Raw genomic sequence first — 81,646 nt, forward strand, 5'->3', positions numbered from 1 at the left:
TGCCCCGGCAGGGCACGCCCGTCACGATTTCGCGTAACCTCGAAATCGCGCAGTGGAGGCTTGGACGTCGCGCATCTATCGGACATCGCAGGCGGGGCGGCAGGGACACCGACAGGGGCGCCGCCTTGGGCGGCTACGCGAGGTCCGGGTTGGGAAGGGCGCAGGCGAAGCAACCAAACGGATTTGGTATCATAGGCGGGCGGCGAGGCGGGTTGCCTGGTCGATCGCACGCTTGGCGTCGAGCTCGGTGGCGCGGTCGGCGCCGCCGACGATGTGGGGCGCGACGCCACGAGCCACAAGCGCGTCGGCGAGAGCGCGGCTCGGCTCCTGGCCCGCGCAGAGAACGACGGTGTCGGCCTCGATCAGCCGCGGGTTCTCGCGCCCGGGACCCGAGCTGATCCGCAGGCCGCGGGGCGTGATCTCTTCGTAGTTCACGCCGCCCATCATCCGAACGCCGCGCGCCGCGAGGCTCGCGCGGTGGATCCAGCCGGTCGTCTTGCCAAGGGTCGCGCCGGGCCGCCCGGCCTTGCGCTGGAGCAGGGTAATCGCGCGGGCACTGGGCGGCGGCGCCGGCTCCGCGAGCCCGCCGGACGTGAGGTCAGGGTCGCCGACGCCCCATTCCCGACGCCATGCCGCGGGATCGAGCGTCGCCGAGGGGCCGGACTGCGCAAGAAATTCCGCGAGGTCGAAGCCGATGCCGCCGGCGCCGACGATCACCACCCGAGGGCCGACATCGGCGCCGCCGCGCAGCACGTCGAGATAGCCGAGCACATGCGGCTGATCCTGGCCCGGGATCGCCGGATCGCGCGGCACGACGCCCGTCGCGATCACCACCGCGTCGAAGCCGGCGAGATCCTCCGGCCCCGCCTCGGCGCCGAACCGCGCTTCAATCCCGGCCTCCGCCACCGCGCGGGCGTAGTAGGCGACGAGGCCCTCGAACTCCTCCTTGCCCGGGATGCGCTTGGCGAGATTGAGCTGGCCGCCGATCCGCTCGTCCCGCTCGAACAGAGTGACCGCGTGGCCGCGCCCGGCGGCGGCCAGCGCCGCCGCGAGGCCGGCCGGACCGGCGCCTACCACCGCGATCCGTCGCGCAACCGTCGCGGGGTCGAGGCGCAGCTCCGTCTCGTGGCAGGCGCGCGGATTGACAAGGCAGCTGGAGACCCTGAGCGCGAAGGTATGGTCGAGGCAGGCCTGGTTGCAGGCGATGCAAGGCGTGATCGTTTCCGGCCGCCCGGCCGCCGCCCGCGCCACGAAGCGCGGATCGGCGAGAAACGGCCGGGCAAGCGAGACCATGTCGGCCGCCCCCCCGGCCAGCAGCGCCTCGGCCACGTCGGGCGTGTTGATCCGGTTCGAGGCGATGAGCGGCGCGCCGATCCGCTCGCCCATCATCCGCGCGGTGAGCCAGGCGAAGGCGGCGCGCGGCACCGAGGTGGCGATGGTCGGCACACGCGCCTCGTGCCAGCCTATGCCGGTATTGACGAGGGTCGCACCGGCCGCGACCACGCCGCGGGCGACAAAGGTGATCTCGTCCCAGGTCTGGCCCTCGGGCACCAGGTCGATCATCGACAGGCGATAGATCAGGATGAAATCCGCGCCCACCGCCGCCCGGACGCGCGCCACCACCTCGATCGGAAAGCGCGCGCGGTTCTCGATCGGGCCGCCCCAGCCGTCGGCGCGGCGGTTGGTACGCGGTGCGAGGAACTGGTTCAGGAGGTAGCCCTCGGAGCCCATGATCTCGACCCCGTCATAACCCGCCTCGCGTGCCCGCGCGGCCGCGGTGGCGATGTCGGCGATCTGCTTCTCGATGCCGGCGGCGTCGAGTTCCGCCGGTGTGTACTGCGAGATCGGCGAGCGGATCGGCGAAGGCGCCACGGCGCGCGGCGAATAGGCATAGCGCCCGGCGTGCAGAATCTGCATCGCGATCCGCCCACCGGCCGCGTGTACCGCGTCGGTGACGATCCGGTGGTGGGCGATATCCTCCGCCGTGAACAATCCCGCCGCGCCGGGTAGCACGGCGCCCTCGGAGTTCGGCGCCATGCCGCCGGTGACGATCAGGCCAACGCCCCCCTCGACCCGCGCGACATAGAAGGCGGCGACCCGCGCCCAGTCGCCGGTTTCCTCGAGTCCGGTATGCATCGAGCCCATCAGAACCCGGTTCGGCAGGGTGACGAAGCCGAGATCGAGCGGGGCGAGAAGGCGCGGATAGGCGGGTTGGCTCACGATGGCGCACTCGCGTGGGGCTGCGCCGATCCTGTCGCAAACCTCGCCCGATGTCACCCGCCGGACGAGGTGGGTGACGCGACGTTCCCCAACGGCGACGCCGCCGGCGCCTGGCGGACGGGATTGGCGCGCTGGATCGCATCGGCGAAGCCCGCGAGGAGGGTGAAACCCTCCTCCGGATCCTCGCGGGACCCGTTGAAGCCCAGTTCGGAAATCGCGATCAGCCGGCCATTGATTTCGAGAAAGCCCCGCCAGAAGCGGGGATCGACGCCGACGATCGGCTGCGCCCCCCGGTCCTCGACCAGCACATAGAGCACGCCGGCCCGCGTCTGGGTCGCGAGGATCCGCACGCCGGCGGTCTGACCGCCGCGCCCGACCAGCGCGCGCCCCTGGGGCGTCGCGACGTAGCGCTCGAGATCGGCCAGCGACTGGGTGGCGGGGCCGCCGTCGCCGAGGCCGCCCGTCGAGATGCTGGCGGTCAGCGCGGCGCCGACCGTCGGCCGCGCGGTCGCCGGCGTCGCCTTGCCGAGCAGCGCGCAGTCGCTCAGCAGCACGAAGGCACCCGTCGAGGTGACGCTGGTGCTGCGCGCATCGACGCAGAAACCGGCGGGCGCCGCGATGGTGACCGGCTGGCCGCCGGCGTTCACCGTGACCCGGCCGGCGCCAGATCCCGAGACGCCGGCCGGATCGCAGGCGGCGAGCAGCAGCGCGACGGCCAGCGCCGCGCCACGCTCAAAGATCCGCATACACGTGCTTCTCGGCCCTGGCACCCGGATGGGTCACCGCGCCGAGATAGGTGGGACCGACCAGCGTCGCATATTTCCAGAGCGCGCCGCTGGCATAGATCGTCGGCCGCGGCCCGTTCCAGCCCTTGGCGCGCTCGGCCAGTTCGGCGTCCGACAGCGCCACGCTGATCTCGCCGCTGATCGCGTCGAGGGTGATGACATCGCCGTCGCGCAGCAGCGCGATCGGTCCACCCTTCGCCGCCTCCGGCCCGACATGGCCGACGCAGAAACCGCGGGTGGCGCCGGAGAAGCGCCCGTCGGTGATCAGCGCCACCTTCTTGCCCATGCCCTGACCGGACAGCGCGGCGGTCGTCGACAGCATCTCGCGCATGCCGGGGCCGCCCACCGGACCTTCGTTGCGGATGACGATCACGTCGCCCTCCGCGTAGGCGCGGTTCTGCACCGCCTCGAACGCGTCCTCCTCGCAATCGAACACCCGGGCCGGACCGGTGAAGACCTGCTCCGCCGGCGTCATGCCCGCGACCTTCACGATCGCCCCCTCGGGGGCGAGATTGCCGGTCAGGCCGACCACGCCACCGGTGGCCGAGATCGGCGCCTCGACCGGATAGATCACCTTGCCGTCGGGCTCACCCCGGATGAGGTCGAGTTCCTCGCCGATGGTCCGGCCGCTCGCCGTCACGCAGTCCTCGTGGATGAGGCCCGCCTTGCGCAGTTCCTTCAGCACCACCGGGACACCGCCGGCTTCGAACAGATCCTTCGCGACATAGGCGCCGCCTGGCCGCAGATTCACGAAATAGGGCGTGTCGCGGAAGATGTCGCATACGTCCTGGAGCGTGAAGTCGATGCCGGCCTCATGTGCGATGGCGGGCAGGTGCAGGCCGCCGTTGGTCGAGCCACCGGTGCAGGCCACGACGCGCGCCGCGTTCTCCAGCGCCTTGCGCGTCACCACGTCGCGGGCACGGATGCGCTTTTCGAGCAGGTTCATCACCGCGATGCCCGAGGCGACGCCGTACTGGTCCCGGCTCTCGTAGGGAGCCGGGGCGCCGGACGAATTGAACAGCGCAAGGCCGATCGCCTCGGAAACGCAGGCCATGGTGTTGGCGGTATACTGGCCACCGCAGGCGCCGGAGCTCGGGCAGGCGATGCGCTCGATGATGTCGAGTTCGGCATCCGACATCTCGCCGGCCTGATGCTTGCCCACCGCCTCGAACACATCCTGCACCACCACGTCCCGGCCATCGAGCCGGCCGGGCAGTATCGAGCCGCCATACATGAAGACCGAGGGCACGTTCAGCCGCACCATCGCCATCATCATCCCCGGCAGGCTCTTGTCGCAGCCGGCGAGACCGACGAGCGCGTCATAGCAATGGCCGCGCATGGTCAGCTCGACGGTGTCGGCGATCGCGTCGCGGCTGGCGAGCGAGGAGCGCATCCCCTCGTGCCCCATGGCGATGCCATCCGTGACGGTGATCGTGGTGAATTCGCGCGGCGTGCCGAGCGCCTGCTTCACGCCGAGCTTCACCGACTGCGCCTGCCGGTTCAGCGCGATGTTGCAGGGCGCGGCCTCGTTCCAGCAGGTGGCGACGCCGACCAGCGGCTGATGAATTTCAGCCTCCGAGATCCCCATCGCATAGAGATAGCTGCGGTGCGGCGCGCGCTCTGGTCCCTCGGTCACATGGCGGCTGGGCAGCTTGCTTTTGTCGAACTTCGGGGCGTCCATCGGCGCTCTCTCCTCCGGCGGTCTTCGTCTCCGCGTTCTCCTAGGCGCTGGCCCCGGAATTCTCAAGGCGGGGGATTCCCGAGGCGGGGGATTCTCGGGGCGAAGACTCCCGGGGCGCGCACGCGCGGAGTTCCGAGGACCGACGCCGCTTGAGGCCCGGTCAAGCGGCGCCTAGGGTCGACCTCCCGCCAGCCGGAGGTCTTCCCCATGCCGTTCCTCCCCCACCGGTCGGACCGGTTCGAGGCCTTCATCGCACCGGCGCGGGCGCGGCCGGAGATCTGGCGCCTGCTGGTCGGCGGGCTGGTCGCCGGGGCGGTCTGGATCGCGGTGACGGCGGGCCTCGTGCTCGGCTTTGGCCGCGGTTCGGCGACGGGGGCGCTGCTCACCTATCTCGGCGGCTTCGCCGGGCTGATCCTCGGGCTCGGCCTCGCGGCGCGGCTGATACGGAAACAGAGCCTCGCGAGCCTGATCGGGCCGGGCGGAATCCGGCCCGGCCCCTATCTCGTCGGCATCGCGGTGGTGGCGGCGCTCGCCCTGCCGACCGCCTTCGCGCTCGACGCGCCGGCGCGGCGGATGGGCCTCGCGGACTGGGCCGCCGCGCTGCCGCTCGCCGTTCCGGCGATCGCGATCCAGACCGGCGCGGAGGAGATGCTGTTCCGGGGCTACCTCACCCAGGGCCTCGCCGCGCGGTTCAAGAGCCGGGCGGTCTGGTGGCTGCTTCCCGCGGCGCTCTTCGGGCTGATGCACTGGAACCCGGCCACCTTCGGCGAAAACGCCTGGCTCGTCGTGGTCTCCGCCGCGCTGACGGGGATGATCCTCGCCGACGTGACCATCCGCTCGGGCAACCTCTCGCTGGCGATGGGGCTGCATTTCGCCAACAACGCGATCGCCATCCTGCTGGTGGCACCGCCCTCGCCGCTGTCCGGCCTGACGCTTTTCGAGGCGCCGATCGATCCCTCGGACGCGGGCGGTTTCCGGCCGTTCCTGCTGGCCGACATCGGCTCGACGCTCGTGCTCTATGCGATCTGGCTCGGCTTCAACGGCTGGCGCGACCGGCGCGCGGCGTGATTGCATTCGCGCGGGCCCGAGCCTATCTAGGCGCCAAGACCCGCCGACGGAGGAGCCGGCCCGCCCGATGAACTGGATCTCGAACTACGTCCGCCCGAAGATCGGCTCGATCAACTCGCTGTTCTCCAGGCGCGAGGTGCCGGAGAACCTGTGGGTCAAGTGCGAGGAATGCGGCACGATGCTGTTCCATCGCGAATTGGACGACAATCTCAACGTCTGCACCAACTGCGGCCATCACATGCCGATCGCCCCGCGCGAGCGGTTCCGCAAGCTGTTCGACGGCGGCATCTTCGTCGAGATCCAGGTGCCGAAGCCGATCGCCGATCCGCTGGTCTTCAAGGACCAGAAGAAATATCCCGACCGCCTGCGCGAGGCGCGCAAGAAGACCGGCGAGGAAGAGGCGATGCTGGTCGCCGAGGGCGAGATCGGCCGGCTGAAGACGATCTGCGTCGGCCAGGATTTCGCCTTCATGGGCGGATCGATGGGCATGCAGGTCGGCAATGCGATCATCGCCGGCGCCGAGCGCGCGGTGAAGCGCAAATGTCCGCTCGTGCTCTTCGCCGCCGCCGGAGGCGCGCGGATGCAGGAGGGTATCCTCAGCCTGATGCAGATGCCGCGTACCACGGTCGCGGTGCAGATGCTGAAGGAAGCCGGACTGCCCTATGTCGTCGTGCTGACCCATCCCACCACGGGCGGGGTCACCGCGAGCTATGCGATGCTCGGCGACGTGCAGATCGCCGAGCCGAACGCGCTCATCTGTTTCGCCGGCCCCCGCGTCATCGAACAGACCATCCGCGAGACGCTTCCCGAGGGGTTCCAGCGCTCGGAATATCTGCTGGAACATGGCATGCTCGACATGGTGGTCGCGCGCAAGAACATGCGCGAGCAGCTGATCACGCTGCTCCGCCTGCTGATGGACCAGCCGCCGGCGGTGCATGGCGAGTTGGTGGCCGAGGCCGCGACGGCGAAATAGGTGGTCACGCCGCCCCTTGCCAGCGACCGGGTGCTGGCGCGTCTCATGGCGCTGCACCCCAAGGTCATCGACCTGTCGCTCGGCCGGATCGAGCGGCTGCTCGCCGCGCTCGGCCACCCCGAGCGACGGCTGCCGCCAGTGGTTCATGTCGCGGGCACCAACGGCAAGGGCTCGACTGTCGCGATGATCCGCGCCGGGCTCGAGGCGCGGGGCGACCGGGTCCATGTCTATACATCGCCTCATCTGGCACGTTTTCACGAGCGGATCCGGGTGGCCGGCGCACTGATCGACGAGGAGGCGCTGAGCGCGCTCCTGGAACGCTGCGAGGCGGCGAACGGCGGGGCGCCGATCACCTTCTTCGAGATCACCACGGCGGCGGCGTTGCTCGCCTTCGCCGAGACGCCGGCCGACGCCGTGCTGCTGGAGGTGGGCCTCGGCGGCCGGCTCGACGCGACCAACGTGGTGGCGGCGCCGGCCCTGACGCTGATCACGCCGGTGTCGCTCGACCACCAGCAATATCTCGGCGAGACGCTGGCCGGAATCGCCGGCGAAAAGGCGGGCATCCTCAAGCGCGGCGTGCCCTGCGTGGTCGGTCCGCAGGCGGCCGAGGGGCTCGCGGCGATCGAGGCGCGGGCGGCGCGGGTCGGAGCGCCGCTGCTCGTCCATGGCCAGGACTGGCAGGTCTGGGAGGAGCGCGGGCGGCTCGCCTATCTCGACGAGGCGGGCTTGCTCGACCTGCCCCGCCCCAACCTGATCGGCGCGCATCAGGTGGAGAACGCGGGCGCGGCGCTGGCGGCCTTGCGGCGGCTCGGCGCGGACGAGGCGGCCTGCGAGGCGGCGGTGACCCGCGCGGACTGGCCGGCGCGCCTGCAGCGGCTGCGGCGCGGGCCACTGGCAACGGCGGCGGGTTCCTGCGAGCTCTGGCTCGACGGCGGGCACAATCCGGCGGCGGGGGTGGCCCTGGCAGAGGCGTTGGGCCGCCTGCCGACTCGGCCGACGCATCTCGTCACCGGCATGCTGCGGACCAAGGATGTCGAGGGCTTCCTGCGCCCTCTGGGCGCGCGCGCCGCAACCCTCACCGGCGTGAGCATCCCCGGCGAGACGGCGACGCTGAGCGCGGAGGAGACCGTGGCGGCGGCGCGGGCGGTCGGCCTCGCCGCCGAGGCCGCGACGGACGTGGCGGCCGCGATCCGTGCGATCACCGCGCGCGACCCGAATTGCCGGATCCTGATCTGCGGCTCGCTCTATCTCGCCGGGCAGGTGCTGCGGTCCAACGGCTAGAGCGAAAGCCGTCCCGATAGAACCAAGCCGTCCGCCCCAGCCTATTGATTTGTCGCAATACCCTGACCACCAGACGATTCCGTCTGGTGGATAGTGCTCCAGGTCGGACCGGCGCAGGGGCGCTCAACTTGAGCACCCCTGGTTGGACCAAGGATGGAGATCGCTGGCGTCGCATTGCGACGACGATGTTCGCCCTGGGATCGCACCGCCCTCCCAGGGATCACGCGACGAGCGCCGCTCCGTCCTCAGAGGATGAAGTTGTCGCTCTGAAGGTCGTAGTGGTTTGCAATGTTGATGGAGAAGTCCGCGTGCTTGTCGCCATCGATGTCCGCGCTGAGCACGCCGGACTTCGAATAGCGCAACTCGCCCTCATGACCGGTGAACGAAGCGCCGTCGATCCACTTGAACTTGTTGTTGCCTCGCCGATCCTCGGCGGCGTCGATCGCACTCAGATCAATGATGTCGTTGTAGGCCATATCCCGAATGATGTCGCGGGCGGAGCCGCGCGCGCCGCTTTCGGATATCTTGGCGAAATAGAACGTATCCGTGCCCAGACCGCCGGTGAGATCATCCCGACCGGCGCCGCCGACGATCAGGTCATCGCCGCTCCGACCGTTGAGCGTGTCGTTGCCTGACATGCCCTTCAGCGTGTCGTGGACGAGACCGCCGGTGAGCACATTGTCGGAGCGGTTGCCGGTTATCTTCGCACCGAGCAGATTGATCTGGTCTTGCGTGTGATCGAGGGCGAAATGCAGCAGGATCGCGTTGCCCTTGCTGGCGGTGAAGGTGACATGCCCGCCATTCTCCGCCTCGAACGTGAACTTGTTCGTCCAGAGGTCGCCGGGTGTGTCGTAGTAACCTCTGAATGTCACACGGGCATCTTGCCCGGACCATGCACCTTCGGTCGCCGTGTAGGTCAGAAGCCCTTTGAAATACGTGTAGTCGTCCTGATCCTCGCGACTATAATTAGGCGTGAAGTCTTCCGCGTGTTGGGTCCGCGGCAGGAGCATGGTATCGACATCCCCCATGGCATTATCAAACGATATGCTGATCGCACGATTGCTCGCAGCCATTTCTTTCCCCTTAATCCACTGTGTGCCACTCCGCGGCACCCGCCGGCACAATCCAGCATTCGCTGCGAATTGTCAGCGCTTCCTCGGCAACATTTCCGTTAGTTGGTAAATAGGTGACAGCGCAAGATACGTGATCGCGTTACCCCCGCTTCGCTCGCACCCCGAGCGAGCGAAGCCTTGCACCGATCGCGGACCCTACGCCGTCATGGTCGAAAATGACCCGCCCCGAGTAGTCCGGCGGGCCGGTCAGACGACGCTGTCTTCGATCCAGCCCTTGAGGCTCGCCTTGGGAGCCGCGCCGGTCCGGTTCGAGACGACCTCGCCCTTGTGGAACATGAAGAGCGCCGGAATGCCGCGGACGCCGAACTGCGCCGGCAGGCCCGGATTCTCGTCCACATTGACCTTGGCGATCTTGATCTTGCCCTCGTACTCGGTGGCAAGTTCTTCGAGGGCCGGGCCGATCATCTTGCAGGGGCCGCACCATTCGGCCCAGAAATCCACCAGGACCGGAACATCCGCGGCAAGCACCTCGTCCTGAAAGGTCTTGTCGGTAACCTTGACGGTTGCCATGCGCTGGTCTCCTAACTGAAGTTGGTCCCTAACCTATGAACCCACCCCATCGGGGTCAAGGTGCGCCCGGGCGAGCGCATCGCCGATGAGCTTCGCCGGCAGCGGCATCAGCCGCGCGGCGCGGGTCCAGAGAATCGCGGCCTCGATCCGGCGTCCCGGCCAGATGTGCCCCAGCGCGGCGTGATAGGCGCCCATCTGCCGCAGGATACCCTCGGGCACTTGCTCGGGCCGATCGGGCACCACGCGGTTGCTCTTGAAATCGACCGCGAGCACGCGATCCCCGCTCACCACCAGCCGGTCGATGCGCCCGACAACCGTCCGTCCGCCAAGCGCGCCGAGCGGCGCCGCGATATCGACCTCGGCCAGCGTGCCCGGACCGAAGATCTCGGCCAGGGCGGGGGCGGTCAGCACCGCGGCGGCCTCGGCGAGGATCTCGGCGGGGTCGGGGAAGCCGGGCAGCAGGCGGGCGGCGAGCGCGGGCCAACCGGCCGGGTCCGCGTCGCGCAGGTGCTCGAGCAGGCGATGCACCGCCTCGCCGCGTGCCAGCGCCTCGATTTCGGGTAGAAGCACCTCGGCCGGCAAGGCATGGCCACCGCCGAGGCCGGAGGGCGACAGCGACGCGGGCGCCGGTCGCCGTGCCGGCGCCGGCCGCGCGGCCCAGGCGGGCGGATCGGCCGGCGCCTCTGGCGGGGTCAGCGCGGCCGCCGGCCCCGCCTCCGCCCAGTTATGATCCAGGAACAGGATATCGCCGTCCGGGCCGGGTTCGGTCCGCGGCGCCAGGCTTTCCAGCGCGCTCCGCACGATGCCGTGCCAGGCGTCGCCGCGCGGCGCGACGCCGGCGCCGCAGACGATCAGCCAGTTGCGCGGCCGGGTCAGCGCCACATAGAGCAGGCGCAGGTTCTCGGCGCGGATCGGCGCCCGGCGCCCGGCGTCGGCTTCCTCCAGCGGCGCCGGCCCGGTGCCGCGCGTCATGCGCCAGGCCGCCGCGCCGCCGCCGAGCGGCAGCACCTCCGGCACCCGCGGCTCCCGCCGCGTCGCGGTGTCGGGCAGGATCACGATCGGTGCCTCCAGCCCCTTGGCGCCATGCACGGTCATCACCCGCACCTGATCGGCGCCCGTGTCCATCCGGCGCTTCACCTTCATCTCGTCGCGGTCGATCCAGGCGAGAAAACCGGTCAGGCTCGGCGCCTCGACGCCCTCGTAGGCCAGCGCCTGGTCGAGCAGCGCGTCGATCCCGTCCTCCGCCTCGGTCCCGAGGCGCCCGGTCAGCCGGCGGCGGCCGTCGTGCCGGATGAGCAGGCGCTGCAGCATCTCGTAGGGGCGGAGATAGTCGGCCTGCGCCAGCATGTCGGCGAGCAGTGCCCGGACCCGCGCGAATTCCTCCGCCGGCCGGCCGCGCAGTTCGGCCCAGAGCGTGCCGGTCCGGGGATGGGCGAGGCCGAACAACTCCTCCTCGCCGACCTCGCCCAGCGGGCCGCGCAGGAAGGCGGCGAGCGAGAGGTCATCGCCGGGGGTCGCGGCGAAGCGCAGCGCGGCGAGCAGGTCCTTCACCGCGAGTTCGCCGCCGACGCGCAGGAGATCGGCCCCCGCGACCGGAACCCCCGCCGCCTTCAGCGCCCGGATGATCGCGTCGAACAGCTCGTCGCGGCGCTGGACGAGGATCAGCACGTCGCCGGCGCGGACCGGCCGGCCGGCGCCGGGCAAGGGCTGGCCGCTGTCGAGCCAGCTCCGGATCCGCTCCGCGACCCTGTTGGCGAGCAGAGCGATCGGATCCTCGGGCGTCAGCGCGTCGAGCGGCTCGTCCCAGGGGCTTTCCTCCGGCGTCTCGGGCTTCGGCAGGAACGGCCAGAGCTCGACGCGGCCCGGCTGATCCGGAAACTGCGCGTGATGGGCCACGCCATCGGCGAGTCCGGCGCCCTGCGCGGCGTTGAAAACCGTGTCGACCAGCCTCAGAATCGTCGGCGCGGAGCGGAAGGAATAGAGCAGGTCGCAGCGCCGCAGCGCGTCGTCCTGCTCGGCGAGCCGCGCCTCGAAGAAGCGGCGCATGTCGTCGAAGGCGCCAGGCGCGGCCCCCTGGAAGCTGTAGATCGACTGTTTCTCGTCGCCGACGACGAAGATGGTCCGCGCGACCTCGCGGGCGCCGAGGCCGGTGAAGAACTCGGCCGAGATCGCCTCGATCACCCGCCATTGCGACGGGCTGGTGTCCTGCGCCTCGTCGACCAGGATGTGATCGAGCCCGCCGTCGAGCCGGTAGAGCACCCAGGCCGCGGTTTCCGGCCGCTCCAGCAGGCGCACGGACCGTTCGATCAGGTCGTCGAAATCGAGCGCGCCGAGCGCGCGTTTTCTCGCGTCGTAGCGGTCCAGAAAGGCGCGGGCGAACTGGTTCAGCGTGGCGGATTTCGCGAGCGCCGACAGCGCGACGCGGCGCGGCCGGGCGGTGGCGACCCGGTCCTCGAGCGCGTCGAGCGTCGCCACGAGCGCCGGATGGTCGCCTCGGATCGCCTTGGTCGGCGCGCCGTTCGGCGTGAAGGGCGCCTTGGTGTTGGCTCCGAACAGCAGTGCGTCTTCGAGAAGTGGCAGGCGGTCGCGCTCCGGCGCGGCGAGGATGCCGGCGAGCCGGTGGGCGAGGCGGTGGTCCGCGGGAGAACTGTCGAGAAGAATCGGGATCAGCGCGCGCAGCGCCGCCTCCGGCACCGCGACCTCCGCCAGCAGGTCGGCCGGGGTGACGCCCGCCGGCGCGCCGAGCCGCGCGGCGAGGGACGCCGCGTCGAACGGACCGGCGAAGAGCGCGCGGGCATGGGCGATTTCCGCGAGGAACGGATCCGGCTCGCCACCGCCGAGATAGAACGCCATGGCGCCGAAGATCGCCGGCTCCGCTTCGGCGACCGCGTCGAGCGCCGCCTCTCGCAGCGCCCTCGCCTGACGATCCTCGAGCACGCTGAAGCGCGGGGCGACGCCCGCCTCCAGCGGGAAACGACGCAGCAGCGAGTCGCAGAAAGCGTGGATCGTCTGGATCTTGAGCCCGCCCGGCGTCTCCAGCGCGCGGGCGAACAGCGTGCGCGCGCGGTCGAGATCCACAGGCGGAATGGTCGCTCCCGGCTCGCCGAGCGCGCGCAGCGCCGCGCGGAGTTCGGCGTCGCCGAGCATCGCCCAGCGGCCGAGCGCGGCGAAGAGGCGGTTCTGCATCTCCGCCGCCGCCGCCTTGGTGTAGGTGAGGCAGAGGATCTTGCCCGGATCGGTTCCGGAGAGCAGCAGGCGGGCCACCCGGTCGGTCAGCACCCGCGTCTTGCCGGAACCGGCATTGGCCGAGACCCAACTCGAGGCATCGGGCGTCGCCGCGCGGATCTGCGCCTCGAGCGCGGCGTTCATCTCCATTCCCAGTCCCCCGGCATGTCGCCATCCGCCCATTCACCGCGCCGCGCCAGATGGTCGTAGGCGCTCTCGAACTGGACGCGGCCGGGTCGCAGGCGCGCGGCGAAGCCGTTCGCCGGGGTCTGGTAGAAGGCGATCAGGCCGCGCAGCCGCGTCCAGATCGCGGCGATCGCCTCCGGCCTCGCGTCGATGGGAAGGGTCTTCCGGGCGCCGAGGCCGATCAGCTCGAGATGGAACGCCGTGCCGGCGGGCAGGCCTTCGAAGCCGCCGGCCTCGGCGATCGCCGCTTCGAGCGGTAGTTGCAGATGAAAGGCGCGGGCGTATTTGTCGGACGGAATGGCGCCGGACTTGTAGTCGTAGATCGCATAGCGGCCATCGGGCCCGCGGTCGATCCGGTCGGCCCGCGCGGTGACAGCCATCGGCGCGGCGAGGCCATCGAGGTTCCGGCGCCCGCGCAACTCCCGCGCCAGCGGGCCTGCGCGTTCGCGCCGGTCGGCCTCGCCGAGCAGGAACCAGTCGGTGGCACGGTCGAGCCGGGCGATCCAGAGCGCGCGCACCGCCGGCCAGGGCGCGACGCGGGCGAATTCCGCCTCCGCCGCCGCGCGGAAGAGCTGCGCGGCGTTGTCTGGCAAGGCGTCCCCGGTGGCACCGAGAAAAGCGTCTAGCACCGCATGGATCGCGCTGCCCCGGGTCAGCGCGTCCGGCTGGCGGCCGATCGGATCGAGCCGCCGCAGGCGCAGCACCTTGGAGGCGTAAATCTCGTAGGGATCGCGAACCAGCGTCTCGATCTGGGTGACCGACAGCTCCGCCGGAAAGGCCGAGAGCGGCGGCCGGGGCGCCGGGCGCGGGGCGGGCCGCGTCGGCGCCGTTGGCCGGTCGAGCCGCGCGGCCTGTGCGACGAGCACCCGCCCGCGTGCCCGCGCGGCCGCGAGCGCGGCGGGCCCCTCGGGCGGCAGGCCCAGCAGCAGGTTCTCGAGCCGCAGCAGCCAGCGCGCGCCGACGGTCGGCGCCTCGGTGTCACGGGTCGCGCGCGAGAAGATCACCTTCGGCGCGCCGGCCGCCTGCTGGAAATCGTGCGCCGAGAGGCCGATCCGCCGCTCCGGGCTCGGCAGGCCGATCTCGCGCCGCATCGCGCGGTTGAGCCAGGGGTCGGCGCCGGGCAGCCGCGGCCATACGCCCTCGTTGAGCCCGCCGAGGATCACCAGATCGGCCGACCGCGCCCGCGCCTCCAGCGTGCCCCAGATGAAGATGCCGGGATGGGTGACCACCGCTTCCTCCGGCACGTCGCGCGCGGCCATCAGCGAGGCGAGCAGCGCGCGGTATTCGACCGGCGCGATCGCGCCATAGGCGTCGGCTTCCAGCGCCAGCGACTCGGTCATCGCGCGGGCCTGCCGGCCGGCCTCGCGGTCCCAGAGCGCGGCGGCGGTGCCCGCCGGCCCGGCGGCCAGCGCCTCGGCGGCGCCGACATGGGCGGCGACGGTCTCGGCGAGCGGCGCCGTCCCGGCGGCGGCGAGCGGCGCGAGGCTTGCGCGGAGCCAGCCGAGCCAGGCTGCCGCGTCCTCGCCTTCGGCTTGCGCAGCCAGCACGTCCCAGTCGATGGTCGGCGCGCCGCCGCGCAGCCGCCGCTCCAGCCGCGCGGTCAAGCGCAGATGGGCGCCGCGCGCATCGGGGCCGGCGTTGGTCAGGGGATGTTTCAGCAGGATCAGCAGCGCCTCGGGGGTCAGCGGCGCGCCGATCAGCTCGGCGACGCGGCGCAGCAGGACGCCGGGCGGGGTCAGCGCCAGCGGCCGGCCCGCGCTGTCGTCGGGCAGGATGCTCCAGCGGTCGAGCTCCGCCGTGACCCGCCGCGCGAGCATCCGGTCGGGCGTCACCAGCGCCGCGGTTTCCCCCGTTTCGGCCGCGCCGCGCAGGGCCAGCGCGAGGGTCAACGCTTCGGACCGGGGATCGGGCGCCTCGACCCAGGTCACGCCCACGCAGGCGGCGGCCAGGTCCGGCGCCATCGCCCGCCCCTCGACCCGCCATTGGTCGGTGACCGGAGCGGGCCGCAGCGCCAGCGAGACGAGGGCGTTGCGCGCGGGCGCGGGCGGCGGCGCCGCGGTCCAGGCCGGGACACCGGACGGATCGAAGCCGAGCGCGTCGGCGAGCCGGCGAAAGCCATGCTGCGGATGGTCGGCCGCGCCCGGATCGTCGCGCCCGAGCCGGCGCCAGACACCCGGCGGCAGATCGGCGTCGAAACCCGGCAGGACCAGCGCCCCTTGGGGCAGCGCGGCGACCGCCGCCATGAACAGCCGCGTCGCCCCGCGCGAACCGGTCGAGCCGGCGACGATCACCGGATGGTCCGGCGGCCGCGCCGCCCAGCGCTCGGCCAGCGCGGCGGCGACGGCGCGCATCCGGCCCTCGCCATCGGTCGAGGCGCCGGCCGCCATGTAATCGGCGAGCAGGGTCAGAAACCGCAGGCCGCGCTGCCAGTGCTCGGCGTGCTCGCCGGCGTCGATCCCGAGGATCGCGCCCGCCGGCACGCCCTCGCCCTGCGTCTCGTCCATCAGGTCGGCCAGGCTGTCGGCGAGGTCGAAGGCGGCGGTCTCCGCCGCGAGGCCGGGCTCGACGGCGAGCAGGCGGCCGATCAGCCGCGACAGTTCGAGCTTGCGGCGCAGCGCCGAAACGGGGGGCGAGTCGAGGCCGGGGGCCAGCGGATCCTCCGCCAGCTCGGTCACCGCGCGCACCCGCGGCAGCAGGCGGGCCGGCCCGCGCGCCAGCAGATCGACCAGCGCCCGGCGCATGCGCTGGGTATTCACCCAGATCTCCACCCGCGCCATCGCCTCCGGCGGCTGGCCGGCGAGCCGCGCCTCAAGCCCTGCGACCAGCGCTGCGCCGAAATCGACACCGGGCGGCAGGGCGAAGACCCTCGGGCCGTCGCTCGGGGTGAAAAGGGCGGTCATCGCGCGAGCGCCTTTTCGGCCAGCGCGATCCCCTCGGGCCGGCCGACATCGGCCCAGACCCCCCGATGAACGATGCCGAACATCCGCCCGGCCGCGAGGATCGGATCCCAGACCGCGTTCAGCGAATAGACCCCGCCTTCGAGCCCGGCCAGCGCCTCCGCCCCCAGGATGCCGGCGCCGGCATAGACGAAATCCGCCGCCGCGTCCGCCCCGCGCCGGGTCAGGCGCCCGTCGGCCGCGCGGTGGAAATCGCCGGCGCCCGTATGCCCCAGCGCCGCCGCCCGCGGCACGAGGCAGAGCAGCGCATCCATCCGCGCCGGATCCCAGGCGGCGCGGAGCGGTTCGATCGGATTCTCCCCGCCCCAGACCATGTCGGCGTTGAGGGTCAGGACCGGCCCGGGTCCGAGCAGCGGCCGCGCCGCCTGGAGCCCCCCACCGGTTTCCAGCAGCCTCGGCTCGTAGGAGATCCGCGCCTCCGGCGCCGCCTCGGCGAGCCAGGTCCGCAATTGTTCGGCATGGGCGTGGGCGTTGACGACGATCCGCCGCACGCCCGCCCCCCGGTAAAGGCTCAGCGCATGATCGATCAGCGGCCGGCCCGCCACCTCGATCAGCGCCTTCGGCCGCGTCCGGGTCAGCGCGCCCATGCGGGTGCCGAGCCCGGCGGCGAAGATGATCCCGGCCTCCGCCGTCATGCCGCGCCCCCCGGCGGCGGCAGGCGCGCCTCGACCCAGGCCGCGAGCGGTGCCAGGGCGGGATGTGCGAGATCCGCCTTGAGATAGGTCCAGACCCGGGGGAGATAGCCGAGATAGCGCGGCTTGCCGTCCCGCCGCGCAAGCCGGGTGAAAAGCCCGAGGATTTTCAGGTTGCGCTGCGCCGAGAGCACATGCGCGGCCTGGTCCAGCGCCTCGGCGTCGGTGCCGGCGCGGTCGCGGTAACGGGCGATCATCGCCGTTCGCAGCGCCGGATCGACGTCGCGTCGCGCATCCTCCAGCAGCGATACGAGGTCATAGGCCGGATGGCCGATCAGCATGTCCTGATAATCGAGCAGGCCGATCCGGGCATGGCCCGCGCGCTTCGGCAGCCAGAGCAGGTTCTCGGCGTGGTAGTCGCGATAGATCGGCACCGTCGAGGCCGGGAGCAGGGGCGCGAACGCGGCCTCGGCCAGCGCATCGAACTCCGCCGCCAGATCCGGCGGCGGCGGCGTGCCCGCCGGCGCGCCGGTCGCCGCCGGCAGATACCATTCCGTCGCCAGCCGCGCCTCGCGCATCAGCACCGCCATGTCGTAGGGCGGCGGCGTCCAGTCGCCCCCGGGCGGCGGCAGCGACTGGAAATGGACGAGCAGGTCGATCGCCGCGCCATAGAGCTCCGGCGCGCGCGAAGAATCGGCGGCGCAGAGCGTGGCGAAAAGGTCGTCGCCGAGATCCTCAAGCAGCAACAGGCCGTCCGCGGGATCGGTCGCGAGGATTTCCGGCGCCGCGAGGCCGTGGCCGCGCAGCCAGCCGGTGACGGCGATGAAAGGGGCGAGGTCGAGCCCGGTCTCGGGCGGCGCGTCCATCAGCATCGCCCGCCGGTCGCCGCGCCCGATCCGCTCGTAGCGGCGGGCCGAAGCGTCACCGGCCAGCGGCGCGCGGCGCGCCCCGGCCCAGCCCGCCGCGGCGAGGAAGTCATCGATCCGCGCGCTTCGGCTCACGCGACGCTCGCGCCGGCCAGCGCGCCGGCCAGCCAGTCCCAGCCACCGCCCGCCGCCGTCAGATCGGCGCGGCGCGCATCGCCATCGCCTGCGAAATCGAGCGCGAGGGTCAGGCGCCGCGCCGGCAGCGCGGGGCCGAGCCGGTCGGCCCATTCGACGACGCAGATCGCACCGGCGAAGGCTTCCTCCAGCCCCAGTTCGGCGATTTCGTCGAGCGCGCCCAGCCGGTAGAGGTCGGCGTGCCACAGCTCCACGGCGCCGAGATCGTAGGTCTGCACCAGGGTATAGCTCGGCGAGGGTACGCGCTCGGACCGGCCGAGCGCGGCGAGCCGCGCGCCGATCAGCGCCCGTGCGAAGACGCTCTTGCCAACGCCGAGTCCCCCGACGAGCGCCACGAGATCGCCGGCGGCGAGCCCCGGCGCCAGCGCGCGCGCGAGCGCCTCGGTGGCCGCCTCGTCGGTCAGAATGAGCGTGGTTTTCAACACGGAGTCCGATCAGCAATGCGCTATCGCCGCTGTTCTACAACCCCGCGCCGGGCACGCAACCCCCGGCGATTCGGGGTCGGGGCCATCGCATTCGGCTCTCCTCGCGACGGGGCCGAATGCGCGGACCGGGAGCCGAGGAAGCCACCGCGCCAGGGGAGCGGGTCGCCGATCAGGACAGCGGCGCCGTTGCGTCAGGCGCGCAACGCGACACCATCGGCGGCGGAAGCCGGCTTCGGCGTCGCGAGGTCGGCGACGTAGGTGGCGCGGCCCGACGCGATCTCGACGGTCAGCGCGCCCCCGGCTTCCTCGATGATCCGACGTGCGAGCGCGGCGCCGACGCCTTCCGCGCCGGCCTTGGCACCGGTCTCGGACGAGGCGGTCAGCCGCCGCCCGTCCGGCTCCGCGGCGAAGGCGATCACCGCGCCCGGCGCCGCGAGATCGGCGAGGGCGAAGCCGAGCGCCACGGCGGCTCGGCGCAGATCCGGCGCCCAGGCCGCGGCGTCGGGACAGGGCGCGAGGCCGAGGCCGCGCTTGGTCAGCGCCGCTTCCAGCCCCGCGAGCGGCCCTTGCTCGCCGTCGCGCCGCGCCAGGGCGCGCAACTCCCCGGCCCGCGACAACCCATCCTTCAGCGATTGGGTCGCAGTGCTCAGGGCCTGGAACGCCTCCGGGGTCTGGGCGGAGGGGATGGCGGCCATCAGCTGGCGCACCGCCTGTTCCACCGGCAGGCGCAACTGCTCCAGCGCCAGCTCCTCCAGCGCCGCCCCTTCGGCCCGCGCGGCGCCGAGCGCCATCAGCCGCTCGCGCGCGGCGCCCAGATCGGCGCGTTCGGCGGAGAGATCGCGGAAGACGACGAGCGTCGAGGCGTCGGGCAAGGGCGCGACCAGAAGATGCAGCGTCCGGCCGTCCAGCGTCTCGACGGCGGCCGTCCAGCTGGTCCGCGACTCCGCGGCGGTGGCGAATTCCGACAGCTGCGCCCAGACCGGGCTCGGCTGGCAACCTTCGGCGCAGAGCCGGGTCATCTCGGCGACGCCCGGCCCGTCCAGCCGGTCCATCGGCGCGAGGGTCCACAGCGCCTCGAAGGAGGAATTGACGAAGACCAGCATGCCGGAAGTGTCGAACACCGCCACCGCCTCGACCATGCGGTCGAGCGTCGCCTGACTGAGCTCCAGCTCCGAGCGGTACTTGCGTTCGAGGATGATCGCCGAGGAAATATCCTCGAACAGGAAGGCGAGCGCGCCCTGCGGATGCGGCCGGCCGGTGACGCGGAAGATCTTGCCCGAGGGCAGCACCCAGTTCTCTTCGTAGGTGCCCTCGCGCGCGCCCTCCTCGAGCTCGCCGAGCTTGCGGCGCCAGGAGGCGAAATCCTTCTGCTCCGGCATCTGCCGCGTCTCGCGCAGCCGTTCGAGAAAGTCGCGCAAACTCGGCCGTCCGGCCAGCCAGACCGCGTCGATTTTCACGAGATCGGTCAGGGCGGGGTTGAAGAGCCCGAGCCGCCGGTTCTTGTCGAAGACCGCGAGCCCGATCGGCAGATGCGCGAAGGTCTCGGTCAGCGTCTCGACAAAGCGGCGCAGGCTCGCCTCGGCGGCGACGAGATCGTCCGCCGCCAACGCGAAGCCGAGCATTCCGCCGTCGCCGCCGGGCGTCTGGCTCACCTCGAACCACAGGGCCTCGGTCTCCTGACGGCCGGGGATCGAGACCCGACGCCGGCTGCCCTTTCCGCGCGGCGTCAGCGGCACCTCCTCCAGCACATGGCCGAAGGCGTTCGGCACGCGATGGTCGCGGATGTCGGCGATCGGCGCGTCGAACCGCTCGCGATAGGCGGCGTTGGCCCAGATGATCTGGCCGTCGGGCGCGCTGCTCCAGGCGACCAGCGGCGCGGTGTCGAGCACGTCGCGCAGGAAGGCGGTCTCGCCGTTGGCCCGCGCCAGCGCGTCCTGCGCGTCCTTGAGCGCACGCGCCTCCTCGCTCGCCGGACGGATCGCGAACCAGGCGGCGGCGCCCCGCGGCTCGCCCAGTACCTCGAAGGCCGTGCCGTCGCGGCGGGCGCAATGGTGGCGGAAGGCGGTGCCATAGAGCACGAGCGCCTCCAGATCCTGGCGAATGCCGGCGCATTCGGGCTCCAGGTGGTCGCCCAGCGCGGCGAGGCGCGAGGGCGCGGCGCCGAGACAATCGACCAAAGCCCGCGCCGGCTCGGACAGCGGCTTCACGCTTGATCCGCTGATCAGGAACTCGCAGGCGCCGCTCGCCGCGCCGTCGTCCGGCGCCGCCTGCCGCCCACCGCGCAGCAGCGGCAGCCGAGGCGCGAAGGCGGCCAGCAGCGCGAGGGTCGCGACCGCGCTGACCAGCGCCGCGGCGATCACCTCCGGCGTGCGTTCGAGCAGGGGCCATTCGACAAGGGACAGTCCGGTGAATTCCATCACGCCCGGCTTTCTGGGATTTCGCCGGGTCAGGGAACGCCATGGGTCTTAAGGAAGTCTTAACCCTGACCGCCCGGCCGACCGGGCCGTCGGGGCCGCTCGCCGTGGCTCACTCCGGCCGGGTCACGCGGCCGCGCGGCCAGGTCACGGTCACGATCGCCCCCGTCGGCCGGGCGAATTCAGCCGGCCCGCGCGAGGCCATCCCGCGCGAGGGCTCGGAGCCATTGCCGAAATCGAGCCGCGCGCCCGACCGCTCGAGCAGCGTCTTCGCGATGAACAGGCCGAGCCCCATCCCCTCGTAGCCCGGCCGCTCCTTCTGCGAACCCGACTTTCGCCGAACGAAAGGCTCACCGATGCGACCGATGACTTCCGGCGGATAGCCCGGCCCGTCGTCGCCGATCCGCACACGGAGATTGTCCACCGTCCAGTCGATATCGATCCAGACGGCGGTGTGCGCGAAATCGACCGCGTTCTGCACGAGGTTGCGCAAACCCTGGATGATCTCCGCCCGCCGCGCGAGTTCGGGCTGCGGCACGGTGCCCTCCTCGACCAGCGCGCCCTCGACCCGGGTGATGATCCGCGTGCCCCGCCCCGCGTGCGGCGCCGCGGCCTCCTCGATCACGCCGGAGATCGGCGCGAACCGCATCAACTCGTCCTCGCGCCCCCGCGGCCCCATCGTGCGCAAGATGTCGCGGCAGCGATCGGCCTGCGCCCGGATCAGGAGCGCGTCCTCGCGCAGCTGCGGCCGGTCGCCGAGCTCGTCGGCGAGTTCGGCCGAGAGGAGCTTGATGGTGGCGAGCGGCGTGCCGAACTCGTGCGCCGCCGCCGCCACCACGCCTGACAGCGTGGTCAGCCGCTGCTCCCGCTCCAGCGCCATCTGCGTGGCGCCGAGCGCCTGGGACATCGAAAACGCCTCGCGGTTCACCTGCCTTGCATAGAAGGCGAGGAAGACGATGCCGATGACGATCGCCGCCCAGCTGCCGAGCAGAAGCGGCGACGGCGGCTCGAGCAAGGCGCCATCCGCCCGGCGCAGCGGCGGCGCGGCGAATGCGAGCAGCGAAACGATGGCGCAGGCCGCGGCGGCGAGCAGGATCGTGCTGCGCCGCGAGAGCAGCGAGGCGCTGATCGTCACCGGCGCGATCATCAGCAGCGCGAAGGGGTTGCTGATGCCCCCGGTCAGCAGCAGCAGCGTCCCGAGCTGGCCGACATCGAACAGCAGCGTCAATGTCGCTTCGCCCTCGGTCAGCCGGCGGTTTTGCGCGGTGCCGACCATGGCCATCACGTTGAAGACGACGGCGGCGCCGATCACCAAGGCGCAGGGACCGAGCGGCACCTGGAGGCCGAGCAAAGGCGCCGCCGCCGCCACCGCCACCGTCTGGCCGAGGATCGCGAGCCAGCGCAGCAGGATCAGCGTGCGCAGCCGCAGCCAGGAACCGCGCGCATCCTCGGCGAGAAGAGTGAGATCGGAATCGCTCATCACCCCCGACTAAGCCAAATTCGCGCGCAAGAATATCCACCGCGCGTCCACGTCCGTCCGGACGTGATCGCCCGCCTCCGGCACCCCCGCCTTGAACGAAGCCCGCGACCATGCCAGAAGGCCGGCGATGGACAGCCGCCGCTCGACCCGCCTCTTCGCCCTTTCGGCCGCGCTCGCCGTCGCGGCCGGCCTCGGCGCCGCCGCCTATTTCGCCTTCGTGCCCCGAGACGGCGATCCCTTCGCGGACTGCCGCTCGAGCACGGTCGCCGGCGGCGTGGCGACGATCGGCGGCCCGTTCTCGCTGACGGACGGCGATGGCCGGCGGGTCACCGACAAGGACGTGCTGACCGGACCGACCCTCGTCTATTTCGGCTACAGCTTCTGCCCCGACTTCTGCCCGACCGACCTCGCGCGCAACGCGCTCGTCGCCGACGAGTTGGCGAGCCGGGGGGTCAGGGTCGGCCAGGTCTTCATCACCATAGACCCCGCGCGCGACACGCCGCCGGTGGTCCGTGACTTCGCCGCCGCGATTCATCCCGACCTCGTCGGCCTGACCGGCACGCCCGAGGAAATCGCCGCCGCCGCCGCCGCCTTTCGCGTCTACTACCGCAAGGCGGATACGACCGACTACTACATGATGGACCATTCGACCTTCACCTATCTCGTCGATCCGGCGCATGGCTTCCTCGAATTCTACGGCTCGAACGCGACACCCGACGAGATGGCGACGTCGGTCGCCTGCTACGCCTCCCGGCTTTGATCCGCCGGCGGGAAGTGCTAAGCCGGCCAAAAGGGCGCCGGAAATGGCGGGGGAGAGGGGCGTTGCACCGGGGCTGTCATGCCGCATGAAATCGGACCGGATCGGTCGCTGCTGATCCTGGACGACGACGAGTCCTTCCGGCGCAGCCTGTCGCGGGCGATGGAGAAGCGCGGCTTCGAGGTGCGGGCGGTCGAATCCGTCGCGGCCGGCCGTGAAGCGGCGCGCGCCCAGCCGCCGGCCTACGCGGTGATCGACCTGCGGCTGCGGGACGGCAACGGGCTCGAGCTGGTCGAGATGCTGCGCGAGATCCGGCCGGATTCGCGCATCGTCGTGCTGACCGGCTACGGCGCGATCGCCACCGCGGTCGCCGCCGTCAAGATCGGCGCCACCGACTACCTCTCGAAACCCGCCGATGCGAACGACGTGACCGCCGCGCTACTCGCCCGCCAGCGTGACAAGCCGCCGCCGCCGGAAAATCCGATGTCGGCCGACCGCGTTCGCTGGGAGCATATCCATCGCATCTTCGAGCTCTGCGACCGCAATGTCTCGGAGACCGCGCGCCGCCTCAGCATGCACCGCCGCACGCTGCAACGGATCCTCTCCAAGCGTGGCCCGAAGTGAGCGGGCCGCGCCCGTGCCCGCGCTGAGCAACACCCAACCAGACGGGATCTCTGGACCACCACCTCCGCGCCCTCGCCGACCATGCGGGGCGCGGCGCCCGCCGCGCCTGATCCACAGGCGCCGACCAGCCGCCGAGCACCCCTTCGCTGACCCGGGGCTCAGCCCTCCAGTGCCTCGGAAGCCCTGAGCGACCACGCCGCCGCTCGGCTTCTTCCAGTTTCATATTGGCAGAATTCCTATCGGGCAGGACGAGGGGCCCCGCCAAAGGGCGGGGAGAAACCTGACTCGCGGCCAACAGGCCGCTCCTGTGGCGGCCGCGGCAGCGGCCGCCGGGCCCAAGGGCGGAGCGCCAAGGGGCAGGCGTCAGAGGCAGACCCCGTCGATCAGCACGCCGCCCGAACCGCCGTCGTCGCAGGGAACGGCGCGGACCGGGGCGGCGGTCACCGAAGGACCGGACGATGGCTCGGACGGCGGCTCGGACGATCCGCAGGCGGCCAGCCAGAGGCTCGCAAACAGCATGACCAGACCGCGCTCCATCTCTCCGACCCCCTCCGGTTGAAATCGGCCCACCCTCTCCCCGCCCCGTCGCGGGATCAAGCAAAATCCCGAGGCCCGCCCGCTCTGGAGTCTCGCCGCGTCGCGATGTCATAACCGCGGCTCCGAGAGCGCCCGCCGCCACTGTCTCGTAAGGATCCCCATGTTCGGTTTGCCCGTCCCGGTCGTCACCATCGGCCTCCTGATCGCCTCGAACGTCTTCATGACATTCGCCTGGTATGGGCATCTGAAATATCCCGCCACGCCGCTGGTCACCGTGATCTTCGTCAGCTGGGGCATCGCCTTCTTCGAATACATGTTGCAGGTGCCGGCCAACCGCGTGGGCCATACGCATTTCAGCGCGGCCGAACTCAAGACCATCCAGGAGGTGATCACCCTGGCGGTCTTCGCCGTCTTCTCGGTCACCTATCTCGGCGAGGCCCTGCGCTGGAACCACGCGGTCGGCTTCGCGCTGATCGCGCTGGGCGCCGCCTTCGTGTTCAAACCGTTCTGAAACGGCCTGCGCCGGCCGGTCAGGCCGGTGCGCGGTCCCAGGTCGGGTGGAACCGCCCCTCGGGCGACAGGGTGAAGATCTCGCAGCCCCCCGCGGTCACGCCGATCGAATGCTCGAATTGCGCGCTGAGCGAGCGATCCTTGGTCACCGCCGTCCAGTCGTCATCGAGCACCTTGGTCTCCGGCCGGCCGAGATTGATCATCGGCTCGATGGTGAAGAACATGCCCTCCTCCAGCACCGGCCCGGTGCCCCAGCGCCCGTAGTGCAGCACGTTCGGCGCCGCGTGGAACACCCGGCCAAGCCCGTGACCGCAGAAGTCGCGCACCACCGAGCAGCGATGCGCCTCGGCGTAGCGCTGGATCGCCGCGCCGATGTCGCCGAAGGTCTGGCCGGGCCGGACCTGGGCGATGCCCTCCATCAGCGCGTCGTGGGTGATGTCGATCAGCCGCTCGGCCTTGCGCGGCGGGGGGCCCGCCACGTACATCCGGCTCGAATCGCCGTACCAGCCGTCGAGGATCACGGTCACGTCGATATTCAGCACGTCACCGTCGCGCAGCCGCCTGTCCGACGGGATGCCGTGACAGACCACGTGGTTGATCGAGACGCAGGAGGCGTGGCGATAGCCCTTGTAGCCGACCGTCGCCGACACCGCGCCCGCGTCCCCGATCATCCGGTGGATCGCCGTGTCGAGCTCCAGCGTCGAGACGCCGGGTCTGACCTCGTGGCGAATCGCGTCGAGGATGCGCGCGACCAGCAGGCCGGCGGCGCGCATGCCGTCGAAATCCCGCGCCTCGTGGATGCGGATGCCGTCCTTGTTCAGGCGGCTGGGCAGATAACCTTCCAAGGCGGGCTCTCCTGACAGAATGCACCCTCGTCGCGTCCGGGAAATACGCCGGGTCCGCGCCGATTTCAAACCTCAAGGGCGCAAGGTAGTGGCCGCGCGCCCAGGTTTCCACCCCGGAGGACGCGGGTAGCGGCCCAATTCGGACACCGCGGGGCGCGGCTTCCCGCATGACGCCGCCGGGAAAGCGGATATACCTGCGCGAATCCCCGCGATGCCGGAGCCTTCGCCCCATGCCAAATCCCACCGCCGCCATGCTGACCATCGGGGACGAGATCCTCTCCGGCCGCACTCAGGACACCAACATGCCGCATCTCGCCCGGGCGCTGGTCGAGAAGGGCATCGCGCTGCGCGAGACCCGCGTGGTGCCCGACGTCGCCGAGGAGATCATCGCGGCGGTCAATGCGCTGCGCGCGCGCTACACTCATGTCTTCACCTCGGGCGGCATCGGTCCGACGCATGACGACATCACGGCGGACTCGGTCGCCGCGGCCTTCGGTGTCGGGATCGACGTGCGCGAGGATGCCCGCGCGCTCCTCGCCAGCAACTACGCCAATCCGGAGGTGGAGCTGAACCCGGCCCGGCTGCGCATGGCGCGCATTCCCGACGGCGCGACGCTGATCGTCAACGCGGTCTCGAAGGCCCCCGGCTTCTCGCTCGGCAACGTGCATGTCATGGCCGGCGTGCCCTCGGTGTTCCACGCGATGGTCGCCGCGCTCCTGCCCGGCCTGGAAGGCGGCGCGCCGATGCTGTCCGGAACGCTGCGCGTCGATCATCCGGAGGGCAAGGTCGCGGGCCCGCTGAAGGCGGTGGCCGAGGCGCATCCGGGCGTCTCGATCGGCAGCTATCCCTTCAGCGAGGAAGGCCGCCACGGCACCAACCTCGTCGCCCGGACCGAGGATGCCGGCGCCCTCGACGCGGCGATGGCCGATCTCCGCGCGATGACGGCCCGTCTCGGCGAGGCGTGACCCGGAATCGCCGGAGCCGGGCCGCTGGCGAGCGAGCCGGCGCAAGGGCTCGCGGAGACGCTTGACGCGAGACACAGCCACGCGGGGGTCGCGAGCCGATCCGGAACAACGAAACGCGATAACCCTAGGATGTGATTGGCGGGGATGTGATTGGCGGGCGCTTGCCTCTGGTCAGGCTGGCCGCGATAGTGATTTGGCGGCGCGCGCGCAACAAAGTCGCGGGATGGGGATGGAAAGTCTCGAACTCGTCAACACGCTGATCTTCGTCGGCGCGGCCCTCGTGCTGATCGGCATCTTCTCCAGCCTCGTCGCCACCCGGTTCGGCGCGCCGCTGCTGCTCGTGTTCCTCGTGGTTGGCATGCTCGCGGGCGAGGATGGGCCGGGCGGCATCGTCTTCGACAATTACCGCGTCACCTATCTCGTCGGCTCGATCGCGCTGTCGATCATCCTGTTCGACGGTGGCCTGCGCACCCGGTTCTCGGTGTTTCGCGGTGTGCTCGCGCCCTCGATGCTGCTGGCGACGGCGGGGGTGGTGATCACCGCCGCGATCACCGGGGTCGCCGGCATGTGGGTGCTCGACCTCGCGCCGGTCGAGGCGCTGCTGCTCGGGGCGATCGTCGCCTCGACCGACGCGGCGGCTGTGTTCTTCCTGCTGCGCACCGGCGGGCTGCGACTGCAAAGTCGGGTCGGATCGACGCTCGAGATCGAATCCGGCACCAATGATCCGATCGCGGTATTCCTCGTCATCGTGCTGACCGAATATCTGCTCTCGGACCATTCCATGTCCGGCTGGCTGGTGGCGCTGCATATCGGCCAGCAGGCGGTGATCGGCGCGGCGGCGGGGATCTGCGGCGGGTTGGCGCTGGTCTGGGTGCTCAATCGCATCCAGATGCCTGGCGGCCTGCATCCGCTCTTCGTGGTGGCCAGCGCCGTGCTCATCTCGTCGGCGACCTCGCTCGCCCAGGGCAGCGGGCTGCTCGCGGTCTATATCGCCGGGCTCGTGATGGCGAACCGGCCAACACGGGCCTATCCCTCGATCGTCGGCTTCCACGACGCGGTGACCTGGCTCTGCCAGATCGTGATGTTCCTGGTGCTCGGTCTGCTCGTCACCCCGAGCGCGCTCTGGGACTTCGCCCTGCCCGGCATCGTCATCGCGCTGGTGCTCACCTTCGTCGCGCGCCCCGCCGCCGTCTGGGCCTGCCTCGGGCCCTTCGGCTTCGAGCGCAACGAGAAGCTCTTCGTCTCCTGGGTCGGGCTGCGCGGCGCCGTCTCGATCTTTCTCGCCGCGATCCCGACACTGGCCGGGGTCACCGACGGCGCGGTCTATTTCAACATCGCCTTCTTCGTCGTGCTCCTGTCGCTCGCCGGCCAGGGCTCGACGCTCACCAAAGCCGCGCACTGGTTCGGCGTCGCCCTGAAGAAGACGACGCCGAGCAGAAGCCGCATCGAGATCGACATTCCCGGCCAGACCGCGCAGGAGATCGTCGGCTACGCCGTCACTGGCGACAGCGTGATCCTCGGCCTGTCGCGAATGCCGGCATGGGCGCGCCAACTGATGGTGGTCCGCAAGACCCAGATCCTCGATCCGCCAACCGCGGGGCCTTTGCGCGCCGGCGACTATTGTTATTTCCTCGTCCCGCGCGAGCGGTTGCCGCGGCTCGACAGCCTTTTTCGCACCAGCCCGGACGTGGCGCGCCGCCTCGGTTTCATGTTCGGCGAACTGCCGATCCGGGGCGAAAGCCGGATTGGCGAGGTGGCCGCCTTCTATGGCCTCGATTTCGGCGCGGCCGACCCCAAGACGACGATTGCCGACTGGGCGGCGAAGACGCTCGGCGCGAAGCCGGCCCTCGACGCGCGGATCAGCCTGCCCGGCGCGCAGTTCGTGGTCCGCAAGCTCGAATCGGGGCGCGTCGCCAGTCTCGGCCTGCAACTCAACGAGTTGCTGCGGGTTGAGCCCGACGAGAGTCTGCTGCGCCGCCTCGAGGAGGAGGCCGACGAACTCGGCCCCCTGCGCCGCTGGGTCGGTCGTCTCCACCCCCGCCGGCCCTCTAGCCCGCGAAACGACGGCTCGTAACCCGTGGACCATTCGCGAGGAGCGGTCGAATGGGATCGCCGTGGCCCGCCCCGCCCGCGGGGCTTGCGCCGGGGCGCTGCTTGACCGTAGGAGGTCCGAGGGCGGACGTGGCGAAACGGTAGACGCGGCGGACTTAAAATCCGCTTCCTTCGGGGGTGTGGGTTCAAGTCCCACCGTCCGCACCAGAACCGGCGCTAGACGTGGGGCGAACGGGCTGAGAGGATAACCCCGACCCACGGCGCCGGAGGTTTCATGTTCCCGCTCTCCCGCATGCTGGAAGCCTTCGTCAAGGTCGGCACCCTGACGGTGATCGACGCCGACGGTGAAACCCATGTCTTTGGCGGATCACGACCCGGTCCGGCGGTGACGATGCGGATCAGCGACGCCTCGCTCTATCGCAAGCTCTTCTTCAACCCCGAACTCCATGCCGGCGAGGCGTACATGGACGCGCGGATGACCTTCCCCGGATCGAGCCTCCGCGACTTCCTCACCCTCTTCTCGCTCAATCGCCAGACACTGGCCGGCCAGCCGACCCAGCGCCTGCTGCGCCGGATCTCGCGCGGCCTGAAGCGCTTCCAGCAGGCGAACTCGCTCGGTCGCGCGCGCGAAAACGTCGCCCATCACTACGATCTCGGCAACGACTTCTACCGCCTATTCCTCGACAAGGGCCTGTTCTATTCCTGCGCCTATTTCCGCGACGAGACCGACACGCTGGAGGCCGCCCAGATCGCGAAATGCCGGCTGATCGCGGCGAAGCTCGCCTTGTCTCCCGGTCAGCGCGTGCTCGACATCGGCAGCGGCTGGGGCGGGCTCGCGATCTATCTCGCACAGGTCGCCGAGGTGGACGTGACCGGCGTCACCCTGTCCACCGAGCAGCACGCGCTCGCCACCGCCCGGGCGGCGGAGGCGGGCGTGGCGGAACGCGTCCGCTTCGAGCTCCGCGACTATCGCACGATCGACGAGAGCTTCGACCGCGTGGTCTCGGTCGGCATGTTCGAGCATGTCGGCGTCGGCCACTACCCCGAGTTCTTCGCCAGGGTGAACCGGCTCCTCGCGCCGGACGGGGTGATGCTGCTGCATTCGATCGGCAAGATGAGCCCGCCCGGCACCGCGAGCCCCTGGCTGCGCAAGTACATCTTCCCGGGCGCCTATTCCCCGGCCCTGTCCGAAGTCTTTCCGGCGGTCGAGGCGAACGGCCTCTGGGTGACCGACCTCGAATTCCTGCGCATCCACTATGCGATGACGCTGCGCCAATGGACGGACCGGTTCGAGGCCAATCGCGCCGCCGTCGCCGCGATGTATGACGAGCGCTTCTGCCGGATGTGGGAATTCTACCTCATCTCCTGCGAGATGATGTTCCGCACCGGCTCGCAGGAGGTGTTCCACATGCAGCTGACCAAGCGCAACACCGCCGCGCCCATCGTCCGCGACTACATCGTGGAGACCCAGGCCCGCTACCGGGAGATCGAGCGCGAGCGCGGGATCTCCTGACCCGGGTCAGGAGAGTCGCGTCCCCTCCGGCACCGGAAAGCCGCGGAGGAGTTCGTCGGCGGACATCGGCGCCTTGCCGGCGCGCTGCAGGCGCGTGAGGCGGACGGCGCCTTCGCCGCAGGCGATCGTGAGCCCCTCGCCTCCCGCGTCCAGCACCTCGCCGGGTACGCCGGCGCCCTCGGCGGTCGCGCTCATCAGGAGCTTCAACCGCTCCGCGCCGATCCCGCACCAGGCGCCGGGAAAGGGCGACAGGCCGCGGATGAGACGATCCACCCCGGCCGCCGGAAGTGTCCAGTCCACCCGCGCCTCGGACTTGTCGATCTTGCCGGCGTAGGTGACGCCCTCCGCCGGCTGCGGCGCGGGGGCGAGTTCATCCAGCCGCGACAGCGCCGCGACGATCAGCCCGGCACCGATCCGCGACAGCCGGTCGTGCAGCGTCGCGGCGGTATCCCCGGCGCCGATCGGCGTCGTTTCGCGCAGCCAGACCGGCCCAGTGTCGAGGCCGACCTCCATCCCCATCACGCAGACCCCGGTCTCGGCGTCCCCGGCGAGAATCGCGCGCTGGATCGGCGCCGCGCCGCGCCAGCGGGGCAGCAGCGAGGCATGGATGTTGAAGCAGCCCCGCGCCGTCGCCCCGAGCACGGCGGCCGGCAGGATCAGCCCATAGGCGACCACCACCGCCGCCTCCGCCCCGAACGCGGCGAAGGCCGCGCGCTCCGCCGGGTCGCGAAAATTGACGGGTTGTCGGGTCTGCAGGCCGAGCGCCTCGGCGCGCGCCTGGACCGGGCTCGGCCGCGGGCGCTGGCCGCGTCCAGCCGGTCGCGGCGGCTGACTGTAGACACAGACGATCTCGTGCCCGGCCGCGACCAGCGCCTCGAGCGCCGGCACCGAGAAATCCGGCGTTCCCATGAAGATCAGCCGCATGGATCAGGCGGCGCGCGCCGTCAGGCCCGCGCCCGCTCCTTCTTCAGCTTCTTCATGCGCGAGGTGATCATGGTCCGCTTCACCATGCTGAGATGGTCGATGAACAGGCGCCCCTTCAGATGGTCGAGCTCGTGCTGGACGCAAACCGCCGGCCTGTCGGAGAACTCCGCTTCCTGTACATGGCCGTCGAGATCCATCCAGCGCAGCCGCACCCGCGCGTGGCGCGTCACGTCCTCGTAGATGTCGGGGATCGAGAGGCAACCCTCCTCGCTCACCTCCATCTCCTCCGAGGTCCAGGTGATCTCGGGATTGAGGAACACCATCGGGTCGGGCGAATCGTCCTTGCCGGCGCAATCCATGACGAAGACCTGCTTCATCACGCCGATCTGGGGCGCGGCGAGCCCGATGCCGGGCGCGTCGTACATGGTGGCCAGCATGTCCTTGGTCAGAGTCCGCAGGCCCTCGTCGACCGCGCGCACCGGGGTCGCCAGCTTGCGCAGGCGGGGGTCGGGATGGATCAGGATTTGCCGCACGGTCATGGCCGCGAAATAGGCGATGATCCGGGGTTTGACAAGCGCGCCGCCACTCGGCGGCGGGGTGATCACACCTGAGGCGACACTTGCTGTCGCCTTGCCGCCGAGGACAGTCCAGTTACCGCGCGTCAGGCGGCGGATCGGAACGCCCCGAACGGCGCAACCGGACCCGTTGTCCGCCGGACAGGAAATTCGGCGGTATCTCGGGTCCGGCGCGTTCTGATCGCAGATCGGCTCGCGCTCAGACGCGGCGTTCGATCATCAGTTGCTTGATCGAGGCGATCGCCTTCGCGGGATTGAGGCCCTTCGGACAAGTCTTCGCGCAATTCATGATCGTGTGGCAGCGATAGAGCTTGAACGGATCCTCGAGCTCGTCGAGCCGCTCGCCGGTCGCCTCATCGCGGCTGTCGATGATCCATCGATAGGCATGGAGCAGCGCCGCCGGCCCGAGATACCGGTCGCCATTCCACCAGTAGCTCGGGCAGGAGGTCGAGCAACAGGCGCACATCACGCATTCATACAGTCCGTCGAGCTTGCGCCGATCGTCGATCGACTGTTTCCACTCCACCGCCGGCTGGTTGGTCTTGGTCTCGAGCCAAGGCATGATGCTGGCGTGCTGGGCGTAGAAATGCGTCAGGTCGGCGACCAGATCCTTCACCACCGGCATGTGCGGCAGCGGATAGATCTTCACGTCGCCCTTGATCTCGTCCATGCCCCAGATACAGGCGAGCCGGTTGATCCCGTCGATATTCATCGCGCAGGAACCGCAGATCCCCTCGCGGCACGATCGGCGGAAGGTCAGCGTCGGGTCGATCTCGTTCTTGATCTTGATCAGCGCGTCGAGGACCATCGGGCCGCACTTGTCCATATCGACATGATAGGTGTCGATCCGCGGGTTCGCCGCCTCGTCCGGGTTGTAGCGATAGATCCTGAAGGCCCGGACGTTGGTCGCGCCCTCCGGCTTCGGCCAGACCTTGCCGGTGACAACCCGGCTGTTCTTCGGCAGCGTGAACTCGACCATCTCTCGGCTCCCTCAGTATACCCGGGCTTTCGGCGCGATCTTCTTCAGGTCGATCCCGCCCTCTTCATAGGTGCTCAGCGGTTCGAGATGTACGGGGCGATAGCTCAGCGTCACGCTGTTGTCGTCGCCCACCACCGACAGGCTGTGCTTGCGCCAGTTCACGTCGTCGCGGTTCGGCCAATCCTCGTGGGCGTGGGCGCCCCGGCTTTCCTTGCGCGCCTCCGCCGCGACGATGGTGGCCAGCGCGTTCGGCATCAGGTTGGTCAGTTCCAGCGTTTCCATCAGATCCGAGTTCCAGATCAGCGAACGGTCGCTGACCTTGATGTCCCGCATCTGCTGGGCGACGGCGGCCATCTTCTCGACGCCCTCCGCCAGCGTCTTGTCGGTGCGGAACACCGCCGCGTCCGCTTGCATGGTCCGCTGCATGTTCAACCGGAGTTCGGCGGTCGCGATCTGACCGGCCGCGTTGCGCAGGCCGTCGAACCGCGCCACCGCCTTCTCGACCGACGCCGGGTTCAACGGCGGATTCGCCGTCTCGGGATCGACGACCTTCGCCGCCCGGATCGCCGCCGCCCGGCCGAAGACCACGAGGTCGATCAGGCTGTTCGAGCCCAGCCGATTCGCACCATGCACGGAGGCGCAGCCCGCCTCGCCAACCGCCATCAGCCCGGGCAGCACCCGATCGGGATCCTCCGCCGTCGGGTGCAGCACTTCGCCCCAGTAGTTGGTCGGAATGCCGCCCATATTGTAGTGCACGGTCGGCAGAACCGGGATCGGCGCCTTGGTCAGATCGACGCCGGCGAAGATCTTGGCGCTCTCGCTGATGCCCGGCAGGCGCTCGGCCAGCGCCTCGGGCGGCAGGTGGTTGAGGTTCAGATAGATATGGTCCTTGTTCGGACCGACGCCGCGGCCCTCGCGGATCTCGATGGTCATGCAGCGCGACACGACGTCGCGGCTGGCGAGATCCTTGTAGGTCGGGGCATAGCGCTCCATGAAGCGCTCGCCCTCGGAATTGGTCAGGTAGCCGCCCTCGCCCCGCGCGCCCTCGGTGATCAGGCAGCCCGAGCCGTAGATGCCGGTCGGATGGAACTGGACGAACTCCATGTCCTGCAATGGCAGGCCCTGGCGGGCGACCATGCCGCCGCCGTCGCCGGTGCAGGTATGCGCGCTCGTCGCCGAGAAATACGCCCGGCCGTAGCCGCCGGTGGCGAGCACCGTCATCTTGGCGTTGAACCGGTGCAGGGTCCCGTCGTCGAGCTTCCAGGCGAGCACGCCCTGACAGGCGCCGTCCTCGGCCATGATCAGGTCGATGGCGAAATATTCGATGTAGAACTGGGCGTTATGCTTCAGGCTCTGGCCGTAGAGCGTGTGCAGGATCGCATGGCCGGTCCGGTCGGCGGCGGCGCAGGTACGCTGCACCGGCGGGCCCTCGCCGAACTCGGTCGTGTGGCCACCGAACGGGCGCTGGTAGATCCGACCGTCCTCGGTGCGTGAAAACGGCACGCCATAATGTTCGAGCTCGTAGACCGCCTTCGGCGCCTCGCGGGTGAGATATTCCATCGCGTCGGTGTCGCCGAGCCAGTCCGAGCCCTTCACCGTGTCGTACATGTGCCACTGCCAGTGGTCGGGGCCCATGTTGGAGAGGCTGGCCGCGATGCCACCCTGCGCGGCGACGGTATGGCTGCGGGTCGGGAAGACCTTGGTGACGCAGGCGGTCTTCAGCCCCTGCTCCGCCATGCCGAGAGTCGCTCGCAGGCCCGAGCCCCCCGCCCCGACCACGACGACGTCATAGGTGTGGTCAATGAAGGTATAGCCAGACATGGGCGTCCTTTCAGGCTGTGAACGCGATCTTGGCGACGGCGAAGACGCCGGCCAGACCGAAGGCCGCGCAAAGCAGCGTATTGGCGAGCAGAAGGGCCGTGCGGGTCGCCTTGCCGTGCACGTAATCCTCGATCACCACCTGCAGCCCCTGCCGCAGATGAATGAAGACCACGATGATCAGCAGGAGCGCGACGATGGCGTTGAACGGGTTGGAATAGGTCGCCCGCACCGTCGCATAGTCGGCGCCGAGGTTGCGCGCGAACGGAAACAGGAACAGCAGCGTCAAAGGCAGAAGCGCGATCGAGGTCAGGCGCTGGCCCCACCAGTGATCGCTGCCCTCCTTGGCCGAACCGAGGCCGTTCACGCGCTGCTTGTCGGTACGGTAGCTCATGGGCTGGCTCCTCAGAAGGCGAGCAACAGTGTGATCACAGACAGGACCGCGGTCGCCACGATCACCGTCTTGCCGGATTTGTCCACCATGTCGAGATCGAAGCCGTAGCCCGCGTCCCAGAACAGGTGCCGCACACCGTTGCAGAAATGGAACCAGAAGGCGACAAGCGAGCCGATCAGGATCAGGCCACCGATCCAGGAGGTGATGATCCCGTCGACGGTGGCGAAATATTCGGCGGAAGTCGCCGCGGCGAGGAACCACCAGACGATCAGGACCGCCGCGAGCGTCATCCCGACACCGGTGATGCGATGCAGGATCGACAGCACCGAGGTAATCTGCGGCCGATAGACCTCACCGATCATGAAAGGCGAAAGGGGCCTGTTGCCACGGTTTACGTCAGCCAAATCGTGCCCTCCCTAACGCCGTCGCAGGTTCGAAGCGGGACGTTCGACGCCCCTGATCGAGAACCATCGCGGCCTGAGTCCGGGCCAGTCCCGGCCCCTGTATCGTCTATTGGCACAACTTTCCGGGTGAATGCAAGCGGCTGGAATTTGTGATCACACGTTGGAATTTTTCGATCCCAACCGTCACCCTTAACGCGGAACCAGTGCCCAGTAATCGAGATCGAGCAGGACGCCCGGCAGGTATTTCCCGTCGGCTCCGCGCAGCGCGTAGTCTTGGGTTCCACCCGTGACCGCCACCAGCCGAAGCCTCAGCGCGCCGACGCCGGGCGCCGCCGTCTCGGCCTTTTCCAGCACTTCGGACCAGGCGCCGACCGTCTCGCCGGCGAAGCAGGGGTTGGCATGGGCGCCGGCGTTGATTCCGGCCACGATCTGCGCATTGGCGAGGCCGTTGAAGGACAGCGCCCGCGCCAGACTGATGACATGGCCGCCATAGATCAGCCGCCGGCCATCCTCGCGCAAGGTGGCGTCGAAATGCACCTTCGCGGTGTTCTGCCACAGCCGGGTGGCAATCATGTGCTCGGCTTCCTCGATCGTGACCCGGTCCACATGATCGATCCGCTCGCCGACCTGGTAGTCACCCCAGCGGTGCGGCTCGCCGGCCAGGGCGAAATCGTAGGACGAGAAGTCGAGGCCGGCCGGAATGGCGAGATCCGCCGCCGTCAGCGCGGGCGCGAGATTCGGGACCACCGGCTCGGGCGCCACCGCCGCCCGATCGCGCTTGCGAACCATCACCCAGCGCACATAGCTCAGCACCGGCGCGCCGTGCTGGTTGAACCCCGTCGAGCGCACCCAGACCACGCCGCTCGCACCGTTGGAATTCTCGCGAAGTCCGATCACCTCGCTCACCGAATTCAGCGTGTCGCCGGGATAGACCGGCGCCAGGAATCGCGCCTCGGCATAGCCGAGATTCGCGACGGCGTTCAGGCTGATGTCGGGCACCGTCTTGCCGAAGACGATGTGAAACGCCGCGAGATCCTCGATCGGGCTTCGCGCCAGGCCGCTGGCGCGGGCGAATTCATCCGAGGAATAGAAGGCGAAGCGCGTCGGAAAGAGCGCGGTATAGAGCGCGCGATCGCCTTCCGTCACCGTCCGCGGCACCGCGTGGGCGATGGTCTGACCAACGCGGTAGTCCTCGAAGAAGTTGCCGGAACTCGTCTTGGACATCAAAGCTCTCCCAGCTTCATCTCGGGATCGTAGTCACGCTCGACCCGCTTCACCACCGCCTGGCCGCAACGCATCGCCCCCGCCGCGGCGTCGTAGGCATAGGAGGGATCGCCATAGAGTTCCCACCCCTGGGAGAGCGCGCGGGTGACCTTGTGACAGAAGGCCGAGGTATCGACATCCGTGAGGTAGCGATAGGCGAGCATCGGCGTCAGACCAGAAACGGCGGATAGCCAAGCCAAGTATGGATCATCACGATGGCGCCGAAAGTGACAATGGTGATCAGCCCGAGCCGCGCCTCGGCGGCCACCGGTCCGGGCACGGGCGGCGTCCAGTCGCCCGCGCCGTCGATCATCGCCATGGTGACCACCGCCCAGGTGCCAAGACCGCCGAACAGCACCAGCGAGGCGAGATCGCCGTTCACCAGCAGATGCGCGACCGCCCAGATCACCACGGCGGTCAGCATCGGGTTGCGCAGCCAGCCCTTGATTCGGCTCCTAGAATGGGAGGCGCCGAACAGCAAAACGGCGATCAGCATCAACAGGTTGTTGAGATGCACGGTCCAGCCGGGCGGCGTGTACACCGCGATGTATGGCGCCGCGCGATAGCCGATGATCATGAGGACGAGGCCGGCGGCGATCAGCAGCGCCATGATCCCGCGCGACGGCCCGGCGCCGAGCCGCTCGGTCAGCGCCGCGCGCTCGCCCGGCACCGCGCGCTTGAAGGCATGAGCGAGGCTCCAGACGACGAGGCCAACTATCAGCAGGGTCATCGTCGCCCCCCCTTGTTGCGAAACTAGCTTCCGCTCGCCATCGCCGCGATCGCCGCCGCCCGCGCGAGCAGCCGCCGGGCCGAGGCGACATGCAGGTTCTCGATGATTCGGCCGTTCAGCACCGCGACGCCTTCGCCGCGGGCGGTCGCGCTTTCGAACGCCTCGACCTGAGCCTCGGCCAGCACGATCTCGTCCGGCGAAGGCGCGAAGACTTCGTTGGTGACGGCGAGCTGGTCGGGATGGATCAGCGTCTTGCCGTCGAAGCCCATGTCGCGCCCCTGAACGCAGGCGGCGCGCAGTCCGTCCTGGTCCTGGAAGGCGTTGTAGACACCATCGACGCAGATCAGCCCCTCGGCGCGGGCGGCGAGCAGGCAGAGCCCGAGGCTCGCCAGCAGCGGCGTCCGGTCCGGCGTATGGGCCGCGCCGAGATCCTTGACCAGGTCGTTCGTCCCCATCACGAACCCCTCGAGCCGGGGATGCGCCCCCGCGACCGAGGGCGCGTTCAGCATCGCCCGCGGGGTCTCCATCATCGCCCAGATCCGGGTGCGTACCGGCGCGCCGTTCGCTTCCATCAGATCGGCGAGGCGCAGGATATGCGCCGGCTTCTCGACCTTCGGCAGCAGGATCGCATCGGGTCCGGCCGCGCAGGTCCGCTCCAGATCCTCAAGCCCCCATTCGGTGTCGAGCGCGTTGATCCGCACGATCAGCCGCCGGGCCCCGTAGCCGCCAGCCTCGACCGCCTCGCCGACAAGGTCGCGGGCGCGCGGCTTTTCGGCCGGCGCCACGGCGTCTTCGAGATCGAGGATCAGCGCGTCGGCGGCCAGCGTCCGGGCCTTTTCCAGCGCCCTCGGCCGCGAGCCCGGCATGTAGAGCACCGAGCGATAGGGTTGGACGTTGTGCTCCATCGCATACAAACCCTTGTTGCGTCGCAGCACCCTTTACAAAGGGGTCGGCAAAACACAAGGGCAAACCGACCGGCCCGGCGTCGATCGGCGGCGCCGGCGTTGCGCGCGCGGCCGGCGTTGCGTGCGCGCAAGTCCTGGCGCGCGCGCCGTTAAGACATTCTTCGCCAATGAGCGCGAGGTTAACCAACGGACCGAAACGGTCGGCCCCGGCCAGGCGTTTCGGTCCTCCCGCGAGCCAATCGCCGCCACGCCGCGGGAACAGGTCCCGCGACCCCGTGCCCGCCCGAACCAGGAAGTCGAAGATGTCCAAGCTTTCCTTTTTCGCGCGGCTGGCGGTCAGCATCGCCCTGCTCCACGCCACCCCGATCGCCGAGGCCCAGGGTCGCCCGGCCTGCGCCAAGCGCGATCTCGTCGTGCAGCGCCTGGAGGAACGGTTCGGCGAGACGCTGCGCAGCATGGGCCTGAACCAGAACGAGGGCCTCGTCGAGGTCTTCGCCTCGGAATCGACCGGCACCTGGACAATCCTGATGACCATGCCCGACGGCGTCAGCTGCCTGCTCGCCGCCGGTCGCATGTGGGAGGACGGCGCCTCCCCGGCCATGATCCCCGGCAAGGACATCTGATCCGCCGGCGCCACCGGTTCAGGTCAGTGCGTCATAGATGAGCTTGCCGCCCGCGACCGCGAGCAGCGCGTAGGTCAGCCGGAAGAACAGCTTCTCCTCGACGAGATCGTGCGCCCAGACGCCGATGAACACCCCCGCCACGGCGATCGGCCCGAGGATGAAATTGACCAGCGCCGATTCGGCCGTGAACATGCCGAGCGCCAGATAGAACGGCAGCTTGATCGCATTGATGAACCAGAAGACGATGACCGTCGTCGCCTGATAGGTCGTCTTGTCGAGCCCGGCTCCCAGCAGGTACATCGTCGCCGGCGGCCCGCCCGCGTGCGAGACAAAGCTGGTGAAACCGGTGATCGTTCCCCAGAACAGACCCGCCGGCGTACCGCGATCCCCGGGGGGCGGGCGGAGCCAGCGGCGCTGTCGGGCGATCTGGAACAGGACAAAGCCGAGCGCCATCGCCCCGACCATCAGCCGCACCCCGTCCGCGCTGATCGAACGGAACAGCCACCAGCCGAGCAGCGTGCCGGGAACCCCGCCGATCATCAGAAGCCGCGCGTGCGGCCAGTCCCACTTGCGCCAGTAGGACTTCAGACTCGTCACATCCATCAGCATGAGAAGCGGCAGCAGCAGGCCGACGGCCTGCGCCGGCGGCATGACGAGCGCGAGCAGCGGCGCGGAGACGAAGCCGGCGCCTGATCCGAACCCGCCCTTCGACACCGCGGAGATCAGCACCGCGACGACCGCCACGGCGTAGAACGTCGGACCATGCTCCAAGATCACCCCTTCGCGCAGCCGTCCGGATCGGACCGGCCGGCGTTTGCAGCTTGCCAAGTCGGACGCGAGCGGCTAGCCAAATCCCAAATTTCGCACCAGAAGGGGAGAGAGCGGCAAATGGCAAGACCGAAGATCGCGCTGATCGGAGCCGGACAGATCGGGGGTACGCTGGCGCATCTCGCCGCGCTCAAGGAACTGGGCGACGTCATTCTCTTCGACATCGCCGAGGGCACCCCGCAGGGCAAGGCCCTCGATATCGCCGAAAGCGCGCCCGTCGATGGCTTCGACGCCGACCTCAAGGGCGCCAACAGCTATGCCGAGATCGCCGGCGCCGATGTCTGCATCGTGACGGCCGGTGTCGCCCGCAAGCCGGGCATGAGCCGCGACGACCTGCTCGGTATCAATCTCAAGGTGATGAAATCGGTCGGCGAGGGCATCGCCGCCAACGCGCCCGACGCCTTCGTCATCTGTATCACCAACCCGCTCGACGCGATGGTCTGGGCCCTGCGCGAATTCTCGGGCCTGCCGCATGCCAAGGTCTGCGGCATGGCCGGCGTGCTCGACAGCGCGCGCTTCCGTCACTTCCTCGCCAGCGAATTCGCCGTCTCGGTCAAGGACGTGACCGCCTTCGTGCTCGGCGGCCATGGCGACACGATGGTGCCGCTGACCCGCTATTCCACCGTCGCCGGCATCCCGCTGCCCGATCTGGTGGAAATGGGCTGGACCACGCAGGAGAAGCTCGACTCGATCGTTCAGCGTACGCGCGACGGCGGCGCCGAGATCGTCGGCCTCCTGAAGACCGGCTCCGCCTTCTACGCCCCGGCCGCTTCCGCGATCGAGATGGCCGAGGCCTATCTGAAGGACCAGAAGCGGGTCCTGCCCTGCGCCGCGCATCTCGACGGCCAGTACGGGCTGAAGGACATGTATGTCGGCGTGCCGACCGTGATCGGCGCCGGTGGCATCGAGAAGGTGGTCGAGATCAAGCTCGACAAGGCCGAGAAGGCGATGTTCGACAAGTCCGTCGACGCCGTGAAGGGCCTCGTCACCGCCTGCAAGGGCATCGACCCGACCCTCGGCTGAGGCACCCGCGGTTGGCGACGATGTCGCCGCCGCGAAGGTCTCCTTTTGTTCCTCAACGCGGGCCAGGGATGATTCGGACCGATGACCGGCATGGTCTTTTCTGCCTGAATCACCGCCTGGGCCGCGTCGCGCTTGGCGATGAAGTTCGTGTGGATATGGCGTTTCGTCGGGAACAACCCCTTCGGAACGCTTGTGATCACGTGCGGGGCGAAGCGGTGCGCGGACTGATTCGTGGTCGGCGCGCCGCAATTTTCGCCTTATGTGATCACAGTCACATTTCGTGTGATCACAGACACCGGCTTTTTCTCCGCGCATCCCCGAATGCACGTCAATTCGTTTGCAACGATGAAAAACTAGTCATAGGAAAACCGGGCGCGCGGCAAGCCGAACGGCGAGCGAGCGCCGGATAGCGCCCCGCGGGGCCTAAGGATGGCGGCGGATGAACATTCACGAATATCAGGCCAAGCAGTTGCTCAAGGAGTATGGCGCCCCGGTCTCGGACGGGCGTGTCGTGCTGAAGGCCGACGAGGCCAAGACGGCGGCCGGCGAGATCGACGGCCCGATCTGGGTAGTCAAGGCCCAGATCCACGCGGGCGGCCGCGGCAAGGGCAAGTTCAAGGAAGCGAGCGCCGGCGACAAGGGTGGCGTTCGGGTCACCAAATCGGTTTCCGACGCCGCCGACGAAGCACAGAAGATGCTCGGTCGGACGCTCGTCACCCATCAGTCCGGCCCGGCCGGCAAGGTCGTGAACCGCGTCTATATCGAAGATGGCGCCGACATCGCACGTGAGCTCTATCTCGCGCTGCTCGTCGATCGCGGCACCAGCCGGATCGCCTTCGTGGTCTCGACCGAGGGCGGCATGGATATCGAGGAGGTGGCGGCCAAGACGCCGGAGAAGATCCTCTCCTTCTCGATCGACCCCGCCTCGGGCATCTCGGGCTTCCACGGGCGCCGCGTCGCCTTCGCGCTCGGGCTCGAGGGCAAGCAGGTGAAGCAGTGCGTCGATCTCGTGAACCGGCTGTTCAAGCTGTTCGTCGAGAAGGACGCGGAGATGGTCGAGATCAACCCGCTGATCGTCACCAAGGACGGCGATCTGAAGTGCCTCGACGCCAAGATGGGCTTCGATTCGAACGCCCTCTATCGCCACAAGGACATCCTCGCCCTCCGCGACGAGACCGAGGAGGATCCGAAGGAACTCGCCGCGTCGAAGTTCGACCTCAACTACATCGCGCTCGACGGCGAGATCGGCTGCATGGTCAACGGCGCCGGCCTCGCCATGGCGACGATGGACATCATCAAGCTCTACGGCTCGGAGCCCGCCAACTTCCTCGACGTCGGCGGCGGCGCGACCACGGAGAAGGTGACGGAGGCGTTCAAGATCATCACCGCCGATCCGAACGTGAAGGGCATCCTCGTCAATATCTTCGGCGGCATCATGCGCTGCGACATCATCGCCGAAGGCGTGATCGTCGCAGTGAAGGCGGTCGGGCTCAAGGTGCCACTCGTCGTGCGCCTCGAAGGCACCAACGTCGAGCTCGGCAAGAAGATCCTGAACGAGAGCGGTCTCGCGGTCATCGCGGCGGACAACCTCTCCGACGCTGCCGAGAAGATCGTCAAAGCTGTGAAGGGTTGACGGCGATGCGCGCCGCCGTCGGACTCGCCGTGGCGCTGGCGACTCCCGCCGCGCTGGCGGATGAGGCCGGGATGCGGGACGGCCTCACGGCCTGTTTCGCGGGACTTCCGCGCTTTGCCACGGTGCGGGACGCACTCGAGGCCAAGGGCTGGAGTGCGCGGCGAGGCGCTGATCCCGGCGAGTACGAGCTGCGGCGCCCGGGCGCCGAGGTCTTCGTCTCTCCGGGCAACGCCTACTCGTCGCCCGGCTGCACGGCGAAGTCCGCGGACGTCTCCGTGGCCCGCGCCGAGGCACTGCTGGAAAGCGAACTAGATCGCGGCTTCGCCGGCAAGTGGAAGACCGCGCCGGGCTATGGCGGATCGAAAAGCTGGGTGGTGGCCGGGACCGGCGCCTCCCTGGTGATGTATGTGCTGGGCGGCGGCGATTCGGGCGACGGGCCCGGCGCGGGCGTTTCGCTCAGCGTTCGGAGGGACAACTGACATGGCCGTTCTGGTCAACGAAAACACCAAGGTCATCTGCCAGGGCTTCACCGGCTCGCAGGGCACTTTCCATTCGGAACAGGCGATCGCCTACGGCACCAAGATGGTCGGCGGCGTGACGCCCGGCAAAGGCGGCGAGAGCCATATCGGGCTGCCCGTCTTCAACACGGTGGCGGAGGCCAAGGACCGGACCGGCGCCACCGCGACCGCGATCTATGTCCCGCCGCCCTTCGCGGCCGACGCGATCCTCGAGGCGATCGACGCCGAGCTCGAACTGATCGTCGCCATCACCGAGGGCATTCCGGTGCTCGACATGATGAAGGTCAAGCGCGCCCTGCTCGGATCGAAGTCGATCCTGGTCGGACCGAACTGCCCCGGCGTCATCACGCCCGACGCCTGCAAGATCGGCATCATGCCCGGCCATATCCACAAGCGCGGCTCGGTCGGGGTTGTGTCGCGGTCGGGCACGCTGACCTACGAGGCCGTGAAGCAGACCTCGGACGTCGGCCTCGGCCAGTCGACCTGCGTCGGCATCGGCGGCGACCCGATCAAGGGCACCGAGCATATCGACGTGCTGGAATGGTTCCTCGCGGACCCGGAGACCGAGTCGATCATCATGATCGGCGAGATCGGCGGCGCGGCCGAGGAAGAAGCGGCGCAGTTCCTCAAGGACGAGGCGAAGAAGGGCCGCTCCAAGCCGGTCGCCGGCTTCATCGCTGGCCGCACCGCGCCGAAGGGACGCCGGATGGGTCACGCGGGCGCGATCGTCGCCGGCGGCAAGGGCGGTGCCGAGGACAAGATCGAGGCGATGAGGTCCGCCGGGATCGTGGTCTCCGAAAGTCCGGCCGGCCTCGGTCAGGCTGTGCTGAAGGCCATCGGCCGCTAGACAAGGGTTTGGCCCGCGCGCCGACGCGCTCGCGGGCCTACCGGGGCGTGGATCCCGATCCGGGACCACATTTGGAGAGGAGCGGGCGCGCGCCCGTCGCAGCATGACCGAACAGTCCCAGAATACGGTCTTTCAGAATTCTTCGTTCCTGCAGGGCCAGAACGCGCATTATGTCGAGGCCCTCCACGCCCGGTATGCCGAGGATCCGAACTCCGTCGACGCCGCCTGGCAGGAGTTCTTCAAGGGCCTCGACGACCACGCCAACGACGTGGTGCGCATCGCCCAGGGCCCGAGCTGGGCCCGCGCCGACTGGCCGCCAGCCCCGAACGACGAGGTGACCTCGGCGCTCGACGGCCAGTGGGGGCCCGATCCCGCGCGCACGGTCGGCGACAAGGTCAAGGCGAAGGCGGCCGAGAAGGGCGTTCAGCTCAGCGAGACCCAGGTTCAGCAGGCGGTGCTCGACAGCCTGCGCGCGCTGATGATCATCCGCGCCTATCGTATCCGCGGCCATCTGATCGCCGATCTCGATCCGCTGCGCCTCGTCGCGCCCGAACCTCACCCGGAGCTTAAGCCCGAGACCTACGGTTTCGGCCCGGCCGACATGGACCGGCCGATCTTCCTCGACAATGTGCTCGGGCTGCGTATGGGGAGCATGCGCCAGATCATCGAGATCCTGAAGCGCACCTACTGCGGCACCTTCGCGCTGCAATACATGCACATCTCCGACCCGGCGCAATCCGCCTGGCTCAAGGAGCGGATCGAGGGCTATGGCAAGGAGATCAGCTTCACCCGTCAGGGCCGCCGCGCGATCCTGAACAAGCTCGTCGAGGCCGAGGGCTTCGAGAAGTTCCTGCAGGTGAAATACACCGGCACCAAGCGATTCGGCCTCGACGGCGGCGAGGCGCTGATTCCGGCGATGGAGCAGATCATCAAGCGCGGCGGCGCGCTCGGGGTCGAGGACATCGTCATCGGCATGCCACACCGCGGTCGCCTCAGCGTGCTCGCCAACGTGATGTCGAAGCCCTACCGGGCGATCTTCAACGAGTTCCAGGGCGGCAGCTACAAGCCCGAGGAAGTCGAGGGCTCCGGCGACGTGAAGTATCACCTCGGCGCATCGTCCGATCGCGAGTTCGACGGCAATCAGGTGCATCTCAGCCTGACCGCGAATCCGAGCCATCTCGAGGCGGTCGATCCGGTGGTGCTCGGCAAGGTGCGCGCCAAGCAGGCCCAGCTCAACGATGTCGAGCGGACCAAGGTGCTGCCCATCCTGCTGCATGGCGACGCGGCCTTCGCCGGGCAGGGCGTGGTGGCGGAATGTTTCGGTCTCTCGGGCCTCAAGGGGCACCGGACCGGCGGCACGATCCATTTCGTCGTGAACAACCAGATCGGCTTCACCACGGCGCCGCAATATTCGCGGTCCTCGCCCTATCCGACCGACATCGCGCTGATGGTCGAGGCGCCGATCTTCCATGTGAACGGTGACGATCCCGAAGCGGTGGTGCACGCCGCGAGGCTCGCGACCGAGTTCCGGCAGCGGTTCCACAAGGACGTGGTCATCGACATGTTCTGCTATCGCCGCTTCGGTCACAACGAAGGCGACGAGCCGATGTTCACCCAGCCCTTGATGTACAATGCCATCAAGAGCCACAAGACCACGCTCCAGCTCTATACCGAGCGGCAGGTGGCGGACGGCCTGATCCCCGAGGGCGAGATCGAGGACATGAAGACCGCCTTTCAGGCGCATCTCAATGCCGAGTTCGATGTGGGCAAGGACTATCGCCCGAACAAGGCCGACTGGCTCGATGGCCGCTGGTCAGGCCTCGGCAACCGCGACGGGCGCTACCAGCGCGGCAAGACGGCGGTCGAGCTTTCGCGCCTGCGCAAGGTCGGCGAGGCATTGACCCGCCTGCCTGCGAGCCTCAAGCCGCATCGCACCGTGCAGCGCATGCTCGATAGCAAACGGGCGATGATCGAGACCGGCGAGGGAATCGACTGGGCGACCGCCGAGGCGCTGGCCTTTGGCACACTGCTGCTCGAGGGCTATCCGGTCCGGCTCGCCGGTCAGGATTCGACGCGCGGCACCTTCAGCCAGCGGCATTCGGGGATCATCGATCAGGTGACCGAGGAGCGCTTCCTGCCGCTGAACCACATCGACAGCCAGCAGGCGACCTACGAAGTCGTCGATTCGATGCTCTCGGAATACGCCGTGCTCGGCTACGAATACGGCTACAGCCTCGCCGAGCCGAACGCGCTCGTGCTCTGGGAAGGCCAGTTCGGCGACTTCGTCAACGGCGCCCAGATCATGATCGACCAGTTCATCTCGTCCGGCGAGTCGAAATGGTTGCGCATGTCGGGTCTCGTCATGCTGCTGCCGCACGGTTACGAGGGCCAGGGGCCGGAGCATTCCTCGGCACGGCCGGAGCGGTTCCTGCAGATGTGCGCGGCCGACAACTGGATCGTGGCGAATTGCACGACGCCCGCGAACTACTTCCACATCCTGCGCCGCCAGTTGCACCGCAGCTTCCGCAAGCCGCTGATCCTGATGACGCCGAAGTCGCTGCTGCGCCACAAGGGCGCGGTCTCGAAGCTCGCCGAATTCGCCAAGGGATCGAGTTTCCACCGCGTGCTCTGGGACGACGCCCAACTCGGCTCCTCGCCGACGAAGCTCGTACCGGACGAGAAGATCAAGCGCGTGGTGCTCTGCTCGGGCAAGGTCTACTATGACCTGCTGGAGGCGCGCGACGCGCGCGGCATCGACAATGTCTACATCCTGCGCCTCGAACAGTTCTATCCGTTCCCGGCGCTCTCTCTCACCAAGGAACTCGGCCGCTTCAAGAACGCCCAGATTACCTGGTGCCAGGAAGAACCGAAGAACCAGGGCGGCTGGAACTTCGTTGAGCCTAACCTCGAATGGGTACTCGGACGGATCGGCGCCAAGCATGGACGGGCGACCTACGCCGGCCGTCCGGCGGCCGCGTCGCCAGCGACCGGGCTCGCCCGCCAGCATAAGCAGCAGCAGGAAGCGCTGATCGATGAGGCGCTGACCGTCGGGAAGGAACGCTAAAAAAAATGGCCGAAATCCGTGTGCCCACGCTGGGCGAAAGCGTGACCGAGGCGACCGTCGCGACCTGGTTCAAGAAACAGGGCGAGACGGTCGCGGTCGATGAGATGCTCTGCGAGCTCGAGACCGACAAGGTGACCGTGGAGGTGCCTGCGACCGTGGCCGGCGTTCTCTCAGAGATCGTCGCGCCGGAAGGCGCCACCGTCGCGGTCAATGCCCTGCTCGCGACCATCGGCGAGAAGGCCGACGGCAAGCCCGCGCCCAAGGCCAAAGCGGCCGCTGCGATCACCGTCGATGCGCCCGCGCCCGGCCTCGCCGCCTCCGAGACCGCGGAATCGGCGCCCGCCAACGCGCGTTCGGTCGATATCCTCGTTCCGGCGCTGGGTGAGAGCGTGACCGAGGCGACGGTCTCGACCTGGTTCAAGCAGGTCGGCGACAGCATCGCCCAGGACGAGATGCTGTGCGAGCTCGAAACCGACAAGGTCTCGGTCGAGGTGCCCTCGCCCGCCGCCGGCGTGCTGAGCGAGATCATCGCCAAGGCCGGCGAGACCGTGGCGGCCGGCGGCAAGCTCGGCGTGATCGCGGGCGGCGCCGGCGCCAGCGCGCCCAAGGCCGCCGCCGTTTCGGCAGCCGCGGCGGCGCCCGCTCCGGTGGCCAAGCGCGATGTCGAGGACGCGCCCTCGGCCAAGAAACTGATGGCCGACAAGGGGCTCAGCCCCGATCAGGTCACCGGCACCGGCCGCGACGGGCGGATCATGAAGGAGGACGCGCTCGCCGCGCAGGCGCCGCGTCCGGCCGCGCCCGCCCCCGTCGCCGAACCGCCGTCGATCCCGCGCTCGGCGGTGGCGGCCGAGGACGCGGCGCGCGAGGAACGGGTGAAGATGACCCGCCTGCGGCAGACCATCGCCCGCCGGCTGAAGGAAGCGCAGAACTCCGCCGCCATGCTGACCACCTACAACGAGGTGGACATGACGGCGACCATGGGGCTGCGCAGCGAATACAAGGACCTCTTCGAGAAGAAGCACAAGGTGAAGCTCGGCTTCATGTCCTTCTTCACCAAGGCCTGCTGCCACGCGCTGAAGGAGGTGCCCGAGGTCAACGCCGAGATCGACGGCACCGAGGTCGTCTACAAGAACTTCGTGCATATGGGCATCGCCGTCGGCACGCCGACCGGACTCGTCGTTCCGGTGGTGCGCGACGCCGACCAGATGTCCTTCGCCGATATCGAGAAGAAGATCGCCGAGCTCGGCCTCAGGGCCCGCGATGGCAAGCTCTCGATGGCCGAGATGCAGGGCGGCACCTTCACCATCTCGAACGGTGGCGTCTATGGCTCGCTGATGTCCTCGCCGATCCTCAACCCGCCGCAGTCGGGCATCCTCGGCATGCACAAGGTTCAGGACCGGCCGATGGCCATAAAGGGCCAGGTGGTGATCCGCCCGATGATGTATCTGGCGCTGAGCTACGACCACCGCATCGTCGATGGCAAGGGCGCGGTCACCTTCCTCGTCCGTGTCAAGGAGGCACTGGAAGACCCCCGCCGTCTGCTGATGGACCTCTGAAGGTCGGTCACAATGCAGGGATTCGCGATGCGGGGATTCGTGGTGCGCGAGGCCGACATGCCGATCGAGGCATGGAACGACCCCGTGCGCGGCGAGGTCCGCTTCCGAACCCTGCTCGGTGGCGTGGCGGGGCGAAGTCGTGGTCTCGTCCACGGCATCGCCTATCTCGCCCCCGGCAAGATCGAGGGCGCGCATCATCATCCGGCGACCGGCGAGACCATCCATGTCCTCGCCGGCTCCGGTGCCGCGCGCCTTGACGAGGCCACGTACCCGCTCGCGGCTGGCGACACCGTCTTCGTTCCCGCCGGCACCATCCATGAATGGAGCGCCGGCGCCGAAGGGATGAAGTTCCTGTACAGCTTCGCCGCGGACAGTTTCGACGCGGTCGATTACGTCTTCGAGGCGGGAGACCCGCCCGCGTGATGACCCCCGAGCTTACCGTCCTCGCGCTCGCGGCGCTGCTCCAGTTGGGCCAGATCTGTCTGGCCGCGGCGTCGATGAACCGCGACGCCGGGGCGAGCTACAACATTGGCCCACGCGACATCGAGGCGACGCTCTCGCCCCTGACCGGGCGCCTGCGGCGGGCCGTCGCGAACCATTTCGAGGCGCTCTGCTTCTTCACCATCGCCGTCGTCGTCGTCACCCTTTCGGGCTCGGTCAGCGCCCTGACGGCGGGCTGCGCCTGGGTCTATCTCGCGGCCCGCTTCCTCTATGTCCCCGCCTACGCCCTCGGCTGGACGCCCTGGCGGACGGGGATCTTCGGTATCGGCCTCACGGCCACGCTCGTCATGATCCTCACAGCGCTCTTCTGAGCCGGCGAGGGCGCCCAAGGGAGAAAAAAGAACATGGCTGACTATGATGTGATCGTCATCGGAGCGGGTCCCGGCGGCTATGTCTGCGCGATTCGCTGCGCGCAGCTCGGCCTCAAGACCGCTTGCGTCGAGGGGCGCGCCACGCTCGGCGGCACCTGCCTCAATGTCGGCTGCATCCCCTCAAAGGCGCTGCTGCATGCCACCGAGCTCCTGCACGAGAGCGAGGTGAACTTCGCCAAGATGGGTCTCGTCGGCGCCGCGCCGAAGGTCGATGTCGCGGCGATGCAGGCCTACAAGCAGTCGGTCGTCGACAACAATACCAAGGGCATCGAATTCCTGTTCAAGAAGAACAAGATCGACTGGCTGAAGGGCTGGGCGAGCATCCCCGCCCCCGGCAAGGTCAGCGTCGACGGAACCGAACATGGTGCCCGGAACATCGTGATCGCCAGCGGCTCGGAAGCGAGCAGCCTGCCCGGCGTCACGATCGACGAAAAGACCGTGGTCACCTCGACCGGCGCGCTGGAACTGACGTCGATTCCGAAGCGGCTGGTGGTGATCGGCGCCGGCGTGATCGGGCTCGAGATGGGCTCGGTCTATGCGCGGCTTGGCGCCGAGGTGACGGTGGTCGAGTTCCTGGAGGAAATCACCCCCGGCATGGACGTCGAGATCTGCAAGGCGCTGCGCAAGACGCTTGGCAAGCAGGGCTTCAACTTCGTGCTCGGCGCCGCCGTGCAGGGCGTGGCGGCGGGCAAGGGCGGGCCGGTGGTCACCTACAAGCTGCGCAAGGACGACAGCGTGCAGGAGATCGCGGCGGACGTGGTGCTGGTCGCCACCGGACGCCGGCCCTTCACCGACGGGCTCGGCCTCGAGGCGCTCGGCCTCGCGGTGACCGAGCGCGGGCAGATCAGGACCGACGCCCATTGGCGGACGAACGTGCCGGGCATCTATGCGATCGGCGACGCGATCGCCGGGCCGATGCTCGCCCACAAGGCCGAGGATGAAGGCGTCGCGGTGGCGGAGATGATCGCCGGCCAGCATGGCCATGTGAATTACGGCGTGATCCCCGGCGTGATCTACACGACCCCCGAGGTGGCGAGCGTTGGCCAGACCGAGGAGCAGCTGAAGGCCGCCGGCCACGACTACAAGGTCGGCAAGTTCCCGTTCATGGGCAATGCGCGGGCCAAGGCCTATTTCCTCGGCGACGGCTTCGTGAAGATCCTCGCCGACAAGGCGACGGACCGTGTCCTCGGCGCGCATATCATCGGCCCGGCCGCCGGCGACATGATCCACGAGATCTGCGTTGCAATGGAGTTCGGCGCCTCGGCCGAGGATGTGGCGCGCACCTGTCACGCGCATCCGACCTTCTCCGAAGCGGTCCGCGAAGCCGCCCTCGCCTGCGGCGGCGGCGCCATCCACGCCTGACTTCGGGGCGACGACCCACGGCGCGCGGCTGTTCCGGGCTGAAACCCGGGACAGCCGCGATCGTCCGGTCAAGATACCAGCATCCGCAGACCCTGGGTGACATCCATGCGGATCGCGAGGCGCAGGCCGGGTTCGTCGCCGGAGTGCAGGGCGGAGATGATCTTGCGGTGGTTCGCGCTCGCCTGCCGGCGCTGCAGCCTTTCGTAGAGGAGGCGCATGGTGGGGCCGGACTGCAGCCAGACCGTTTCGATCAGGCCGAGCATGGCCGGCGCCTGGGCGCGGAGATAGAGCGTGCGGTGAAACTCGAGGTTCGAGCGGACGTATCCCGAGGCGTCGCCCTTGACGATCATCTCGTCGATCACCGCGTTGATCGCTTGCATACGGTCGATCAGCGCGACATGGGCGCGGGGCAGCGCGCGCGAGGCAAGCTCCGGCTCAAGCAGGGCGCGCAGGCTCGCCAGCTCCTCGATCCGCTCGTTGGTCAGCTCCGGCGTCGAAACCCGGCCGGAGGCGGACAGTTTCAGCGCCCCCTCGGCCACCAGCCGTCGCACGGCCTCGCGCGCGGGAGTGGTCGAGACGTCGAATTCCGCTGCGATGCCGCGCAGGGTCATGCTGACCCCCGGCGCGACCAGCCCGTGCATCACCCGTGCGCGCAGGCTGCGATAGACACGCTCATGGGCGGGGAGACCTCCGTCGAGGGTCGATTGGCTGTGGCGCTCGCTCATCGCCGATGGTGTGATCACGAACTGGCGGCCGGCGTCAAGCCGGATCGCCTCGCGTGAAGTCATGGCGGTGCAGCGCGACGCCGTACCGTCTCAGCCAGTCGCGCGGACCGTCGCAGTCGGACTTCAGCTGGTGGACGACGGCCCAGAATCGGTCGGAATGGTTCATCTCTGCCAGATGCGCCACCTCGTGCGCCGCGACATAGTCGAGCACGGCGCAGGGTGCGAGAATCAACCGCCAGGAGAACATGAGGTCGCCCGCCGAGGTGCAGGAGCCCCAGCGTGACCGCGGATCGCGCAAGGAAATGCGCCCGGGCCGCCGACCGAGCACGGCCGCGTGCCGATGGCTGGCCTCGACCAGCGCCGCCCGCGCCGCCTCCCGAAGATAGACGGCGACCCGGGGACCGAAATCCGGCGCGGAGCCGGGCACGTGAAGCTCGTCGCCAACGCGGATCAGGCGCGTGCCCGACGAAGCGCGCAACGTCAGCGCGCCGTCGCCGAAAGGAAGCACCGTGCCATCCCGCACCGTCTCCGGCCTCGGGCGCCGCGCCAGCTGGTTGCGCAGCCAGCCCTCCTGGTCGGAGAGAAAGGCGCGGGCCGCCGCCAGCGGCACCCCGGAGGGGAGCGTCAGAGTCGTGCCACGCCCGACGCGCAGCACCATGCGCCGGGCCCGCGGATCGCGGCGCAGCCGCACCTCGATGGCGGGCTCGCCGATCCGGATGGCGCCGGCCATCGGCTTTGGCTCAGATGACCGGCCGCCGCTGCGCCGCGATGAAGTCGCGCACCCGCGGCTGGATCGTTCCGCGCCAGCGCGACCCGTTGAAGACGCCGTAGTGGCCGACCCCGTCGACCACTACATGCGCCCGACGCTCGTCCGGCAGGTTGACCATCAGCTCCTGCGCCGCCTCGGTCTGACCGAGGCCGGTGATATCGTCCTTCTCGCCTTCGATGGTCATCAGGCCGATGTCGGTGACCGCCGCCGGATTGAGCAGCAAGTCGCGGTAGTGGTAAGCGCCGGTCGCCATCAGCCGCTTCTGGAACACCCGCTCGATGGTCTGCAGGTAGAATTCGGCACTGAGATCCATCACCGCCATGTATTCGTCATAGAAGCGCCGGTGCGCCTCGGTGCTTTCGCCGTCGCCGCGCACCAGGTTCCGGAACTGGCCGACATGGGCATCGACATGCCGGTCGAAATTCATCGAGAGAAAACCCGAGAGTTGCAGAAAGCCCGGATAGACCCGGCGCAACGCCCCGGCGTTCGGCCAGGGCACCCGCACCACGACATTGTTCTCGAACCAGCTGAGCGGATGGCCCTGCGCCAGTTCGTTCGGCTGTTTCGGATTGCGCGCGGTGTCGATCGGCGAGCCCATCAGCACCACCGAAGCGGGCCGCAGCGGGTTGCCCTCCATCGCCATCGCCGTCGCCGCCGCCATCACCGGGATGCCGGGCTGGCAGACCGCCATGACCGAAACCCGCTCGCCACCCTGCGCGAGGAACTCGATCATCGCCTTCACATAGTCGGTATAATCGTCGAGATCGAAACCGCCCATCGCGAGCGGCACGTCGCGCGCATCCACCCAGTCGGTGATATAGACGTCATGCTCCGGCAGCATCGCCTTGACCGTGCCGCGCAGCAGCGTCGCATAGTGCCCCGACATCGGCGCGACGATGAGCAGCCGCGGGTCGTTCCGCTCCTCCGCGACCGCGGACTCGCGACGAAAATGAAGGAGGTTGCAGAACGGGCGTGACCAGACGAATTCCTCGACCACCGGGGTTTCGACGCCTTCGACCAGCGTGGTCGGCAGTTCGAACGCCGGCTTGCCGTAGCGCCGGGTGGCATGGATGAACATGTCGAGCGCCGCCGAGACGGCGCGATTGCCATAGGTCTCCGACATCGGGTTGAGTGGATTGTCGACGAGACCCTGCCCCATCCGCGCCACGGCGCGCATGGGCGTGAACGCGGCATGTGTCATTTCGTAGGCGTGGTAGAGCATGTTACCCCCGTTACCCCCGGCAACTTTATTGCGCGGAATCTTTAGTCCATTTCGGCGCCTCAGCAAGCGGCATTTGCCCGAACCTTGGGCGATTGTGGCAAATCATTAACAGCAAAGCCTTTGACAAAGGTTAGCGCGCGTGGCAAGCGACGGCCGGATTTGATTCCCCCGTATGACGACAAGGATGCCCGATGCCCAAGGATGAATGGGGCGTAAAGCGTATTTGCCCGACCTGCGCCACGCGATTCTACGACCTCCGCACCGACCCGATGACCTGCCCGAACTGCGGGGCGGTGTTCACCATCGACAGCCTGACGGCCGTGAAGGCCAAGGCGCTGCGCCCGGAGAAGGTGAAGCCGGAACCGGTCGATCTCGAGGATCTCCCCGATCTCGAGGCCGACGACGAGGTTATCGACGCCGACGACGACCTGTCCGACGAAATCCTCGAGGACGAGGAGGACAATGTCGATCTCGAGGACATCACCGCGGTGGGTCCGGACGAGGAAGAGACCTGATCCGGCCGCCCGGGGAGGCCCGCCGACGCCGGGCTTTTTTGGGCTTGCACCACGCCCACGCGCCCCCTAAAGACAGGCGCGCGGTTCGACCGCGGCGGTTCCATCCGCGCAGGGGGCCATAGCTCAGCTGGGAGAGCGCTTGCATGGCATGCAAGAGGTCAGGAGTTCGATCCTCCTTGGCTCCACCAAACCTTCCGAGCGATCCCTCGGAAAATCTGTGAAGCTCAGTCCTCCGCGGCGGTCGCTCCGCGGAAGACGATCAGCTTCGTTGCCAGGAAATTGAAGACCAGCGAGGCGCCGGCCGCGATCACCAGCGTGGGGAGGTCACCGAGCAGGCCACCGGCCATATGGCCGAGCGCGAGGATGACGCCGGCGCGGACCGCGAGTGTCGAGAGCGCGGTCGCCACGTAGCCGAGGGCACGCCCCTTCGCCGACCAGCGCTTGGCGTGGCGATAGGTCCAGAATTCGTGCGCCAGATAGTTGGCGAGGACCGCGCAGCAAAATCCGACCACCGCGCCGGCGACCAGCGACAGGCCGAGGAGCCGGATCGCCAGCAGCGCCGCGCCGAGATCGACGCCGAATCCCGCGACGGTGACCGCGAGATAACGCCAGTCGCTGGCATGGAGTCCGCCCAGCCGGCCCGCCTTCGCCTTGGCGTGGTTGTCCGACCCTAGCGCAGGCACGAGAGATTGACCTTGGCGAAGCGCCGGTCAGCGCCGGGCAGCACTTCGAAGAGATCATAGATATTGTCGATCTTGCCACCCATGATCGAGATGACCGACGGCGCACCGGCGTGGCGATGGAACAGGATGGGTCGGCCGTCGTTGCGCTCGTTCCGGGTCAGGATGGTCTTCACGTCGAACAGCGAGCGCTCCCATTCCAGATCGGTCAGCGCCGGCATGAAGCGGCGGGCGTCCATCATCATGTGCCGCCAGCGCGATTCGCGCGGCAGCCCCTCCGCGACCCGGTAGGCGCCGCCCCCGCGGGTCTCGTCGGTCCAGCTGAAATGCGGCGTGTAGCGGACATGAGTCAGCGAATGCAGACCCTCGGCCGGATAGGGCATGGTCGAGAAGAACGGCCCATCCATCATGGTGACGCCGAAGCCCTCGATCCGCGGCGGCGGCTTCACCAGCGCGATCTCGACGAATTCGTGCTTCAGCGGCAAGGGATCGAGGCCGCTTTCGAGCAATAGCTCGTTGATCATCGAATAGGTGACGTTGAACACCATGCCGGCGTGGATTTCGGCGCCGGCCTCGGTCTCGACCACGGCGCCGCCGGCGCGCTGGCGCACCCGGCGCGCCACGGTCTCCTTGCGGATCTCGACGTCCTGGCGTTCGAGCCGCGTGGCGAGATGCCGGCGCAGCGCGCGATAGTCGAAGGCCCATTCCCGCGCCTCGAACACGTTCTCGACGAGGTCGCGCGAGAAGAGCGCCGCCGCCTCCGGCCGCGCGGCGCGGATCGGCGCGCCGAGATTCTGGAACATGCGGAGAAAGCGCCCGGCCGAGACCTTGGAATGTCGCGCGGCGATGGCATAGAGCATCTCGAAGTCGTCGATCACCGCCTCGGGGAAATCCTCGGCGAAGCGGCGGTGGAGCACCATGGAGCGGAGCGCGGTCAGGAAGCTGCGCGGATAGTGAAAGCCGGTATGCACCCGGGCCTGATTGACCCGCGAGGCGCGCTCCAGCAGCCCGTTTCCCGCCTCCAGCACGAGGATCCGCTCGCTGACGCTGCGCAGGATCAGCGCGAGGCAACAGCCGTAGAAGCCGCCGCCGATGACGACGAAATCATACTCCCGGCGGCGCATAATCGTTCCGCAGCGTCTTCCAGAGGACATTCAACAGGTCCGAATGGCCGGAGACGCCGGCGATCTTTGTCGGGGTCTTCTCGTTCTTCGGATAGACCCGGCGCGTCGGCACCTCGACCGTTCGATAGCCGAGCTGGCTGGCGCGCACCGTCAGATAGGCCAGCAGTTCGTAGCGCAGGAAGATGTCGCGGAACGGCTGGACGCGGGGGTCGAGCAGATAGCGCGCGGAATAGGCGCGGTAGCCCTGGGTCGTGTCAGTGAACCAGCGGCGGGCCACCAGACTGAGAAAGGGCGCGTGCACAAGGCGGATCGCCACCAGCCGCGTGAGCGGCGTGTTGATGCCCTCGCCACCCTTGATGAACCGCGAGGCCTGCGCATAGTCGATTCCCGCGTCCAGCGCCGCGATGAACCGCGGCACGCCTTCGACATCGTCCTTGCCGTTGCCGTCGATGGTGACGATGCCCTCATAGCCCTCGACGAGCGCATAGGCATAGGCGCAGCGCAGCTGGGCGGAGAGCTTGCCGGGGCCGGTCTTGACGAGCAGCGCCCGGACATCGACCTCACGCAGGAAAGGCGCATCGAGCGAGCCGTCGACGCTGCCGCCATCGGCGACGATCACGTCGATCCGGCCGGCGAGGCCGCTGTCGTGGGTCTCGCGCAATTGTCTCCGGATGCGCGCCCCTTCGTTGATCGTCGGCACCACCAGCGCGTATGGCGAGCGTCTCGGCCGGATCTCGTCGATCAGAAAGCTCGGGACCGACCAGCCGCGCGCCGCGAAGGGCGCGCCATCGCAGGGGATGGGGGACATCAGGCGTTCCTCCGCCGCTTCGGCGCGTCGAGCGGAACGGCGACGCCGGGGGGCCGTGATCTCGACATTGAGATCCTGGATGTCGCGGAAGAGATCGACGTTGTTGATCTCGTCCACGATCGTGTAGCGCAGCTCGCCCTCCAGTCGCTCGAAGACCTTGACGATCCCCATGGAGATCGCCGCCACGGCGATGCCGAGAAAGCCGGCGGTCAGCGACTGGACGAGGTTGGTGGTGAGCCAGCCCTCGGCGAGGTGGTCCTTGGCCATCCAGACGCCGAGCACGTAAAGCGTGTAGATCGCCGCCATCACTGTCACGAGGAAGGCGAGGACCGACAGGCCACGCAGCACGCGCGGCGCGGAATTGGCCATGAGTTCGCCGACGAGGCGCAGGCGGCGCAGATGGTTGCGCCGCCGCGCCGGCACCGGCCCCGGCGCAGGCTCGCGCCGCAGCGCGAAGCGGCCCGAGAGCTGCTCGAAGCGCAGCAGGAGCTCGGCGTCGGGTCGCGCGAGCACGAGGCTGAGCCAGCCGCGCGGATAGCCGGCGGTCTGGGTGTCCTGGGCATTGATCCGGTAGCCGCTGACCATGCTGGCGAGGGAAAGCATGGCCGATGTGACACGCCCGCCGGGGCGCGAAACGACAATGGCCCGGTCGGTCTGGTAGACGCGGTTGGCGAGCCCGACGAGATCCATCGCCGCGTATTCCTCGACCGAGGTCAGCAGCACCACGTCGCCGATCGATTCCGCCACCGCCGCGAGGCGCAGCCGGTAGAAATTTCTGACGTCGGCCGTGCGCAGCAGGCGAATGTTCTGATAGCGCGCCAACGCGGCGGTCAGCGGCGAACCGGTCGGGCCCGAGCCGTCCTCGCGCGGGAAGGGAATGACGACGACCAGTTCCCAGAAGCGGAAATGCGAGGACACGAGCCCGGCGAGCGCGTTGACAGCGGCGACCGCCGCCGCGTCGTCCCTGGCGCAGACCATCGCCACGGACAGCAGGAAATCGCCCTGGCGCGAGGCGACCGCCGTGTCGAGGGCGCGGTCATCGGGCATGGCTCGGCGCCCCCATTCTGGAGAGGCAGTAGGAAATGGCGTGCCGTACGGCGGCCAGCGGGTCGGGCGCCGTCGCCCGCATCTCGATCGACACCCAGCTTCGCCATCCGGCCTCGTCCAGCATGGCCAGCGCCCGCCCGACGGACGCGTCTTCGGCCTCGACCGCTGCGAGATGTGGCCGGCTGAGGTGGACATGCGAAACGAGGTCGCGCGCGCTGGCGAAGAGCGCGGCGTCCGCTTCGGCCTCGCCGTTCAGCGACAGCGCGCCGATGTCGAAATTGAGCGCGACGGCGGGATGGTCCGCCTCGCGCACGAAATCGCGAACCTCCGAGGTCAGGTTCAGGAAATTGGTGCCATAGTCCCGCGGGTTCGGTTCGAGTGCCAGCCGACAACCGCGCGTCGCGGCTTGGTCGCCGAGCGCGCGGAAGACGTCGAGCGCGATCCGCCGCGCCGTCTCGGCCGGCATGTCCTCGGGGACGACACGATTGCGCGGCGATCCGACGACGAGGTTCGGCGATCCGAGCCGCGCCGCGAGATCGGCGGCACGCACAATCGTGTCGGCAAAGCGCCGCCGCGCCTCGGGCCCGCCGAAAAGCGCGGCGTCGGGCGCGGCGAAATGCAGCGACTGCATGGAGACGAACGTCAGGCCATGCGCCTCGACTTCGCCCAGCGTCGCGCGGAGCACCGCTTCGGACGGTGCGAACGGATCGACCTCGCCGGGAAAGAGCAGCCCCGGCGCGACCTCCAACCCGCCGACGCCAAGTTCGGCGAGGAGCGCGAGCGCCGGCCGGCGCTGGTCCGGCGGCCAGGCGATGTTGGAGATCGCCAACCGGCTCACTGGAGGCGCCCGCCGACGAAACCGCGCAACCCGTCGAGCGTCTCGCCGGCGGAATAGAGATAGGGCCCGGCGCCGCCCCAGGCGGCGGCGTGCCGACTGCGGACATCCTCCCGATGCACCACCGGCGCCGAATTGCGGAACGGAGCGGCGAACAGCGCCTCGTAGATCTCGGCCGCGCGCAGCGGCTCGGAACAGACATTGAGCACGGGAATATCGAGTGCGACGCAGCGCTCGATGTCGCGCCAGAGGTTGCCGAGATTGTAGTATTGATAGGCGCTGTCGCTGTTGGTGAAGAAGCGAGCCGTGCGCCCCTGACCCTCGAGCGCCGCGATCAGCGCCCGCTCGTTCGGCGTCCCATGGAAGGTCTCGCGGCGATAGCGCAGCATGCCCGTGGCCGGATCGGGCTCGAAGGCGGCGCGCACAAGGTCGGCGGCGGCGGGGTCGAGCACGCCGAGCAGCGCCTCGGCCGCTTCCGGTTTCAGGAACGAGGGGACCGGATTCAGCATGTCGAAGACGAAATTCTTCTTCAGTCCCGGCCCGAACAGCGCGGGCAGCCGCAGGACATGCACCTTGTCGAACCGCTCGCGCGCGAAGGTTTCGATCATCCGGCGGTGTTTGCCATAGGCGCCGGAAACCTCGAACACGCCGTCCGCCTCGTCATAGCCGGCGGCGAGGTCGTCGAAGACGGCGATGGTGGAGATGACCACCAGCCGCGCGGCCCGCGCCCTGCCGAGATTTTCCAGGAACGCCATGGTCTTGGCGTAGTCGACCTCGGGCCGGGAATTGGCGAGCCACATCGTCGCCGACGGGGCGGCGCTGACGATCAGATCGAAACGCCGATCTCCGATCCAATGAATGTCGGAGGAGTTGAATCGGGCATCGAACTCGGCCTGCCGAACAAGATTCGATCCGACGAGACCGTTGCTGCCAATGATCGCTCTCATGCGGGGCCTCTCGACATCGGCGAATACATCCGTCCTTCGGCACGGACCAGAAGCTCGGCCCCGGAATAGGCGGCGCATCCTGAAAATCGGTTAAGGGCTCCGCGCGGCAACCCCGTGGCATTTTATGTAAAGGCGTTGTTAGCGCCTCGGCCCCTAGCGTGGCGCGCGAGCGGGAAGGCGGGGGAGATCCGATCATGTCGAGCGATTTGCTGAACGGTCCGCGGTTCAACCGGATCGCCTACACGCTGATCCTCCTCATTGTGGCGGCGCATGTCGCGGTCGGGCTCGTGAATGACCGCGATCCCTGGCACGACGAAGCGCTGCTGGCCGCCAACCTGATCGGCGTCGATTTTCCGCTGCTGACCCCGATGCCCTATTTCGAACAGGCGGCGCCGGTCGGCTATGTCGCGCTGGCCCGCGCGGTTCAGGCGCTGGCGCCCGCCGCCGATCCGGTCGCGCTGTTCCGGCTTCTCGATGTCGCGGTGTTTCTCGTCGGGCTGGTCGCGCTGCTGCTGCACGCGCTGCGGACCTGTCGGCCGGTCGATTTCCTGATGTTGGCCGGGATCGCGCTGTCCAGCGGCTATCTCTGGACCTATGCCAGCGAAATCAAGCACTATGGCTTCGAGTTCACCGCGACCGCGTTTCTGCTCATCACCGGGCGGGCGCTCGCCTATTCCGACCGGCCAGCGGCCTACGTCCAGTTCGGCGCCGCCATCCTCGTCGCCGCCGCGATCTCCTTCACCACGCCGATCGTCGTCGCCGCCGTCCTCGGCGGTACCATTGCCCTGCGGCTGCTCGGCCCCGTCGCGCCGGCGCTGGCGGCCCGGTTGGCGCCGCCCCCGCCGCTCCGGGGGGGTTCCGCCGGCTTGATCGTCGCGACCGTCCTCGCGCTCGGCGTCGCGGCGGGGATGCATCTGATGGTGAACCGCGATCTCACCCAGTACCAGATGGCGGCCTACAGCTTCGTCTATCAGGCCGGGACCTTCGATCTCGGCGGCTCGATCGTCGAGAACGCCAAGATCGCGCTCAGGCTCAATTCGATGCTGCTGGAACCGATCGGCGCCGCCGCCTTGCAGGGAACGCTGCAGGCGCTGGGGGGCAAGCTCGCCACCGCGCTCACCATCCTCGGCGCGACGCTGGCGATGGGGTTCTTTCTCGCCGCCGCCGCCCGCCGCGCGCCGCACGCGGTCCTGACGATGCTCGCCTTCATCACCGGCGCGCTCCTGCTCAATCTGATGGGGCAATTGCCTTTCGTCTCGACGCGCCATTTCTTCTTCATCGCGCCGGTGACGCTGATCGTGCTCTCGGTCGGCTCGGGCGAGTTGCTGACGCTCGCCGGCGCGCGGATGAGCCCCGGGTTCCGGCGCGCCGGAGCCTTCGCGGTGCTGGCGGCGCTGGTCTGGACCAGCGCCAATGCGACGCTCGCCGCCGCGAACAAGCGGTCACAGGAGCTCACGCCGCTCTTCGCCGAGATCGTGGCGCGCGATCCCGGCGCGCCGGTCTGGGTCTATGCCGACGCCCAGCCCGCGGCGAAGCTGCTGGCGCCGGTCGGGGTGCGCCTCGTCGGCATGTTCGACGACCGGAGCGGTACCGAGGGCTGGGGCGCGCGGGGCGGCGGCATGCTGATCGATCCCGAGGCCGAAAATCCGTGGCAACCGAACCCCGCCTATCCGCGCTCGATCGGCGCCGCGGCGGCGGGCGCCAGCGCGCTCTGGCTGATCTTCGCCGGCGACTGGATGGAACCGGGGCGCGAAGGCTTTTTGAACGCCGCCGACGCGGCCGTCGGGCCATGCGAGCTTCGGCTTACGTCGACCGACAGCGCGCTCTACTATTGCGCGCCCAGATCAACCGGAAGAACGGCGCAGCGCTGAGGCCGCGCCGGACCGCCGCTATTCGGCCGCGGCGGCGTCGCGGATGTAGCTGCGCAGATGCGCGGTGCGCCGGGCGAAGGTCGCCTCGAACGTATGGCGGAGGGCGAAGTCGCGGGCGCGCCGCGCCACCTCCACGATCTGACCCCGGTCGCGATAGAGCTCCGCCAGTTGGTTGGCGAGCGCCACCGGATCATTCATCGGCGACAGCCAGCCACCGCCGGAATGCTTCACCACGCCGACGAAGGCCTCGTTGTCATAGCCGGCGATCGGCACGCCGCAGGACATCACCTCCGGATAGGTGCACGACGGATCGCCCTGCGGATGACAGCAGACGAAGATATCGACCTCGCGCTTCAGGAGCGGGATCCAGGCGGTCTGGAAGTCCAGCACACCGCCGAGCCGCACCTTGTCGCCGAGGTCCTGATGGGCGATCTCGTCGCGCAGTTCCTGCTCCAGCGCGCCGCTGCCATAGACCTCGAAGGTGAACGGCACGCCGAGCTTCACCAGCTCGCGCGCCACCTTCGGGATCTCGCGCACGCCCTTCATGGCGATCAGCCGGCCGCCGAAGATCAGCCGCAGCGGCCTGCCCTCCATTACCGAGAGGGCCTTGGCCGCGAGCGCCTCCTCGGAGATGATGTCCGCCTCCGGCACGCGGTTGTCGAAGAAGAGCAGGCTTTCCGGCTGCAGCGGGCGATAGAGATCGAAGGTCGGCACACCGCTGCACTGCAAGCCGGCGGCGATCCGCAGCGAGGCCTGGCGCGATCGCTCGGCGCCCGCCGCCCAGAGCTTGCGGCGCCAGCGGCGCACGGGATTGGCGACCTCGGCATCGATGATCTGCCGCTCGGTCCGGGGCGAATATTCGCTGGTGAAGACCAGCGGCAGGCCGATGCGCTGGCAGATCCTGGCGGTCTCCGCCTCGGTCGGCGACAGGAAAGCGAGCGCGACCGCCCCCCGCGCCAGACGCGCCGCCTGTTCCTCGGGGTCGATCGGCCGGATCTCCAGCCCGGTCTCGGCGGCGCCCGGCATGTATTCGGCATGATCCATGTCGTCGCTGAGATGGTCGTCGAGATAGGCGAGGGTGGTGACCGGGCCCGGCCAGTACTTGGCATATTCCGCCGCGCCGTTCATGTATTTCCGCGTCAGCACCAGCCCGCCGTTGGGGCCGAGCTTGGCCCGGAGGCTGGGCAGGAGGAGGAGTTCGGTCGGTTTTTCGGAAATGCTCATGACACCCTATCAATGATGCGCCGAAGTCTGTCGTGATCGACGGTGAAGCCATCCTCGGCCGCCGTCCCCACCATGAAGGCGAACCGCATGGACATCCGGTCGGCGAATTCCTTGTAGGTCATGGCGAAACGGTCCGGCGGTTGCAGCACCAGGAAGGCGGCGTCGTCGGCCATGGTGAAGATCGCATGCGAGAGATGGCTGCCCTCGACGCCGATCACGATCCGGGCGCCATACGTGCGCCGGGCGATCTCCTCGACGCCGAGTACCGCCGGCTCGACGATATCGAAGCCGAGCTTTTCCAGCATTGCCTCGAGCTCGGCTTCTTCCGCCAGCACCCGCCGCTCGCCGGTCGCGCCGCGCTTGAGATAGACGCCCGGCCCCGTGACCGGCGCGTGCCGCGCGAGATTCGCCTTCGCCCGGGCGCGAAGCTCGCGATAGCGCTGCTCCTTGTAGCTGTTCTGCGCGAAGTCAGTGTAGATCGTCAGCCGCCGCGCCCAGGCGCGCCGCGCCACCGGCGGCCGCGGCAGGTCGACGAGGGCGCGATAGCCGGCCTCGTGCTCGTAGTCCTTGGTCGGCGCGACGATGGTCGGCGCGCCCGGCGGCGGAATGAGGCCGAGCGGCAGCTCGTCGAGCAGGAAGTTGCCGAAATAGTGGCTGCCGATGTTGTTCGAGACGAGGCAGGCGCTTTCCAGCGGCGTCGGAGGCGGGTCGCCGGTGAACAACTTCTCCGGCCCGAACCCCGGCTTGTACTTGGCCGGACCGCGATAGATATAGGCGCCGGAAATCGCCACGCCCTCGATCTCGTAGGCCATCGAGGCGGCATGCACGCAGGGCCCACCCGCGGCCAGCATATGTTCCGTCGCCCAGTCGCGATGCGGTGCGAGCCGCAGCACCCGGTCGAACTCGCCCGGCGCATGGATCGCGGCCGGAACCCTGACCACTTCCTCGGGGCAGAGTTCCCGACTCTTCGAGGCCATCGAGCGGATATCGGGCGTCATGCCGTACCACAGTCGCCGAAGCCCCCAGTCCAACATTTCCAGATTGAGTCTCATCGCCACCGCCAATCTGCGCGCCGCGCATTGCGACTCCGATGACACCGCAAGTAGTCGACCAGTAGTTAACGCATATTTAAATCACGTCGCCGAATGCTGCGGGGCACGTATTCAGTCCCTGGAGCATATAGAATGGTCAAGGCTTCCGGCGGCCAAGCCCGCATCGACACCGATCTCCGACGCCCCGCGATCGATGGTGGTACGCCGGTCAGGGACCAGAGCCGCTTTCTCGTCTTCGGCCAGCCCGATATCGGCCAGCCGGAAATCGACGCGGTGACCGAGGTGCTGCGAAGCCGCTGGATCGGTACCGGACCGCATTGCCAGGCGTTCGAGGCCGAGTTCGCCGCCTACCTCGGGCCACGAATCGGTGGCGCCGTGGCGGTGAATTCGGCGACGGCGGCGTTGCATCTGTCGCTGCTCGCGCTCGACATCGGACCGGGGGACGAGGTGATCTCGACCGCGATGACCTTCTGTGCGACGATCAATGTCATCTGCCACGTCGGCGCGACGCCGGTGCTCTGCGATTGCGACATCGCGACCCAATGCATCCTTCCCGAGCAGATCGAGGCGAAGATCACCCCGCGCACCAAGGCGATCATCGTCGTGCATATGTGCGGGCGGCCCTGCGAGATGGAGGCGATCATGGCCATCGCCGATCGGCGCGGCATTCCGGTGATCGAGGATTGCGCCCATGCGATCGAGACGCGAATCGGCGACCGCCCGGTCGGTACCTATGGCACCTATGCCTGCTACAGCTTCTACGCCACCAAGAACATGACGACGGCAGAGGGCGGCATGGTGGTCGCCCAGGACGCCGAACGCCTGACCCGGATCCGCACGCTCAGCCTGCATGGCCAGAGCGCGGACGCCTGGAAACGCTATTCCAACGCGGGCTTCAAGCGCTACGACGTGGTCGAGCCGGGGTGGAAGTACAACCTGACCGACATCGCCGCCGCCATGGGCCGGGCGCAGTTGCCCATGGTCGAGAGCCGGCTCACCCGGCGCCGCGAGATCGCCGAGCAATATGACGCGGCACTCGCCGAACTGCCGCTGGTCCTGCCGCCGGTGGCGGCGCCGGACACGCGGCTCGCCTACCACCTCTATACCGTGCAGGTGGATGAGGCGCGGGCGGGCATCTCGCGCAATGATCTGCTGGTCGCGATGCGGGCCGAGAATATCGGCGTCGGCGTCCACTACGAAGCGATCCACACGCTCGGCTACTATCAGAACCTGCTCGGGCTCAGGCCGGAGGATTTGCCGAACGCGGCCTGGATCGGCGAGCACACCCTGTCAATGCCGCTCTCGACCGTGATGAGCGACGACGACGTCGATGATGCGATCACCGCGATCCGCGGGATCATCGGCTGGTATGCTGAGCCATTTCGCGCGGGGCATTGACGGTCCCGCGCTGTCAGCGCGTCGCGAAGCAGTAGAAAAGCCCGTCCCCACCGCTTTCGCGCAGCGCGGCCAAGCCGCAGCCCTTCGAGGGATGCGCCGAGTTCCAGGATTTCTCGCTCGGCTTGTCCTCGAGATCGGCACCGTCGTGGTGGCCGACCATCGCCGCCCCCGCGCCATCGCTGGTCCAGTCCTCGCAGGTCAGCGGCGCCCTGGTGCCGTCGGGCAGCGAGCCGGTCAGGATATCGTGCCGCAGCGGCGGCGCCTCGCCCCGACCATTGATCCGCGCGCCGGTCTCGTCGAGCGCGGTCGCCCGCGACACGTGGTTGCCGGGGCCATGCAGGGTCGCGAGGTCGGCGGCGATCGTCTCGCCCCTGGCATTGACCCACGGCCCCGCGCCGATCCGGTCGCGCGCATCGACGGTGGAAGTCGAGAGATAGGCGGCCCAGACCTTGCCGGTCACGCCCGCCGCCTCGGCCAGCGCGGCGCAATGCGCATCCGCCCCGGCGAGACCGCCAAGATCGGCGCCGTCGCCAAGGCCGACGCTGGTGATGAAGAAGCCCATCGCCGGATCCGGTCCCCGGGTCAGGACAAAGGCCGCGACCCCACCGGCCAGGGTGGCGAGCCCCATCGCGACGATTGGAACGGCGCGGCCCATGCGACCTCCGACGAGAACAACTCAACCGGAGGTTACATGCCGGGGGCGGGTCCGCCGCTCACGTATCCGTGATCACTCGACCGCGAAGCAGTAGAACAGGCCGGCGCCACCGGTACCGCGCAGCGCTTCCTGGCTGCAACCGCCGCGGGTCGGATGCGCGGCGTTCCACGATGTCGCGGTGGGCAGAGTGTCAGGGCCCTTGCGGTCGTGGTGGCCGACGATCGCGACGCCATCGGGTCCGCTGCTCGTCCAGTCCTCGCAGGTCTGGGGCGCCTTGGTCCCGTCCGCGAGCGAGCCGGTCAGCATGTCATGCTCGTTCGGATCGTCGCCGCGCCCCGCGACCACCGCTCCGGTCTCGTCGAGCGCGGTCTCCTTGCTGAGGTTGTTTCCCTCGCCATGCAGCGTGGCGACGTCGGCGGCGATGGTCTCGCCCTTGGCATTGACCCACGGCCCGGTGCCGATCCGGTCGCGCGCATCGACCGTCGAGGTCGAGAGATAGGCGGCCCAGACCTTGCCGGTGACGCCCGTCGCCTCGGCCAGCGCGGCGCAATGGGCGTCGGCTCCGGCGAGGCCACCGAGATTGGCGCCTTCGCCGAGGCCAACGCTGGTGACGAAGAAACTCATGCCGCCGCTCTGGGCCGAGGCGACCGCGGCGGTGCCGAGAAGGGCGAGGGCGGCGAGATGGACTGTCGTCAGGCGCATCGGATCTCTCTCCCTGAAATTGTTCTTGTGGCTTGAGGGTAGGAGTCGTGGTCCACTCGGACCACTCACGACTCCGTGACGCGCCCGAGGAGATCGTCGCGGGTCAAGGTGAAGTCCGAGGCGATCCAGGCCGCTTCGAGCCGGCGCAGGCCGGCGCCCAGCGCCGGACCGCGCAGGGCGAGATCCGCCGCGCGAAGCGGAAAGCGGGCGGTGGCGCCGCGATCGATCTCGGTGCCGAGCGTCGCGGGCGGCGCGACGCCGAGGGTCGCCGCGCGGATCAGACCGGCGTCGCGGGCGGCCTCGGCGCCGTGGCGATAGGCGGCGACGGCGCAGGAAGGCTCGGCGAGGGCGGCGGCGATCGCGGCGAGCGCCTTGCGCTCGGGCTTCGAGAAGCGCAGCGCGGCGGCCCAATCGGCGGCGTCGCCCAGCGCGGCGAGGCGGCGCTGCCAGCGTGGGGCATGGCCGCCCGCCGCCTCGATATGGGCGAGGGGCGCGAGCGCCACGGGATCGGCGCCAGGCAACAAGCGCGCGAGAATGCCGGTCGCCGCCATCGCCGCGACCGCGGGCGCCGGATCGGGCGCGGCGAGGAGCTTGCGCGTCTCGGCCCCGACTCGCTCGCGCGAGAGGCGGTCGAGATGCTCCTGCGCGGCGGCGCAGGCGGCGAGGGCCTCGGGATCGAGGCCGCCCTCCGGATCGCCGAACCATGCGTGAAAGCGAAAGAAACGCAGGAGACGGAGATAGTCCTCGGCGATACGGGTGGCCGGATCACCGACGAAGCGAACCCGACGCGCGCGGAGATCGGGGAGGCCACCGAGTGGATCGAGCACCTCGCCGTCGGGCCGGGCATAGAGCGCGTTCATGGTGAAGTCGCGCCGGGCCGCGTCCTCGGCGATATCGGTGCCGAAGGCGACGGTGGCGTGGCGCCCATGGGTCGCCACGTCGCGGCGAAACGTCGTCACCTCGAAGGCGCGGCCGTCGATGACGAGGGTAACCGTGCCATGGGCGAGGCCCGTCGGCACGGCGCGAACCCCGACGCGGGCGGCCTGGTCGAGCACCACTTCCGGCGACGCGTCCGTCGCAAGGTCGATGTCGGCGGAGCGCAGGCCGAGCAGGGCGTCGCGGACACAGCCGCCGACGAAGAACGCCTGATGGCCGGCGCCGGTCAGCAGGGCGAAGACGGCGCGGGTCGCGGGCGCGGCCAGCCAGTCCGCCGTGACGCGGGTCACAGGCCACGCATCCTGTCGCCGAGGCTGATCAGCATCCGCGCGGTGGCACCCCAGATATAGTGCGGTCCGTAGGGGATCGCCTGATACCGGCGCCAGCCGCCCGGCCAGGCGCGGCGGTGGGTCTGGCGGTTGGCCGGATCGAGAACGAAGGCGAGTGGCGCCTCGAACACCTCCTCGACCTCGGCCCGGTCGATGACGGGCGTGAAATCCGCGTCCACGAGGCCGACGAAGGGACTGACGGAAAAGCGGGTGATCGTCTCGTGCGTGTCGAAGCCGCCGAGGATGGTGACCTGCTCCCGCGCGAGCCCGATCTCCTCGCGCGCCTCGCGCAGCGCGGCGTCGAGCGGCGTCGGGTCGGTCGGGTCCTGGCGGCCGCCGGGAAAGGCGATCTGGCCGGGGTGATGGCGCAGATGCGCGGCACGGCGGGTGAGGATGATGTTGATCCCGGCGCCACGCTCGATCAGCGGCACCAGAACGGAGGCGGGACGCAACTCAAAGGGGCCGGACGGCCGCGCCGCCGGATTGAGGTCGAAATCCGAGGTTCCGATCGACGGCGCGCGCAATGCCGCCGCGATCCGCGTGACGTTCAGGCAATGCCGATCCATCGCGCCTAGATGGACCGGCCCCCGCCCTCGTGCAAGGGGGCCGGCCCAATCGAGGCGCGATCAGATCAGCGCGATCCCTTCGCCGACGAGCTGCCCGAGATCCTCGGTGCCGAGGCCGAGCAGACGAACGCCGTTGCCTCCGCCGAGGTCGATCCAGGCGCCGTCCTCCTCGAACGAGATGCGCGCCGCGAGATCGGCGGCGCTCTCGAGGCGAAGGCCGTTCACGTTTGCCGAGATCCGCAACTCGTCCCCCGCGCCAAAGTCGGTGATGGTGTCGATCCCGTGCGCGCTGCGGATCACGAAGGCATCCGCGCCGGCGCCGCCGGTCAGCAGGTCGTCATGGGCGCCACCGTCCAGCACATCGTCGCCATCGCCGCCATCGAGCGTGTCGCGCCCGCGGCCGCCGCGGATATGGTCGGCGCCGTCCTCGCCGAAAATCTGATCGTCCCCCCGGCCGAAGTCCGCAGCCGCCCGCGCGACGTCGTCACCCGCGCCGAGATGGATCACATCGCCGCCGCCGCCGCCGTCGACATAGTCGCGGCCGCCGCCCGCGATGATCACGTCGTCGCCATGACCGCCTTCGATCGTGTCGCCCTCGAAATAGTAGCTGCCGCCGAGGATGGTGTCGTCGCCATTGCCGCCGTACAGCCTCTCGGCCGCCGAGCCGCCGCGCAGGTAGTCGTCGCCGTTGCCGCCATCGAACACCGAACTCCGGGTATAGTCGCCAGCCCCGCCAACCAGCGTATCGTCCCCATCGCCGCCATAGAGCGAATCCGCGCCCTGCGTTCCGATCAGGATGTCGTTGCCGCCGCCGCCGTACACGAGGTTGCGGCCGGCACCGGCGTCGATGAGGTCGTCGCCGGTGCCCCCCTGGATCGTGTCAGCGTGGACGCCGCCGAAGATCGTGTCGTTGCCAGCGCCGCCGTCGATCGACAGGGGCGATGTCTGAACATTGGCGTAATAGTACCAGTAGGGGACGCGGCCATCGATGTAGTCGTCACCATCCTCGCCGAAGATCGGGCCGACCGAGGGCTGGCCTCCGAACAGGATCCGATCGTTGCCCGCGCCGGCATAGACCGTGTCGAAACCGTCGCCCATGCGGATCACGTCGTTGCCATCGCCGCCGAGCAGGAGGTCGGAGCCCTCGCCGCCGATCAGTTCGTCGTCGCCTGCCCCGCCGATCAGCTTGTCGTCGCCGACGCCTCCAAACAGCGTGTCCTGACCGGGGCCGCCGTCAAGCGTGTCGTTTCCGGTTCCGCCGTGGATCGAGTCGCTGCCACCACCCCCGAGGACATGGTCCGCGCCTTCGAGCGACTGGATGAAGTCAGCGGCATCGGTACCGACCAGCCATTCGGCGGCGCGCGTCCCATTGATGTAATTGAAAGGCATGCGTGTTCCTTCCCCCAGTGGGCGCGCGGTCAGATGAAACCGAGGCCGTTTTCGAACAGGTCGCCGAGTTCCGCCTCGTCGAGGCCGAGCAGGGTGACGGAATTGCCTTCGCCGAGGTCGATCACGGCCCCGCTCTCCAGAAACCGCGTCCGCGCCAGGATGACCTCGGCGTCGAGCGTCCCGAGGCCATTGATGCCCTGGCCGATATGGAGCCGGTCGCCCGCGCCGAAGTCGGTAATGGTCTCGGCGCCGTAGGAGCCGCGGATTTCGAACAGGTCCGCGCCCGCGCCGCCGGTCAGGGTGTCGTCGCTGGCGCCGCCGTTCAGCCGGTCGTCGCCCGCGCCGCCGTCGAGCGTGTCGCGCCCCCGGCCGCCGTGCATCCAGTCGTCGCCACGCTCGCCCAGGATCCGGTCGTCGCCACGGCCGAAATCGACCCTGGCGCCGACGAAATCGTCCCCGTCGCCCAGCAGGATCTCGTCGTCACCGCCGCCGCCTTCGACCTTGTCATTGCCGGCGCCGGCCTCGATCAGGTCGTCGCCCGCGCCACCGTCCAGCGTGTCGCGCCCGTCCCAGCCGCGCAGTGTGTCATCGCCGTTGCCGCCAGAGACGCTGTCGCGGCCATCCCCGCCGTCCGCGAGGTCGTCGCCGAGCCCGCCCTCCAGCGTATCGTCGCCGAGCATCCCGGCCATGAAATCGTCCCCCGCGCCGCCGAGCAGCAGGTCGTTGCCGAAATCACCGTCGAGCTGGTCGTCGCCGTCCTCGCCGCTCAGCAGGTCGTCGCCCGGACCGCCATACAGCCGGTCGTGGCCGTAGGAGCCGTGAAGCCGATCATCGCCCTCGCCGCCCCACATCTCGTCGGAGGCGAGGCGCTTCGCGGCGATCCAGGCGTCGGTCGGGGTGATGCCCGGATGCAGGCTGGACCAGCGGCCGTCGAGAAAGTCATGGCCGTCCTGGCCGATCAGCAGGTTGGAGCCCTCGCCACCGAACAGGCTGTCATCGCCGAGACCGCCGATCAGCGTGTCGTTGCCGATCTCGTCGACGATGTAGGAATCGCCGACGCCGCCAATGCGCAGCGTATCGTCCGGCCCGCGGTTCTCGACCCGAATACGTCCCGTCGTCGCCATGCGTCGCCCCCCGGCATGCCCCCGCGAGCATGAGGCCATCCCGGACCTGAACGAGAAGTAAACGCGGCGGGGAAAACCGCGGCGGCCTTGGCTCAAATGCCGGTCAAAGGCCGAAGGCCGCTGGCCCGCGTCTGGTCACGGGCCAGCGCGCGGCCGGGCGCGGGGGAGGAGGCCGCGCCCGGCCGTGTCGGATCAGATGGTGCCGCCGCTCATCGCCTTGGCGATATGGTCTGCCTGCCGGATGGCGAGCGCGACGATGGTCAGGGTCGGATTTTCCGCCGCGCCGGTGGTGAACTGGCTGCCATCCGAGACGAAGAGATTCGGCACATCGTGGCTCTGGCCGTTCCGGTCCACGACGCCATCCCTCGGGTTCTCGCTCATCCGGTTGGTGCCGAGATTGTGGGTCGAGGGATAGGGCGGCGTCGGGAAGACACGTGTGGCGCCGACCGCGCGATACATCTCCTCGCCTTTGCGGTAGGCGTAGGCGCGCATCGCCTCGTCGTTCGGATGGTCGTCGAAATGCACATTCGGCACGGGCAGGCCGTTCGCGTCCTTCACCTCGGTGTTGAGCGTGACACGGTTGGTCTCGCGCGGCATGTCCTCGCCGACGATCCAGAGCCCGGCCATGTTCTCGTAGCTGTCGAGCGCGGAAGTGAACTCCCGCCCCCAGGCGCCGGGGTCGAGGAAGGCCGCCATGAATGGCAGGCCGAGCGACAGGGTCTCGAACTCGAACCCGCCGGAGAAGCCGCGGGACGGGTCGTGACGCCGCTCATCGCCGATATAGCCCGCCATCACCGTTCCGCGCCACATGCTCACCGGCTTGTCGAAGACCGCGTAGACCGATCCGGTCGTGTGGCGCATGTAGTTGCGGCCGACCTGACCGGAGGAATTCGCCATTCCGTCCGGGAACATCGACGAGGCGGAGTTGAGCAGGAGCCGCGGGCTCTCGATGGAGTTGCAGGCGACCGAGACGATCCGCGCCTTCTGCCGCTGCTGCTTGCCGTCAGCGTCCACATAGACGACGCCGGTGGCCTTGCCCTTGTCGTCATGCTCGATCTGGAGCGCGAAGCAGCCCGACCGGACTTCGAGATTGCCCGTCGCCTCGCCGCGCGGCACATCGGTATAGGCGGCCGACCATTTGGCGCCCCACTTGCAGCCCTGGAAGCAGAAGCCGGTCTGCTGGCACGGCATCCGATCGTCGAAATCAATGCTGTTGATCGCCATCCGCCCGGTGTTCACGTCCTTGTAGCCGATGGCCTTGGCGCCGGCCTCGAACACCTTGTAGTTGTTGTTCCCGGGCAGTCCGGGCCGGTCCTCGGTGCGCGTGACCCCGAGCTTGTGCTCGGCCTTGGCGTACCACGGCTCCATCTCGGCGGAGTCGATCGGCCAGTCGAGCAGGTTCGCGTCCGCGATCGCGCCGTAGGTGGACTTCGCCTTCCACTCATAGTCCTGGAACCGCAGGCTGGCACCCGCCCAGTGGATCGAGGTGCCGCCCACCGCCTTCACGATCCAGGTGGGCAAGTTCGGAAAGTTCTTCGCCACCCGCCAGTCGCCGGAAGTCGTGCGCATGTCGGTCCAGGCAAGCTGGGTGAAGCTCGCCCATTCGTCGTTGAGGTAATCCTCGGGCAGGTAGCGCCCGCCGGCCTCGATCGAGACCACCTTGATGCCCTTCTGGGCCAGCTCGTTCGCCAGCACGCCGCCGCCGGCGCCGGAGCCGACGATCACCACCACGCTGTCGTCATCGAGATCGAACTTCGCGACCATCTCTCGTTCCCCCTCAGAGCCAGCTGATGTCGTCGAAGCCGCGATTGATATAGCCGCCCTGGCTATAGCTCTCGCCCTGATAGCCGAAGATCGGCCACACCTCCTTCTGGTTGTAGAGGCCGGTAACGAGGCCACCGCGAACGGTCTGGAAGAATGCGCCATGCTCCATGCCACGCAGGATTTCGACGCGTTCCGCCTCCCACGGGACGGCGAGATAGTTCGCATATCCCGCGCCCAGAGCGGCGGCGTCGAGCGCGGCGATGCCGGCCTCGGTCGCCTCGGCGAGCTCGGGCGTGTCATAGCCCTTGACCGCGACGGCGTAGAAATTGTCCGCGATCTTGTCGTGCGGATAGATGTCGCGCGCCATCTGGATCAAAGTCGCCATGGTCGCGGGCTTCAGGTTCGTCACTTCGAGCGCCCAGGCGGCGTCGCGGCTGGCGACGAAGCCCGAGCCGATCGAAAAGGCGGCGCCGACGACGGCGGCGCGCGCGAGCAGCGCCCGTCGCGTCAGGCCGCTCGACCTCAGGTCTGTCATGTTCTCCTCCCGTTGCTTGCTTTTTTGCTGGCAGTCATGGCGGCGCCTAGATGTAGCGTCCGCCTCGTCGCAGAACCTCGATCTGGTAGCCATCGGGGTCGGCCACGAAGAAAAATTGCGCGATCACCTCACCGGCGGGTGCGAAGGCGACGATCTTGCGCGGCGCGAAGCCCGCCGCCTCGAACCGGGTATGTTCGGCCTCGAGATCATCGACGGCGACCGCGAGATGGCCGTAGCCGTCGCCGAGCGCATAGGGCTCGGTCCGGCCCTTGTTGATGGTGAGCTCGATCTCGAAGTCGTTCTCGGCATTGCGCAGATAGACAAGGGTGAAAGTCTCGAAATCCAGCCGATCGGCGATTTCGAGCCCGAAGGCCACGCGATAGAAATTGAGCGAGCGCTCCTCGTCGAGCACGCGGATCATGGAATGGATGGCCTTGGCCAAGGTCGCCTCCCCGGGGAAGTTGGGTTTCGGTCAAGCATTCCCCAGGATCGGCGCGGAGTGGTGGCAGCCCGCTACCACGTACCACCTTCGAACACTTGTCCGGCGGGGCGGGAGCCTCAATATTGGGAATTAAGTTCCGGGGGAGGATCGCATCATGTGTCACGTGTTCGCCGCGCAGGATCCAATGGGGTACGATCAGGTGAGCCGGTCGTTGAGGATCGCGGGGCATTCCACCTCGATCCGCCTCGAGGCCGCCTTCTGGTCGTTGCTCGACGAGATGGCCGCGGAGCAGCGCCTCAGCACGCCGAAATTCCTGTCGCTGCTCTATGACGAGGCGCTGGAGGCGCAGGGCGAGATCAGCAACTTCGCCTCGATGCTGCGCACGAGTTGCCTGCTCTATCTGCGCGGTGCCCGGGCGGACGCGGCCGAATTGCGAGAGCTCGCCCACGCGGGTTGATTCAGCGGACACGCCGGTTAAGCTGCGCGCTTTCCTGAGAGGCGGGGCAGCGCTTCGCCCTGAAACGCGAGCGCTCCTTGGCCGATAACCACCCCTCTGCGACGGGCGACGCGGGCCCCTGGCGCCTGATCCCTGCCATCCTCGCCGCGCTCGGGACGCTGTGGTTCGCCCGCTTCCTCGGTCCGGTCGCACAGGGCGAGACCCCGGAACTGGTGGTGCCCTGGGTGCCGTCGCTCGGGATCGAGGCGGCGTTCCGGCTCGACGGGCTGGCGCTCGCCTTCGCGCTGCTGATCTGCGGGATCGGGGCGATCTGCTTTCTCTACGCCGCCACCTATTTCCGGGGCGATGCGCGGCTCGGGTCGCTGCTCGTCATTCTCGTCGCCTTCGCGATCTCGATGCTCGGGCTCGTCACGGCCGACGACGCGGTGACGCTCTTCGTCTTCTGGGAGGCGACGACGATCACCTCCTGGCTCCTCGTCGGCTTCGACCACGAACGGCCGGCGGCGCGGGCGGCGGCGCTACAGGCACTGCTCATCACCGGCGCCGGCGGGCTGGCGCTGCTCGCCGGACTGCTGCTGATGGGCGGCGTCGCGGGCGGCTACCGGCTGTCGGCGATGAACGCGGCCGGCGATCTCTTCCGCGACCATGCGCTCTATCCCGCGATCTTCGCGCTCGTCATCCTCGGCTGCTTCACCAAGTCGGCGCAGTTCCCCTTCCAGTTCTGGTTGCCCGGCGCGATGGCGGCGCCGACGCCGGTCAGCGCCTATCTGCATTCCGCCACCATGGTGAAGGCCGGCGTCTATCTGATGGCGCGGCTCAGCCCGTCGCTCGGCGGCACCGACCTCTGGATCTCGGTGCTGACGCCGGTCGGCGGGTTCACCATGCTGCTCGCTTCGATCTGGGCGGTGCGCCAGACGGACATGAAGCTCCTGCTCGCCTACACCACGGTGATGGCGCTCGGCCTGATGACCATGCTGCTCGGCACCTCCACGCCGGTGGCGGTCGCGGCGGCGATGACCTTCCTGCTGGTGCATGCCTTCTACAAGGCGGCGCTGTTTCTCGCGGTCGGCATGATCGAGAAGGGCGCCGGGTCGCGCGACTATCCGGCCGTCGGGGGGCTCGCCGGGGCGATGCCGCTGACGGCGGCGGTGGCTGGCCTCGCGGCCCTGTCGATGGCCGGTTTCCCGCCGATGTTCGGCTTCGTCGGCAAGGAGGTGATCTATCAGGGTACGACGGGCGCCGTCACCGTCGCCGCCCTGCTCGCCAACGCGGCGATGGTCGCCTGCGCCGCCGTGGTGACACTCCGCCCGTTCCTCGGCAGGCGGACGAGTCCCCGGGCGCAACCGGCGGATCCCGGCTGGGGCCTCTGGCTCGGGCCGTCGGCGCTCGCGGCGCTGGGCCTCGCCTTCGGCCTTTTTCCGGGGGTGATCGGCCATGCCCTCGTCGCGCCGATGACGCGCGCGGTCACCGGCGGGCCGATGCCGGTCGAGCTCGAACTCTGGCACGGGATCAACGCCGCGTTCCTGCTCAGCCTCGCTACCTTCGCCCTCGGCGGTCTCCTCTATGCCAATCTCGACCGTCTGCGCGACGCCCTCGCCACCGCCGAGCCGCGCCTGCCCCGGACCGAGGGCTGGTACGACGCGGCGCTGGCCGGCTGCCTCGCCTTCGCCGCCGCGCTGACCGGGGCGGTGCAGAACGGGCGGATGACGAGCTACCTGCGGACGACCTTCCTCCTCTTCGCCGCGCTGATCTGGGGCGCGCTGGTCATCGGCGGCGCGATGCCGCGGCCGATGGCCGGAGCGACGAGCCTCGTCGACTGGGCGGTGCTGGCGCTCATCTGCGCCTCGATCGTGGCCGTGCTGCGAACCTCGTCCCGACTGACGGCGATCTGCGCGCTCGGCGGGGTCGGCGCCGGGATCGCCATCATCTTCGTGCTCTATGGCGCGATCGACGTCGCCATGACCCAGCTCTTCGTCGAGGTTCTGGTCGTGGTGTTCCTCGCCATCGCCATGGCGCGGCTGCCGCGCATGGGCCCACCGCGGTTTCACGCCGGCAACGCGGCGGTCGCCATCCTGCTCGGCCTCGGCGTGACGCTGTCGGCGCTGGCGGTGCTGAGCACGCCGCTCGATCCCTTCATGTCGCGCTTCTTCGAGGAGAAAAGCGCTCCGGTGGCGCTTGGGCACAACATCGTCAACGTGATCCTGGTCGATTTCCGCGGCTTTGACACGATGGGCGAGATCTCGGTCATCGTGATCGCCGGGGTGGCCGCGATCGCCGCGCTGCGCGCCGGGCGGAGGGCGGCGAAATGAGATCGCTGATCCTCAGCACCGCGGCGCGCGCGCTCATTCCGGCGATCCTCGCGCTGTCGGTCTTCATCTTCTGGCGCGGGCATAACCAGCCGGGCGGTGGATTCATCGGCGGCCTGCTCGCGGCGAGCGCCTTCGCCCTGCTCGAAAAGGCCGAGGGCGTGGTCCGCGCCCGCCGGGCGCTCTGGTTCGACCCCCGATCGCTCGCCGCCTTCGGCCTCGGCTGCGCCCTCGTCGCGGGGCTCTGGGGCGGGCTCGAATACGGCTATTTCCTCAAGGGCGTCTGGCCGTTCGTGACGTTCGACGCGGAAGGCCACAAGTCCGGCCTGCCCTTCGGCTCGATCATGCTCTTCGACTTCGGCGTCTATCTCGTGGTGCTCGGCACCGTCTGCGGCATCCTCTTCACCCTCGAGGAGAGCGTCGTCGAGCAGGACGGGGACGATTGATGGAAGTCCCGCTGTCGATCCTCGCGGGTCTTCTCGTCGCCGCCGGCGCCTATCTGATGATGGGCGGACGGACCCTGCCCTATCTCTTCGGCCTGACCATGATCTCGAACGCCGCGAACATGATCATCTTCGCCGTCGGCCGCCTGACCTATGCGCGGCCGCCGCTGGTGCCGGCCGACGCGACGACGATCACCGGCGCGGCGAACCCGCTGCCCCAGGCGCTGATCCTGACGGCGATCGTGATCGGCTTCGGCCTCCTCGTCTTCGCACTGACCCTCGCCTACCGCTCCTACCACGTGCTCGGCACCATCGAGATGGACGAGGCACGGATGGCCGAACCGGCCGAGGCGCGAGACTGATGCTGCTTTTCTGGCCGCTGGTCATTCCGTTCCTGATCGCCGTCGCGTGCCTGCTCTGCCACCGCTCCGGCGCGGCGCAGCGGGGACTCTCGCTCCTCGGCGCCCTCGTCCTGCTCGCGGTCGCGGCGCGGATCCTCGCCCGCGTGATCGTGTCCGGCCCCTTCGCCGAACAGGCCGGCGGCTGGGTCGCGCCTTTCGGGATCACCATGGTCGCCGACGGGCTCTCCGCGACCATGGTGCTGCTCGTCGGGATCGTCGCGGTGGTGACCACGGTGTTCGGCTTCACCGACGTGACGAAAACCGAGACGCGGGCCGGGCATCACCCGCTGACCAACGCGCTGCTCGCCGGGCTCTGCGGCGCCTTCCTGACCGGCGACATCTTCAACATGTATGTCTGGTTCGAGGTGATGCTGATCTCCTCCTTCGGCCTGCTGGTGATCGGCGGCGGGCCGGCCGCGCTTGACGGGGCGATGAAATACGCCGGGCTCAACCTGATTGCGACCGTCGCCTTCATCTCCGGCGTCGGGCTGCTCTATGGCACGACCGGCGCGCTCAACATGGCCGACCTGCACCAGCGGCTGCAGGGGCGCGGTGGCGAGACCGCGATCCTCGTCCCGGCCGCGTTCCTGATCTTCGCCTTCGGCTCCAAGGCGGCGCTGTTCCCGGCGTTCTTCTGGCTGCCGGCCTCCTATCACACGCCGTCCTTCACCAGTTCGGCGCTGTTCGCCGCGCTGCTCACCAAGGTCGGGGTCTATTCGCTGATCCGGGTGTTCACTCTGGTCTTTCCGATCGAGGACACGGCGATCCAGACGACGCTGCTCTGGGGCGCCGCGCTGACCATGATCGTCGGCGCCTTCGGCGCGCTGGCACAGGACAGCCCGCGGCGGGTGCTGAATTTCACCATCATCTCCTCGATCGGCTACATGATTCTCGGGCTCGCGCTGCACACGCCGCTCGCCATGCTGGGCGCGGTCTATTCGCTGTTCCAGGATGTCATCGTGAAGGCCAATCTCTATCTCGCGGCCGGCGCGGCGGCCCGGCTCGCCGGCGCGGAGAGCTTCGGCCGGACGGGCGGCCTCTGGCGCGCGCATCCCTGGTTCGCCGCGCTGTTCCTGTTGCCGGCGCTGTCACTGGCCGGGGTGCCGCCCTTCGCCGGCTTCTGGGGCAAGCTCATCCTGGTCCGGGCGACGCTCGAGATCGGCGCGGGCGCGCTCACCGCGCTGATCCTCGTCGTCGGACTGCTGACGCTTTTCGCAATCGCGCGGGTCTGGTCCGAACTCTTCTGGAAGCCCGCGCGCGAGGCGCCATCGCCGACGCGGCTGCCGGCCACCATCTGGGCCATCCTGCTGCTCCTCGCCGGGCTCGTCACCTTGATCGGGCTCGAGGCGGGACCGTTCATCGACGCGGCGGCGGGGGTCGCGGCCGGCCTCGTCGACCCCGCCGCCTATATCGCCGCCGTGCTGGGAGGACCCCGATGATCCGCCTCTACCACGCCGTCCAGCTCGCCGGCTGGTTTCTCTGGGATCTCGCGCGGTCGAGCGTCGCGGTGGCGCGGGCCGTGCTCGCCCCGCGCGACGCGACCCGACCCCGCTTCGTGCTGGTGCCGCTGCGGACGACCTCGGACGCCGGCATCACGCTCGTCGCGAACTATATCACCCTTACCCCCGGCACGCTGACCGTCGATGTCGGGCCGGGCCGCGACTGCCTCCTCGTCCACGACCTCCTCGCCGGCGACAGCGGCGACGGCACCCGCGCCGGGATCCAGAACGAGATCGAGCCGCGCGTGCTGCGGGTGACCGGGCGATGATCCTCGGGACCGAGGTTGGCGGCGTTCTCGGCGTCGCGCTGGCACTGACCGTGCTCTGCCTTTTCGGCGCGCTCGGCGCCGCGGCCTGGCGCCTGCTGGTCGGGCCGACGCTGGCCGACCGGGTAGTGGCGCTCGACATGATCTCGGTGCTGCTCGTGGTGTTTCTCGTCGTCTTCCGCCTGGCAAGCGGCGTCGAGGCCTATATCTTCGTCGCGATCGGCCTCGCGCTCATCTCCTTCCTCGCCACCGTCGCCTTCGCCAACTACATCGACCGTGCCGGCGGCCCCGACCGGGAGCCGCCGCGATGATCGACTGGATCGCCGCCGCCCTGCTGCTCGCCGGCGGCTTTTTCTGCCTCGTGGCCGGGATCGGCGTCGTCCGGCTCGGCGACGTCTATTGCCGGATGCACGCCGCGACCAAGGCCGGCACCCTCGGCCTCGCGCTCATCTGCCTCGCCGCGACGCTGCGCGCCGATGGCTGGGGCCAGATGATCGAACCGCTGATCGTCTTCGTCTTCATGATCGCCACCGCCCCGATCGGCGCCCATCTCATCGGCCGCGCCGCCTTCCGGGCGGGCGCGCCGACCAAGCCCGGCACAGGCTCCGACCCGGGGGTGGACCGTTTCCGCCAATCCGCGGATGAAACTTGAACCCACCCGCCGAATTGCCCGCTCCAGCGGGTCGCCGCCAGCCAGGCCGGGACCGGATTTGCGACGCCCTGACCCGGAGCTGAGCCCCTAATGCTGACCCGGGGCTCAGCCTTCCAGTGCGCCGGAAGCCCTGTGAGATCACGCCGCCCCTGGGCCCTCTTCCAGTTTCATATTGGCAGAATTCCTATCGGGCAGGACGAGGGGCCCCGCCAAAGGGCGGGGAGAAAAAAGGACTCGCGGCCAACAGGCCGCTCCTTTGGCGGCCGCGCAGCGGCCGCCGGGCCCAAGGGCTGCGCGCGCTCCGCGGGAGCCGACCCGTCCCGGTCCGGCGGGCCGGGACTTTCGCCGGCGGTGCCATTGCCGCCCCCCGCGTGGCGCGCGACCATGGACCGTTTGACACAGCGAATGGGCAAACCTACAAGCACGAAGCGTTAACGATCGCCGGGCGCGGGCGCCCGGGCGCATAACCCACGCGGGACGAGGAGGGAAGGTCGTTGATCATCGGGGCTCCGAGGGAAGTTTTCGAGGGTGAGAAGCGGGTGGCGCTGACGCCGCAATCGGCGGTCGCCCTCGGCAAGCTGGGCTATTCCTGCGCGATCGAGGCGGGAGCTGGCGCGGCGGCGCGCTTTTCGGACGAAGCCTACCGCGCCGTCGGCGTCGAGGTGCTGCCGAGCGCCGCCGAGCTTTGGGCCCGCGCCGACATCGTCGCCAAGGTGCGCCCGCCCGAGCCGTCGGAAGTGGCGCTGACCCGGCCGGGCCAGATCGTCATCTCATTCCTCTATCCCGCCCAGAACACCGAGCTCCTCGAATCTCTGCGGGCGCGGAGCGTGACGACGCTCGCCATGGACATGGTGCCGCGCATCAGCCGGGCGCAGAAGATGGACGCGCTGTCCTCGATGGCCAATATCGCCGGCTATCGCGCGGTGATCGAGGCCGGCAACAATTTCGGCCGCTTCTTCACCGGCCAGATCACCGCCGCCGGCAAGGTTCCCCCGGCCAAGGTGCTGGTGATCGGCGCCGGCGTCGCCGGGCTCGCCGCGATCGGCACCGCGACCTCGCTCGGCGCCATCACCTACGCCTTCGACGTGCGGCCGGAAGTCGCCGAACAGATTGAATCGATGGGCGCCGAGTTCGTCTATCTCGATTTCGAGGAAGCTCAGGACGGCGCCGCCACCGGCGGTTACGCCGCGCCCTCCTCGCCTGAGTTTCGCGAGAAGCAGCTGGCAAAATTTCTCGAGCTGGCACCCGAGATCGACATCGTCATCACGACCGCGCTGATCCCCGGCCGCCCGGCTCCGAAGCTCTGGACCGCGGACATGGTCGCGGCGATGAAGTCCGGATCGGTCGTGATCGACCTCGCCGCCGAGCGTGGCGGCAACTGCGATCTCACCGTGCCGGACCAGGTCGTGGAAAGCCCGAACGGCGTCCGCGTCGTCGGCTTTACCGATTTCCCGAGCCGCATGGCCACCCAGGCCTCGACACTCTATTCCACCAATATCCGCCATATGATGGACGACCTGACGCCGGCCAAGGACGGCGTCCCGGTGGTCAATATGGAGGACGACGTCATCCGCGGCGCGACGGTGACCAACGGCGGGGTGACGACCTTCCCGCCGCCACCGCCCAAGGTGCAGGCGATCGCCAAGCAGCAGCCGAAGAAGGTCGAGGAAACCGCGGAGGCCAAGGCCGCGCGCGAGATCGCCGAGCTGAAATCCGCCGGCAACCGCCAGACCTGGATGTTGGTGTCCGGCGCCATTGTCATGCTGCTCATCGGCAGCGTGGCCCCGCCGAGCCTCATGGAGCATCTCATCGTCTTCGTTCTCAGCGTCTTCGTCGGCTTCCAGGTGATCTGGAACGTCGCGCACGCGCTGCACACTCCGCTGATGGCGATCACCAACGCCATCTCGTCGATCATCATCCTCGGCGCGCTGCTGCAGGTCGGATCGACGAGCTGGATCGTCACCATTCTCGCCGCGCTGTCGATCCTGATGGCGTCGGTCAACATCTTCGGCGGGTTTCTCGTGACGCGCCGGATGCTGGCGATGTTCCAGAAGAGCTGAGCGGGGAGAGAGCACATGCATTCCGGTCTGGTCACGGCCGCCTATATCGCGGCGGCGGTCCTTTTCATCCTCGCACTCGGCGGGCTCTCCAATCAGGAGAAGGCCAAGCGCGCCATCTGGTTCGGCATCATCGGCATGGCGCTCGCCGTCGTGGCGACGATCCTCGGGCCGGGGGTCAGCGCCACCTGGCTGATCCTGATCATGATCGCGCTCGGCGGCGGCGTGGGCGCCATCGTGGCCCAGCGCGTGCAGATGACGCAGATGCCGGAGCTGGTCGCCGGTTTTCACAGCCTCGTCGGCCTCGCCGCGGTCTTCATCGGCCTCAACGCCGATCTCGAGGCCGGTCGCGCCGCCCGCGCGCTGCGTGACGGCACGGCCGAGCATCTGCGAGGCTTCGCGGCGACGCTGGCGCACAAGGCGCCGGTCGAGCTCTCGATCATGCGGGTCGAGGTGTTTCTCGGCATCCTGATCGGTGCGATCACCTTCACCGGTTCGATCGTCGCCTATGGCAAGCTCGCCGGAAAGGTGCCGTCCAAGGCGCTGACCCTGCCGGGTCGGCACGCGATCAATATCGGCGCCGGCCTGCTCTGCCTGTTGCTCGGCGTGCTCTATGCCAACGGCGCCGGCGTCTGGACCATGATCCTCGTCGCGGTGATCGCCGGCGGCATCGGCTGGCACCTGATCATGGCGATCGGCGGCGCCGACATGCCGGTGGTGATCTCGATGCTGAACAGCTACTCGGGCTGGGCGG

General features: G+C 69.0%; 76 protein-coding genes and 2 tRNA genes. 34 read left to right on the forward strand and 44 right to left on the reverse strand.

Annotated features, from left to right (window positions below; all coding sequences use genetic code 11):
* Positions 1–189: 189 nt before the first annotated feature.
* From Q0480_RS13215 to ilvD, 3 genes are read right to left on the reverse strand one after another with little or no spacing between them, the layout of a single operon-like run.
* Positions 190–2,220, reverse strand: coding sequence for an FAD-dependent oxidoreductase (locus Q0480_RS13215; protein WP_299133597.1), 2,031 nt, complete (start codon positions 2,218–2,220; stop codon positions 190–192).
* A gap of 53 nt (positions 2,221–2,273) precedes the next feature.
* The gene (locus Q0480_RS13220) at positions 2,274–2,966 is read right to left on the reverse strand and encodes a hypothetical protein (RefSeq protein WP_299133599.1); all 693 of its coding nucleotides are present in this window, start codon (positions 2,964–2,966) and stop codon (positions 2,274–2,276) included.
* Complete coding sequence (gene ilvD / locus Q0480_RS13225; RefSeq protein WP_299133600.1) at positions 2,953–4,686, reverse strand: dihydroxy-acid dehydratase; 1,734 nt, start codon at positions 4,684–4,686, stop codon at positions 2,953–2,955. The genes Q0480_RS13220 and ilvD overlap by 14 nt, the downstream gene beginning before the upstream one ends.
* 207 nt (positions 4,687–4,893) lie before the next feature.
* On the opposite strand from ilvD, the gene Q0480_RS13230 reads away from it, so the two are divergent.
* The 3 genes from Q0480_RS13230 (at position 4,894) to Q0480_RS13240 (ending at position 8,008) form a co-directional block, all read left to right on the forward strand.
* Positions 4,894–5,754, forward strand: coding sequence for a type II CAAX endopeptidase family protein (locus Q0480_RS13230; protein WP_299133601.1), 861 nt, complete (start codon positions 4,894–4,896; stop codon positions 5,752–5,754).
* A 67-nt stretch (positions 5,755–5,821) separates the two neighbouring features.
* Positions 5,822–6,727, forward strand: coding sequence for an acetyl-CoA carboxylase, carboxyltransferase subunit beta (accD, locus tag Q0480_RS13235; RefSeq protein ID WP_299133603.1), 906 nt, complete (start codon positions 5,822–5,824; stop codon positions 6,725–6,727).
* Between the two features lie 45 nt (positions 6,728–6,772).
* Entirely contained in the window at positions 6,773–8,008 is a 1,236-nt protein-coding gene (locus tag Q0480_RS13240; RefSeq protein WP_299133713.1) for a folylpolyglutamate synthase/dihydrofolate synthase family protein, read from the forward strand.
* 245 nt (positions 8,009–8,253) lie between these two features.
* Here Q0480_RS13240 and Q0480_RS13245 read toward each other — a convergent pair whose 3' ends face one another.
* The 9 genes from Q0480_RS13245 to regB form a co-directional block, all read right to left on the reverse strand.
* Positions 8,254–9,081, reverse strand: coding sequence for a hypothetical protein (locus Q0480_RS13245; protein ID WP_299133605.1), 828 nt, complete (start codon positions 9,079–9,081; stop codon positions 8,254–8,256).
* A 246-nt stretch (positions 9,082–9,327) separates the two neighbouring features.
* A complete protein-coding gene (trxA, locus tag Q0480_RS13250; RefSeq protein WP_299133606.1) occupies positions 9,328–9,651 on the reverse strand; it encodes a thioredoxin in 324 nt (107 codons plus the stop codon).
* Between the two features lie 33 nt (positions 9,652–9,684).
* Positions 9,685–13,026 carry a double-strand break repair helicase AddA gene (gene addA / locus Q0480_RS13255; RefSeq protein WP_299133608.1) on the reverse strand — a complete coding sequence of 1,114 codons (3,342 nt, stop codon included), beginning with the start codon at positions 13,024–13,026 and terminating at the stop codon, positions 9,685–9,687.
* The gene (gene addB, locus Q0480_RS13260) at positions 13,017–15,962 is read right to left on the reverse strand and encodes a double-strand break repair protein AddB (RefSeq protein ID WP_299133610.1); all 2,946 of its coding nucleotides are present in this window, start codon (positions 15,960–15,962) and stop codon (positions 13,017–13,019) included. Before addB ends, addA begins: the two co-directional genes overlap by 10 nt.
* The gene (locus Q0480_RS13265; protein ID WP_299133611.1) at positions 15,959–16,654 is read right to left on the reverse strand and encodes a nucleotidyltransferase family protein; all 696 of its coding nucleotides are present in this window, start codon (positions 16,652–16,654) and stop codon (positions 15,959–15,961) included. The genes addB and Q0480_RS13265 overlap by 4 nt, the downstream gene beginning before the upstream one ends.
* A complete protein-coding gene (locus Q0480_RS13270; RefSeq protein ID WP_299133613.1) occupies positions 16,651–17,652 on the reverse strand; it encodes a phosphotransferase in 1,002 nt (333 codons plus the stop codon). Before Q0480_RS13270 ends, Q0480_RS13265 begins: the two co-directional genes overlap by 4 nt.
* Entirely contained in the window at positions 17,649–18,134 is a 486-nt protein-coding gene (tsaE, locus tag Q0480_RS13275; protein ID WP_299133615.1) for a tRNA (adenosine(37)-N6)-threonylcarbamoyltransferase complex ATPase subunit type 1 TsaE, read from the reverse strand. Before tsaE ends, Q0480_RS13270 begins: the two co-directional genes overlap by 4 nt.
* 194 nt (positions 18,135–18,328) lie before the next feature.
* Positions 18,329–20,554 carry a PAS-domain containing protein gene (locus Q0480_RS13280; protein ID WP_299133617.1) on the reverse strand — a complete coding sequence of 742 codons (2,226 nt, stop codon included), beginning with the start codon at positions 20,552–20,554 and terminating at the stop codon, positions 18,329–18,331.
* Positions 20,555–20,663: 109 nt separating this feature from the next.
* Positions 20,664–22,031, reverse strand: coding sequence for a sensor histidine kinase RegB (gene regB / locus Q0480_RS13285; RefSeq protein ID WP_299133618.1), 1,368 nt, complete (start codon positions 22,029–22,031; stop codon positions 20,664–20,666).
* Between the two features lie 127 nt (positions 22,032–22,158).
* On the opposite strand from regB, the gene Q0480_RS13290 reads away from it, so the two are divergent.
* Together Q0480_RS13290 and Q0480_RS13295 are read left to right on the forward strand one after the other, a co-directional pair.
* The gene (locus Q0480_RS13290; protein ID WP_299133620.1) at positions 22,159–22,791 is read left to right on the forward strand and encodes an SCO family protein; all 633 of its coding nucleotides are present in this window, start codon (positions 22,159–22,161) and stop codon (positions 22,789–22,791) included.
* A gap of 78 nt (positions 22,792–22,869) precedes the next feature.
* The gene (locus tag Q0480_RS13295; RefSeq protein ID WP_299133622.1) at positions 22,870–23,412 is read left to right on the forward strand and encodes an ActR/PrrA/RegA family redox response regulator transcription factor; all 543 of its coding nucleotides are present in this window, start codon (positions 22,870–22,872) and stop codon (positions 23,410–23,412) included.
* Between the two features lie 363 nt (positions 23,413–23,775).
* Here Q0480_RS13295 and Q0480_RS13300 read toward each other — a convergent pair whose 3' ends face one another.
* Positions 23,776–23,949 (reverse strand): hypothetical protein, encoded by a 174-nt coding sequence (locus Q0480_RS13300; protein ID WP_299133624.1) that lies wholly within the window; start codon positions 23,947–23,949, stop codon positions 23,776–23,778.
* Between the two features lie 160 nt (positions 23,950–24,109).
* On the opposite strand from Q0480_RS13300, the gene Q0480_RS13305 reads away from it, so the two are divergent.
* The gene (locus Q0480_RS13305) at positions 24,110–24,460 is read left to right on the forward strand and encodes a DMT family protein (protein WP_299133625.1); all 351 of its coding nucleotides are present in this window, start codon (positions 24,110–24,112) and stop codon (positions 24,458–24,460) included.
* A gap of 19 nt (positions 24,461–24,479) precedes the next feature.
* Here Q0480_RS13305 and map read toward each other — a convergent pair whose 3' ends face one another.
* Positions 24,480–25,304, reverse strand: a complete 825-nt coding sequence (map, locus tag Q0480_RS13310) for a type I methionyl aminopeptidase (RefSeq protein ID WP_299133627.1) — start codon at positions 25,302–25,304, stop codon at positions 24,480–24,482.
* A 230-nt stretch (positions 25,305–25,534) separates the two neighbouring features.
* On the opposite strand from map, the gene Q0480_RS13315 reads away from it, so the two are divergent.
* From Q0480_RS13315 to Q0480_RS13330, 4 genes are all read left to right on the forward strand, one after another.
* The gene (locus Q0480_RS13315) at positions 25,535–26,269 is read left to right on the forward strand and encodes a molybdopterin-binding protein (RefSeq protein WP_299133629.1); all 735 of its coding nucleotides are present in this window, start codon (positions 25,535–25,537) and stop codon (positions 26,267–26,269) included.
* A 229-nt stretch (positions 26,270–26,498) separates the two neighbouring features.
* On the forward strand, positions 26,499–28,343 hold the full coding sequence (locus tag Q0480_RS13320) for a potassium/proton antiporter (protein WP_299133631.1): 1,845 nt from the start codon (positions 26,499–26,501) through the stop codon (positions 28,341–28,343).
* A 101-nt stretch (positions 28,344–28,444) separates the two neighbouring features.
* Positions 28,445–28,528: transfer RNA gene (locus Q0480_RS13325), tRNA-Leu, on the forward strand.
* A gap of 67 nt (positions 28,529–28,595) precedes the next feature.
* Positions 28,596–29,834 carry a cyclopropane-fatty-acyl-phospholipid synthase family protein gene (locus Q0480_RS13330; RefSeq protein WP_299133633.1) on the forward strand — a complete coding sequence of 413 codons (1,239 nt, stop codon included), beginning with the start codon at positions 28,596–28,598 and terminating at the stop codon, positions 29,832–29,834.
* Positions 29,835–29,840: 6 nt separating this feature from the next.
* On the opposite strand, the gene fmt is transcribed toward Q0480_RS13330, so the two are convergent.
* The 10 genes from fmt to Q0480_RS13380 all read right to left on the reverse strand — a co-directional run bounded on the left by fmt (position 29,841) and on the right by Q0480_RS13380 (position 37,826).
* Positions 29,841–30,758 (reverse strand): methionyl-tRNA formyltransferase, encoded by a 918-nt coding sequence (gene fmt / locus Q0480_RS13335; protein WP_299133634.1) that lies wholly within the window; start codon positions 30,756–30,758, stop codon positions 29,841–29,843.
* A gap of 20 nt (positions 30,759–30,778) precedes the next feature.
* Complete coding sequence (def, locus tag Q0480_RS13340) at positions 30,779–31,297, reverse strand: peptide deformylase (RefSeq protein WP_299133635.1); 519 nt, start codon at positions 31,295–31,297, stop codon at positions 30,779–30,781.
* A 235-nt stretch (positions 31,298–31,532) separates the two neighbouring features.
* A complete protein-coding gene (locus tag Q0480_RS13345; protein WP_299133636.1) occupies positions 31,533–32,312 on the reverse strand; it encodes a succinate dehydrogenase iron-sulfur subunit in 780 nt (259 codons plus the stop codon).
* Between the two features lie 12 nt (positions 32,313–32,324).
* Entirely contained in the window at positions 32,325–34,133 is a 1,809-nt protein-coding gene (gene sdhA / locus Q0480_RS13350; protein ID WP_299133637.1) for a succinate dehydrogenase flavoprotein subunit, read from the reverse strand.
* A 10-nt stretch (positions 34,134–34,143) separates the two neighbouring features.
* On the reverse strand, positions 34,144–34,524 hold the full coding sequence (sdhD, locus tag Q0480_RS13355; protein WP_299133639.1) for a succinate dehydrogenase, hydrophobic membrane anchor protein: 381 nt from the start codon (positions 34,522–34,524) through the stop codon (positions 34,144–34,146).
* Positions 34,525–34,535: 11 nt separating this feature from the next.
* Positions 34,536–34,928, reverse strand: coding sequence for a succinate dehydrogenase, cytochrome b556 subunit (gene sdhC / locus Q0480_RS13360; protein WP_299133641.1), 393 nt, complete (start codon positions 34,926–34,928; stop codon positions 34,536–34,538).
* 189 nt (positions 34,929–35,117) lie between these two features.
* Positions 35,118–36,152: a MaoC family dehydratase gene (locus tag Q0480_RS13365; RefSeq protein ID WP_299133643.1), complete on the reverse strand. Its 1,035-nt coding sequence runs from the start codon at positions 36,150–36,152 to the stop codon at positions 35,118–35,120.
* On the reverse strand, positions 36,152–36,355 hold the full coding sequence (locus Q0480_RS13370) for a DUF1737 domain-containing protein (RefSeq protein ID WP_299133645.1): 204 nt from the start codon (positions 36,353–36,355) through the stop codon (positions 36,152–36,154). The genes Q0480_RS13365 and Q0480_RS13370 overlap by 1 nt, the downstream gene beginning before the upstream one ends.
* 5 nt (positions 36,356–36,360) lie before the next feature.
* Positions 36,361–36,921: an NnrU family protein gene (locus Q0480_RS13375; protein ID WP_299133647.1), complete on the reverse strand. Its 561-nt coding sequence runs from the start codon at positions 36,919–36,921 to the stop codon at positions 36,361–36,363.
* 23 nt (positions 36,922–36,944) lie between these two features.
* Entirely contained in the window at positions 36,945–37,826 is an 882-nt protein-coding gene (locus Q0480_RS13380; protein WP_299133649.1) for a CoA ester lyase, read from the reverse strand.
* 302 nt (positions 37,827–38,128) lie between these two features.
* Here Q0480_RS13380 and Q0480_RS13385 point away from each other — a divergent pair, with 302 nt between their 5' ends.
* Positions 38,129–38,449, forward strand: a complete 321-nt coding sequence (locus Q0480_RS13385) for a hypothetical protein (RefSeq protein ID WP_299133651.1) — start codon at positions 38,129–38,131, stop codon at positions 38,447–38,449.
* Between the two features lie 18 nt (positions 38,450–38,467).
* Here Q0480_RS13385 and Q0480_RS13390 read toward each other — a convergent pair whose 3' ends face one another.
* Positions 38,468–39,220: a sulfite exporter TauE/SafE family protein gene (locus tag Q0480_RS13390; protein ID WP_299133653.1), complete on the reverse strand. Its 753-nt coding sequence runs from the start codon at positions 39,218–39,220 to the stop codon at positions 38,468–38,470.
* Between the two features lie 117 nt (positions 39,221–39,337).
* Here Q0480_RS13390 and mdh point away from each other — a divergent pair, with 117 nt between their 5' ends.
* The 9 genes from mdh to lpdA all read left to right on the forward strand — a co-directional run bounded on the left by mdh (position 39,338) and on the right by lpdA (position 50,152).
* Entirely contained in the window at positions 39,338–40,300 is a 963-nt protein-coding gene (mdh, locus tag Q0480_RS13395) for a malate dehydrogenase (RefSeq protein ID WP_299133654.1), read from the forward strand.
* 439 nt (positions 40,301–40,739) lie between these two features.
* Positions 40,740–41,933, forward strand: coding sequence for an ADP-forming succinate--CoA ligase subunit beta (sucC, locus tag Q0480_RS13400; protein ID WP_299133655.1), 1,194 nt, complete (start codon positions 40,740–40,742; stop codon positions 41,931–41,933).
* Between the two features lie 5 nt (positions 41,934–41,938).
* The gene (locus Q0480_RS13405; RefSeq protein WP_299133657.1) at positions 41,939–42,412 is read left to right on the forward strand and encodes a hypothetical protein; all 474 of its coding nucleotides are present in this window, start codon (positions 41,939–41,941) and stop codon (positions 42,410–42,412) included.
* Between the two features lies 1 nt (position 42,413).
* Positions 42,414–43,298 carry a succinate--CoA ligase subunit alpha gene (gene sucD, locus Q0480_RS13410; RefSeq protein ID WP_299133659.1) on the forward strand — a complete coding sequence of 295 codons (885 nt, stop codon included), beginning with the start codon at positions 42,414–42,416 and terminating at the stop codon, positions 43,296–43,298.
* Between the two features lie 103 nt (positions 43,299–43,401).
* On the forward strand, positions 43,402–46,362 hold the full coding sequence (locus tag Q0480_RS13415; RefSeq protein WP_299133660.1) for a 2-oxoglutarate dehydrogenase E1 component: 2,961 nt from the start codon (positions 43,402–43,404) through the stop codon (positions 46,360–46,362).
* 5 nt (positions 46,363–46,367) lie between these two features.
* Complete coding sequence (gene odhB, locus Q0480_RS13420; protein WP_299133661.1) at positions 46,368–47,918, forward strand: 2-oxoglutarate dehydrogenase complex dihydrolipoyllysine-residue succinyltransferase; 1,551 nt, start codon at positions 46,368–46,370, stop codon at positions 47,916–47,918.
* A 12-nt stretch (positions 47,919–47,930) separates the two neighbouring features.
* Positions 47,931–48,341: a cupin domain-containing protein gene (locus Q0480_RS13425; RefSeq protein WP_299133662.1), complete on the forward strand. Its 411-nt coding sequence runs from the start codon at positions 47,931–47,933 to the stop codon at positions 48,339–48,341.
* The gene (locus Q0480_RS13430; RefSeq protein WP_299133663.1) at positions 48,341–48,730 is read left to right on the forward strand and encodes an MAPEG family protein; all 390 of its coding nucleotides are present in this window, start codon (positions 48,341–48,343) and stop codon (positions 48,728–48,730) included. The genes Q0480_RS13425 and Q0480_RS13430 overlap by 1 nt, the downstream gene beginning before the upstream one ends.
* A gap of 33 nt (positions 48,731–48,763) precedes the next feature.
* Positions 48,764–50,152 (forward strand): dihydrolipoyl dehydrogenase, encoded by a 1,389-nt coding sequence (gene lpdA / locus Q0480_RS13435; protein ID WP_299133665.1) that lies wholly within the window; start codon positions 48,764–48,766, stop codon positions 50,150–50,152.
* Positions 50,153–50,220: 68 nt separating this feature from the next.
* Here the strand turns inward: lpdA and Q0480_RS13440 are convergent, their stop codons facing one another.
* Genes Q0480_RS13440 through phaZ form a run of 3 tightly spaced genes read right to left on the reverse strand, consistent with a single transcriptional unit; the run spans position 50,221 to position 52,868 of the window.
* Complete coding sequence (locus Q0480_RS13440) at positions 50,221–50,877, reverse strand: GntR family transcriptional regulator (protein ID WP_299133714.1); 657 nt, start codon at positions 50,875–50,877, stop codon at positions 50,221–50,223.
* A gap of 34 nt (positions 50,878–50,911) precedes the next feature.
* The gene (locus Q0480_RS13445) at positions 50,912–51,607 is read right to left on the reverse strand and encodes a SprT family zinc-dependent metalloprotease (RefSeq protein WP_299133667.1); all 696 of its coding nucleotides are present in this window, start codon (positions 51,605–51,607) and stop codon (positions 50,912–50,914) included.
* 10 nt (positions 51,608–51,617) lie between these two features.
* On the reverse strand, positions 51,618–52,868 hold the full coding sequence (gene phaZ, locus Q0480_RS13450) for a polyhydroxyalkanoate depolymerase (protein WP_299133669.1): 1,251 nt from the start codon (positions 52,866–52,868) through the stop codon (positions 51,618–51,620).
* Between the two features lie 191 nt (positions 52,869–53,059).
* Between phaZ and Q0480_RS13455 the strand changes: the two genes are divergently transcribed.
* Complete coding sequence (locus tag Q0480_RS13455) at positions 53,060–53,383, forward strand: TIGR02300 family protein (RefSeq protein ID WP_299133670.1); 324 nt, start codon at positions 53,060–53,062, stop codon at positions 53,381–53,383.
* Positions 53,384–53,495: 112 nt separating this feature from the next.
* Positions 53,496–53,571 (forward strand) — tRNA-Ala (locus Q0480_RS13460).
* 36 nt (positions 53,572–53,607) lie between these two features.
* Here the strand turns inward: Q0480_RS13460 and Q0480_RS13465 are convergent.
* Genes Q0480_RS13465 through Q0480_RS13485 form a run of 5 tightly spaced genes read right to left on the reverse strand, consistent with a single transcriptional unit; the run spans position 53,608 to position 58,824 of the window.
* The gene (locus Q0480_RS13465) at positions 53,608–54,066 is read right to left on the reverse strand and encodes a GtrA family protein (protein ID WP_299133671.1); all 459 of its coding nucleotides are present in this window, start codon (positions 54,064–54,066) and stop codon (positions 53,608–53,610) included.
* Positions 54,054–55,187, reverse strand: a complete 1,134-nt coding sequence (locus Q0480_RS13470) for an FAD-binding oxidoreductase (protein WP_299133673.1) — start codon at positions 55,185–55,187, stop codon at positions 54,054–54,056. Before Q0480_RS13470 ends, Q0480_RS13465 begins: the two co-directional genes overlap by 13 nt.
* Positions 55,168–57,042, reverse strand: a complete 1,875-nt coding sequence (locus tag Q0480_RS13475) for a glycosyltransferase family 2 protein (RefSeq protein ID WP_299133675.1) — start codon at positions 57,040–57,042, stop codon at positions 55,168–55,170. The genes Q0480_RS13470 and Q0480_RS13475 overlap by 20 nt, the downstream gene beginning before the upstream one ends.
* Positions 57,032–57,880, reverse strand: coding sequence for a sugar phosphate isomerase/epimerase (locus Q0480_RS13480; protein ID WP_299133677.1), 849 nt, complete (start codon positions 57,878–57,880; stop codon positions 57,032–57,034). Before Q0480_RS13480 ends, Q0480_RS13475 begins: the two co-directional genes overlap by 11 nt.
* Positions 57,877–58,824: a sugar nucleotide-binding protein gene (locus tag Q0480_RS13485; protein WP_299133679.1), complete on the reverse strand. Its 948-nt coding sequence runs from the start codon at positions 58,822–58,824 to the stop codon at positions 57,877–57,879. Before Q0480_RS13485 ends, Q0480_RS13480 begins: the two co-directional genes overlap by 4 nt.
* 194 nt (positions 58,825–59,018) lie before the next feature.
* On the opposite strand from Q0480_RS13485, the gene Q0480_RS13490 reads away from it, so the two are divergent.
* A complete protein-coding gene (locus Q0480_RS13490) occupies positions 59,019–60,695 on the forward strand; it encodes a hypothetical protein (RefSeq protein WP_299133681.1) in 1,677 nt (558 codons plus the stop codon).
* Between the two features lie 18 nt (positions 60,696–60,713).
* On the opposite strand, the gene Q0480_RS13495 is transcribed toward Q0480_RS13490, so the two are convergent.
* Entirely contained in the window at positions 60,714–61,919 is a 1,206-nt protein-coding gene (locus Q0480_RS13495; RefSeq protein ID WP_299133683.1) for a glycosyltransferase, read from the reverse strand.
* Positions 61,916–62,971 (reverse strand): glycosyltransferase family 61 protein, encoded by a 1,056-nt coding sequence (locus Q0480_RS13500; protein WP_299133685.1) that lies wholly within the window; start codon positions 62,969–62,971, stop codon positions 61,916–61,918. Before Q0480_RS13500 ends, Q0480_RS13495 begins: the two co-directional genes overlap by 4 nt.
* A 132-nt stretch (positions 62,972–63,103) precedes the next feature.
* Between Q0480_RS13500 and Q0480_RS13505 the strand changes: the two genes are divergently transcribed.
* Positions 63,104–64,369, forward strand: a complete 1,266-nt coding sequence (locus Q0480_RS13505) for a DegT/DnrJ/EryC1/StrS aminotransferase family protein (protein WP_299133686.1) — start codon at positions 63,104–63,106, stop codon at positions 64,367–64,369.
* A gap of 13 nt (positions 64,370–64,382) precedes the next feature.
* On the opposite strand, the gene Q0480_RS13510 is transcribed toward Q0480_RS13505, so the two are convergent.
* The 9 genes from Q0480_RS13510 to Q0480_RS13550 all read right to left on the reverse strand — a co-directional run bounded on the left by Q0480_RS13510 (position 64,383) and on the right by Q0480_RS13550 (position 72,811).
* Entirely contained in the window at positions 64,383–65,024 is a 642-nt protein-coding gene (locus tag Q0480_RS13510) for a hypothetical protein (protein ID WP_299133687.1), read from the reverse strand.
* A 72-nt stretch (positions 65,025–65,096) separates the two neighbouring features.
* Positions 65,097–65,726, reverse strand: a complete 630-nt coding sequence (locus tag Q0480_RS13515; protein ID WP_299133689.1) for a hypothetical protein — start codon at positions 65,724–65,726, stop codon at positions 65,097–65,099.
* A 65-nt stretch (positions 65,727–65,791) separates the two neighbouring features.
* The gene (locus tag Q0480_RS13520) at positions 65,792–66,952 is read right to left on the reverse strand and encodes a CCA tRNA nucleotidyltransferase (protein WP_299133691.1); all 1,161 of its coding nucleotides are present in this window, start codon (positions 66,950–66,952) and stop codon (positions 65,792–65,794) included.
* A complete protein-coding gene (locus Q0480_RS13525; RefSeq protein WP_299133692.1) occupies positions 66,949–67,557 on the reverse strand; it encodes a CoA pyrophosphatase in 609 nt (202 codons plus the stop codon). The genes Q0480_RS13520 and Q0480_RS13525 overlap by 4 nt, the downstream gene beginning before the upstream one ends.
* 60 nt (positions 67,558–67,617) lie before the next feature.
* Positions 67,618–68,946, reverse strand: a complete 1,329-nt coding sequence (locus Q0480_RS13530) for a calcium-binding protein (protein WP_299133693.1) — start codon at positions 68,944–68,946, stop codon at positions 67,618–67,620.
* 29 nt (positions 68,947–68,975) lie between these two features.
* The gene (locus tag Q0480_RS13535) at positions 68,976–70,070 is read right to left on the reverse strand and encodes a calcium-binding protein (RefSeq protein WP_299133694.1); all 1,095 of its coding nucleotides are present in this window, start codon (positions 70,068–70,070) and stop codon (positions 68,976–68,978) included.
* A gap of 192 nt (positions 70,071–70,262) precedes the next feature.
* A complete protein-coding gene (locus Q0480_RS13540; RefSeq protein ID WP_299133696.1) occupies positions 70,263–71,834 on the reverse strand; it encodes a GMC family oxidoreductase in 1,572 nt (523 codons plus the stop codon).
* 13 nt (positions 71,835–71,847) lie between these two features.
* The gene (locus Q0480_RS13545) at positions 71,848–72,369 is read right to left on the reverse strand and encodes a Twin-arginine translocation pathway signal (protein ID WP_299133697.1); all 522 of its coding nucleotides are present in this window, start codon (positions 72,367–72,369) and stop codon (positions 71,848–71,850) included.
* A 46-nt stretch (positions 72,370–72,415) separates the two neighbouring features.
* Complete coding sequence (locus tag Q0480_RS13550; protein WP_299133698.1) at positions 72,416–72,811, reverse strand: VOC family protein; 396 nt, start codon at positions 72,809–72,811, stop codon at positions 72,416–72,418.
* Positions 72,812–72,965: 154 nt separating this feature from the next.
* On the opposite strand from Q0480_RS13550, the gene Q0480_RS13555 reads away from it, so the two are divergent.
* From Q0480_RS13555 to Q0480_RS13600, 10 genes are all read left to right on the forward strand, one after another.
* Positions 72,966–73,268 (forward strand): ribbon-helix-helix domain-containing protein, encoded by a 303-nt coding sequence (locus Q0480_RS13555; protein WP_299133700.1) that lies wholly within the window; start codon positions 72,966–72,968, stop codon positions 73,266–73,268.
* A 77-nt stretch (positions 73,269–73,345) separates the two neighbouring features.
* Positions 73,346–75,577: a hydrogen gas-evolving membrane-bound hydrogenase subunit E gene (gene mbhE, locus Q0480_RS13560; RefSeq protein WP_299133702.1), complete on the forward strand. Its 2,232-nt coding sequence runs from the start codon at positions 73,346–73,348 to the stop codon at positions 75,575–75,577.
* On the forward strand, positions 75,574–76,020 hold the full coding sequence (locus tag Q0480_RS13565) for an MnhB domain-containing protein (protein ID WP_299133703.1): 447 nt from the start codon (positions 75,574–75,576) through the stop codon (positions 76,018–76,020). Before mbhE ends, Q0480_RS13565 begins: the two co-directional genes overlap by 4 nt.
* Complete coding sequence (locus tag Q0480_RS13570; RefSeq protein WP_299133705.1) at positions 76,020–76,379, forward strand: NADH-quinone oxidoreductase subunit K; 360 nt, start codon at positions 76,020–76,022, stop codon at positions 76,377–76,379. Before Q0480_RS13565 ends, Q0480_RS13570 begins: the two co-directional genes overlap by 1 nt.
* On the forward strand, positions 76,379–77,857 hold the full coding sequence (locus Q0480_RS13575) for a proton-conducting transporter membrane subunit (RefSeq protein ID WP_299133706.1): 1,479 nt from the start codon (positions 76,379–76,381) through the stop codon (positions 77,855–77,857). Before Q0480_RS13570 ends, Q0480_RS13575 begins: the two co-directional genes overlap by 1 nt.
* Positions 77,854–78,186, forward strand: coding sequence for a Na+/H+ antiporter subunit E (locus Q0480_RS13580; protein WP_299133707.1), 333 nt, complete (start codon positions 77,854–77,856; stop codon positions 78,184–78,186). Before Q0480_RS13575 ends, Q0480_RS13580 begins: the two co-directional genes overlap by 4 nt.
* Positions 78,183–78,494, forward strand: coding sequence for a monovalent cation/H+ antiporter complex subunit F (locus Q0480_RS13585; RefSeq protein WP_299133708.1), 312 nt, complete (start codon positions 78,183–78,185; stop codon positions 78,492–78,494). The genes Q0480_RS13580 and Q0480_RS13585 overlap by 4 nt, the downstream gene beginning before the upstream one ends.
* A complete protein-coding gene (gene mnhG, locus Q0480_RS13590) occupies positions 78,491–78,835 on the forward strand; it encodes a monovalent cation/H(+) antiporter subunit G (protein ID WP_299133709.1) in 345 nt (114 codons plus the stop codon). The genes Q0480_RS13585 and mnhG overlap by 4 nt, the downstream gene beginning before the upstream one ends.
* Before the next feature lie 494 nt (positions 78,836–79,329).
* A complete protein-coding gene (locus tag Q0480_RS13595; RefSeq protein WP_299133710.1) occupies positions 79,330–80,895 on the forward strand; it encodes a Re/Si-specific NAD(P)(+) transhydrogenase subunit alpha in 1,566 nt (521 codons plus the stop codon).
* A gap of 15 nt (positions 80,896–80,910) precedes the next feature.
* Positions 80,911–81,646 (forward strand): NAD(P)(+) transhydrogenase (Re/Si-specific) subunit beta (locus Q0480_RS13600; protein WP_299133711.1); only part of this gene is annotated, 736 nt, incomplete at its 3' end.

It is taken from the genome of uncultured Amaricoccus sp. (assembly GCF_937891315.1).
In the GTDB taxonomy this organism is placed as follows: Bacteria; Pseudomonadota; Alphaproteobacteria; order Rhodobacterales; family Rhodobacteraceae; genus Amaricoccus.

Bases quoted from the DNA above. Each gene is read 5' to 3' on its own strand.
- Q0480_RS13220 (WP_299133599.1), bottom strand. From the start codon at position 2,966: ATGCGGATCTTTGAGCGTGGCGCGGCGCTGGCCGTCGCGCTGCTGCTC.
- ilvD (WP_299133600.1), bottom strand. From the start codon at position 4,686: ATGGACGCCCCGAAGTTCGACAAAAGCAAGCTGCCCAGCCGCCATGTG.
- Q0480_RS13230 (WP_299133601.1), top strand. From the start codon at position 4,894: ATGCCGTTCCTCCCCCACCGGTCGGACCGGTTCGAGGCCTTCATCGCA.
- accD (WP_299133603.1), top strand. From the start codon at position 5,822: ATGAACTGGATCTCGAACTACGTCCGCCCGAAGATCGGCTCGATCAAC.
- Q0480_RS13240 (WP_299133713.1), top strand. From the start codon at position 6,773: ATGGCGCTGCACCCCAAGGTCATCGACCTGTCGCTCGGCCGGATCGAG.
- Q0480_RS13245 (WP_299133605.1), bottom strand. From the start codon at position 9,081: ATGGCTGCGAGCAATCGTGCGATCAGCATATCGTTTGATAATGCCATG.
- trxA (WP_299133606.1), bottom strand. From the start codon at position 9,651: ATGGCAACCGTCAAGGTTACCGACAAGACCTTTCAGGACGAGGTGCTT.
- addA (WP_299133608.1), bottom strand. From the start codon at position 13,026: ATGGAGATGAACGCCGCGCTCGAGGCGCAGATCCGCGCGGCGACGCCC.
- addB (WP_299133610.1), bottom strand. From the start codon at position 15,962: ATGACCGCCCTTTTCACCCCGAGCGACGGCCCGAGGGTCTTCGCCCTG.
- Q0480_RS13265 (WP_299133611.1), bottom strand. From the start codon at position 16,654: ATGACGGCGGAGGCCGGGATCATCTTCGCCGCCGGGCTCGGCACCCGC.
- Q0480_RS13280 (WP_299133617.1), bottom strand. From the start codon at position 20,554: ATGGAATTCACCGGACTGTCCCTTGTCGAATGGCCCCTGCTCGAACGC.
- regB (WP_299133618.1), bottom strand. From the start codon at position 22,031: ATGAGCGATTCCGATCTCACTCTTCTCGCCGAGGATGCGCGCGGTTCC.
- Q0480_RS13290 (WP_299133620.1), top strand. From the start codon at position 22,159: ATGGACAGCCGCCGCTCGACCCGCCTCTTCGCCCTTTCGGCCGCGCTC.
- Q0480_RS13295 (WP_299133622.1), top strand. From the start codon at position 22,870: ATGCCGCATGAAATCGGACCGGATCGGTCGCTGCTGATCCTGGACGAC.
- Q0480_RS13300 (WP_299133624.1), bottom strand. From the start codon at position 23,949: ATGGAGCGCGGTCTGGTCATGCTGTTTGCGAGCCTCTGGCTGGCCGCC.
- Q0480_RS13305 (WP_299133625.1), top strand. From the start codon at position 24,110: ATGTTCGGTTTGCCCGTCCCGGTCGTCACCATCGGCCTCCTGATCGCC.
- Q0480_RS13315 (WP_299133629.1), top strand. From the start codon at position 25,535: ATGCCAAATCCCACCGCCGCCATGCTGACCATCGGGGACGAGATCCTC.
- Q0480_RS13320 (WP_299133631.1), top strand. From the start codon at position 26,499: ATGGAAAGTCTCGAACTCGTCAACACGCTGATCTTCGTCGGCGCGGCC.
- Q0480_RS13330 (WP_299133633.1), top strand. From the start codon at position 28,596: ATGTTCCCGCTCTCCCGCATGCTGGAAGCCTTCGTCAAGGTCGGCACC.
- fmt (WP_299133634.1), bottom strand. From the start codon at position 30,758: ATGCGGCTGATCTTCATGGGAACGCCGGATTTCTCGGTGCCGGCGCTC.
- def (WP_299133635.1), bottom strand. From the start codon at position 31,297: ATGACCGTGCGGCAAATCCTGATCCATCCCGACCCCCGCCTGCGCAAG.
- Q0480_RS13345 (WP_299133636.1), bottom strand. From the start codon at position 32,312: ATGGTCGAGTTCACGCTGCCGAAGAACAGCCGGGTTGTCACCGGCAAG.
- sdhA (WP_299133637.1), bottom strand. From the start codon at position 34,133: ATGTCTGGCTATACCTTCATTGACCACACCTATGACGTCGTCGTGGTC.
- sdhD (WP_299133639.1), bottom strand. From the start codon at position 34,524: ATGAGCTACCGTACCGACAAGCAGCGCGTGAACGGCCTCGGTTCGGCC.
- Q0480_RS13365 (WP_299133643.1), bottom strand. From the start codon at position 36,152: ATGTCCAAGACGAGTTCCGGCAACTTCTTCGAGGACTACCGCGTTGGT.
- Q0480_RS13370 (WP_299133645.1), bottom strand. From the start codon at position 36,355: ATGCTCGCCTATCGCTACCTCACGGATGTCGATACCTCGGCCTTCTGT.
- Q0480_RS13375 (WP_299133647.1), bottom strand. From the start codon at position 36,921: ATGACCCTGCTGATAGTTGGCCTCGTCGTCTGGAGCCTCGCTCATGCC.
- Q0480_RS13380 (WP_299133649.1), bottom strand. From the start codon at position 37,826: ATGGAGCACAACGTCCAACCCTATCGCTCGGTGCTCTACATGCCGGGC.
- Q0480_RS13385 (WP_299133651.1), top strand. From the start codon at position 38,129: ATGTCCAAGCTTTCCTTTTTCGCGCGGCTGGCGGTCAGCATCGCCCTG.
- mdh (WP_299133654.1), top strand. From the start codon at position 39,338: ATGGCAAGACCGAAGATCGCGCTGATCGGAGCCGGACAGATCGGGGGT.
- sucC (WP_299133655.1), top strand. From the start codon at position 40,740: ATGAACATTCACGAATATCAGGCCAAGCAGTTGCTCAAGGAGTATGGC.
- Q0480_RS13405 (WP_299133657.1), top strand. From the start codon at position 41,939: ATGCGCGCCGCCGTCGGACTCGCCGTGGCGCTGGCGACTCCCGCCGCG.
- sucD (WP_299133659.1), top strand. From the start codon at position 42,414: ATGGCCGTTCTGGTCAACGAAAACACCAAGGTCATCTGCCAGGGCTTC.
- Q0480_RS13415 (WP_299133660.1), top strand. From the start codon at position 43,402: ATGACCGAACAGTCCCAGAATACGGTCTTTCAGAATTCTTCGTTCCTG.
- odhB (WP_299133661.1), top strand. From the start codon at position 46,368: ATGGCCGAAATCCGTGTGCCCACGCTGGGCGAAAGCGTGACCGAGGCG.
- Q0480_RS13425 (WP_299133662.1), top strand. From the start codon at position 47,931: ATGCAGGGATTCGCGATGCGGGGATTCGTGGTGCGCGAGGCCGACATG.
- Q0480_RS13430 (WP_299133663.1), top strand. From the start codon at position 48,341: ATGACCCCCGAGCTTACCGTCCTCGCGCTCGCGGCGCTGCTCCAGTTG.
- lpdA (WP_299133665.1), top strand. From the start codon at position 48,764: ATGGCTGACTATGATGTGATCGTCATCGGAGCGGGTCCCGGCGGCTAT.
- Q0480_RS13440 (WP_299133714.1), bottom strand. From the start codon at position 50,877: ATGAGCGAGCGCCACAGCCAATCGACCCTCGACGGAGGTCTCCCCGCC.
- Q0480_RS13445 (WP_299133667.1), bottom strand. From the start codon at position 51,607: ATGGCCGGCGCCATCCGGATCGGCGAGCCCGCCATCGAGGTGCGGCTG.
- phaZ (WP_299133669.1), bottom strand. From the start codon at position 52,868: ATGCTCTACCACGCCTACGAAATGACACATGCCGCGTTCACGCCCATG.
- Q0480_RS13455 (WP_299133670.1), top strand. From the start codon at position 53,060: ATGCCCAAGGATGAATGGGGCGTAAAGCGTATTTGCCCGACCTGCGCC.
- Q0480_RS13470 (WP_299133673.1), bottom strand. From the start codon at position 55,187: ATGCGCCGCCGGGAGTATGATTTCGTCGTCATCGGCGGCGGCTTCTAC.
- Q0480_RS13475 (WP_299133675.1), bottom strand. From the start codon at position 57,042: ATGCCCGATGACCGCGCCCTCGACACGGCGGTCGCCTCGCGCCAGGGC.
- Q0480_RS13485 (WP_299133679.1), bottom strand. From the start codon at position 58,824: ATGAGAGCGATCATTGGCAGCAACGGTCTCGTCGGATCGAATCTTGTT.
- Q0480_RS13490 (WP_299133681.1), top strand. From the start codon at position 59,019: ATGTCGAGCGATTTGCTGAACGGTCCGCGGTTCAACCGGATCGCCTAC.
- Q0480_RS13495 (WP_299133683.1), bottom strand. From the start codon at position 61,919: ATGAGCATTTCCGAAAAACCGACCGAACTCCTCCTCCTGCCCAGCCTC.
- Q0480_RS13500 (WP_299133685.1), bottom strand. From the start codon at position 62,971: ATGAGACTCAATCTGGAAATGTTGGACTGGGGGCTTCGGCGACTGTGG.
- Q0480_RS13505 (WP_299133686.1), top strand. From the start codon at position 63,104: ATGGTCAAGGCTTCCGGCGGCCAAGCCCGCATCGACACCGATCTCCGA.
- Q0480_RS13510 (WP_299133687.1), bottom strand. From the start codon at position 65,024: ATGGGCCGCGCCGTTCCAATCGTCGCGATGGGGCTCGCCACCCTGGCC.
- Q0480_RS13515 (WP_299133689.1), bottom strand. From the start codon at position 65,726: ATGCGCCTGACGACAGTCCATCTCGCCGCCCTCGCCCTTCTCGGCACC.
- Q0480_RS13525 (WP_299133692.1), bottom strand. From the start codon at position 67,557: ATGGATCGGCATTGCCTGAACGTCACGCGGATCGCGGCGGCATTGCGC.
- Q0480_RS13530 (WP_299133693.1), bottom strand. From the start codon at position 68,946: ATGCCTTTCAATTACATCAATGGGACGCGCGCCGCCGAATGGCTGGTC.
- Q0480_RS13535 (WP_299133694.1), bottom strand. From the start codon at position 70,070: ATGGCGACGACGGGACGTATTCGGGTCGAGAACCGCGGGCCGGACGAT.
- Q0480_RS13540 (WP_299133696.1), bottom strand. From the start codon at position 71,834: ATGGTCGCGAAGTTCGATCTCGATGACGACAGCGTGGTGGTGATCGTC.
- Q0480_RS13545 (WP_299133697.1), bottom strand. From the start codon at position 72,369: ATGACAGACCTGAGGTCGAGCGGCCTGACGCGACGGGCGCTGCTCGCG.
- Q0480_RS13555 (WP_299133700.1), top strand. From the start codon at position 72,966: ATGTGTCACGTGTTCGCCGCGCAGGATCCAATGGGGTACGATCAGGTG.
- Q0480_RS13565 (WP_299133703.1), top strand. From the start codon at position 75,574: ATGAGATCGCTGATCCTCAGCACCGCGGCGCGCGCGCTCATTCCGGCG.
- Q0480_RS13570 (WP_299133705.1), top strand. From the start codon at position 76,020: ATGGAAGTCCCGCTGTCGATCCTCGCGGGTCTTCTCGTCGCCGCCGGC.
- Q0480_RS13575 (WP_299133706.1), top strand. From the start codon at position 76,379: ATGCTGCTTTTCTGGCCGCTGGTCATTCCGTTCCTGATCGCCGTCGCG.
- Q0480_RS13580 (WP_299133707.1), top strand. From the start codon at position 77,854: ATGATCCGCCTCTACCACGCCGTCCAGCTCGCCGGCTGGTTTCTCTGG.
- Q0480_RS13585 (WP_299133708.1), top strand. From the start codon at position 78,183: ATGATCCTCGGGACCGAGGTTGGCGGCGTTCTCGGCGTCGCGCTGGCA.
- mnhG (WP_299133709.1), top strand. From the start codon at position 78,491: ATGATCGACTGGATCGCCGCCGCCCTGCTGCTCGCCGGCGGCTTTTTC.